General features: G+C 62.9%; 87 protein-coding genes, 1 tRNA gene and 1 pseudogene (2 of these 89 only partly in view). 47 read left to right on the top strand and 42 right to left on the bottom strand.

The window, feature by feature from the left end:
* The 5 genes in view from AQ611_RS22745 to AQ611_RS22725 are tightly spaced (each overlapping or abutting the next) and all read right to left on the bottom strand, a layout consistent with a single transcriptional unit that may run on beyond the window.
* Nucleotides 1-535 carry the 5' end (the start) of a hypothetical protein gene (locus AQ611_RS22745; protein WP_069236149.1) on the bottom strand. The gene continues 800 nt to the left of window position 1, outside the view, so only the first 535 of its 1,335 coding nucleotides appear in the window; its start codon is at nt 533-535; its stop codon lies beyond the left edge, outside the window.
* Nucleotides 525-1,286, bottom strand: a complete 762-nt coding sequence (locus tag AQ611_RS22740) for an outer membrane lipoprotein-sorting protein (protein WP_069236148.1) — start codon at nt 1,284-1,286, stop codon at nt 525-527. The genes AQ611_RS22745 and AQ611_RS22740 overlap by 11 nt, the downstream gene beginning before the upstream one ends.
* Entirely contained in the window at nt 1,283-2,500 is a 1,218-nt protein-coding gene (locus tag AQ611_RS22735) for an ABC transporter permease (protein WP_069236147.1), read from the bottom strand. Before AQ611_RS22735 ends, AQ611_RS22740 begins: the two co-directional genes overlap by 4 nt.
* Nucleotides 2,472-3,209, bottom strand: a complete 738-nt coding sequence (locus AQ611_RS22730) for an ABC transporter ATP-binding protein (protein ID WP_231936049.1) — start codon at nt 3,207-3,209, stop codon at nt 2,472-2,474. Before AQ611_RS22730 ends, AQ611_RS22735 begins: the two co-directional genes overlap by 29 nt.
* Complete coding sequence (locus AQ611_RS22725) at nt 3,206-5,023, bottom strand: AMP-binding protein (RefSeq protein ID WP_197517138.1); 1,818 nt, start codon at nt 5,021-5,023, stop codon at nt 3,206-3,208. Before AQ611_RS22725 ends, AQ611_RS22730 begins: the two co-directional genes overlap by 4 nt.
* A 400-nt stretch (nt 5,024-5,423) precedes the next feature.
* On the opposite strand from AQ611_RS22725, the gene AQ611_RS22720 reads away from it, so the two are divergent.
* The 5 genes from AQ611_RS22720 (at nt 5,424) to AQ611_RS22700 (ending at nt 10,557) form a co-directional block, all read left to right on the top strand.
* On the top strand, nt 5,424-6,404 hold the full coding sequence (locus AQ611_RS22720; RefSeq protein ID WP_069236474.1) for a fatty acid desaturase family protein: 981 nt from the start codon (nt 5,424-5,426) through the stop codon (nt 6,402-6,404).
* A gap of 67 nt (nt 6,405-6,471) precedes the next feature.
* The gene (locus AQ611_RS22715) at nt 6,472-7,314 is read left to right on the top strand and encodes a ferritin family protein (protein WP_069236473.1); all 843 of its coding nucleotides are present in this window, start codon (nt 6,472-6,474) and stop codon (nt 7,312-7,314) included.
* Nucleotides 7,315-7,951: 637 nt separating this feature from the next.
* Complete coding sequence (locus tag AQ611_RS22710; RefSeq protein ID WP_069236146.1) at nt 7,952-8,938, top strand: LysR substrate-binding domain-containing protein; 987 nt, start codon at nt 7,952-7,954, stop codon at nt 8,936-8,938.
* A 64-nt stretch (nt 8,939-9,002) separates the two neighbouring features.
* On the top strand, nt 9,003-9,203 hold the full coding sequence (locus AQ611_RS22705; RefSeq protein ID WP_069236145.1) for a hypothetical protein: 201 nt from the start codon (nt 9,003-9,005) through the stop codon (nt 9,201-9,203).
* Between the two features lie 754 nt (nt 9,204-9,957).
* Nucleotides 9,958-10,557, top strand: a complete 600-nt coding sequence (locus AQ611_RS22700; RefSeq protein WP_059518878.1) for a helix-turn-helix domain-containing protein — start codon at nt 9,958-9,960, stop codon at nt 10,555-10,557.
* On the opposite strand, the gene AQ611_RS22695 is transcribed toward AQ611_RS22700, so the two are convergent.
* The 3 genes from AQ611_RS22695 to AQ611_RS22685 all read right to left on the bottom strand — a co-directional run bounded on the left by AQ611_RS22695 (nt 10,547) and on the right by AQ611_RS22685 (nt 15,218).
* The gene (locus AQ611_RS22695; protein WP_231936046.1) at nt 10,547-11,503 is read right to left on the bottom strand and encodes a queuosine precursor transporter; all 957 of its coding nucleotides are present in this window, start codon (nt 11,501-11,503) and stop codon (nt 10,547-10,549) included. The genes AQ611_RS22700 and AQ611_RS22695 overlap by 11 nt on opposite strands.
* A gap of 20 nt (nt 11,504-11,523) precedes the next feature.
* On the bottom strand, nt 11,524-12,327 hold the full coding sequence (gene queF, locus AQ611_RS22690) for an NADPH-dependent 7-cyano-7-deazaguanine reductase QueF (RefSeq protein WP_069236144.1): 804 nt from the start codon (nt 12,325-12,327) through the stop codon (nt 11,524-11,526).
* Between the two features lie 1,637 nt (nt 12,328-13,964).
* Entirely contained in the window at nt 13,965-15,218 is a 1,254-nt protein-coding gene (locus AQ611_RS22685) for an MFS transporter (protein WP_069236472.1), read from the bottom strand.
* 294 nt (nt 15,219-15,512) lie between these two features.
* Here AQ611_RS22685 and AQ611_RS22680 point away from each other — a divergent pair, with 294 nt between their 5' ends.
* The 4 genes from AQ611_RS22680 to panE all read left to right on the top strand — a co-directional run bounded on the left by AQ611_RS22680 (nt 15,513) and on the right by panE (nt 20,563).
* Nucleotides 15,513-16,427 carry a LysR substrate-binding domain-containing protein gene (locus tag AQ611_RS22680; RefSeq protein ID WP_069236143.1) on the top strand — a complete coding sequence of 305 codons (915 nt, stop codon included), beginning with the start codon at nt 15,513-15,515 and terminating at the stop codon, nt 16,425-16,427.
* Nucleotides 16,428-16,771: 344 nt separating this feature from the next.
* Nucleotides 16,772-18,793, top strand: a complete 2,022-nt coding sequence (locus AQ611_RS22670; RefSeq protein ID WP_069236142.1) for an NADPH-dependent 2,4-dienoyl-CoA reductase — start codon at nt 16,772-16,774, stop codon at nt 18,791-18,793.
* Nucleotides 18,794-18,849: 56 nt separating this feature from the next.
* Nucleotides 18,850-19,290, top strand: coding sequence for a nuclear transport factor 2 family protein (locus AQ611_RS22665; protein WP_059518889.1), 441 nt, complete (start codon nt 18,850-18,852; stop codon nt 19,288-19,290).
* A gap of 319 nt (nt 19,291-19,609) precedes the next feature.
* Complete coding sequence (gene panE / locus AQ611_RS22660) at nt 19,610-20,563, top strand: 2-dehydropantoate 2-reductase (protein ID WP_059518950.1); 954 nt, start codon at nt 19,610-19,612, stop codon at nt 20,561-20,563.
* Between the two features lie 125 nt (nt 20,564-20,688).
* Here panE and AQ611_RS22655 read toward each other — a convergent pair whose 3' ends face one another.
* Together AQ611_RS22655 and AQ611_RS22650 are read right to left on the bottom strand one after the other, a co-directional pair.
* Nucleotides 20,689-21,684, bottom strand: coding sequence for an NADPH:quinone oxidoreductase family protein (locus AQ611_RS22655; RefSeq protein WP_069236141.1), 996 nt, complete (start codon nt 21,682-21,684; stop codon nt 20,689-20,691).
* A 36-nt stretch (nt 21,685-21,720) separates the two neighbouring features.
* Complete coding sequence (locus AQ611_RS22650) at nt 21,721-22,986, bottom strand: acyl-CoA dehydrogenase family protein (RefSeq protein ID WP_069236140.1); 1,266 nt, start codon at nt 22,984-22,986, stop codon at nt 21,721-21,723.
* Nucleotides 22,987-23,444: 458 nt separating this feature from the next.
* Here AQ611_RS22650 and AQ611_RS22645 point away from each other — a divergent pair, with 458 nt between their 5' ends.
* Nucleotides 23,445-25,271, top strand: coding sequence for an acyl-CoA dehydrogenase (locus AQ611_RS22645; protein WP_069236139.1), 1,827 nt, complete (start codon nt 23,445-23,447; stop codon nt 25,269-25,271).
* A 47-nt stretch (nt 25,272-25,318) separates the two neighbouring features.
* Nucleotides 25,319-26,104 (top strand): SDR family oxidoreductase, encoded by a 786-nt coding sequence (locus AQ611_RS22640; RefSeq protein ID WP_069236138.1) that lies wholly within the window; start codon nt 25,319-25,321, stop codon nt 26,102-26,104.
* 26 nt (nt 26,105-26,130) lie between these two features.
* Here the strand turns inward: AQ611_RS22640 and AQ611_RS22635 are convergent, their stop codons facing one another.
* Complete coding sequence (locus AQ611_RS22635) at nt 26,131-26,949, bottom strand: IclR family transcriptional regulator (protein ID WP_069236137.1); 819 nt, start codon at nt 26,947-26,949, stop codon at nt 26,131-26,133.
* Between the two features lie 180 nt (nt 26,950-27,129).
* Between AQ611_RS22635 and AQ611_RS22630 the strand changes: the two genes are divergently transcribed.
* Nucleotides 27,130-28,017 carry an SDR family NAD(P)-dependent oxidoreductase gene (locus AQ611_RS22630; protein WP_069236136.1) on the top strand — a complete coding sequence of 296 codons (888 nt, stop codon included), beginning with the start codon at nt 27,130-27,132 and terminating at the stop codon, nt 28,015-28,017.
* 26 nt (nt 28,018-28,043) lie between these two features.
* Here AQ611_RS22630 and AQ611_RS22625 read toward each other — a convergent pair whose 3' ends face one another.
* A complete protein-coding gene (locus AQ611_RS22625; RefSeq protein WP_059518902.1) occupies nt 28,044-28,349 on the bottom strand; it encodes a VF_A0006 family four-cysteine protein in 306 nt (101 codons plus the stop codon).
* A 399-nt stretch (nt 28,350-28,748) separates the two neighbouring features.
* Between AQ611_RS22625 and AQ611_RS22620 the strand changes: the two genes are divergently transcribed.
* Nucleotides 28,749-30,386 carry an AMP-binding protein gene (locus AQ611_RS22620; RefSeq protein ID WP_069236135.1) on the top strand — a complete coding sequence of 546 codons (1,638 nt, stop codon included), beginning with the start codon at nt 28,749-28,751 and terminating at the stop codon, nt 30,384-30,386.
* Between the two features lie 39 nt (nt 30,387-30,425).
* On the opposite strand, the gene AQ611_RS22615 is transcribed toward AQ611_RS22620, so the two are convergent.
* Both AQ611_RS22615 and AQ611_RS22610 read right to left on the bottom strand, forming a co-directional pair.
* Nucleotides 30,426-31,406, bottom strand: a complete 981-nt coding sequence (locus AQ611_RS22615) for a D-2-hydroxyacid dehydrogenase (protein ID WP_069236134.1) — start codon at nt 31,404-31,406, stop codon at nt 30,426-30,428.
* Nucleotides 31,407-31,648: 242 nt separating this feature from the next.
* Nucleotides 31,649-33,040: a pyridoxal phosphate-dependent decarboxylase family protein gene (locus tag AQ611_RS22610; protein WP_069236133.1), complete on the bottom strand. Its 1,392-nt coding sequence runs from the start codon at nt 33,038-33,040 to the stop codon at nt 31,649-31,651.
* A gap of 363 nt (nt 33,041-33,403) precedes the next feature.
* On the opposite strand from AQ611_RS22610, the gene AQ611_RS22605 reads away from it, so the two are divergent.
* Nucleotides 33,404-34,015, top strand: coding sequence for a DJ-1/PfpI family protein (locus tag AQ611_RS22605; RefSeq protein WP_069236132.1), 612 nt, complete (start codon nt 33,404-33,406; stop codon nt 34,013-34,015).
* A 34-nt stretch (nt 34,016-34,049) separates the two neighbouring features.
* On the opposite strand, the gene AQ611_RS22600 is transcribed toward AQ611_RS22605, so the two are convergent.
* From AQ611_RS22600 to AQ611_RS26515, 12 genes are all read right to left on the bottom strand, one after another.
* Nucleotides 34,050-35,222 carry a serine hydrolase gene (locus AQ611_RS22600; protein WP_069236131.1) on the bottom strand — a complete coding sequence of 391 codons (1,173 nt, stop codon included), beginning with the start codon at nt 35,220-35,222 and terminating at the stop codon, nt 34,050-34,052.
* A 205-nt stretch (nt 35,223-35,427) separates the two neighbouring features.
* Nucleotides 35,428-36,720, bottom strand: a complete 1,293-nt coding sequence (locus AQ611_RS22595) for an NAD(P)/FAD-dependent oxidoreductase (RefSeq protein WP_069236130.1) — start codon at nt 36,718-36,720, stop codon at nt 35,428-35,430.
* 45 nt (nt 36,721-36,765) lie between these two features.
* Entirely contained in the window at nt 36,766-38,073 is a 1,308-nt protein-coding gene (locus tag AQ611_RS22590) for an NAD(P)/FAD-dependent oxidoreductase (RefSeq protein WP_069236129.1), read from the bottom strand.
* A 123-nt stretch (nt 38,074-38,196) separates the two neighbouring features.
* Nucleotides 38,197-39,762, bottom strand: a complete 1,566-nt coding sequence (locus AQ611_RS22585) for a DUF3138 family protein (RefSeq protein ID WP_069236128.1) — start codon at nt 39,760-39,762, stop codon at nt 38,197-38,199.
* A 62-nt stretch (nt 39,763-39,824) separates the two neighbouring features.
* Nucleotides 39,825-40,751, bottom strand: coding sequence for an ABC transporter permease subunit (locus AQ611_RS22580; protein ID WP_059518920.1), 927 nt, complete (start codon nt 40,749-40,751; stop codon nt 39,825-39,827).
* A complete protein-coding gene (locus AQ611_RS22575; protein ID WP_069236127.1) occupies nt 40,748-41,734 on the bottom strand; it encodes an ABC transporter permease subunit in 987 nt (328 codons plus the stop codon). The genes AQ611_RS22580 and AQ611_RS22575 overlap by 4 nt, the downstream gene beginning before the upstream one ends.
* On the bottom strand, nt 41,731-42,885 hold the full coding sequence (locus AQ611_RS22570; protein ID WP_069236126.1) for an ABC transporter ATP-binding protein: 1,155 nt from the start codon (nt 42,883-42,885) through the stop codon (nt 41,731-41,733). The genes AQ611_RS22575 and AQ611_RS22570 overlap by 4 nt, the downstream gene beginning before the upstream one ends.
* Nucleotides 42,886-43,063: 178 nt before the next feature.
* Nucleotides 43,064-44,185, bottom strand: coding sequence for a polyamine ABC transporter substrate-binding protein (locus tag AQ611_RS22565; RefSeq protein ID WP_059518926.1), 1,122 nt, complete (start codon nt 44,183-44,185; stop codon nt 43,064-43,066).
* 66 nt (nt 44,186-44,251) lie between these two features.
* Complete coding sequence (locus tag AQ611_RS22560) at nt 44,252-45,676, bottom strand: aspartate aminotransferase family protein (protein ID WP_069236125.1); 1,425 nt, start codon at nt 45,674-45,676, stop codon at nt 44,252-44,254.
* Nucleotides 45,677-45,710: 34 nt separating this feature from the next.
* Complete coding sequence (locus tag AQ611_RS22555; RefSeq protein WP_069236124.1) at nt 45,711-47,045, bottom strand: glutamine synthetase family protein; 1,335 nt, start codon at nt 47,043-47,045, stop codon at nt 45,711-45,713.
* Between the two features lie 25 nt (nt 47,046-47,070).
* Entirely contained in the window at nt 47,071-47,871 is an 801-nt protein-coding gene (locus AQ611_RS22550) for a gamma-glutamyl-gamma-aminobutyrate hydrolase family protein (RefSeq protein WP_069236123.1), read from the bottom strand.
* Between the two features lie 304 nt (nt 47,872-48,175).
* The gene (locus AQ611_RS26515; protein WP_083237562.1) at nt 48,176-48,400 is read right to left on the bottom strand and encodes a hypothetical protein; all 225 of its coding nucleotides are present in this window, start codon (nt 48,398-48,400) and stop codon (nt 48,176-48,178) included.
* A gap of 460 nt (nt 48,401-48,860) precedes the next feature.
* Here AQ611_RS26515 and AQ611_RS22540 point away from each other — a divergent pair, with 460 nt between their 5' ends.
* The 7 genes and pseudogenes from AQ611_RS22540 to AQ611_RS22515 all read left to right on the top strand — a co-directional run bounded on the left by AQ611_RS22540 (nt 48,861) and on the right by AQ611_RS22515 (nt 57,943).
* The gene (locus AQ611_RS22540) at nt 48,861-49,412 is read left to right on the top strand and encodes a cupin domain-containing protein (protein ID WP_059520107.1); all 552 of its coding nucleotides are present in this window, start codon (nt 48,861-48,863) and stop codon (nt 49,410-49,412) included.
* Nucleotides 49,413-49,489: 77 nt separating this feature from the next.
* Nucleotides 49,490-50,980: an aldehyde dehydrogenase gene (locus tag AQ611_RS22535; RefSeq protein ID WP_069236122.1), complete on the top strand. Its 1,491-nt coding sequence runs from the start codon at nt 49,490-49,492 to the stop codon at nt 50,978-50,980.
* A gap of 132 nt (nt 50,981-51,112) precedes the next feature.
* Complete coding sequence (gene speB, locus AQ611_RS22530; RefSeq protein ID WP_069236121.1) at nt 51,113-52,075, top strand: agmatinase; 963 nt, start codon at nt 51,113-51,115, stop codon at nt 52,073-52,075.
* A 413-nt stretch (nt 52,076-52,488) separates the two neighbouring features.
* Nucleotides 52,489-52,779 (top strand): co-chaperone GroES, encoded by a 291-nt coding sequence (gene groES / locus AQ611_RS22525; RefSeq protein WP_059520110.1) that lies wholly within the window; start codon nt 52,489-52,491, stop codon nt 52,777-52,779.
* 16 nt (nt 52,780-52,795) lie between these two features.
* The gene (groL, locus tag AQ611_RS22520) at nt 52,796-54,436 is read left to right on the top strand and encodes a chaperonin GroEL (RefSeq protein WP_059520111.1); all 1,641 of its coding nucleotides are present in this window, start codon (nt 52,796-52,798) and stop codon (nt 54,434-54,436) included.
* Between the two features lie 263 nt (nt 54,437-54,699).
* Nucleotides 54,700-55,007 (top strand): annotated as a pseudogene (locus tag AQ611_RS26505) (ABC transporter permease); the annotation flags it as partial.
* A gap of 410 nt (nt 55,008-55,417) precedes the next feature.
* The gene (locus AQ611_RS22515; protein ID WP_069236120.1) at nt 55,418-57,943 is read left to right on the top strand and encodes an adenosylcobalamin-dependent ribonucleoside-diphosphate reductase; all 2,526 of its coding nucleotides are present in this window, start codon (nt 55,418-55,420) and stop codon (nt 57,941-57,943) included.
* 83 nt (nt 57,944-58,026) lie between these two features.
* Here the strand turns inward: AQ611_RS22515 and AQ611_RS22510 are convergent, their stop codons facing one another.
* Complete coding sequence (locus AQ611_RS22510; protein ID WP_069236119.1) at nt 58,027-58,920, bottom strand: LysR substrate-binding domain-containing protein; 894 nt, start codon at nt 58,918-58,920, stop codon at nt 58,027-58,029.
* Nucleotides 58,921-59,251: 331 nt separating this feature from the next.
* On the opposite strand from AQ611_RS22510, the gene AQ611_RS22505 reads away from it, so the two are divergent.
* Complete coding sequence (locus AQ611_RS22505; protein WP_069236118.1) at nt 59,252-59,890, top strand: hydrolase; 639 nt, start codon at nt 59,252-59,254, stop codon at nt 59,888-59,890.
* Between the two features lie 278 nt (nt 59,891-60,168).
* On the opposite strand, the gene ahpF is transcribed toward AQ611_RS22505, so the two are convergent.
* The 4 genes from ahpF to AQ611_RS22485 all read right to left on the bottom strand — a co-directional run bounded on the left by ahpF (nt 60,169) and on the right by AQ611_RS22485 (nt 64,377).
* The gene (gene ahpF / locus AQ611_RS22500) at nt 60,169-61,782 is read right to left on the bottom strand and encodes an alkyl hydroperoxide reductase subunit F (protein WP_069236117.1); all 1,614 of its coding nucleotides are present in this window, start codon (nt 61,780-61,782) and stop codon (nt 60,169-60,171) included.
* Between the two features lie 162 nt (nt 61,783-61,944).
* Entirely contained in the window at nt 61,945-62,508 is a 564-nt protein-coding gene (ahpC, locus tag AQ611_RS22495) for an alkyl hydroperoxide reductase subunit C (RefSeq protein ID WP_059570392.1), read from the bottom strand.
* Nucleotides 62,509-62,635: 127 nt separating this feature from the next.
* Entirely contained in the window at nt 62,636-63,715 is a 1,080-nt protein-coding gene (locus tag AQ611_RS22490) for a lytic polysaccharide monooxygenase (protein ID WP_069236116.1), read from the bottom strand.
* A gap of 176 nt (nt 63,716-63,891) precedes the next feature.
* Complete coding sequence (locus tag AQ611_RS22485) at nt 63,892-64,377, bottom strand: hypothetical protein (protein ID WP_059520118.1); 486 nt, start codon at nt 64,375-64,377, stop codon at nt 63,892-63,894.
* A gap of 447 nt (nt 64,378-64,824) precedes the next feature.
* On the opposite strand from AQ611_RS22485, the gene AQ611_RS22480 reads away from it, so the two are divergent.
* From AQ611_RS22480 to AQ611_RS22455, 6 genes are all read left to right on the top strand, one after another.
* On the top strand, nt 64,825-66,240 hold the full coding sequence (locus tag AQ611_RS22480) for a circularly permuted type 2 ATP-grasp protein (RefSeq protein WP_069236471.1): 1,416 nt from the start codon (nt 64,825-64,827) through the stop codon (nt 66,238-66,240).
* 108 nt (nt 66,241-66,348) lie between these two features.
* The gene (locus tag AQ611_RS22475; RefSeq protein ID WP_059520119.1) at nt 66,349-67,290 is read left to right on the top strand and encodes an alpha-E domain-containing protein; all 942 of its coding nucleotides are present in this window, start codon (nt 66,349-66,351) and stop codon (nt 67,288-67,290) included.
* Between the two features lie 8 nt (nt 67,291-67,298).
* Nucleotides 67,299-68,267 (top strand): transglutaminase family protein, encoded by a 969-nt coding sequence (locus AQ611_RS22470; RefSeq protein ID WP_069236115.1) that lies wholly within the window; start codon nt 67,299-67,301, stop codon nt 68,265-68,267.
* Between the two features lie 2 nt (nt 68,268-68,269).
* Nucleotides 68,270-71,686 carry a transglutaminase family protein gene (locus AQ611_RS22465; RefSeq protein ID WP_069236114.1) on the top strand — a complete coding sequence of 1,139 codons (3,417 nt, stop codon included), beginning with the start codon at nt 68,270-68,272 and terminating at the stop codon, nt 71,684-71,686.
* Between the two features lie 202 nt (nt 71,687-71,888).
* On the top strand, nt 71,889-74,495 hold the full coding sequence (locus AQ611_RS22460) for a circularly permuted type 2 ATP-grasp protein (protein WP_180978140.1): 2,607 nt from the start codon (nt 71,889-71,891) through the stop codon (nt 74,493-74,495).
* Nucleotides 74,486-75,481 (top strand): transglutaminase family protein, encoded by a 996-nt coding sequence (locus tag AQ611_RS22455; protein WP_069236112.1) that lies wholly within the window; start codon nt 74,486-74,488, stop codon nt 75,479-75,481. Before AQ611_RS22460 ends, AQ611_RS22455 begins: the two co-directional genes overlap by 10 nt.
* An 866-nt stretch (nt 75,482-76,347) precedes the next feature.
* On the opposite strand, the gene AQ611_RS22450 is transcribed toward AQ611_RS22455, so the two are convergent.
* From AQ611_RS22450 to AQ611_RS22415, 8 genes are all read right to left on the bottom strand, one after another.
* Nucleotides 76,348-77,427, bottom strand: a complete 1,080-nt coding sequence (locus tag AQ611_RS22450) for an FUSC family protein (RefSeq protein WP_069236111.1) — start codon at nt 77,425-77,427, stop codon at nt 76,348-76,350.
* 377 nt (nt 77,428-77,804) lie between these two features.
* Nucleotides 77,805-78,872 (bottom strand): 2-aminoethylphosphonate aminotransferase, encoded by a 1,068-nt coding sequence (locus tag AQ611_RS22445; RefSeq protein ID WP_069236110.1) that lies wholly within the window; start codon nt 78,870-78,872, stop codon nt 77,805-77,807.
* A 13-nt stretch (nt 78,873-78,885) separates the two neighbouring features.
* Nucleotides 78,886-80,190: a phosphonopyruvate decarboxylase gene (aepY, locus tag AQ611_RS22440; protein ID WP_069236109.1), complete on the bottom strand. Its 1,305-nt coding sequence runs from the start codon at nt 80,188-80,190 to the stop codon at nt 78,886-78,888.
* Entirely contained in the window at nt 80,190-81,878 is a 1,689-nt protein-coding gene (gene aepX / locus AQ611_RS22435; RefSeq protein WP_069236108.1) for a phosphoenolpyruvate mutase, read from the bottom strand. The genes aepY and aepX overlap by 1 nt, the downstream gene beginning before the upstream one ends.
* Nucleotides 81,875-82,642, bottom strand: a complete 768-nt coding sequence (locus AQ611_RS22430; RefSeq protein ID WP_069236107.1) for a phosphocholine cytidylyltransferase family protein — start codon at nt 82,640-82,642, stop codon at nt 81,875-81,877. Before AQ611_RS22430 ends, aepX begins: the two co-directional genes overlap by 4 nt.
* 212 nt (nt 82,643-82,854) lie before the next feature.
* Nucleotides 82,855-83,898: a lysylphosphatidylglycerol synthase domain-containing protein gene (locus AQ611_RS22425; protein WP_059520129.1), complete on the bottom strand. Its 1,044-nt coding sequence runs from the start codon at nt 83,896-83,898 to the stop codon at nt 82,855-82,857.
* Nucleotides 83,895-84,671, bottom strand: a complete 777-nt coding sequence (locus AQ611_RS22420; RefSeq protein WP_069236106.1) for a HalD/BesD family halogenase — start codon at nt 84,669-84,671, stop codon at nt 83,895-83,897. The genes AQ611_RS22425 and AQ611_RS22420 overlap by 4 nt, the downstream gene beginning before the upstream one ends.
* Nucleotides 84,668-85,366: a CDP-alcohol phosphatidyltransferase family protein gene (locus AQ611_RS22415; RefSeq protein ID WP_069236105.1), complete on the bottom strand. Its 699-nt coding sequence runs from the start codon at nt 85,364-85,366 to the stop codon at nt 84,668-84,670. Before AQ611_RS22415 ends, AQ611_RS22420 begins: the two co-directional genes overlap by 4 nt.
* 365 nt (nt 85,367-85,731) lie before the next feature.
* Here AQ611_RS22415 and AQ611_RS22410 point away from each other — a divergent pair, with 365 nt between their 5' ends.
* Nucleotides 85,732-87,246: an acetyl-CoA hydrolase/transferase family protein gene (locus AQ611_RS22410; RefSeq protein ID WP_069236104.1), complete on the top strand. Its 1,515-nt coding sequence runs from the start codon at nt 85,732-85,734 to the stop codon at nt 87,244-87,246.
* Between the two features lie 70 nt (nt 87,247-87,316).
* Here the strand turns inward: AQ611_RS22410 and AQ611_RS22405 are convergent, their stop codons facing one another.
* Nucleotides 87,317-90,688 carry a 3-keto-5-aminohexanoate cleavage protein gene (locus AQ611_RS22405; RefSeq protein ID WP_069236103.1) on the bottom strand — a complete coding sequence of 1,124 codons (3,372 nt, stop codon included), beginning with the start codon at nt 90,686-90,688 and terminating at the stop codon, nt 87,317-87,319.
* Nucleotides 90,689-91,740: 1,052 nt separating this feature from the next.
* Here AQ611_RS22405 and AQ611_RS22400 point away from each other — a divergent pair.
* The 14 genes from AQ611_RS22400 (at nt 91,741) to AQ611_RS25915 (ending at nt 109,306) form a co-directional block, all read left to right on the top strand.
* A complete protein-coding gene (locus tag AQ611_RS22400; protein ID WP_069236102.1) occupies nt 91,741-92,295 on the top strand; it encodes a GNAT family N-acetyltransferase in 555 nt (184 codons plus the stop codon).
* Nucleotides 92,296-92,400: 105 nt separating this feature from the next.
* Entirely contained in the window at nt 92,401-93,354 is a 954-nt protein-coding gene (locus AQ611_RS22395) for an ABC transporter substrate-binding protein (protein ID WP_069236101.1), read from the top strand.
* A gap of 35 nt (nt 93,355-93,389) precedes the next feature.
* Nucleotides 93,390-94,397, top strand: a complete 1,008-nt coding sequence (locus AQ611_RS22390; protein WP_069236100.1) for an LLM class flavin-dependent oxidoreductase — start codon at nt 93,390-93,392, stop codon at nt 94,395-94,397.
* Between the two features lie 57 nt (nt 94,398-94,454).
* Nucleotides 94,455-95,777: an LLM class flavin-dependent oxidoreductase gene (locus AQ611_RS22385; protein WP_069236099.1), complete on the top strand. Its 1,323-nt coding sequence runs from the start codon at nt 94,455-94,457 to the stop codon at nt 95,775-95,777.
* Nucleotides 95,778-95,904: 127 nt separating this feature from the next.
* The gene (locus tag AQ611_RS26580) at nt 95,905-97,740 is read left to right on the top strand and encodes an amino acid ABC transporter permease/ATP-binding protein (protein ID WP_083237561.1); all 1,836 of its coding nucleotides are present in this window, start codon (nt 95,905-95,907) and stop codon (nt 97,738-97,740) included.
* Nucleotides 97,741-97,836: 96 nt separating this feature from the next.
* Nucleotides 97,837-98,784 carry an ABC transporter substrate-binding protein gene (locus tag AQ611_RS22370; protein ID WP_069236098.1) on the top strand — a complete coding sequence of 316 codons (948 nt, stop codon included), beginning with the start codon at nt 97,837-97,839 and terminating at the stop codon, nt 98,782-98,784.
* A gap of 34 nt (nt 98,785-98,818) precedes the next feature.
* A complete protein-coding gene (locus AQ611_RS22365; RefSeq protein WP_069236097.1) occupies nt 98,819-99,868 on the top strand; it encodes an LLM class flavin-dependent oxidoreductase in 1,050 nt (349 codons plus the stop codon).
* 287 nt (nt 99,869-100,155) lie between these two features.
* Nucleotides 100,156-103,227: a formate dehydrogenase-N subunit alpha gene (fdnG, locus tag AQ611_RS22355; RefSeq protein WP_083237513.1), complete on the top strand. Its 3,072-nt coding sequence runs from the start codon at nt 100,156-100,158 to the stop codon at nt 103,225-103,227.
* A 10-nt stretch (nt 103,228-103,237) separates the two neighbouring features.
* The gene (gene fdxH, locus AQ611_RS22350; RefSeq protein WP_069236095.1) at nt 103,238-104,152 is read left to right on the top strand and encodes a formate dehydrogenase subunit beta; all 915 of its coding nucleotides are present in this window, start codon (nt 103,238-103,240) and stop codon (nt 104,150-104,152) included.
* On the top strand, nt 104,149-104,775 hold the full coding sequence (locus AQ611_RS22345) for a formate dehydrogenase subunit gamma (protein WP_069236094.1): 627 nt from the start codon (nt 104,149-104,151) through the stop codon (nt 104,773-104,775). Before fdxH ends, AQ611_RS22345 begins: the two co-directional genes overlap by 4 nt.
* Nucleotides 104,776-104,855: 80 nt before the next feature.
* Complete coding sequence (fdhE, locus tag AQ611_RS22340; protein WP_069236093.1) at nt 104,856-105,827, top strand: formate dehydrogenase accessory protein FdhE; 972 nt, start codon at nt 104,856-104,858, stop codon at nt 105,825-105,827.
* A gap of 62 nt (nt 105,828-105,889) precedes the next feature.
* Nucleotides 105,890-107,263 (top strand): L-seryl-tRNA(Sec) selenium transferase, encoded by a 1,374-nt coding sequence (gene selA / locus AQ611_RS22335; RefSeq protein WP_374755076.1) that lies wholly within the window; start codon nt 105,890-105,892, stop codon nt 107,261-107,263.
* A complete protein-coding gene (gene selB / locus AQ611_RS22330) occupies nt 107,260-109,179 on the top strand; it encodes a selenocysteine-specific translation elongation factor (protein WP_069236091.1) in 1,920 nt (639 codons plus the stop codon). Before selA ends, selB begins: the two co-directional genes overlap by 4 nt.
* Nucleotides 109,180-109,210: 31 nt before the next feature.
* A tRNA-Sec gene (locus tag AQ611_RS25915) sits at nt 109,211-109,306 on the top strand.
* Between the two features lie 510 nt (nt 109,307-109,816).
* On the opposite strand, the gene AQ611_RS22325 is transcribed toward AQ611_RS25915, so the two are convergent.
* On the bottom strand, nt 109,817-110,557 hold the full coding sequence (locus AQ611_RS22325; protein ID WP_059520147.1) for a S24 family peptidase: 741 nt from the start codon (nt 110,555-110,557) through the stop codon (nt 109,817-109,819).
* Complete coding sequence (locus tag AQ611_RS25910; protein ID WP_146011780.1) at nt 110,554-110,910, bottom strand: hypothetical protein; 357 nt, start codon at nt 110,908-110,910, stop codon at nt 110,554-110,556. The genes AQ611_RS22325 and AQ611_RS25910 overlap by 4 nt, the downstream gene beginning before the upstream one ends.
* A gap of 290 nt (nt 110,911-111,200) precedes the next feature.
* Here AQ611_RS25910 and AQ611_RS22320 point away from each other — a divergent pair, with 290 nt between their 5' ends.
* The 4 genes from AQ611_RS22320 to AQ611_RS22305 form a co-directional block, all read left to right on the top strand.
* Nucleotides 111,201-111,608 (top strand): hypothetical protein, encoded by a 408-nt coding sequence (locus tag AQ611_RS22320; RefSeq protein ID WP_059520148.1) that lies wholly within the window; start codon nt 111,201-111,203, stop codon nt 111,606-111,608.
* 1,332 nt (nt 111,609-112,940) lie between these two features.
* A complete protein-coding gene (locus AQ611_RS22315; protein ID WP_069236469.1) occupies nt 112,941-113,531 on the top strand; it encodes a phage neck terminator protein in 591 nt (196 codons plus the stop codon).
* A gap of 9 nt (nt 113,532-113,540) precedes the next feature.
* Entirely contained in the window at nt 113,541-115,016 is a 1,476-nt protein-coding gene (locus AQ611_RS22310) for a DUF3383 domain-containing protein (protein ID WP_069236090.1), read from the top strand.
* A gap of 11 nt (nt 115,017-115,027) precedes the next feature.
* Nucleotides 115,028-115,343, top strand: partial view of a phage structural protein gene (locus tag AQ611_RS22305; RefSeq protein WP_069236089.1) — the 5' portion only. The gene runs 128 nt beyond the window's last position; 316 of the gene's 444 nt are visible here — the first part of the coding sequence; the start codon lies at nt 115,028-115,030; its stop codon lies beyond the right edge, outside the window.

Genomic DNA, 115,343 nt, shown 5'->3' with positions numbered 1-115,343 from the left:
CGACGAGCGGCGCGCCTTCCACATCGCCGTAGCGGTCGTAGATATCGGCCGTCGACGGGCGCTTCTGGAAGAAGCCAAGCGGAAAGAACGCCTGCGACGTGTCGAGCGTGTCGATCCGCTTGCCGGCCGTGACGGTGAAGCCGTCGTCGAACGCGTAGCGCACGCCGGCTTCGTTCAAGCGCGACGCCTGGGCGCCGAGCGAGTGGTCGCTCGCGACGGCGCGCGCGTTCACGAACAGGTTATCGCCGTCGATCCGCACGATCGCGCCGATTTCCTGATGCGCGCGCGGCTCGCTGCCGAGCAGGTTCGACAGCAGCGCGCGGCCGCCCGTAAAGTCGACCGAGCGGGCGTAGCCGATGCCGTTGAGGGTCGCGAGCTGATCCATCAGCGTGTCTGCTTGCGCGATGCCGCAGCGGCACGCAAGCGCAACTGGCAGCCAGAGCGCGGCGCAACGTCGCCACGGACGGCGTGTCGCGGCGACCGGCGGAGAGGATGAACGAGCGCGCTTCGCATCGCGGTTTGCCTCAATGGCCATCGGCGAGCGTGTCGGGATTGAACCAGCCCGACGGAATCCGGTGCGGCTCGCCGTCGAGGATATCGACGACGCTCGCGCGCTGCTTCTCGACTTCATTGCGGTACGTGATCTGGCGGATCACCTGGCGGCCGTTGACGACGACCGGCGCGGAAAAATCCGCGCTGCGAAACAGCAGTCCGCTCGCCAGGAAGAATTGCGCGCGCACGGGCGCGTCGGAATCCGCCGCGATCCACAGCTTGATCGTCGGATACACGTTGTCCGGATCGGTCGCGCTCAAGTCGAGTTCGGTGGCGCTCTTGCCGCCGATCGTCGTCGCGCCCGGCGCGGCCGTTGCGCGGTAGCTGTCGGCCCAGTGCGTGCGCGTGATGTCGCTGATCACGACTTCGCCTTGCAGCCGCTGCATGCCGTTGATGCGCACGGCGCTGCGAGTGTTCGGCACGTAGAACCAGTGTCCCAGCGTGGTCGCCAGATATTTCTGGCCGCTGTTTTCGCCGCTCTTCGTCAGTGCGAGCGTATCGCCGTTGCCGCGTGTGTAGACGAGATAGCGCGTCGCGTCGTTGGGCTGGCCGCTCACGAGATTGGTGATCCGGATCTGGGTTTGCGTATCGGACGAGGTGCTCCGGTACGCATCCGCGCGCGCCAGCAGCGCCTGGGCGCTGGGCGGCTCGGACGCGTGAGCGGCCGTGCTGACGGCGAGCGCGAAGGCAATGGCGAAGGCGGCCGGGCGCGGCGTAATACGGGGGTGGATCATGACGCGAGTCCTTCGAGGATGTTTCGCTTGGCGAGCCCGGCGGTGGCGAGGCCGGCGGCCGCGACGCCGAGCGCGATGAACGCGCCCTCGACGATCGCGAGCGCCGCCGGCGACACCGCGAATTCGAGCAGGATCGGCTTGACGCGGCCGGGAGGCGGCGGCAGATGGATGTGCGCGTGGTTCAGCGCGAGCATCGCGAGCAGCGCGGCCGCGATGCCGGTTGCCGCGCCGAGCAAGCCGAGCAGGGCGGTTTCGCGGATCAGCACGCCGCGCACGGTGCCGGTGGGCACGCCGAGTGCGCGCAGCGTCGAAATTTCACGGCGCCGCTCGACGATGCTCATCAAAATCCAGTTGCTCATCGACAGCAGAATCGTCACCGACAGAATCGCGCCGAATACGGAAAACTGATTGCGGTACAGCGAGACCACCTGGTGGTACAGCGATACGAGCTGATCCCAGGTGCGCACGTCGAGCGCGGGCAGCGCGCCGCGCAGCGCGGCCGCCACGGCGGGCGTCGCGCGGGTGCGATCGAGGAACACGGCCACGCGCGAGATCCGGTCGGTGCGCAGCAGCGCCTGCGCGGCCGGCAGCGTCACGTTGACGATCCGTTCGTCGACATCCTTGTTGCCGGTGCTCATCACGCCGACGATCTGCGCATCCGTCGCGTTGATGCCGCCGTGCGCGGTCGACGCCATCAGCTGCACGACCGAGCCGACGTGCACGCCGAGCTTGCGCGCCAACTCCGCGCCGACGACCAGTTCGGTGCCCGCGCCCGCGGGCGCGAGATAGCGGCCGGCTTGCACCGCGTGGTAATCGAAATAGCCCGGCGGCTCGCGCTGCGGCTCGACGCCGACGCCGACGAAGCCGTAGCTCAGATCGCCGTTCGAGATCAGGCCGTCGAAGTCGATTTCGCGGGCCGTGGTCGCCACGCCCGGCAGCGTGGCGAGCGCGCGCCGCGCGGCGGCCTGCTCGTCGGCGGTGAGCCCGTATTGCAGCGGCCGCTCGCCGATCAGATCGAGATAGCCGCGATGCATCACCTGCACGTGCCCGACGCCGCTGTCGATCGAGCCTTCGCGCACCGCGTCGAACGTCGCGATCACATAGCCGAGCGCGATGCTCGCCGCGAACGCGGCCACGCCGATCATCGCCATCGTCAGCACGGTGCGGCGCGAGTTGCGCCAGAGATTACGCCACGCAAACATCGACCAGTTCACGGTTTGCTCCCGGTACGCCGTCGCGCATCTCGATGCGTTGCGGCAGGCGCGCGCACAGACGTTCGTCGTGCGACGCGATCAGAAAGGCCGTGCCGAACGTGCGGTTGATCGTCAGCACGAGTTCGGCCACGGCATGGGCGTTCGCGCTGTCGAGGCTCGCGGTGGGCTCGTCGGCGATCACGATCGCCGGCTCCTTCACGAGCGCGCGCGCAAGCGCGACGCGCTGCTGCTCGCCGCCCGACAATTCGGTTGGCCGGTGCCGCTCGCGCGCCGCCAGGCCGAGTGCGTCGAGCATCGCGCGCGCGCGGTCGCGGCGCGTGCGCGGCGTGCCTTGCGCGAAGCAGCCAAGTTCGACGTTCTCGATGGCCGACAGCACGGGAATCAGGTTGAAATGCTGGAACACGAAACCGATCCGCTCGCGGCGCACGGCTTCGAGCGTGGCCGGCGCATCGTCGATCTGCCGGCCTTCGAGCCAGCGCGTGCCGGACGTCGGCGCGTCGAGAAAGCCTGCGAGATTGAGCAGCGTGCTTTTGCCGCTGCCCGACGGGCCGACCAGCGCGACGACGTCGCCGCGCCCGATCGACAGCGTCGCACTGCGCACGGCGACCACGCGCGCCGCGCCCGCGTATTCGCGCGACACGCCGCGCAGCTCGAGCACGGGAGCCGCGCCCGCCGCCGCTTGGGGCATGCTCAGGCCGGGCTGCGTCATGCGAGCGCTCCGCGCATCGGTTCGCGTTCGGCCGTGGGCGGCGCAAAGCGCGGATCGGCAGTGGCGGCGGAGATGCCCGTCGTCGGCAGCGCGCCCGCGACGTATAAGTCGCGGCACTTCAGCCGTTGCAGCTTGCCGCTCGTCGTGCGCGGCAGCGAGCCGGGCTCGACGAAGCACAGATCCTGAGCGGCAAAGCCGATTCGCGCCGCGAGCAGCTGCTGGCATGCAAGCCGGGTGTCGAGCGTTGCATCGGCCGGCCGCGCCTCGACGACGACGACCACGCGCTCGGTGCCCGTCACGGCGTCCGCCACGCCGAACGCAATGCAGGTGCTTTTGCGCAGTGCCGGATGCACGAGAATCGCGTCCTCGATCTCGTGCGGAAAATAGTTGCTGCCGCGCACGATGATGATTTCCTTCTTGCGGCCGAGGATATGGAGCTGGCCGTCCGACACGTAGCCGACGTCTCCCGTCGCAAACCAGCCGTCCGCGGTGAGCGGCGCGTCGATCGTCCCGTCGTCCGGCTTCAGATAGCCGAGCATCAGCGACGTGCCGCGAATCGCCACTTCGCCGATGCCGCGCTCGGGGCGCGGTGCGCCGTCGGGGCCGACGATGCGTATGGCCATGCCGTCGATCGGCGTGCCCATCGCCAGCACCGTTTCGTGGTCCGCGAGCACGCGTTGAGCCTCGTCGTCACCGGCGTCGATTTCGACGCGCCGCGCGATTTGCCGCTCGAGCATCGCGCGCTTGTCGATCGAATCGGCGATCACGTAGGGCGCGCCGTCGATGCGCGACTCATGCCACGCGCGGTGCATCGAAACCGCGAGCGTCGATTCGGCCATGCCGTAGCAAGGCTGCAGCGTGGACGCGTCGAGGCCGTACTGCGCGAACGTCGCGGCGAAGTCGCGCAGCGTCGAGTGATCGACGCGTTCGCCGCCGATGAAGATATTGCGGCACGCCGACAGATCCACGTCTTGCATCGCGGTCTCGTTGAAGCGCCGCACGCAATAGCGCAGCGCGAAGGTCGGCGCCGACGTGGTGGTCGCGCGCGCCGCGGCGATTCTCTTCAGCCAGCCGAGCGGATTGCGGATGAAGCTGTTGGGCTGCATCATGACGAGCGGCGCGCGGTAATGCATGTTCGACAGCAGCGTCAGCAGCCCCATGTCGTGATAGAGCGGCAGCCACGACACGGTGCCGTCGCCGCGCTCGATGTCGAAACGCACCGAGCCACCGATGCCCAGTACGTTCGAGATCACGTTCTCGTGGCTCAGCACCGCGGCTTTCGGATACGACGTCGAGCCGGACGTGAGCTGGATATGATGCGGATCGCGGCCGGCCTTCGCGCTGATCGGCGCATGCGCGCCCGAGGCAGCGGCGGCCTCCAGTGTCGCGGGGTCGATGACGCGCGTGCGCGTCGCGGCGAACGCGCCTTCGCGCCACGCGGGCGCGGTGGCGTCGGCGGCGATCACGAGGCGGGGGCGGTACAGCTCGCACGCGACGTCGACCACCTGGCGCGACGCCGTCGCGCGCTTCGTTGCCGGCGGCACCGTGCACGGCAGCGCGCCCGTCATCACGCACGCCATCATCGCGACCGCATGCCCGATGGACGCGGGCAGCGCAAGCAGCACGATATCGTTGTCGCGCACGCCCAGCTCGTGCAATGCGCATGCATGGCGGCACACCTGTTGCGCAAATTGCCGGTAGGTAATCGACGCATCGTTGCCCAATTCGTCGACGAACGTCATCTGGTGCTGCGCGCCACGCACGTTCTCGAGCGCTTCGATCAGGCGATGAATGGTGGATGCGCACTTCGTCACGAGGAATCCCCCTTGATGAATACGTCGGCAATACGCTGGCACCGGCGGCGCGGTGTGGCGAATGACGGGCATTCTTGTCAAATCTCGGGCACGCGACAAACGCAATCTTTGCAATCAATGCATGAGTTGAGCGCATCCACGCGGGATGACGGTGCGCTTACGTGAACGGACGGCGTGCGCATCATGCATGGGCGTCATGCAATGCGTTCGGAAAATTCGTTTGTACGGCCGGGCGACTCCCAGAACAATGCACCCCGACACGCGGCCGCATCCGGGCGTCGACACATCGTGCCGTGTCGTGCGCGAGCCGCCGTATCAAATGCGCCAGACCTGTCTGGTCAAGGAGATCGCTTTGTCCGTCACGTCATCGCTTGCCGCTCGACTCAAATCGTCCGTCGACTTGAAGAGTCGGCCGAGCGGCATTGCCTTTGGGCTCAAGCTTGCCGTTTATGCCACGTTGATCGTGCATGGCGCGATGTTCGCGCTGTCGCCGCATGTCGTGCTGAAGGTGCTTGGCGTCGTCCTGCTCGGTGTGATGTTTGCGCATGGCGTTGAGCTTCAGCATCAGGCGTTGCATTATCAAGGCTTCCGAAACAAACGCTTCAATATCGTGTCTGGCGTGCTGCTCGGGCTGCCGATGCTGGTTTCGTTTCACGCGTATCAGGACAGCCATCTGCGCCACCATCGTCTGCTCGGCACCCCCGACAATAAAGAATTCTTCGATTACGGCGATCAGTACGGCGCGAGTCCGGTCGTATCGGCGGGGCGGTGGTTGTGGCGGCTGTCGATGGCCGCGCATTATCTGCAGTTCGTCAAGCAGATCGTCAAGCTGTTCGGGCCGGGCGCGCGCTTCAACGACAATCCACTGGTGTCGCGCGCGATTCGTCGGGATTACCTATTGATGGCAGCCGCGATTGCCATATTGGCCGGCGTGTCGATCGCGTTACACGATGCGTTCGTCGTCTGGGCATGGCTCGTGCCGCTCGTGTTCGTTGCGGCGCCCGTGCATGCGTTGATCGAGATGCCCGAGCACTACCGCTGCGATCTGACCAGCACCGATGCTTTCGTCAACACCCGCACCATCGTCAGCAACGCATTCATGACGTGGTTGACGAACGGCAACAACTATCATGTCGAGCATCACCTGATGCCGAATCTGCCGATCGAGCGTCTGCACGATCTGCATGGCGCGATCGCGCCGCATATTCGTCACTATCACGCGACTTACCGCGAGTTTTACCGTGCGCTGCTGCGCGGCACGCTCGCGCCGCGCGTGATCGACGATATGCCCGACAACGCGCACGGCAGCGCGGACAGTGAGGCACACGACGCCCCGGCCGCGGACGGCGCGGCTGCGCCCGCCGCCGCACAGTCGGCATGACTGAGCGATGCCGGCGCGGCGTGGTGCGCGCGCCGCTTATCCATTCCACTCTACGAAGCGCGCGATGATGCTTTATCCGGAGCTTTACAAGTCGCTCGAAGCGGTCCGCTGGGACATGGAGAAGGACATTCCGTGGGATCAGTTCGACGCGTCGCTATTGACCGACGAGCAGGCGGAGACGATCAAGATGAACGCGATCACGGAGTGGTCGGCACTGCCCGCGACGGAGATGTTCCTGCGCGACAACCACCACGACAGTGATTTTTCGGCGTTCATGAGCGTGTGGTTCTTCGAGGAGCAGAAGCATTCGCTGGTGCTGATGGAGTATCTGCGGCGCTTTCGCCCGGAGCTGATGCCGACGGAGGAGGAGCTGCACGCGGTGCGTTTCGAATTCGATCCGGCGCCGCCGCTGGAGACGCTGATGCTGCATTTTTGCGGCGAGATCCGGCTGAATCACTGGTATCGGCGGGCGGCGGAGTGGCACACGGAGCCGGTGATCAAGCACATCTACGAGACGATTTCGCGCGACGAGGCGCGCCACGGGGGCGCGTATCTTCGTTACATGAAGAAGGCGATGAACAACTGCGGGGACGTGGCGCGCGCGGCGTTCGCGAAGATCGGGGTGCTGATGGCGTCGGCGCGGCGCACGGAAAAGCCGCTGCACCCGACGAACCTGCACGTGAACCAGGCGCTGTTTCCGCGCGACACGGTGCAGTCGCGGCTGCCGGACCCGGAATGGCTGGAGCGTTGGCTCGACGAGCAGATCCGTTTCGACGGCGAGTGGGAGAAGAAGGTGGTCGAACGGATTTTGCACAATCTGTCGGTGCTGTTCGAGCGCACGTTCGCGACCACGCAGGAGCTTAACCGCTATCGTAAGGAAGTGAGCGCGCGCATGTCGGACATGGCGTGACGGCTTTGCGACGCCCCGGCGCGGCGTAAATTACGGGAAAATTAAAAAAAGGCCGAATAATCATTCGGTTTGAATGAGGCTGTCTAATTATATGTTTTAGCACCGAATTTATTGAATGAGCATATGCGAGATGCCAATGCCCAATGTGAAAAATGGCGGAGATATGGTGAAAATGAAGCGAGCGTTTAATATTATCGTATTTGAAATAAATTTGTTTGAATTTTGTATGGTTTATTAGTTTAGTTGGAGTTGTTGGATAGTTTAGTCGGTTAAGTGTGTGTTGATTTTGTCAATTAAGAAATTCTCGCCCATTCCATTCTCACTATTTGGAAACCAAAACATAACGAGGAGGAACCAGTTCCATCGCGCTGCCGCGTACATTCGCTATTGTCGATCGGTTAATCATTTGAGTAAAATTCCTTCAAAATGTAAATGATATGATTTAATGGAATTCGAGGCGTGATATTGCGTTGTTTGTCAATAGATTAAATTGTTAATCTCAATCGCCGCGATTGAAATTGAGAATGATTCGATGAATTGAATAGATGTAGGATCGCACTTGTTAGAAATTGAATGAGGTCATCGCGACAGACAGACTCCGCCATCGAAATAAACGGGGAAATTGCGAGGTAGTCGGATGAGAAGTTCCAAGCGTTTGAAAAACATGCCTTCGCTGGATTTTTTGCGGGGATTTGAGTGTGCCGCCCGGCATCTCAGTTTCACGAGAGCGGGCCAGGAACTGAACATCACGCAGTCGGCGGTGAGCCGGCAAGTAAAAGCGCTCGAGGAACAACTCAGCATCGAACTGTTTCATCGCCATATCCGCGCGCTGACTTTGACGGACAAGGGACGGGCGCTTTACGACGCGATCTCGATCGCGCTGTCGGACATCGAATCGACGATTGGCGAACTGTCCGCGTGTGTCGGGCAGCGCTCGATTTCTCTGTCGACCACCGTATCGTTTGCCGCACTCTGGCTGATTCCTCGGCTTGGGTCGTTTCGCATGCTTCATCCGGATATCGACGTTCGCGTCTCCGCAACCAGCGAAATCGAAGATCTGAAGCGCAAACGTTTGCATCTGGCGGTTCGCTACGCGGGTGCGCAAACTTCGACATCCGATGCGCGTGTGCTGTTTCGCGAGTCGGTGGTGGCGGTCGGCAGTCCGAGCTTGATCGCGGGGTACGGCGAATTGCGCACGCCAGCTGACCTGAGCCGGCACGTGCTGCTGCATATCGACGATGCGCGCGGCGAACGGCCTTGGTATACGTGGAACCATCTGCTGAAGGAGCTTGGCGTGCCGCGCCTGCGCCCGGCCGGGGCGCTGTATTTCAGCCAGTACGATCAACTTGTTCAAGCCGCCGTCGACGGACATGGCATCGCGATCGGCCGACGCCCGCTTATCGACGGATTACTGCGGCAGGGGCGCCTTGTCGAACTGTTTCCGGATTGCACCGTCGATTCCGGCAGCTACGTGCTGATCGAAAACGGCGATACCTGCAATGAATCGGATGTTGCCGTGCTGACCGGCTGGCTGCTGCAGGAGGCGGGCCGTCCTGCACCGCTGCGTGTCGTGGCGCAGGACGACGTCCAGCCGTTCGAGCCGCGTTTGCACAGCGTCGGCTAATTGCGGTTTCGCCGCGTCGGCGATGGCCGAGCCGCCGGCTTCCCGCTCATTGGCATGCAGCGGGATGAACGAATTGCGCCGCCATGCCTCGCCCACGCTTTTCGACGCGCTCCTGCGCGCATCGTTGTACGGCTTTCACTCATGCATTGCGGCGTTTCTGCATGCGGCGCGGTTTGCCTTCTTGCACGAACCCGTGCGTCCAAGCATCGATGCTGCCGTCGAATGCCCGGGCGATGCACCGGATCATGCCGCAGTAACGGCGTAGCTTGAGCGCGGCGTTTGCGTTTGGCGCGAACTGCCACGGCTTGCGATCGTCAGCGGCCGCTGATGGGCTATCCGAATACCCGGTTCACTATCCCTCATGCATCGTGTCGCGCGAGGTCGATCGACGGTGCTCGACTCGCAACCGGAACACGGCGCGTGCAGAACGACCGTGCTTTACGCCAAGATCACGACGAATCCGTCGTCAGCGCAGTATCGCCGGCAGGGTGAGGCTCACTGTCGGCCGTGGGCAACCTTCCAAGTTCCACGGTTTGATTTATCGGCAATCGGCAATCGATGCGTCGAGGTCTGTATTTTTTGCGCTGCCGCACGCAGTGTTGAAGCGCTTGCATTGTTGTTGATAATGTGCTCAACCTGAGCTGCCGCTCAATTTTATCGAGGTCCGGCCAACGCTGGCTTTCGATACATTCGGCTGATGCCCATCCTCGTCCCCGCGGTTGCCGGCCACGCCATCCTGCTGCCGCTGAAATCGGGGTTGCATCGTCAATCGAACCGGCGCGCCGGTTCCGGACAGCCCTGTTCGGCCGTGCAGCAGCAACAAAGGTTTCACGCGCATGGACGATTTGATAGGGTACGATCACACCTTTGGCCGCCATAATGCGGACGGGTGTTCAGCCTATCTCTAAAATATCGGCAGTGCCCGATTGATAGGGGGCGTGAACTGGAATGTCGTTTGATATACGCAGCAGGGGTGGCCCGCATAAGGGCAGGAATCGCCAAGGGGGCGAATACGCAATATGGAAACGAGCCAACGGCTGGTTCTGATGGTCGCGAGAATCCGCGCGCTGATGCATCAACAAGGTCTCACCGATGCCGATTTGGCCCGTAGAACCGGAATTTCGCCCGCGACTTTGAGCCGGGTGCTGTCGATGACGACGGAAGATCCGCGCATCGGCACTATCCTGGCGATTGCCGATGCGCTTGGATCGACCGTGGGATATCTGCTTCATAGCGAGCGCGTTTATCCCATTCCGTTGCTCGAATGGGGCGAGGTGCTTGATTTCTCGCGCAATCATGCCGTCCGCCAAACACGGTCCGTCAACGTGGACACGCCGCGCCGCTCGGGCACGTTTGCGGTGCGCACGAAGCCGTCGATGGCGCCGCGATTTCGCGTCGGCTCGATCGTGATCGTGGAGCCCGAAACGACGTTTCGCGACGCGCAAGTCGTTGTCGCCGCGCTCAACGGCCGTGAGCCGACGCTATATCGCGTGATCACGGATGGCGACGCCGTCTGGCTCAAGGACATCACCGCTTCGCACCCGGAAACGGTCAACGCGTTCGGTCACGGCGTGGCGGTGCTGGGCGTCGTGACGGAATCACGCCTGCTCAATCCTTGAACGAAAACGGATTGAAGCTGGTGTGATAGTCGTAGTAATCGATCTGGTCCATTTGCTTGAGCCGTTTCGACACGGTGATCACGGCGGGCAACAACAATAGTTCGTAAGCCAGTTTGACCGCGACTTGCACGCCGATCATCGTGAATACGACCTGTTCCGGCAGCCGGCCCCAAAACAGAATCGTGCAGAACAACGTGCTGTCGATCACGATCGCAACGCCGGTGCTGGAAACGATGCGCGCCCACAGATAGCGGCCGGCGCTCGCGATCTTGAGCTTGGCGAGAAACGTGGTATTGATGAACTCGCCGCAGAAATACGCGACGGTCGATGCGACGAAGGTTCGCGCGAACTCGAGCGCGAGCGCCGGATAGGCGGCGGCGAGCGTCGGGTTCTGTTCCTCCCAGCTTGGCAGGCCCGGCGGCAGCGACAGCAGCCAGGTGCCGATGACGAACATCAGGTTCACGGCGAGGCCGCCCCAGATCACCATGCGGCTGACGCGATACCCATACACCTCGGTGATGATCGTGCTGAATGCGTAAGTCATCGGAAACGCGATCAACGCGGCCGGAATCCCGAAGCTGATCGGATTGAGCACCGGCTGCAGATCGAGTTTGATCTCGATCACGCGTGCGCCCGTCACGTTGGACAACATCAGGAAGCCTACATAAACGAGCGCGAGCAGCAGGACGGCGGGTGTCAGTTGATGTTTGCGCGTCGGAAAATACGACAGCGGGACCAGCCGGTCGGTATACATGGCCGCATTGAGAAAGCCGATATGCGCGACATCCTCACGTGAGAATTTATCGAGCCACATTTTCTTGTTCAGCTCGCGCGGCGACATCTTGAAGGTGGCGCCGGAATCGCGCACCCGCACCAGCACCTGCAACTCGCCGTTGTCGAATGATGGTTCGATGACGGCTTCGATTTCGTGAGAAGCGGTTTCCATGGTCGGCTTGCGGTGCAGGGTCATTGTCGAACCAGTCGCGTGTTCGGGGCTTCGTTCAGAGGGGCGCTGCTGCGTATCGGATTGATATCGATACCGCCCCGGCGGGTGTAGCGCGCGCTCACGGTCAGCCGCGTGGGTGCGCATCGATCCTGAATGTCCTTGAAGATCCGCTCGACGCATTGCTCGTGAAATTCCTCATGGTTGCGGAACGATACGATGTATTTGAGCAGCGCCGCGCGATCGATGCGCCGGCCTTCGTAGGCAATCGACACGGTGCCCCAGTCGGGTTGCCCGGTGACGAGGCAGTTGGATTTCAAGAGATTGGAGTAAAGCGTCTCGCTGACAGGTTCGTCGTGCACGAACAGAAGCTGCGGGTCGACATGGTACTGATCGATCGCGATGTCCTGCTCGTCGATCGACGTGCCGGGCGGCGCGTCGATTCGCAGCGCCGTTGCATACTCGAGCGGTTCGAGCGTGACGGAAACGGGCGCGCCGGCGCAGCGCGACAGATCGCGGGAGGCGATCTGCTCGACCTCGGCACGGTCCGTGAACGGCGTGTTGTTGAAGGTGTTGAAATACAGCTTCATCGACTTGGATTCGATGACGTTCGGCGACGTGCAAGGCACGATGACCGTCGCGATTGCCACGCGGGGCAGGCCGCGTGGCGTAAGCCAGGACACCTCGTAATGGTTCCAGACGTCGAAGCCGAAAAACGGCAATGGGCCGGTAATGCCGATTTCTTCGCGCTTCACGGCGCGCGCAATGGCGAAGAGCCTCTCGGCGTTATAAGTGGACTCGTATTTGGATGGCTGGCCAAGCTCCATGGCATCTCGGTTCGGTGGGTGGTCTAAGCCGAAGAAGCGCATGCCTTCGGTATTTTGATTCGTAACGCAACGGAAACAATTCTTCGTGCGCGTCACGGTTATGCCTGACTGTTTTTATGGGCGATCAATAATACCGCATGCGGTGCGCTTGCAGAACTGGAATATACCGGCTTGCTAATACGGGGCGTTGCGCCGGCTGCGAAATCGCCAACGCCGCCGCAAGCGTGTGGAACCGGCATGCGCGCATTTGAGGTGTGAATGCATGAATGCCTTGCGCAGCGTCTTATTATATAAAATAGGGAAATAATAGGGGCAGTTGGGCTCGTATTCGATGCTACACGTGCGGCTAGCCGCTCGGCCGGTTTGGCTTTTTTGCTATCCGCGGCAGGCGTCAGACTTGGCGTCACCGCCGCCAGACTGGGGAAGGGCTCTACCCTGTCAGAATTACCAGTTTTGGTGGATTGTTAATTCCGACATATTATCTTCCTTGGGATAGGTATTGCATATTTGCAACGTTCGCCGATACACGGCATGATTGTTCATCGCTGCTTGTCCCATTGATGGGCTGCCGCCGAAATGGGTCGCCAAATTGCCTATCACTGCTCTTGCGTGCGGGTGAGCGACGGTTTTGGCAGCACAAACGACAAGCCAGGAAATGGAATCCCGCGAGTGTTTGACGCAGGCGTTCATGATGGTGCCACTGAAAACGTCTGAGGTTAAACATGACCGAAAGAATGCGTGAAAAGCGTGTCATCGATTGTTTTCCGTGTAGTTCGATTCGAACACCGGCGAAATGCGAATCGGCCGACATTGGCCGCCACTGTGGATTACCAGCCGGAACCGTGTCAGGTTTGGGGCCGCTGAACAGTGCGACGGTAGTGCGGCGTGACGTATCGCTACGAACATTCCAGTGCAATCCGTAGGAGTGGCCGCCTGAATCATGTACCGCTTTCAGGTTCGGACGCCTACTTTGCCCCGGGTGCCTTAGGCGCGGTCGGCATGACCGTGTCCCATCTGCTTCGGGTGGCCTGTAGGACCAGCAGATGGTTTTGGCGATTGTTATCTGACAATCGCCTTTTTTTTACGCATTTTCAGGTAACGGAGCCGAGAATTTCTCCGGTACTCGATGATTCGGTTGTGGGGCCAGCGGCCAGCCTGCTTGATTGCGCCTGGCTGGTTTCAGCGAAATATTCCGATGCTTTTTTGAATCCCGTTTTGTCGGTGCGAACTTATGCCGATCATCTTGCCTGCAGCGCTTGTGCGGGTTTGCGGTGCCATGTGCGTCGCGGATGCCAATGCATTGTGTTCGGGGGAATGAGCAAGTGCCGGCCGGTGAGCGGGAGGCGGGGCGGATATTTCTGTTATCGGAGAATTGGTGTAAATCTGGAGTACTGACAATCGATCGATTCGTGTTTATAAGCCTAGTGCACCTTATTTTAATTGTCGATTTTGATTGAGTGATTGAGCCGGGCATTCAATTTTATTTGTGAAGAAGATAAGCGGATGGGGCGTATGCATTCGATTATTCGATTTCGGAAAATAATGCTATTTTGGGAGATTGGGGGGCTAAAGTCCCGGTAATTGGGACTGAACGCGGATAGGGGCGGCGCGTTGCCGCGCGCCGCCGGCCGCCGGTTTTACCTCAAGTCGAAATCGCGGTCCGCCAGCGTGGGGCATGAAATGCTTCTGACCTTCGCCGCAGGCTGCGGGCGCCGCCGACGCACGATCTGCGCGCCGACGAACACGGCGCCCGCTGCGGCAATCAACGCGCCTGCGATCGGCACCGCGGCGTAACCCAGGCCCATCGAGATCGCCGCGCCGCCTGCTGCCGCGCCGAGCGCGTTGCCGAGATTGAAAGCGCCAACATTGACGGACGACGCGAGACCCGGCGCGTCGGCCGCGGCGCGCATCACGCGCATTTGCAACGGCGGCACAACCGCGAATGTCGCAATGCCCCACACAAGCAGGCTTGCCGCCGCGCCCGCATGCGTCGCGGCGAGCACCGGGAATGCCAGCATCACTGCAATCAACAGCAGCAGAAAACCGATCAGCGTGCCGTCGAGCGAGCGATCGGCAAGCCGGCCGCCGGCCACATTGCCGATCGAAAAGCCGATGCCGATCAGTACCAGCATCATGGTCACGAACGCCGGCTTCGCGCCGGTGAGCTGCGTGAGCGTCGGAGCGATGTAGGTGTAGAGCGTGAACATCGCGCCGGCGCCGAGCACGGTAGTCGCGAGTGCGCCAAGCACCGCGGGGCGGGTCAGTACCGTCAGTTCCGCACGCAGATTCGGCATTTTGCCGGCTTCGCCCTTCGGCAGCGCGACGAGCAGACCGAGCATCGCGATCACGCCGAGCCCGGCGGTCGCCACGAACGACATCCGCCAGCCAATCGCATGACCGAGCCAGGTGGCGGCCGGCACGCCGCCCACGTTCGCGATCGTCAGGCCCATGAACATCGTCGCGACCGCGCTCGCCTGTCGTTCGCGCGGCACCAAGCTTGCGGCGACGACCGAGCCCAGCCCGAAGAATGCGCCGTGATTGAGGCTGGTGATAAGCCGTGCGAGCAGAAGCGTCGCGTAGTTCGGCGCGATCGCCGACAGCAGGTTGCCCAGCGTGAAAATGCTCATCAGCGCGATCAGCGCGGTGCGCCGCGGCCAGCGCGCGAGTGCGAGTGTCATCAGCGGCGCGCCGACCATCACGCCGATCGCGTAAGAGCTGATCAGCATGCCGGCAGTGGGAATCGACACGTGAACGCCGTCCGCGATCACGGGCAACAGGCCCATCGGCGAAAATTCGGTCGTCCCGATGCCGAAAGCGCCGATCGCGAGCGCGAGGAGCGGCAACGTCGCAGCGTTGCGCGATGGGGCGTGAGTGGAAGTGGATGGATTCATGCGACGGATTCCTGTGCTGGCGAACGAAATGTGAAGGCGTTTGAGCGAGTTGTCGGCGAAAACATCGCGGGCTTGGTGCGAGCGATTTCGTGGTGACGCATGACAGTGCAGTGCTGCCATGCGGGCGAACATTCGAGCGATGCGCACCGCAACCGTAGCCGCGCCGGTCGTCCACACGAACGGCACCGCACCGGCAAGCGCTTCGTGATCCGACAAAGACGGGCGAAGTGTGCCTGCTTTACTTTTGCAAAAAAATACGTTTATAAATGAAATTATTTTGATTTGAAATCAAGAATGAAGATCACGCTGGATGAATTGCAGGCGTTCGTGACCGTCGTCGATACCGGTTCGCTCACGGCGGCCGCACAGCAGCTCGACCTGACGATTTCGGCGGCCAGCCGCGCGCTCGGCAGGCTCGAGGAGAAGCTGAGGACGACGCTGCTGCGCCGGACTACACGCCGGCTCGAATTGACCGAGGAGGGACGCGCTTTTTTGCAGGACGCGCGCGCGATCATCGAATCGGTGGATACGGCCGAGGAGCGGATGACCGCCCGGCGGGATCGTCCGTCAGGACGGCTGCGGATCGATGCGGCGACGCCGTTCATGCTTCACGTGATCGTGCCGCTCGTGGCGGGTTACCGCGCACGCTATCCGGAGGTGGAACTGGAGTTGAACAGTAACGAGGGCATCATCGATTTGCTGGAGCGGCGTACCGATGTCGCGATCCGCATCGGCCGGTTGAAGGATTCGACCTTGCACAGCAAGCTGATCGGCTCGAGCCGAGTGCGAATCCTCGCCAGTCCTGATTATCTGAAAGCGCACGGCCATCCGCGACGCATCGACGCCTTGCGCAAGCACGTGCTGCTCGGCTTCAATCAGCCGGAGTCGCTGAATCTCTGGCCGATCGCCGGGCCGGATGGCGAGCCGTATCGCGCCGAGCCGGCAATCCGCTCGTCGAGCGGCGAGACACTCAGGCAGCTCGCGCTGCAGGGGAACGGCATCGTTTGTCTGTCCGATTTCATGACGATGCAAGACCGGCACGAAGGCCGTCTCATCCAACTGTTCGCCGGCAAGACGCTCGATATGCGGCAGCCGATCAACGCGGTCTATTACCGGAATACGGCCATTTCCGCGAGGATCGCATCATTCGTCGACTATCTGGCGCAAGCGGTGCGCGGCACGGAATTCGATCCCGGGCGTCGCAATTGAGTTCGGGCGCGCCGGCGCGTTGGTTTGCATCGACATTTCGAGCGCCGGTTCTTGATTGCGAATGCCAAAGCCGGCGAGCGCCGTTCATCGGTTCGCAGGTGATGCGCGCATCGTGCCGGTTTCGCGCCGCTGTTGTCGAACGGCTCTCATCAGACGATGCTGCGGCGCTGCCCGGCCGGTGAGCACGTTGTACGAAATAGACGTTCGTGGGATCGGCGAGGGGGCGGCAGGCCAAACAAGATTCGGGTAATCCCTAGTGACGCCATAAATTGCAACTGATTGCATAAAGGAGTTTGGCTGGCGTAGTATGCATGCAACTTGTTGCATAAAGAGGCGAGCTTTCGATGAACTCCTATCCCCATTTGCTGGCGCCGCTCGAGCTGGGTTTCACGTCACTCAGGAACCGTGTCGTGATGGGGTCGATGCATGTGGGCCTCGAGGAGGCGCCGAACGGATTCGAACGGATGGCGGCGTTCTATGCGCAGCGCGCGCGCGGCGAGGCCGGCTTGATCGTCACCGGCGGAATCGCGCCAAACGAGCGCGGCCGGCCCGCGCCAGGCGGCGCGATGTTGACCACCGAGGCGCAAGCGGAGTCCCATCGGATGGTCACGCGCGCCGTTCATGAACATGGCGGGGCGATCGCGATGCAGATTCTGCACTTCGGCCGTTATGCCTACCAGCCGGCGCTGGTTGCGCCAAGCGCGTTGAAGGCGCCGATCAACGCGTTCGTGCCGCACGCGCTGACGGCCGAGGAGGTGGAGGAGACGATCGATGATTTCGTTCGCTGTGCGGCGCTCGCGCAATACGCGGGTTACGACGGCGTGGAGATCATGGGTTCGGAAGGATACCTGATCAATGAGTTCATCGCCGCCCGCACCAACCATCGCGACGACGCATGGGGTGGCTCATACGAGAACCGGATCCGGTTTCCCGTGGAGATCGTGCGGCGCGTGCGCGAGCGGGTGGGTGCGCGCTTCATCGTGATTTACCGGCTGTCGATGCTTGACCTGGTCGAGGGCGGCTCGACGCTTGACGAGGTGATTCAACTCGCGCAGGCAGTCGAGGCGGCCGGCGCGACGATCGTCAATACCGGAATCGGTTGGCACGAAGCGCGGATTCCGACCATTGCGACGAAGGTGCCGCGCGCCGCGTATGCGTGGGTCACGCGCCGCTTGATGGGCAAGATCGGCATTCCGTTGGTCGCGACGAACCGCATCAATACGCCGGAGGTCGCGGAACGATTGCTGGCTGACGGATATTGCGACATGGTGTCGATGGCTCGGCCGTTCCTGGCCGATGCGCAGTTCGTGAGCAAGGCGCGGCAAGGCCGCGCGGACGAGATCAATACGTGCATCGGCTGCAACCAAGCGTGCCTCGATCACACGTTCAGCGGCAAGATCACGTCCTGTCTGGTGAATCCGCTCGCGTGCCACGAAACCGAACTGGTGATCGAGCCGGCCGCGCGGCCCAAGCGGATCGGCGTCGTAGGCGCGGGGCCCGCCGGGCTCAGTTTCGCGGTTACCGCGGCCGGACGCGGGCACGACGTCACGCTGTTTGAGGCAGCCTCGGAGATCGGCGGCCAGTTCAATCTGGCGAAGAAAATTCCCGGCAAGGAAGAATTCAACGAAACGCTGCGCTATTTCAAGCGGCAGCTCGAACTGCACCAGGTCACGGTGCACCTCGATACGCGGGTCGATGTCGAGCATCTGGTTGCCGAGGGGTTCGACGAGATCGTGCTTGCCACCGGCGTGACGCCGCGCGTGCCGAATATCGACGGCGTCGATCGCGCGAACGTGCTCGGCTATCTCGACGTATTGCGCGACGAAGCGCCGGTTGGCGCGAGTGTTGCGGTGATCGGCGCGGGCGGCATCGGTTTCGACGTGGCTGAATATCTGACGCAAGAAGGCGAGAGTGCGAGCGTGGCGCCTGCCAGGTTTTACGCGCAATGGGGCATCGATACCGAATACGCGGAACGTGGCGGCCTGCGCACGCCCGACGTGGATGCGTCCGCGCGCAGCGTCCATCTGTTGCAGCGTAAGGCGTCGAAGGTCGGCGACGGGCTCGGCAAGACGACGGGCTGGATTCATCGCGCATCGCTCAAGACACGCGGTGTCGCGATGTCGTCGAGCGTGGCGTATGAGCGCATCGATGCTGCGGGGCTCCATTTGCGGATCGATGGCGAACCTTGCACGCTCGATGTCGATACCGTCGTGATCTGCGCAGGGCAGGAGCCGCAACGTGCGCTTTACGAAGCATTGCGCGCGAGCGGCTGTTCGGTTCACTTGATCGGCGGTGCGGACGTGGCCGCGGAGCTTGATGCGAAACGGGCGATTTATCAAGGCACTTGGCTTGGCTCGACGATTTGATCCGGCACATTGCGCGAGCGGGCGTTCATTCTATTAATCCAGTGTTGGAGATTGTCATGACTCAGATGCCCAGGGGCCTTCAACCGTGCGTCGCGCCCGCGCTCGAGCAGTGGCACGCAATGATCGACAAGCGCGATCTGAGCGAGCTTGCCACGATTGTTCATCCGGATGCCGTGTTCCGCTCACCGATGGCGAACTCGGCTTATATATCGGCACAGGCGCTGGTTTTGGCGTTGAATACGGTGATCAAGGTGTTCGAGGAATTTACCTATCATCGTCAGTGGGCTACCGACGACGGTTTGAACGTCGCGCTCGAATTCAGCGCGCGCGTGGGCGACAAGAATTTGAAGGGGGTCGATTTGATCCGCTTCGACGAGCACGGGAAGATTGTCGAGTTCGAAGTGATGGTGCGGCCGCTGAGTGGATTGCAGGCACTCGGCGCGGAAATGGGCGCGCGTTTGGGGGAGAGTCTGCCTGCCTATAAAAAGAAAAGTTGAGCGGAAAATCGCAGCGCGGGCATCGTACAGCAGGCCGCGAGTGCCGGTTTTGTCGTGTGACTCAGGCAGCGCATCGTCGCGCCCGAGACGGCGTGACCGTAGCAGCACGGCTTGATCGATCCGTGCGCAAGCACCGCGTCGGCATCTTCTGCGGTTTTATTGCGGCGGTTTTGCGGTGATTTGCCGTGCCCGGATCAATCGCCCATCGGAATGACGAGTGACGCGCGTCGGCAATTTGCGCTACCCTCTCGCCCACATGCATCACGAAACGGCTTCGGCGCGTTCGATGCAAATGACGATACAGCGAGGATTTCTAACCATGCGAATTCTGGTGGTGGGGGCGGGCGCGACCGGCGGTTATTTCGGCGGGCGTCTTGCGGCGGCAGGCCGCGATGTGACGTTTCTCGTGCGGGATGCCCGTGCGCAGGCGCTCGAGCGCGATGGCCTGGTGATTCACAGCCCGCGCGGCGATCTGACGCTGACCGATGTCAAAACCATTCGGGCGGGCGATGCTCACGAACCGTTTGATCTTGTTTTCCTGAGTTGCAAGGCGTATAGCCTGGACGATGCGATCGCGTCGTTCGCACCGTTCGTCGGCGAGAACACGCTGATCCTACCGGTGCTCAACGGGATGCGCCATCTCGACATATTGCAGGCGAAGTTCGGGCGGGCGCGGGTGCTGGGCGGCTTGTGCGTCATTGCCGCCGCGCTCGATGGTTCGCAGCACGTCGTGCATCTGAACGACCTTCATGCCGTGTCGTTCGGCGAGTTGGATGGCGGCGTGTCCGCCCGCGTGCAGGCGGTGGCCGATACGCTCGGCGGCGCCGGCTTCGACGTGACGGCGAGCGAAGCGATCATTGCGCGCATGTGGGAGAAATGGGTCTTTCTCGCGACGCTCGCCGCAAGCACGTCACTCTTCCGAGGCTCGGTCGGCGATATTTTGAGTGCTCCGGATGGCAAGCGCCTGCTTGAAACGATGCTGGGCGAATGCAGCGCGCTGGCTCAGCGCAACGGCTACGAGCCGAGCGGCGAATTCGTCGCACGCATGCAAAAGATGCTGTTGACGCCATCCGATTTAACCGCGTCGATGATGCGCGATGTCGAGCAGCACGCGCGCGTCGAAGCAGATCATGTGATTGGCGATCTGCTTGCACGCGGCGGCGATGCCGAGCAGACAGGCGCCGCGATTTCGCTATTGCGCGTGGCATACAACCATCTGAAGATCTACGAAGCGCGTTCGCTGCGCGAAGCTGGCACGGCGCAGTCGCGCTAAGCACCGGCCAGGCCGCGTCACGTGATTCGGCATCCGAAACAAGCCGTGCTGTGCGGCTGGCGGCGCGGCTTGCTAACGGCGCCGCCGCCTTTTGTCGCTCTGCTGGCCACCAGTTGCCGGCCGCGTCACTCCACTTGCTGAGGCAGAATCACGATCTTGCCGGTCACTTGCCGTGCCAGCATCGCCTCCAGCGCACGCGGCGCTTGCGACAGCGGATAGCGTGCGGACACGAACGGGTGGAGCTTGGCCTCGCGCAACCATGCGAATAGCTGCTTGACGTTTTCGATGTTGCGCTGCGGCTCGCGCCGAGTGAACTCGCCCCAGAACACGCCGACGATCGCGCTGCCTTTGAGCAGCGTCAGATTGAGCGGCAGCTTTGGGATTTGGCCGGCCGCGAAGCCGACGACGAGATAACGGCCGTTCCAGCCGACGCTGCGCAGCGCGGGCTCCGCGAGATCGCCGCCGACCGGATCGTAGACAACGTCGACGCCGCCTGTCGGACACAGCGCCTTGAGCCGTGCGCGCAAATCCTCGGCCGCATAGTTGATCGTCTCGTCGGCGCCGTGGCGGCGCGCGACGGCGAGCTTGTCGTCGCTCGACGCCGCGGCGATCACGCGCGCGCCAAGCAGCTTGCCCAGCTCGACGGCCGCGAGCCCCACGCCACCCGCTGCGCCGAGCACGAGCAGCGTCTCGCCCGCCTGCAGTTTCGCGCGGTCCTTCAATGCGTGATACGAGGTGCCGTAAGTCAGCATGAAACTGGCCGCGCTCTCTAGCTCCTGCTCGCTAAGTTCTGGCGGCAGCGGGATCGCGTTGTGCTCGGCGAGCAGAATCTCTTGCGCATAGCCGCCTGTGGGCACGATGGCGGCGACGGCGTCGCCGGGCTTCACGCGCGCCACGCCGGCGCCGACCGCCTTCACGATGCCGGCAAGCTCGCAGCCGGGCACGAACGGCGGTTCGGGCTTGAACTGATATTTCCCTTCGATGATCAACGCATCGGGGAAGTTGACCGATGCAACCTTCGTTGTCACGACGATCTGCTTGGGCCCCGGCTCGGGCGACGGCAGCTCGGCGATGCGCAACGACGACGGCGGGCCGAAAGTTTCGCAGACGATAGCTTTCATGGCGGGCGGATTTCCGGATGAACGGGTGGGAACGGGTCAGCTGCCGCGCGTGATCGGCAGATCGACGAGCGACGGATCGCCGAGCGTCGCGCGGCGGGCAAGTTCGAGTTTGGCGATTGCCGCGCGATGCACTTCGTCCGGGCCATCGGCGAGACGCAACGTGCGTACTGCCGCATATGCGCCGGCGAGCGGAAAGTCTCCCGACACGCCGCCGCCGCCGTGCGCCTGAATCGCCCAATCGATCACGCGCAGCGCCATCGTCGGCGCGACCACCTTGATCATCGCGATTTCCTTGCGTGCATCCTTATTGCCCACGGTGTCCATCATGTAGGCGGCCTTGAGCGTCAGCAGGCGAGCCTGATCGATCGCGCACCGCGCTTCGGCGATACGTTCGTGCCAGACGCTGTGCTCGGCGATCGGCTTGCCGAACGCCACGCGCTCGCGCAGGCGGTCGCACATGAGTTCGAGCGCGCGCTCAGCCACGCCGATCGTGCGCATGCAATGGTGAATGCGCCCCGGACCGAGCCGGCCTTGCGCGATCGCAAAGCCGCGCCCCTCGCCGAGCAGGATGTTCGACGCCGGCACGCGAACGTTGTCGAGCACGATTTCCATGTGACCGTGCGGTGCATCGTCGTAGCCGAATACCGATAGCGGGCGCATGACAGTGATGCCGGGCGTGTCGGCCGGCACCAGCACCATCGATTGTTGCTGGTGGGTAGGCGCGGCGGGATCGGTCTTGCCCATCACGATGTAGATCTTGCAGCGCGGATCGCCCGCGCCCGACGCGAACCACTTGCGCCCGTTGATCACGTAGTCGTCGCCGTCGCGCACGATCGAGCAGCGGATGTTGGTCGCGTCGGACGATGCGACCTCCGGTTCGGTCATCAGGAATGCAGAGCGTATCTCGCCCGCGAGCAACGGTTCGAGCCAACGGTCTTTTTGCGCATCCGTGCCATAGCGTTCGAGCGTTTCCATGTTGCCGGTGTCGGGGGCGGAGCAATTGAACACTTCGGGCGCCCAGTCCACACGCCCCATGATTTCGCACAGCGGCGCATATTCGAGGTTCGACAACCCTTCTGGGGCGCGCGTCGATTGCGGCAGAAACAGGTTCCACAGGCCGTCGGCCCGGGCTTTTTCCTTCAGCGTGTCGATGAGCGGCACCGGTTGCCATGGATTGCCGGCGCGGCGGTTTTCCGCCACCGCGTCATGCACGCGTTGCTCGTTCGGATAGATGTGCTCGTCGAAGAACGCGGCAAGCTTGCGTTGCAGCGCCTGGACGCGCGGCGAATGATCGAAGTTCATGGCGGTTCGGGCTCTCCTCTCTGGGGCAACAGGGGCGGGTTGCGCACGCGGGATGCATGCCGGAGTGGTGGCGATAAGTTCCGTTTGACGAAACTAACGTCGCGCAGTATTCCGTCAATATCGTAGAATCAACTCTCTGCATTGGCAATCGGTAGTCTGCGGAAAATTTGAAAAATCCCGGATCGATGCCGATATGTATTGCGGTCGCCCAATGGCGGTGCTAAATTTTTCAACGGCTGAAATCCGGTCCATAAGTTTCGTTTAGAGAAACTTCGGAGTCGGCACAGATGCGCAACGGCCCTGACGGTTCGATGGAGGCGGCAGATGGAGACGATCAAGCGTGCGGCGCTCGGGCGCATGCGCTACGGCCGGGAGGTATCTGCGTGCGCGTACCGGCGGCGAACCGGGACACGGCGGCATCCGGCCTGTGACGGGCAAAATTGCCCGGAGGCCCGTCGATGAGCCTGCTGATTTCGCGCCGCGATCTCGAATTCCTGCTGTACGAATGGCTCGACGCGACTGCGCTGGCGGCCGCGCCGCGCTACGCCGAACACAGCCGCGAAACGTTCGACGCGGTGCTCGATATGTGCGAGCGGATGGCCACCGAGCTGTTTGCGCCACATGCGGCGCGCAGCGATCGTGAAGAACCGCGTTTGAACGGCGAGCAAGTGGAGTTGATCCCGGAAATCGGCGCGGCGGTCAATGCATTCGCCGGCGCCGGGCTCATTGCCGCCGGCCAGGACGAGGCGCTCGGCGGGATGAGGCTGCCGAAACTCGTCGAAGCTGCATCGTTTCTCTATTTCCAGGCCGCCAACATCGCGACGGCGGCGTATCCGTTCCTGACGATCGCCAATGCGAATCTGTTGGTCGCGCACGGCAGTTCCGCGCAGATCGATGCGTTCGCGCGTCCGCAGTTGGCCGGCCGCTTTTTAGGGACGATGTGCTTGTCGGAGCCGCAGGCGGGCTCGTCGCTGTCTGACATCACCACGCGGGCCGACTACGAGTGCGAATCGCCGTTCGGTGCGCAGTATCGGCTGACCGGCAACAAGATGTGGATTTCCGGCGGCGATCATGCGTTGTCCGACAATATCGTTCACCTGGTGCTCGCGAAAATTCCCGACGAGCACGGCCGCCTGGTTGCCGGCACGCGCGGGATTTCGCTTTTCATCGTGCCCAAATATCTGGTCGGTGCCGACGGGGCATGCGGCGAGCGCAACGACGTCGTGCTCGCGGGGCTGAATCACAAAATGGGCTATCGCGGCACGACCAATTGCCTGCTCAATTTCGGCGAAGGCACGCGGCATCGCCCGCAAGGGCGCGCGGGCGCGATCGGTTACCTGGTCGGCAAGCCTGGGAACGGGCTTGCGGCGATGTTCCATATGATGAACGAAGCGCGCATCGGTGTGGGGGCCGGAGCGGTTGCGCTTGGCTATACCGGTTATCTGCATGCGCTCGACTATGCGCGCAATCGTCCGCAGGGACGTCCGATCGGCCCAGGCGGCAAGGATGCCGCCGCCCCGCAGGTGCCGATCGTCGAGCATCCGGACGTGCGCCGGATGCTGCTCGCGCAGAAGGCTTATGTCGAAGGCGGGCTGGCACTGATTCTTTATTGCGCGCGGCTTGTCGACGACGCGCGCGCCCATCCCGATCCCGCTGCCCGCGCCGGCGCCGCACGCCTGTTGGACATCCTGACGCCGGTTGCGAAGAGCTGGCCGTCGCAGTGGTGTCTGGCGGCCAATGATCTCGCGATCCAGGTTCACGGCGGCTATGGTTACACGCGCGACTACGCGGTGGAGCGGCTCTATCGGGACAATCGGCTGAATGCGATCCACGAAGGTACGCACGGTATCCAGGCGCTCGATTTGCTCGGCCGCAAGGTCGTGCAGGACGGCTCAGCGGCGCTGTACGCGCTCGATGCGCGGATCGGCTCGACGATCGCGCGTTCGCGCGATGCACGCGACGATGCGTGCGCGTTCGGCGACGCGCTCGCGCGGCGTTGGACGCGGCTCGTCGACGTCACGGGCCGGTTGGCGGCGGCGGACGATCCGCGCATCGGGCTGGCGAATGCGAGCGTTTATCTGGAAGCGTTCGGGCATGCGATCGTCGCATGGCTATGGCTCGAACAAATGCTTGCCGCCGGCGGTCGCGCCAGCGATTTTCACGAAGGCAAGCGCGCGGCCTGCCGCTACTTCTTTCGTTGGGAGTTGCCGAAGATCGACGCGCAGCTTGATCTGCTCGACAGCCTCGATACGACCACGCTGCAAATGCGCGACGCGTGGTTCTGAACGCAACCCATTGCATGCCTTCCCATCCGGATTTCGGAGAACTGAAGATGAACGAATCGATCAAGCAACTGTTCGATCTGACCGGCAAGACCGCCCTCGTCACCGGCGGCTCGCGCGGCTTGGGTTTGCAGCTCGCGACGGCGCTCGGCCAGGCGGGCGCGCGCGTGATTGTGTCGGCGCGCAAGGAGCATGAGCTGCGCGATGCGCAGCAGACGTTGCGCGCGCTCGGCGTGGACGCCGACTGGATTGCCGCGAACGGCGCGCAGGACGACGAGATCGAGCGGCTCGCGGACGAAGCGATTGCGCGGCTCGGCCATGTCGATATTCTCGTCAACAATGCGGGCGCGACCTGGGGCGCGCCCGCCGAGGATCACCCCGTCGACGCATGGGACAAGGTGTTCGACCTGAACGTGCGCGGCCTGTTCTTGCTGACCCAGCGCATCGGCAAGCATTCGATGATTCCGCGCGGCTCGGGGCGGATCGTCAATGTCGCGTCGATCGCCGGTTTGCGCGGCAATCCACCGGGCGCGATGACGACGATCGCGTACAACAGCAGCAAGGGCGCGGTCGTCAACTTCACGCGCGCGCTCGCCGGCGAGTGGGGTAAATACGGAATCAACGTCAACGCGATCGCCCCGGGTTTCTTTCCGACCAAGATGGCGAACGGGTTGATCGACGCGATCGGCGCCGACAAGCTGATCGCGGGCGCGCCGCTCCAGCGGCTCGGCGAGGACGGCGATCTCGCGGGCGCACTGCTGCTGTTCGCATCGCAGGCCGGGCGGCACATCACCGGCCAGATTCTGGCGGTAGACGCAGGCGTGAGCGCGGTCTGAATGGTGCGCCGCGGTGCGCGCACGCGCTAGAACTGGCCGCCGACGCGTTCGAACACCTCGTCGCGCAGCGCGACGAGCCGCGGCCCGAAATCGTCGATCAACCGATCGCGCGTGACGGTCGACAGGCGGCCGCTGCAGTTGAAGGCGAGGATGCGCGATCCGTCGGCCGACACCATCGGCACGCCGACCGCGAACAGATCGGGCGACCAGTCGCCGAACGACACGCAAAAGCCCAGGCGCTCGTAGTCGTCGCGCGCGGCAACGATTCCCGCCTTCAGCGCGGGCCACTGCTGCGGCGGGCAGCCGGCCTCGGTCGTCGCCAGGTAGCGCTCGAACAGCTCGGGCGGCAGCGCGGCGAGGTGCGCACGGCCAAGCGCGGTCGTGCCGTGCGCCACGCGCGATCCCGGTTCGAGCCGCAATTGGAACAGCGGGTCGCCTTGGCAAATGTCGAGCAGGATCATCTGCTTGCCGTCGAATTCGCCGAGCATCGCCGCCGCCTGCGTGTGCTTCGCGTAGTCGAGCAGGAACGGATGGGCAGCGTCGATCACGTCGTTGTTTTGCAGGAACGCATGACCGAGATTCAGCACGCCGACGCCGAGCGAGTATTTCTCGAGATCGGCCGAGTAATGCAGATAGCCGAGCTGCGTCAGCGTGAACGTGAGACGCGAGACCGTTGGTTTCGGCAACTGCGTGCGTTGTGCGATGTCCTGATTGCCGAGATATCGCTGGCCGCGCGTGAAGCAGCGCAGCACGGCCATGCCGCGGGCGAGCGCGGTGACGAACTGCGGATGATCTTCGGCGGGAGTCGGCAGCAGGGAGGTGATGTCGCGCTTCGGGTTGCCCATGGACGTGAAATGCCGGACGGTGCGGTGCAACGGAGATTCTACAGGAACGCGCCGGCGCGAGGCTTGCCGGGCTTCGTCGTCCTGAATGCCGTGCCGGCCGGATGGCGGGCGTGCATCTTTGGGTGAACATGGACACCGATTCGTGGCGCGATGGCGCCGCCGAACCGATAAGGAGAAAACATGGAAGAGCTGGCTGGGAAGGTGGCGGTCATCACCGGAGCGGGTTCCGGGCTTGGCCGGGGGTTCGCGAACACGGCGGCGCGACTGGGCATGAAGCTCGTCCTCGCCGACGTGAATCGCGACGCGCTCGCCGCCACGGTCGATGCATTGCGCGCGCAGCGCGCGGAGCTTGTCGATCAGCGGACCGACGTCGGCGATGAACGGCAGGTGGCGGCCCTTGCCGATGCGGCATACGCCACGTATGGCGCGGTGCATCTGTTGTTCAACAATGCCGGCGTCGGTAGCGGCGGATTGATCTGGGAGGCGTCGGCCGACGAATGGCGCCGCGTGCTCGACGCCAATTTGTGGGGCGTGATTCACGGAATACGCGCGTTCGTTCCGCGAATGCTCGACGCGGCGCGTGGCGATGCCGGCTACCGTGCGCATATCGTCAACACCGCGTCGATGGCGGGGCTGGTCAATACACCGCTCAGCGGCGTGTATAACGTGTCGAAGCATGCGGTCGTGTCGTTGTCGGAGACGCTGTATCACGATCTCGCGCTCGTCACGCAGCAAGTGCGCAGCTCGGTGCTATGCCCGTTTTTCGTGCCGACCGGCATTGCCGAATCGATGAGCCGCCAGGCGGCGCAGTTGAGCACGCACTCGCAGCGGGTCGCCTATACGCTGCTGGAACGGGCGGTGAGCGCGGGGCGCGTGACGGCGGCTCAACTCGCCGACGTGACGTTCGATGCGGTGCGGCGCGGCGATTTCTATATTTTTTCGCATCCGCATGCGCTCGACGGGGTGAGAGCGCGGTTGGACGATATCGCCCATGCGCGCACGCCGAGCGATCCGTATGCCGCGCGGCCTGACGTGCGCGCGCAATTGGAGGCGGCGCTGCGGCGTTAGCGCGGGCGCGGACGCGGAAACGGCGATCACATTTCGCCGCGCCGGGAGCAGACCGTCACGATTTGCTGGATCGCGAAGTTGTCTCTGACGCCCGGCAGCGCATCGACGAGACATGCGTAATACGCGCGTTCGCGCGGCAGCAGCAATGCAGCGTTGCGGTACAGCTTGTCACACGCGTTTTGCAGCAGGCTCGCCGCCGCGCTGTTGCGGCTTTCGCGCAGTGTTTGCAGGACGCATTGATCGTATTGCGCCGCACCGCCGTCATTCAGCGCCATTGCGGGCAGCGGTGTGACGAGCGCGATAGCGACCAACGCGCTGGATATCCTTGACATGGGGCCTCCCATTTTCCGACGAGCAGGTTTTGTCTGACTTGTGATCCGGCCGGCGCGATACATGCCGCCGTTACCGGTTCGCGTGACATAGACCATTCTACTGTCCGCGTACCGGCCCGATTGACCGCATTTGTCCAGAAAAATGGCCCGGATGGATATGGCTGCCGTTCGCCATTGTCCTTACGATGCAAGCAAGCAGGCCGTCCGTGGGCGGCGCGCGCGGGAAAATGCTGAGACCGTTTTTTCGCGTATCGTGATCGCATTGCGGGTGTGCCTTCGTGGCGGCGCTGACGGATCGTCGATACGCGTTTCTTTTCCGATTGATTGCGCCCCCGCCGCTTGCGTCGCACGGGCGCCCACCCGTCTTTCTTTCATGATTCGAAGCAACGGAGCTGCAAGTTGAGCACGAAACCTTGGCTGGCCAGTTACGGCAACGTTCCCGAGACCATCGACGCAGACGCCTATCGTTCGATGACCCATTTGCTCGACGACGCGATGCGAAAGTATGCGGCGCGGCCGGCATTCCGCTCGTTCGGACAAACGCTAACCTATGCGGACGTCGACCGTTTGTCGCGCGACCTCGCGGCTTACCTGCAGCAGCGGCTCGGCGTGCGCAAGGGCGACCGCGTTGCCGTGATGCTGCCGAACCTGCTGGCGTTTCCGATCGCATTGCTGGGCATCGCGCGGCTCGGCGCGGTGCAGGTGAACGTGAACCCGTTGTATACGGCTCGCGAACTCTCGCATCAACTCAACGACGCGGGCGCCGAAGTCCTGATCGTGTTTTCGGGAAGCACCCCGGTCATTGCCGACGTGCTGGGCGAGGTGCGGCTCAAGCACATTCTGACCGTGGGCGTCGGCGACGGCTCGCCGGCGGCACTGCCGTCGCCGCCAGTGGATGCGCGTCTGCCGGATACGATCGCGTTTGTGCAAGCGCTTGCCGAAGGTGCGGCACTGGCGTTCGAGCCAGCGAACGTGACAGGGGACGATCTGCTGTTCCTGCAATACACGGGCGGCACGACCGGCCTTTCGAAGGGCACCGCGCTGACGCATCGCAACCTGGTGGCGAACACGCTGCAGTTCCGCGAGATGATGGCAGGGCTCGTGTATGAGGAAGACGAAGTGATTGTCACCGCGCTGCCGCTTTATCATGTGTTTGCGCTGACCGTGAACTTCATCACTTACTTCTCGATCGGCGGCGAGAATTGGTTGGTCGCCAATCCGCGCGACATCCCAGCGTTGATCGACGTGATTGCGCAGTCGCGGATGACCTCGTTCATGGGCGTCAACACGCTCTATGCCGCGCTTGCGATGCAGCCGGCGATCAAGAGCGTCGATTTCTCGCGATTGCGGCTGTCCGGCGGCGGTGGCTCCGCGATCTTGCCGACCACGTCGGCGCGTTGGCAGGAGGTCACCGGCACGTTCATTCGCGAAGGCTACGGGCTGTCCGAGACGAGCCCGGTCGTCTCGTTCAATCCGGCTTCGGCCACGAGCTTCACTGGCACGGTGGGGGTGCCGCTTTCGTCGACCGACGTCAAGTTGATCAAAGAAGACGGCAGCGAAGCCGCGCTCGGCGAATCCGGCGAAATCTGCGTGAAAGGCCCGCAGGTGTTCTCCGGCTATTGGAACCAACCCGAGGCAACCCGGCAGGCGTTCACGACCGACGGCTATTTCCGCACGGGCGATATCGGTACATTCGACGAACGCGGTTTTCTACGAATCGTCGACCGTGTGAAGGACATGGTCATCGTGTCGGGATTCAACGTCTATCCGAACGAGGTCGAGGCGGTGGCGGCGGCGTATCCGGGCGTGGCGGAGTGCGCATGCATCGGTGTGCCAAGCGACAAGACGGGCGAGGCGGTCAAGCTGTTCGTCGTGCCGTGCAAGGACGCGAGCCTGACTGAAGAGGCCGTGATCGAGCATTGCCGCAAGGAGCTTGCCGCCTACAAGGTGCCGAAATACGTTGTGTTCGTCGACGATCTGCCGAAATCGACGGTCGGCAAGATTCTGCGCCGCGAACTGCGTCAGCAGCAGGCGTAGCGCCCGCCGGACGATACGCCGAATCTCGTTCGAGGCCCATCAGCCGGCCGTGACGACATGCGCCGGCTGGCCGTTGTGAAACGCGACGATGTTGTCGATCAACTGATCCGCGAGCGCCTGCATCGCTTCATCGCTGGCCCATGCGACGTGCGGCGTCAGAATGAAGCCGGGATGCGACAGGATCGACTGGAAAGGATGCTCGGCCGGCAGCGGTTCCTGCGTGACGACGTCGAATCCGGCGCCTGAAATTACGCCGGATCGCAGCGCGTCGGCAAGCGCCGCTTCGTCGACGAGTCCGCCGCGCGCCGTATTGATCAACAACGGCCGGCGCGCCATGCGCGCGAATGCGGCCGCGTCGATCAGGTGGCGGGTGGCCGGCGTGAGCGGGCAATGCAGCGAGATGATGTCGCTGTCGCGCAGCAGCGTGTCGAACGGCACGTAACCGGCGTCGGCGTCTCCGCGCGTTTTGTGGGCGGAAAACATGACGCGCAGCCCGAGTGCGCGCCCGATGCCCGCGACCGCGCGGCCGAGCGCGCCATCGCCGACGATACCCAGCGTGGAGCCCGCCAGATCCCGGATCGGAAAATCGAAGAAGCAGAACTGGCCGGACTCCAGCCAACGGCCGGCCCGCACCGCATCGCGGTACGCAACGAGGCTGCGCCGCAACGCGAATATCAGTGCGAACGTGTGTTCCGGCACCGCATGCACGGCGTAGCCGCGGATGTTGCTGACGACGATGCCGCGCGCCGCACAGGCGCTCAGATCGACATTGTCGGTGCCGGTTGCCGCAATCGCGACCATCCGTGCGCGTTGCGCGTGCGCGAGCGCTTGCGCGCTCAGCTTGACCTTGTTCGTGATGATGATGTCCGCATCGCGAATCCGTTCGGCCACTTCTTCAGGCCCGGTGCGCTCGAACGTCTGCAACGTATGCGGGAATGGAATCGGCTTGAGGCGGGTGTGCGGCGACAACGTCGCACGATCGAGAAACACGATCTTCAGCGCAGGGGATTGGGTGGACATAGGCAATGAGGGGAAGGTCGAAGGCGATGCGCGGGCGCAGTGCAACGGGCCGCCCGGCTTGCGTCGTGCATCGTTGCCGATGCGTTGCCGATTGGCGGGAGCAGGCCGAGCGAGCGTGGATTGTCCGCACGCGGTTTCGATCATGATAGCGGCGATGACGCGAATCGGCCATCGCGAAAGGCTGTTGCGCGCCGAGGCGGCCGTTGTTCGGGGGCATCGGCGCGGTGCACGCGCCGTGCCGGTTACCCGAGCGCGCGCACGAGCGATTCGAAAATCCTTTCGACATCCTGCTCATTGGTGCGCCAGTTGCTGAACGCCGCGCGCAGCGCCCAGACGCCCGCATAAAAGGTTGGTGTGACGAACGTGTCCGCGAGGTCGCGCACCGCGCGCACGTAGGCATTGATGCGCGTTTCGTCGGGCTGGCCGGCGAGTGTGAAGCACACGACGTTGACGCGCGTCGGCGCGAGCAGCGTGAAACCCGGATGCCCGGCAATCAGCCGGCCGAGCCGCTGCGCGAGCGCGATATTGCGGTGAACGATTTCCGCATGCCCGTCGCGGCCATACGCGGCCAGTGCGAACCAGCTCGACAGCGCGCGCAGCCGGCGAGAGTTTTCCGGCGTCAGATGGACGAAATCCGGGTTGCCGGCCGGCGTGCCGAGATAGGCGGCGCTATTCTGAAACACGCGTATTTGCAGATCGCGGCGGCGGCTGAATTGCACGGCGGCGTCATAAGGCACGTTCAGCCATTTATGCAGATCGATGCAGATCGAATCGGCTGCGTCGAGCCCTTCCACGAGCGACGCATGTTGCGGCGATAGCGCGGCGAATGCGCCGAACGCCGCGTCGACATGCAGCCAGAACGGGTAGCGCGAACGCAGCGCCGCGATCGCGGGCAGCGCATCGTAGTCGACCGTGTTGACGGTGCCCGCGTTCGCGACGACGATCGCCGGCGCACCGTCGAGGCGCGCGAGCGCCGCTTCCAACGCGCCGACGTCGACGGCTTCGCGGTCTTTCAGTGTCGGAACCTTCTGCACCGCGCGACGGCCGACGCCGAGCACCGACAACGCCTTGTAGATGCTCGAATGCGGCGTGCCCGACAGCACCCGCACGGGCGGCAATGCGCCGACGCCATCTTCCGACACGTTCACCGGATGCGGCGCGCGTTCGCCTAGCCATTCGCGGCCGATGGCGAGGCCGACCAGGTTCGACATGGTCGCGCCGGTGACGAGCACGCCTTGGTGTGCATCGGACAGGCCGAACAATGCGCGCAGCCGCGCGACGGTTTCGCGTTCGAAGTCCGGCGCCGAGCTGTCGATACCGGCGGTCGGGTTTTGATCGTAGACGCTTGTGAGCCAATCTCCCGCAATCGCCGCTGGCGTTGCGCCGCCCGTCACGAAGCCTAGGTAGCGTGCGCCGGCGCTGCCGGAAAAGCCGGGTGCCCAGCGTGTCAGGAAATCGTCGAGCGCGGCGTCGAAGCCGAGGCCATGTTCCGGCAGCGGCGCCGGCGCGACAGGCGATGGGGCGAGCGCCGCAGGCCGTTCGTCGAGGCGCTCGAGCACGTCGAGCGCATGCGCGAGCGTTCGCGACAGGACGTTTTCGATGCCGGCGAGATCGTGAGCGAGTGTGGCGTCCATGCTTGGTGTTCTTGGCGAATGAGGTTGACGGAAGACGCGGGTTCAGCACAGTGCGGCTATCGCGGCTGCCGCATGTTGTGGTGCGATCGCTGCCGGGCAGCGCCGAGCCGGGAGCGTCGGCGCTGCGGGTATGTCGACGCGGCCCGAATCGCACGTTGCCTGCGGCGGACGCGGCTGCGCGCGCTCAGGCGGATGCCATCCAGCCGAACTATCGCCGATAAGATGGTTGTCCGAGCGAATTCCCCCTGTTTGGCGCAGGGTTGCCGCAGGATAACGCTGCGCTAGCACGCGATAATGCGAAACACACCGCACCCGGTTTCCCGCTTGTTATTTCGCTGGCAAAAATACATAAGGCATGTCCCCATGCATATCGCTATCCTGACGTTCGACGGCTTCAACGAACTCGATTCGTTTATCGCGCTCGGTATCCTCAACCGCGTGAAGAAGCCGGGCTGGCGCGTGTCGATCGCGAGCCCTGCTGCAAGAATCACGTCGATGAACGGCGTGACGATCGAAGCGCAGGCATCGCTTGCCGATGCTTGCCACGCCGATGCAGTGATCGTCGGCAGTGGCGTGCGAACGCGGCAAGTGGCCGCCGATGCCGAACTGATCGGGCAATTGCGGCTCGATGCGTCGCGTCAACTCCTGGGGGCGCAGTGTTCCGGCACGCTGATTCTCGCGAAGCTCGGGTTGCTCGACGGCGTGCCGGCGTGTACTGATCTAACGACGAAGCCGTGGGTGCAGGAAGCCGGTGTCGAGGTGCTGGATCAACCTTTCTTTGCGCGCGGCAACGTCGCGACTGCCGGTGGCTGTCTGGCGTCCCATTACCTTGCGGCATGGATGATTGCGCGCGTCGAAGGGCTCGACGAGGCACAACAGGCGATTCACTATGTCGCGCCAGTGGGCGAGAAGGACGATTACGTATCGCGCGCGATCGCGAACATCGCCCCGTTTCTGAATCAGGCTGCGGCCTGAGCGCAGCGCAGACGCCGCTCGAGGGCGGCCGCGTTCAGCCGCCGCCTGCCGATGCGTCGGCTTGCGTCGCAACAGGAAGGGTGCCCGACGTCAGCATCGTGCGCAGTCGCGCGGCATCGAAGAAATCGGCATGCCGGCGGCCGGAATCGAGCAGCACCATCACGACCGGGCGGTTGTCGATCGTCGTCTGCATGACGAGGCAGATGCCCGATTCCTTGATGTAGCCCGTCTTCTGCACGCCGATGTCCCAGTCGCCGTCACGCACCAGCGCATTCGTGCTGCGGTAGTAGAGCACGCCTTGGCCGGTGTCCACTTCGTAGTCGACATCAGTCGAATACTGGCGGATCAACGGATACTGGTAGGCCGCATTGACCATTTTTGCCAGATCCCGCGCGGTCGATACGTTGTATTTCGACAGGCCGGCCGGATTCTCGAAGTGCGTGTCGACCATGCCCAGCTCGCGGGCCTTGCGGTTCATCGCGTCGATGAACGCTTCGCGGCCGCCGGGATAGTAGCGCGACAGCGCCGCGGCCGCCCGATTTTCCGAGGCCATCAGCGCAATGTGCAGCATGTCGTTGCGGGTCAGCGTCGAGCCGATCGACAGGCGCGAACTCGTGAATTTTTCCTGATCGCGATCGTCGTCGGTGACTTCGAGTAACTCGTCGAGCGGCGCTTTCGAATCGAGCACGACCATGGCGGTCATCAGCTTCGTGATCGACGCGATCGGCGTGACCGTCTGTGAATTCTTGTCGAACAGCGCTTCGCCGGTGCTCTGATCGATCATGTAGACGATGTTCGAATGCAGACCGAACGGCAGCGATTCGTCCTCCGAATCGAACGGGCGGGCGGCCAGCGCATGGCGCGGCGTGAATGCGGCCCGGCGGACGGTGCCTGTTGGCTTGTCATGCCGTGCATTCGAATGGCGGGCGGCGGGTGGCGTGGTTGCGAGCGCATGTGCCGGCACCGGATGGCCGGGTTCGCGATGAAAACTGGCTTTCCTGATCGATGCGTTGGCCGATACGTTGGCCGGTGTTTTGCCTCGTGCGGACGCGGCCGGACGATGCTTGGTTCCTGACGGGCCGGCGTGTGCGGCAAGCGGCGAAATAACGAGCGCGGACGCCGCGGCGACCGGCAATGCTGCCCGTTTCGACGTGCGAAGGATGAATCCGCATAGTGCTTTCAATGCGGAAAACGGAGTCGTTTCCATGGGGCCCCATTTGTCGAACCGAGCTTTGAAACGATTATAGTAACCGGTCGTTAGGTTAGCAATTACAAAGACATAGGAAAGATTTCTCATCCGGATTGTTCAATTCCGAAACAGCGGCTTTATTCTTGCTGTCGGGAGCGGGTATGGGGTGCGCGCCGGTTATTACGGCATCCCTATTATCGATTGAGCGGGGCGCCGTTTTGCGTCAAATCCAGTCACGCATCCGATACCATGCCATCGCCAGCACGAGCGCGGGCGTTCTGAACGCCGCGCCGCCAGGGAAGTCGCGATGGCGGATCTTCGCGAACAGATCGAAGCGCGCAGCCTGCCCGTCGATTGCTTCGGCGATCAGCTTGCCGGCGAGTCCAGTCGTATTGACACCATGGCCGGAGAAACCTTGGGCGAAATAGACGGTTGGCGACAGCCGGCCGAAATGCGGCGCGCGATTCATCGTAATGTCCACGAAGCCGCCCCACGCATGTTCGATCTTCACGTCGGCGAGCTGCGGAAACGTTTTCAGCATGTCCTTGCGCATTGCTTGGCCGAGGTTGTGCGGCTCGAGCGTCGAATAGCTGACCTTGCCGCCCCAAAGAAGCCGCGTATCGGAACTCGGACGAAAATAATCGAGCACGAACCGGCTGTCGCAGACCGCCGCCCGCGCCGGCATCAGCGCGCTTGCACGCGCTTCGCCGAGCGGCTCGGTCGCGATGACGTAGGTGCCGACGGGCATGATCTTGCGCGCGAGCGATGGCGCGAGTGCGCCGAGAAATACGTTGCAGCCGAGCACCACGAACTTCGCGCGCACGGCGCCGCGTGCAGTCGATACGACATGGTCGCCGTACTCGTCCGAGATGCGCGTCACGCAGCTGTTCTCGAAGATCCGCGCGCCGCTCTGAACGGCCGCACGCGCGAGCCCGAGCGTGTAGTTCAATGGATGCAGGTGGCCGCTATCCGGATCGAAAAGGCCGCCGAGATAGCGGGACGATTGCACGTAGTGCGGCAGTTCGTCCCGCTCGACGTAGCGCAGGCGGTCGTAGCCGAAGCGCCGCGCGGCATCGTCGCGCCAGCGCCGCAGCGCATCGACGTCGCGTGGTTTATTCGCGGCGCTCAGATAGCCGGGCGTGAGCGCGCAGTCGATCGAATGTTTCGCGACGCGCGTTTTGACGATATCGAGCGTCTCAAGCCCCATATTCCAGATCTGCCGGAGTTCGTCGTTGCTCACGTAGGGCGCGAACGTATCGATGTCGCACGCGTAGCCGCCGATCAACTGTCCGCCATTGCGCCCGCTCGCCGCCCAGCCGACCTTCGACGCCTCGACCACCGCCACCGAATAGCCGCGCTCGGCGAGATCGAGCGCGGCCGACAGGCCGGTCAGGCCGGCGCCGATCACGCAGACGTCGGCTTGGATCGAGCCTTCGAGCGGCGGGTGGCAGGTCGTGTCGTTGAGGGTTGCGCTGTAGTACGAATCGGCGTGAGGCTGGTTGGCGAACTGGAGCATGGCGAAAGAAATGAGACCGGTTGGGATGGCGAAGGCTCGGTTGCATCAGGCAAGCAACTCGCGCACCTGGTGATACAGCATGCCGAGTTCAAGCGCGGGTTGACGCCATGCGGCACCGCCGGGGAAACGGCGGTGCCGCAGCCGCGCGAACAGCTCGAACGCACGCGAATCGCCCGCGATCGCGTTCGCGATCATCCGCCCCGCGATGCCGGTGAGGGCGACGCCGTGCCCGCTGAAGCCCTGCAGATAGTAGTAGTTCGAATCGATCGCGCCGAAGTCGGGGGCGCGATTGCGCGTCACGTCGACGAAGCCGCCCCATGCGAAGTCGACGCGAACGTCGGCAAGCTGCGGGAACACGCTCACCATCCGCTGGCGGATCGCATCGGCGAGCGTGTCGGGCGAAGCGCCCGCCGAGCTTGCGCGGCCGCCGAACAGCATCCGGTGGTCGGCGGACAGCCGGAAGTAGTCGAGGAAAAAATTGTTGTCGCACACTGCTTCGCGATGCGCGATCAGCGCGTCCGCACGCGCGTGGCCGAGCGGCTCGGTCGCGATGATATACGACGCGATCGGCGCGATGCGCGCGGCGATTGCGGCGGGCAGCACGCCGCCGGGGCCGGCGTTGCCGCATACGACGACATGCCGGCAACGCACTTCGCCCGCTGGCGTGCGCACGACCGGCCGTGCGCCGCGCACGATCTCGATCGCGCTCGTATGCGCGAACAGCATCGCGCCTTCGCGCCGGGCGGCGTCGGCCAGGCCGAGACAATATTTGAGCGGATGCAGGTGACCGGACAGCGGATCATAGACGCCGGACAAATAGCGCGGCGACGCGATGCGCGTGCGGATCGCACCGGCGTCGAGCCATTCGAGCGACGGGTGGCCCCAGTGCGATGTCGCCCGTTCCATCCAGTCGCGTAGCTCCGGGACGCGGCGCGGTTTCGTCGCGACAGTCAGATAGCCGCGGGTGAAATCGCAATCGATTCCGTAGCGCGCGATCCGCTCGCCGACGAGCGCGACGCCGTCGATCGACAATGCCCAGGCGGCGCGCGCGCCTTCAGCGCCAAGCTGCCGCTCGATTTCACCGTCCTTGGCAAAGCCGGTAATCATCTGGCCGCCGTTTCTGCCGGATGCGCCCCATCCGGGCCGATAAGCGTCGAGCACGGCGACCGACATGCCATGCGCGCGACAGTCGAGCGCAGTCGACAGACCGGCAAAGCCGGCGCCGATCACGCAGACGTCGACGTCGAGCGCGCCGGCGAGCGCCGGATCATCCCGGGCCGGGCGTTGAACCGTGGCCTCGTAGTACGAGCGGCGAACGAGTGCATCGGAGCGGCTGGCGAAAGTGCTGGTCATCGGAAGGGCGCGGCTTCAAGGAATGATATTGTCGCACCGCGACGGGCGGTGCGCGGTGCGTGCTTTTCGGAAAACATCCCGGGAAACACAGCCAGCGGGGCACGCCCCCGCTGGCAACGGGCGTCAGAACGAATAGATGAACTGGGTCGCCAGCAGATCGTTGGATTTGCCATACGAACCGTCGTTCTTCAGGAAGACGCTCTTGTTTGCCCAGTCGTGCCGGTATTCGACCTTCACGATGATTTGCTGGGTCGGATAGAACAGCAGATCGAGTGCGACGTCCTGACGGTTCGCTCCCTTGCATTCGAATCCGAGCCCGCCGTTCGCCTTGGATGTGGCGAGGCAATTCGCATCGATGCCGAAGCCGTCGGCGGTGTCGATCCCGTTGCCGTTCAGCACGACACCGCCGCCGCCACCGCCGTTCTTGCTGTTCGCGAGGAAGTCGTAGCGCAGTGTCGCGCCCATGCGGCCGACTACCGGCAGATTGAACTTGCGGTGTGCGAGCAGCGACACGCCATACCACTGCGCCTTGCCGCCATTGAACGCCGCGTGCTGCTGCTGGCCGTAATCGATTTCCGCGTTGTACTGAATATCTGCGAGCGTGTAGGTTGCGTCCGCTTCGGCGAAGAAGAACGTGCCGTATGGGCTGCCGGCCTGGCCGCCGGGGCCGTAGACGACGGCGCCCGACGGCGTCGTCGCGCTCGCGAGCGTTTGCCTGCCGATGTTGAATGAGCCGCCGATATCGAGTGCGCTCGACCAGGTATAGTCGACGCGCGACGTGAACGTCGGCACGCGATTGCTCGTCGTGATCGGATCACCGAACGCGTTGGTGCCCGTTTGCGTCACCGCGCCGTATGTATGGTACTGCTCGTTGCCGAGCAGGAATTTCCATGCCCAGTTGCCTTTCGTGTAATTCGCGCCGACGCCGATGTAGCTGCCGGGGTCCGAGAAGTCGTACAGCAAGTTGTGCGTGAGCGTCAGCATCTGGTTCGACTGCTGGACCTCGTAGCCGCCAAAGCTCGGTATCAGGCCCGCCACGAGCGTTGTCGTGGAGGTGAGGGGTACATTGACGAGCGCCGTGTTGAGAATGTTGTTGCCGATGTTGCCGCGCGAGTTTTGCAGCAGTGTGATGCCGTTGCCGCGGTTCGGCATCAGCGTGAGTTCCGCCGACGGCGCCATCGGGCCGACGCCGAAAGTCTTCTTGATGTCGAGATACAGGTCGCCGAACGTGCTGTTGAAGTAGTTATAGTTGCTTTCGTGATTCGCGAACAGGAACGAAGACGTGCTCGCAGCGCGATTGAATATGTAGGTCGGATCGATATAGCCGGTGACCGACAAGCCCGCGATCGGCCCGGTGTTTGCGGCATCGGTCAGTGTATCGACCTTCAGTTGCTGGTTCGCGATCTGTTGTTTCATTTGCGAGACGTCGTCGTTGGTCAGCGCGGCGGGTGCCTTGCCCCAATCCGGCGACGATTCGTCGACGGGCTTCGATACGGCCGCCGTTGCTGCCGTTGCCGTCGTGCCGGTTACGCCTTTTTGCGACGCAAGCTCGGTTTGCAGCTGCTTTACCTGCGCCTGCAGCGCATTCAGCTGCGCTTGCATGGCTTTAAGCTGCGCGCTTGTTGATGCGGCGCCCGCGAGGCCGGGTAGCGACCCGGCCACGAGCAGGCAGATGAGTTTCATTTTCATGCGGGATCTCCAATTGATCGTGTTGCCAAAGATGTCTGCCTGCGTTCGGACGCCGGACAAACTCAAGCAGTGCCGAGTGTTTTTTTCGATGTTGTTTGTGGCGCGATCGCGCCTGCCCCCAGCCTTCCGGCGTCGGCCGTGTCTGGTGCCATGGCCTGGGCGAACGCCTCGCGCATGTCGCGCTCGCGGCGCCGCTCGCGGCTGAGCATCACCTGGTTCACGACGATCACGCCGATCGTGACGGCCGTGATGAAGAGCGTGGCAAGCGCATTCATTTCCGGATTCAGGCCGAGGCGCACACGCGAGAACACCACGAGCGGCAGCGTCGTCGAACCGGGGCCGGACAGGAACGCGGACAGCACGAGATCGTCGATCGACAGCGTGAACGACAACAGCCACCCCGACAGCAGTGCCTGCGAGATCAACGGCAGCGTGACGACGAAAAACACCTTGAGCGGCGTTGCGCCGAGATCCAGCGCCGCTTCTTCGAGTGACTTGTTCAGCTCTTTCACGCGCGATTGGACGATGATCGCGACATACGACACGCACAGCATCACGTGGCCGATCCAGATCGTCACGATGCCGCGCCCTTTCGGCCAGCCGAGCATCTGCTCGAGCGCGACGAACAGCAGCAGCAGCGAGATCCCCTGGATCACCTCGGGGATCACGAGCGGTGCATTGATCATGCCGGTGTATAGCGTGAAGCCTCGAAAGCGGCCGAAGCGCGCGAGCACGAAACCCGCCCAGGTGCCGATGATGACCGATGCGAACGCGGTCATCATCGCGACCTTCAGCGACAGCCATGCGCTCGCGAGCAGCTCGTCATCCTGAAGCAGCGCGCCGTACCACTTGAGCGAAAAGCCGGACCAAACGGTGACGAGCTTCGATTCGTTAAACGAATAGACGACGAGGCTGATGATCGGGATATACAGGAACAGGAAGCCACCCGTCAGCACAGCGGCGGAAAGCGGTTTGCTGGGTTTGATCATTTCGCGTCCTCCAGTTCCTTGACCTGGTAGTACTGGAATACGGCCATCGGCACGAGCAGCAGCAGTACCATTGCGACCGTCACGGCCGACGCCATTGGCCAGTCCATGTTGTTGAAGAACTCGTCCCACATCACGCGGCCGATCATCAGCGTGTCGGCGCCGCCGAGCAGTTCGGGAATCACGTATTCGCCGACAGCCGGAATGAATACGAGCAGGCTGCCCGCGATGATCCCGTTCTTGGACAGCGGCAGCGTGATCTGCGTGAATGCGACCCACGGTTTCGCGCCGAGATCGTAGGCGGCTTCGAGCAGCGTCAGATCCATCTTCACGAGGTGCGCATAGAGCGGCATCACCATGAACGGCAGATAGGAATAGACCATGCCGATGTAGACGCCCGCATCGGTGTGATAGAGCCGCAGCGGCGTGTGAATGATGCCGAGCGCGATCAGCGCGTGATTCAGCAGCCCATCGTCCTTTAGGATGCCGATCCATGCGTACACGCGAATCAGGAACGACGTCCAAAACGGCAGCATCACGCCCATCATCAGCAGGTTGCGTGTCGAAGGCGCGGAGCGCGCGATGTAGTACGCGATCGGATAGCCGATCAACAGGCAGAACAGAGTCGATACCGCGGCCATCTTCAGCGAGCTGACGTAGGTTGCGATATAGAGGCTGTCGCGTAACAGGAACGCATAATGGCTGAGCCGCAACGCGATCTGCACGACGCCGTCCTTGACGTCCGTCAGCGCGGTATAGGGTGGAATGCCCATCACCTGATCGGCGAAGCTGATCTTCAGCACCAGCACGAACGGCAGTGCGAAGAACACGGCGAGCCACAGAAACGGTACGCCGATCACGACGCTTCGGCCGGACGGCGTAAAGCGCGCCAGCAGGCGTTGGGCGAATGTGCGGGCCGCAGACGGCGCGCGGGAGGCGGCGGCGGACGAAGCTGCCGCGAGCGGGGAAGGATTTGAAGTTCTCATTGCGTCAGCACCACGCCGCTTGCCGGCGACCAGGAGACGAACACGTCGTCGTTGTAGGCAGGCGCACCGTCATGCATCAGGTGCGAGCTGGACAGATTGGACACGACGGTCTTGCCGCTCGGCAGACGCACGTGATACAGCGAATAGCTGCCCATGTACGCGACGTCGGTAACCACGCCGCGCGCCCAGTTGTGCGGCGTGCCGGGGCGCTCGTGCGATACGCGCACATGCTCCGGGCGCACCGAAATGCCTACCGGCATTCCAAGCGGTCCCGTCACGCCGTGGCTCACGTACATGCGCGTTTCGAGATCCTCGCTTTCGACGAAAATGTGATCCGGCTCATCCTCGACGACCACGCCTTCGAACAGATTCGTCGAGCCGATGAATTCGGCGGAGAACCGGCTGTTCGGAAATTCATATACCTCGCTCGGCGTGCCGATCTGCACGATGCGGCCCTCGCTCATGACCGCGAGGCGGCTTGCCATCGTCATCGCTTCTTCCTGATCGTGCGTGACCATCACGCAGGTCACGTCGACTTTCTCGATGATGTTGACTAGCTCGAGCTGCGTTTTCTGACGGATTTTCTTGTCGAGCGCGGACATCGGCTCGTCGAGCAGCAGCAGCTTCGGCCGCTTGACGAGCGAGCGCGCAAGCGCGACCCGCTGCTGCTGGCCGCCGGAGAGCTGGTGCGGCTTGCGTTGCGCGTAACGGCCCATTTGCACGAGCGCGAGCGCGTCGGCCACGCGTTCGCGGATCTCGTTCTTCGGCGTGCCTTCCTGTTTCAGCCCGAACGCGACATTCGCTTCGACCGTCATGTGCGGAAACAGCGCGTAAGACTGGAACATCATGTTGACGGGGCGACGGTACGGCGGCAACGTCGCGAGATCCTCGCCATCGACAAAGATCCGTCCGGACGTGGCGGTCTCGAAACCGGCGAGCATGCGCAACAGTGTGGACTTGCCGCAGCCTGAACTGCCGAGCAGGGCGAACAACTCATTTTTCGCGATCGACAGGTTGACGTTGTCGACTGCGGTGCTGTCGCCGAATTTCTTCACGACGTTTTCGATGCGGACGAAATTTTCGTTGCCGGCCGCCTTTGCGACCGTGGGGTGCGCCAGTTGCGCGGTATCGATTGAAGGCGTCGATTTCATGGTGTAGCCATCCTTCGTTGGGGATCGCAGGCATGAGTTTTCCCGCGCGATACGCATGTCGCGAATCGCGTAAGCACTGCGATCGGGATTTCACCGGGCCGCGCGTCTCAGGGCGAACGCGCGGGCACCGTATTGCATGTTTCGGGCGGACGGCGCGTGAGCCGCGGTCCGCCGCCGCTCAATGCCCGGTCTTCAACTGCGCCCACAGGCGGTTTTCGAGGCGCAGGATATCGGCCGGCACTGGCCGCATCAGCGTCATCTTCTTGAGCACCTCTTCCGGCGGGTAGACAGTCGTGTCTTGAGCGACAGCCGGTATGACGAATTGGCGCGCGGCGCGGTTCGCGGTGGGATAGAACACCTCGTTCGTGATCGCTGCGTTGACTTTCGGATCCTCGATGTAATTGATCCACTTCAGTGCTTCCTCGGCGTGCGGCGCATCCTTCGGGATCACCATCACGTCGAACCAAAGAAGACCGCCTTCCTTCGGATTCGAGAATTTGATTTCATACGAACGTTTCGCCTCCAACGTCCGGCGGCGCGCGATGCCGACGTCGCCGGACCAGCCGAGTGCGACGCAGACGTCGTTGTTCGCGAGATCGTTGATATAGCCAGACGAGTTGAACTGCGTGATATAAGGCCTGACTTTTTTCAGGACTTCGAATGCCGCCTGATAATCGGCCGGGTTCGTGCTGTTCGGGTTTTTGCCCATGTATTGCAGCGTCGCGGCGAATACGTCCACGGCCTGATCGAGGAACGACACGCCACAGCTCTTGAGCTTCGAGACGTTTGCCGGGTCGAGCACGAGTGCCCAGCTATCGACGGGCGCGCTGTCGCCGAGTGCCTTCTTCACCGCCTGCACGTTGTAGCCGACGCCGTCGGTGCCGTATGCCCAAGGCACGCCGTACTGGTTGCCCGGATCGGCTTCCGCGATCATCTTCATCAGCGTCGGATCGAGGTTCGACAGATTCGGCAGCTTCGATTTGTCGAGCTTCTGATAGACGCCCGCCTGAATCTGCTTGGCCATGTAGTTCGACGTCGGCACGACGATGTCATAACCCGAACTGCCCGCGAGCAGTTTCGCCTGCAGCGTATCGTCGCTGTCGTAGTTGTCGTACTTGACGTGCACGCCTGTTTGTTTTTCGAAGTTCGGGATCGTGTCCTTCGCGATGTAGTCGGACCAGTTGTAGACGTTCAGTTCGGCGCCGGCCGCTTGCGCGGCCGGAATCGACAGCGACGCGACGCCCGCCAGTGCGACGAGCGCAGCACGCGCGATTGCGTGACGAAGATGGCTCACACTCATGTTGTTCCCCTGACTGAAGGTGGAAGAACGGCGCGCCGAGCGCCGTCCGTCCGATTGACAATGACGTTAGGCAAAACCCAGTTGCTGGGCCGTCGCATCGATCGCTCGCTTCGCCTTCTCGACGAGTTCGTCGATTTCGGGCTTGGAGATGACGAGCGGCGGCGACAGCAGCATCCGGTCGCCGGTTGCGCGCATGATCAGATTGCCGTTGAAGCAGTAATCGCGGCAGATCGTGCCCACCTCGCCGCCGTTCTCGAAGCGTTTGCGCGCGAGCGGATCGCGTGCGAGCTGAAGCCCCGCCACCAATCCCGTGCCGGCGATCTCGCCGACGATCGGATGATTCGCGAACGTCTCGCGCAGCAGCTTCTGGAAGTACGGCCCTGTCTCATGCTTGACGCGCTCGACGATCCTTGCGTCGCGCAGCAGCGTCAGATTCGCGATCGCGACGGCCGCCGCGACCGGATGCCCCGAATACGTCATCCCGTGGTTGAACTCGCCGTGCTCGATCAACGCGCCGGCCACGCGCTGCGACAGCGCGACCGCGCCCATCGGCACGTAGCCGCTCGTCAGCCCCTTGGCGAGCGTCATCAGATCGGGCGTGAAGCCGAAGTGCTGATGCGCGAACCATTCGCCGGTGCGCCCGAAGCCGCCGATCACCTCGTCGGCCACGAGCAGCACGTCGTATTGCTTGCAGATGCGCTCGATCTCCGGCCAGTACGTCGACGGCGGGAAGATCACGCCGCCCGCGCCCTGGAACGGCTCGCCGATGAACGCGGCGACGTTTTCGGCGCCGAGTTCGAGAATTTTCGCTTCGAGCTGCCGCGCGCGCTCGAGGCCGAACGCCTCGGGCGTCTGGCCGTCGGCGGCCTCGCCGAAGAAGTACGGCTGGTCGATATGGACGATGTGCTCGACTTTCGACGGCATCTGCTCGTGCATGTAGCCCATGCCGCCGAGCGTGCCGCCGGCGATCGTCGAGCCGTGGTAGCCGTTGGTGCGCGAGATCACGTATTTCTTCTGCGGCCGGTTCTGCGTGCGCCAGTATTGATGAACGACGCGCAGCACGGTGTCGTTGCCTTCGGAGCCGCTGTTGCAATAGAAGAAGTGGTTGAACGACGGCGGCGCGATGTCGGCGAGCAGGGCGGACAGCTCGATGACGGGCGGATGGGTGGTCTTGAAGAACGTGTTGTAGAACGGCAGTTGCTGGAGTTGGCGGTAGGCGGCGTCGGCCAGTTCCTTACGGCCGTAGCCGACGTTGACGCACCAGAGGCCGGCCATGCCGTCGATGATGCGGTTGCCGTCCGAATCCCACAGATAGACGCCCTCGGCTTTCACGATCACGCGGCTGCCCGCGCGGTTGAGCGCGCCCATGTCCGAGAACGGGTGCAGGTGGTGTGCCGCGTCCAGCGCGCGGTATTCGGCGCTCGTGCGTTGTTCGGCTCGTGCGTTCGCTGCGGGCCGAACCCACACCGATTCGTTCGATTGATAACTCATCTTGACTCCTGTATCGATATGGCAGTGCGTCGGATCAGACATGCAGCAACAAATGCTTGCGCTCCCATGAACTGATCACGCGGAAAAATGCTTCGTATTCCGTTTCCTTCAACGCGAGGTACGCATTCACGAACTTCTCGCCGAGCATTTCCGCGAGCGGCCCGCACGATGTCATCAGCGTCAGACCTTCTTCCAGATTGCGCGGGAGCTGATACGGCAGGCTGTAACCGTCGCTGACGAGCGGCTCGGTCGGCTTCAGATGCTGAGTCATGCCGAGATAACCGGCTGCGAGCGTGCCGGCGATCGCCAGATACGGATTGCAGTCGACGCCCGGGATCCGGTTCTCGATACGGCGCGACACCGGCGACGAGTGCGGAATCCGGAAACCGACGGTGCGGTTGTCGTAACCCCACTGTACGTTGATCGGCGCGGCCATGAAGCGCGACAGCCGCCGGTATGAATTGATGTACGGCGCGAAGATCGGCATCAGCGCTGGGGTGTATTTTTGCAAGCCCGCGATGTATGCATGGAACATCTCGGTCGGGCTGCCATCGGCCGCGGTGAAGATGTTCTGGCCGGTTTCCTCGTCGACGATGCTTTGATGCACGTGCATTGCCGAGCCGGGCTCGTTTTCCATCGGCTTGGCCATGAACGTCGCATACATATGATGACGCAGCGCGGCCTCGCGTACCGTGCGCTTGAAGAGGAACACGCGGTCGGCAAGGTTCAGCGGATCGCCGTGCAGGAAATTGATTTCCATCTGCGCGGCGCCGACCTCGTGAATCAGGGTGTCCACTTCGAGGTCCTGTACTTCGCAATACTCGTAGATGTCCTCGAAGAGCGGGTCGAACTCGTTGACCGCCTCGATCGAATAGGATTGCCGTCCCGTCTCCGGCCGGCCGGTGCGGCCGACCGGCGGCGCAAGCGGCAGATCCGGATCTTTATTCATGTCAACCAGATAGAACTCGAGTTCCGGCGCGATCACCGGCTTCCAGCCCTTCGCCTTGTACAGCTCCAGCACGCGGCGCAGCACGCGGCGCGGCGAGATTTCGACGGGCGTGCCATCGAAATGCACGCAATCGTGGATCACTTGCGCGGTTGGATCGACCGCCCACGGAATCAGGCGGATGGTCGATGCGTCGGGCAAGCACACCATGTCGGGGTCGGTCACGCCGGTGAGCGTGCCGTCCTCCGGGTAGTCGCCGGTGACAGTCTGGATCATCACGGCTTGAGGCAGCCGCATCGATTCGCCGGTTTCGAACTTGCTGCGCGGAATGATCTTGCCGCGCGCGATGCCCGCCATGTCGGGGATGATGGCTTCTACTTCAGTAATCCGATGCTTTTTCAGGAATTCGTCGATTTCGTTCATGATTGTTCTCGTTGGGTCTGCCGGCTCATGCGCAAATCGGGCGCACGGGCGGCTGGTCGGCATCGTTGCGCATTCGGGCGAGCATCCGTTCTTGGCATGCAGCGCCGAATGCGCGGAAGATCGCGCTCGACAGCGGATCGCTCGCGTATTTCCATTCCGGGTGCCATTGCAGGCCGAGCGCGAAAGCCGGTGCGCCGGGTACGCTGATTGCCTCGATCAACCCGTCCGGCGCCGTCGCCTCGACCGCGAGCGCGGCACCCGGCTGGGCGATGCCTTGGCTGTGCAGTGAATTCACCTGCGCCTGGGCCATGCCGCCGGCAATGCGCTGCAACAAGCCGCCTGCCGTGAGCCGGATGGCGTGCGCGGGCCCGTACTGAACGTCGAGCGTGGCGTGCTTGTTCTCGCGGTGATCGGCAAAGCCGTCGACCGCATGAACCTGCTGGTGCAGCGTGCCGCCGAACACGACGTTCATTTCCTGGAGGCCGCGGCAGATCGCGAGCACGGGCACGCCGGCATCGACCGCCGCGCGCAGCAACGGCAGCGTCGTCGCATCGCGGGCGGGATCGTGCAGCGTGTCCGGCGCGCTCGGGGGAGCGCCGTAGCGATGCGGTTCGACGTTCGAGTAGCTGCCGGTGAAGAGCAGGCCGTCGACGGCGCCAACGATGTCGTCCGCTGCTTGCCGTGTGCCGAGCGCCGGGACCAGCATCGCGATGGCATCGGCGCCATCGACGATAGCCGTGATGTATTTCTCGCCGACGACATGCGATGGATGCACGCCGATCATTGTCTTGTCGGCAGTGATTCCGATCAGTGGTTTTCTCTGCATGACTTTTACGTTCCATTCATGCCCGGATGGCGATCAACCTGACGGCGGGCGCCGGATCGCGGGCGTGACAGAGCCCAACGGCCTTGCATGGCAGGCAAAGCCGTAAATAAAGGGGTGCGCGGCGGGCATGCGCAGGCGATCGGCCGGCAGCCGCATAACGCACGACGAAGTGATTCAGGGACTGCTGCCGGACGCGCGACACACCGACGTTCGTCGAACGCACGCGCACCGGCGATGTGCATCCACACGCCGATCGGGCGCACGACGCACGTTCGCAGCGAACCTTGTCAGAAAGTGGGAGGCGCTATGGCAATAGCGAAGCGACTTCGTCGGTATGCACGGCGATATAGGCGCGTGCGGAGACGGCGTTATGACGTCGTACCGAGCGACGGGACAGGATAGTGAAGATGGATGGAAGCAGGCGAGGAGCTGACGCGCCGCTGCTTCCGTCGGGCAGAGCGAGGTCTTGGCGCAAACGGCACGCCACTTGACTTCGATCCCACCTTACCAGAGGGCCACGGACTCTCACGATTACACTCGACTGGTGACGTTGAAAGTATTCGACGCCTCGTTTCATTGAACACCTTGGGTGTTTAATAAATCGGGGCGACGGGGCGGCGGCATGATCGTCATCCGGCAAATGCTTCGGATACCGTCATAATGCGATCACGATGTATGACGATGGCATGACGCTGACCTGGGACCCAGCATATACGAGCCAAAATTGGCGTCAACGTTTTTCTAAAATCTTTATGGCCGGATCTTCCCTGATATTGCTGGTTTGTCTGACGCAAAAAGCACGCATTTTTCGGGGTAACTCACGTCGTGTCGGTGTCCATTATTTCGAACGGCTTGCAGGGTTTCTACCGACGGAAAATAATCGAAAGTGATTAGAATATTCGACACGCGTGCTGCCCATCTCGGTTCGCCCGTCGGTTCCCGTTCATCACTGTCACCGATCTCTATCCATCGTGCCGGAATCTCTATCGATGTCCACTGAAGTCGCCACTCGCCTGCGCCACGTCCGCAAGAAGCACGGCCTGTCACAACGCGAGCTTGCCAAGCGCGCCGGCGTGACGAACGGCACCATCTCGCTGATCGAGCAGAATCGCGTCAGCCCTTCGGTAGGATCGCTGAAGAAATTGCTCGAATGCATTCCGATGAGCCTGGCGGAATTTTTCACGTTCGAGGTCGATGAGGATCGTTCGGTCGTTTCGCGCCGCAACGAGATGCCGAACCTCGGCAATGGGGCGATCGAGTTCTATCTGGCTGGCTCGGGCGTGAAGGACCGCAATATGTGCATCATGCGCGAGGTCTATCAGCCGCTGGCCGACACCGGCCCGGAAATGCTCACGCATGCGGGGCATGAAGGCGGCGTGGTGGTGTCCGGGCAGATCGAGTTGACCGTGGACGGCACGACCTGGCTGCTCGACCCCGGCGACAGCTACTACTTCGAAAGCCGTTTGCCGCACCGTTTTCGCAACCCCAGTGCGGATGACGTTTGTGAGGTTGTGTCGGCGAATTCGCCCCCTACATTCTGACGGCACGCAGACGCCGTTTACCGTCGTCGCGCCGAAGCGGAATCGTCGCGGCGAGTCAAACCTGATGAGGCATTCCGATGGAAAAGAAGACTTTGGCGTATTGGCAGGACAAGGCTGCGTCGCTCGCGATCGAAGGCCGGGCATTTATCGATGGTGCCTACCGCGACGCGCAGTCCGGCAAGACGTTCGATTGCGTGAGCCCGATCGATGGCCGAGTGCTGGCGAAGATCGCCGATTGCGGCGCAGCGGACGTGGATGCGGCGGTTGCCGCGGCGCGCCGCGCGTTCGAAGCGCAGGTATGGGCGGGCCTGAATCCGCGTGAGCGCAAGGCGAAGCTGCTTCGCTGGGCCGCGCTGATTCGCGAGCATTTGGATGAATTGGCACTGCTCGAAACACTCGATGCGGGCAAACCGATCGGCGATACCACGACGGTTGACGTGCCGGGTGCCGCCTACTGCGTCGAATGGTTCGCTGAGGCGATCGACAAGGTCGGGGGCGAGGTGGTGCCGGCTGATCATCATCTCGTCGGACTGGTCACGCGCGAGCCGCTTGGCGTGATTGCCGCGGTGGTGCCGTGGAATTTTCCGATCCTGATGGCGTCGTGGAAATTCGGCCCTGCGCTTGCCGCCGGCAACAGCGTCGTGCTGAAGCCTTCGGAGAAATCGCCGCTCACTGCGATCCGGATCGCGCAGCTTGCCCACGACGCTGGCATTCCCGCCGGCGTGTTCAACGTGCTGCCGGGCGGCGGCGAGCCCGGCAAGCTGTTGGCGTTGCATGGCGACGTCGATTGTCTCGCGTTCACTGGCTCGACCGCGGTCGGCAAACTGATCATGCAGTACGCAGGCCAATCGAACCTGAAGCGCGTGTGGCTCGAACTCGGCGGCAAGTCGCCGAACATCGTGCTGCCCGATTGCCCGGATCTCGACCGGGCCGCGAAAGCGGCGGCCGGCGCGATCTTCTACAACATGGGTGAGATGTGCACGGCGGGCTCGCGGCTGCTCGTGCATCGCGATATCAAGGATGCGTTCGTCGAGAAGCTCGCCGCGGCGGCGCGTGCGTATGCGCCGGGCAACCCGCTCGACCCGGCCGTCTCGATGGGCGCGATCGTCGATCGGGTTCAGCTCGATCGCGTGCTCAGCTATATCGACGCGGGCCGCAGCGAAGCGAAGCTGGTGTTCGGCGGGGCGCGTGTGAACGAGACGAGCGGCGGTTTTTATATCGAGCCGACCGTGTTCGATACGACGCCCGATACGAAGATCGCGCGCGAGGAGATTTTCGGACCGGTGCTGTCGATGATCACGTTCGATTCGCTCGACGATGCGGTGCGTATCGCGAACGACAGCGAATACGGGCTGGGCGCGGCGGTATGGACAGCGAATCTGACGATTGCGCACGAGGTGGCGAGACGCTTGCGCGCCGGCACGGTATGGGTCAATTGCTACGACGAAGGGGGCGACATGAATTTCCCGTTCGGCGGTTACAAGCAATCGGGCAACGGCCGCGACAAGTCGTTGCACGCGCTGGAGAAGTACACCGAGCTGAAGTCGACGCTCGTGCGGCTGCGCTAAAGGATTCGCAAGCCACCGCAACGGCGCGCGTCGATGCGCGCCGTTGCGTTCCCAATGAATCCGACTGCCGGCTCGCCCTTTGCGCGGTTTGCGCCGCGTCACCGCCGGGCCGGTTTCTCATCAGGTCATCCCATGGCTGACACACTCTATGGCGACGGCGCGATCCGTCGTTCGTCCGTCTACGGCTCGTCAATCGAAAATACTTATTCAGGCGTGCTGTCGTTCATGCGGCGCAGCTATACGCGAGAACTGGAGGGTGCCGACGTTGTCGTATCCGGCGTGCCGCTCGATCTCGCGACGACGTTCCGTCCGGGTGCGCGGCTCGGGCCGGCCGCGGTGCGCGCGGCGAGCGTGCAACTCGCGGAATTGCACCCGTATCCGTGGGGTTTCGATCCATTCGACGATCTCGCCGTGATCGATTACGGCGATTGCTGGTTCGATGCCCATAACCCGCTGTCGATCAAGCCGGCGATCGTCGAGCACGCGCAGACCATCTTGCAATCCGGGGCGACGATGCTCACGTTCGGCGGCGATCACTACATCACCTATCCACTGCTGATTGCGCATGCGCGCAAACATGGCAAGCCTCTATCGCTGATTCATTTCGATGCGCATTGCGATACCTGGGCCGACGATCAGCCCGACAGCCTCAATCACGGCACGATGTTCTACAAGGCGGTCCGGGAAGGGTTGATCGATCCGAAGACGTCGGTACAAATCGGCATTCGCACATGGAACGACGATTTTCTCGGCATCAACGTGCTCGATGCTGCATGGGTGCACGAGCATGGGCCACGTGCGACGGTCGAGCGGATCGAGTCGATCGTCGGCAGCCGGCCTGCGTATCTGACTTTCGATATCGATTGTCTCGATCCTGCGTTTGCGCCCGGCACGGGTACGCCTGTGGCGGGCGGGTTGTCGTCCGCGCAGGCGCTCGCGATCGTGCGCGGGCTTGGAGGTATCGATCTGATCGGCGCGGACGTGGTCGAAGTCGCGCCCGCGTATGACCAGAGCGAGATTACCGCGCTCGCGGCCGCGCATATCGGCTGCGATTTGCTGTGTCTGTGGCGGCAGCGCAAGGTCGGCGCGCGCTAGCGCGATGGGGACGGTGCGGCGAGACGCCGATGCGGCGGCCGATGAGCGATGTGACCGGCGCCGTCGTCGCACCGGCACGCAGATAGGCGTGCGGTTAGCCGATTCGCGGCCTGCGACGGCGTTTCTTGCCGCGCTGCCGGCTGCGCCGAGCGGCGGGATGTGATCTATCAGGTATCCGAACACATCGTTGCGCATGCCGTTCGAAGCAGTCCGACGGCCGCCCGGATGCTTCGGAGCCGGATTGAGCCGGACGTCGACTCGTCATCGTCAAGCAGCGCCGGCGCCTAATGCCATTCATCGATAAGTTTTTGAAAATCCGTTATTGGAGCGATTGGCGGCACGTTTCTATACTCGACACCTGATTGGCACTCACCTAACCCGAGTGCCAACAATTTCGATAAGGAAACGTGAGAATGAGCCTACGTCCGCTACACGATCGCGTCATCGTCAAGCGACTCGATCAGGAAACCAAGACCGCCTCGGGCATCGTCATCCCGGATAGCGCGGCGGAAAAACCCGATCAGGGCGAGATCATCGCCGTCGGTCCCGGCCGGCGCGACGCCGACGGCAAGCGCGTCGAGCCCGACGTGAAGGTCGGCGAGCGCGTGTTGTTCGGCAAGTATGCTGGCCAGTCCGTGAAGGTCGACGGAAACGAACTTTTGGTACTGCGCGAAGAGGATATCGTCGCAGTCGTCCATTCCTGATTGGGAGCACCGGATCATGGCAGCGAAAGAAATCATTTTTCATGACGGCGCACGTTCGAAACTCGTCGAAGGCGTCAATCTGCTGGCTAACGCGGTGAAGGTCACGCTCGGCCCGAAAGGCCGCAACGTCGTGCTCGAGCGCAGTTTCGGCTCGCCCGTTGTCACGAAGGACGGCGTATCGGTCGCAAAGGAGATCGAGCTGGCCGACAAGGTACAGAACATCGGTGCGCAACTCGTGAAGGAAGTCGCGTCGAAGACGAGCGACGCGGCCGGTGACGGTACGACCACCGCCACCGTGCTCGCGCAGGCGATCGTTCGTGAAGGGCAGAAGTACGTCGCAGCGGGGCTCAATCCGCTCGATCTGAAGCGCGGCATCGACAAAGCGGTGGCGGCCGCCGTCGAGGAGTTGAAGAAGATCAGCAAGCCGACGACGACAAGCAAGGAAATCGCGCAGGTCGCCACGATTTCGGCGAACGGCGAGGAGTCGATCGGTCAACGCATCGCTGAGGCGATCGACCGTGTCGGCAAGGAAGGCGTGATCACCGTCGAGGATGGCAAGTCGCTCGCCGACGAACTGGACGTCGTCGAAGGGCTGCAGTTCGATCGCGGCTATTTGTCGCCGTATTTCATCAATAATCAGGACCGCCAACTGGCGGTGCTCGACGAGCCGTACATTCTGCTGCATGACAAGAAGGTATCGAACATCCGCGATTTGCTGCCGGTGCTCGAACAAGTGGCGAAGGCAGGCCGCCCGTTGCTGATCATCGCCGAGGACGTCGAGGGCGAAGCGCTCGCGACGCTGGTCGTGAACAATATCCGCGGCATTTTGAAGACCGTCGCGGTCAAGGCGCCGGGCTTCGGCGATCGTCGCAAGGCGCTGCTGGAAGACATCGCGATCCTGACGGGCGGCCAAGTGATCGCAGAGGAAACCGGCCTCACGTTGGAGAAAGCGACGCTTGCTGAGTTGGGCCGTGCAAAGCGTGTCGAAGTGGGCAAGGAAAACACGACCGTCATCGACGGCGCGGGCGAGAAGGTCAACATCGAGGCGCGAGTGAAGCAGATTCGTGTGCAGATCGACGAGGCGACGTCGGACTACGACCGTGAAAAGCTGCAAGAGCGCGTGGCGAAGCTGGCTGGCGGCGTGGCGGTGATCAAGGTGGGCGGTGCCACCGAGGTCGAAGTGAAGGAAAAGAAGGATCGCGTCGACGATGCGTTGCACGCGACTCGCGCGGCCGTCGAAGAAGGCATCGTCCCAGGCGGTGGCGTTGCGCTGATCCGCGTGAAGCAGGCGATCTCGAGTTTGACTGGCGTGAACGCGGATCAGAAAGCGGGCATCAATATCGTGTTGCGCGCGCTCGAAGAGCCGCTGCGTCAGATTGTCACGAACGCGGGCGAGGAGGCGAGCGTCGTCGTCGCGAAAGTCGCTGACGGCCAAGGCAATTTCGGCTACAACGCGGCGACGGGCGAGTACGGCGATCTTGTCGAATCGGGCGTGCTCGATCCGACCAAGGTCACGCGCACTGCGCTGCAGAACGCCGCGTCGATCGCCGGGCTGTTGCTGACGACCGATGCGACTGTTCACGAGGCGCCCAAGGACGCGCCGCCCGCGCCGCCAGCGGGCGGCCCCGGCGCGGGCGGGCCGGGCTTCGACTTCTGACTTCGGCGCATCGATCGCGCGAGCGTGCCGCTGGAGCGGCGGCGCGTGCGATCGGCAAACCGGGGGGCGGCGTTTCGACGCCGCCCCCCGGTTTTTATTTTTCCGGTCCGTAAGCGTCCAACAAAACCATTGATTGGCTGTTGTCGAGCCTGGGCCCCGTCAGTTCGATTTTCCCCGTTGGCCAGTATTGCTGGCGGCGGATGGCGTGCATCGACGGCTGACCACGCGAGAGAGGGTTTTCATGTGGTTCTTGACGGCCGCTGCTGGTTGCATTTTGCCGATGGCCGTCCATCCCGATGAGCACTGCTTCGGTGCCGGCCATATCGACAGGCGTTGGTTCCGGCTTGGCCAGAGCCTTGCTGCGGCGCGCGATCGGCGTGCTGTGGATCGTGCTGGTGCCGGTGGAGATGCTCGGCATGAGCGCCGATCTCAGTCCTACCGTGCTAAATACGCGTGATCGGCTTGCCATTCGGAACTGGCCGCGGTGATCGTTGTAACCGGCGCGATCGGGTTTGTGCTCGACGCGCTCGAGCGAGCCGCCTTGCTCCGCCGGACGAGCGCGCGGGCCTGACGCGTGCGCAATATGGCGCGAACCGCGCGGCGCGTGGGACCAGCCTGCGCCGTCTGTTGCAAGCGCTTTGCAGCGGATGCGCCAATACCCACGCCGCCTGCCCGGTTGTTGCGCGACGACAAGCGGCCGGCTGCGCGTTGATCCACAATATCAAAATGCCTGGGCGGTTTCCTCGCAGTTTCCTCGCAGTTTCCTGACACGTAGCGCCTCTGCCGCCGGTCGGCGCGCTATCGCGGTGAACCGCTTGACTGTCGTGATTCATGCGACAGCTTCGCACGCGAGCCGATTGCGGCCGGTGCTCGCGTGCGTTATGGTCGTCGAATGGGCAGCGTGCCGCTTCGTTCGCAGTGCCCCGATGATCGTCATGGTGGGCGTCATCCATTCGCAGGCGCTGCAAAAAAGGGGGATTCATGGCGACTATCGATGCCGGCTTCCATCTCGCCCCACAGCCGTTCTCCATTGACGTGCTGCTGGAAAAATACGCGAAAGGCGACGAGCGGAGCGCAGACGACGTGTTTCGCCGCGTCGCGCGAGGCGTCGCACAGGCCGAGCCGCAGGCGCGGCGCCGGGAGATCGAGGCGCGCTTCGTCGAGCATCTGCAGCAGGGTGCGCTCGGCGCGGGACGGATCATGAGCGCGGCGGGCAGTCCGATTGCGGCGACGCTGATCAACTGCTTCGTACAACCCGTCGGTGATTGCATTCAGGGCGTCGACGAGCGCGGGCTGCCCGGTATCTATGTCGCGCTGTTGCAGGCGGCCGAGACGATGCGGCGCGGCGGCGGGGTCGGCTACAATTTTTCGGCGATCCGTCCGCGCGGTGCTTACGTGCATTCGACGGGTTCGAGTGCATCGGGGCCGTGCAGCTATATCGACGTGTTCGATGCGTCTTGCCGCACTGTCGAAAGTGCCGGCTCGCGGCGCGGCGCGCAAATGGCGGTGCTCGACTGCGACCATCCGGATTTGCACGAATTCATCGAAGCGAAGCATTCGAAAGGCCGCTGGAACAATTTCAATATTTCCGTCGCGGTGACCGACGCATTCATGAACGCAGTCGAGCAGGACTTGCCGTGGCAGCTCGTGCATCGCGCGAAGCCGTCGCCCGCGCTGCGCGCGGCGGGCGATCTTCGGCAGCGCGACGACGGCATGTGGGTCTATGCGGAAAAGCGCGCCCGTGCGATCTGGGACAAGATCATGCGCTCGACCTACGATATCGCCGAGCCAGGTGTCGTGTTCATCTCGAAAATGAACGTCGACAACAATCTGCGCGCGATCGAGACGATTCGTGCGACGAATCCGTGCGGCGAGCAGCCGTTGCCCGCCTATGGCTGCTGCAATCTCGGGCCGCTGAATCTGACGCGCTTCGTTATCGAACCGTTCGCGTCGCTGCGCGGTGCGACGAGTGCGTTCGATTGGAATGCGTTTGCCGAACGCACGGCCGTGCAAGTGCGTTTTCTCGACGACGTCCTCGACGTGACGCTATGGCCGTTGCCCGAGCAGCGGCGCGAAGCCCAGGCGAAGCGCCGCATCGGCGTGGGCTTCACGGGGCTCGGCGATGCGTTGGTGATGCTGGGTTTGCGTTACGATTCGCCGCAAGGGCGCGATTTCGCGGCACGCATCGCGCGCACGATGCGCGATGCCGCCTATCGTGCATCGGTCGAGCTTGCGCGCGAGCGCGGTGCGTTTGAGCTGTTCGATGCCGACCAGTATTTGCAGGAGGGCACGTTCGCATCGCGTCTGCCCGAAGACATTCAGCAAGCGATCCGCCGCGACGGTATTCGCAACAGCCACCTGCTGTCGATCGCGCCGACCGGCACCGTGAGCCTCGCATTCGCGGACAATGCGTCGAACGGCATCGAACCGGCGTTTTCGTGGAGTTATCAGCGCACGAAGATCATGGCGGACGGCGGTCACCAAACATTTCCGGTCGAGGATTACGCATACCGGCTGTACCGCGAGTTGGGCGGCGACGTCGATGCGCTGCCGGACTGCTTCGTCAGCGCGCTGCAGATGTCCGCGCATGACCATCTCGAGATGATGGCCGCGGTGCAGCCGTACATCGACACGTCCATCTCGAAGACAGTAAACGTTCCGGCCGATTACCCGTTCGACGATTTCGAGAGCCTTTATTTCGATGCATGGAAGCGCGGCTTGAAGGGGCTCGCAACGTACCGGCCGAACGAGACACTGGGGGCGGTGCTGCATACGGACGGGCCTGCGGACGCGCTCGCCGAGACGGATCTCGATCCGCTCAAGATTGCAATCGATCATCGGCCGAGGGGGGAATTGCCCGCAGTGATCGAGAAGGTCGAGTACATGACGCAGTTGGGCAAGAAATCGATTTACGTGGCGGTGTCGTTTCTCGAAGTGACCGGATCGATCGGTGGCGAGGAAGTGATGATCGAACGGCCGATCGAGTTTTTCATTCCGGTGGGCCAGCGCGATGAGTCCCAGCAGTGGATCACGGCGACGATGCGCTCGCTGTCGCTTGCGGCGCGCGGCGGATTTGTCGCGCGGAATCTGCAGGACATGCGCAAGGTGTCGTGGGATCGCGGGCAGGTACGGCTCGGCGAAACACAACGGCTCGACGGCCGGCGCATTCCGCTATGGCACGACTCGGAAGTCGCGGCGCTTGCATATGCGATCCAGCAGATTCTGCATCGTCGCGGCTTTCTCGATGCGCAAGGCAATCAGGTACCGTCGCGCTTGCTTGCTCAGTTGCCGCGCGGCGCGGCGGCTGCCGCGCCGAAGCCGGAGGCCGCCACGCCGTCGCCTCGAGCCGGAGCGGGCGGCAATGACGCGGCAGGGCGTTTGCGCGAATCGATCGAACCGCGCACGATGTTCGGCCGAAAATGCAATTCGTGCGGTGCGAATGCGGTGATCCGTAAGGACGGCTGCGATTTTTGCACGGCATGCGGCGAAATCGGTGCTTGCGGTTGAACCGTGAGAGCGGCGGGCGAATGGTTTCGCTTGTGTCGCGTTGACACCGACGAAGCTGACGCACGGCTTCTGGACTACTCACGTCAGTCCCGCTGAATATGTTCTGCCAGGAAGTCGATCAGCAAGCGCACGCGGGGGAGAAGACCGCGCCGGGACGGAAATACCGCGTGGATCACGCCTCCCTTGGGCGCCCAGCCCGGCAGCGCGTCGACCAGGGTGCCGTTGCGCAAGTCATCTTCAACCACCATACACGGCAGTTGGGCGATTCCGACGCCATTGATCGCGGCATCGCGTAGCGCATGCATATCATCGGTGATGAAACGAGGGTGGTGGCGCAATTGTGCTTCCATGCCATGCGGCCCAGCCAATTGCCACATGTGGTTTCGCGGTGGCCCCCAATCGACGCTCGGCAGGCCGGTCAATTCGTTGGGGTCCGTCAGCAAGTCGCGCCCTCTCAGTAAGCCCGGAGCGGCAACCAGCCGCTGTGGACTGTCCCCGAGGATTCGCATCACAAGGTTGCTGTCCTCCAACGGAGGAAAGCGCACGCGCAATGCGAGATCGAGGCCCTCGCTCAATAGGTCGACGCGGCGATTGGTGGCATCGAGGAGTACCTGCACCTTCGGGTACGTGGCCATGAAGCGCGCCAGCAGGTTACTGACGCGGTACTCGAGCAGTGCTGTTGGGCAACTGACGCGCACGATGCCTTGCGGTTCGGCATGCTGACGCTCCACGATCTCGCGCGCAGCGTCCGCTTCCACCAGTACGGCGACGCATCGTTCGTAAAACTCGCGCCCGGTTTCGGTGACAGCGAAATGACGTGTCGTTCGCTGCAGCAGCCGCACATTGTAGTGTGCCTCGAGTTCCGAGATGCGCCGGCTCAGTGTCGACTTTGGTACGCCCAGCACCCGCCCGGCCTGAGTGAATCCCCCATGCTCGACCACTTTCGCGAAGTAATAGAGGTCGTTCAGATCGTCCATGATCGTTCCATTTATAGAACACTGAAGGCATTTGACGATACTGGGAATCAAATTGTTCCGGGAATAGGATATTGAGCAATGCGAATCAGCTCTGTTCCGGGAGTACCGAATCGGCTGGGACAGATCGCTGGTGATCGAGCGCAACGAGGCCGTGTGCGCGGCGCGTTGCCGGGTTACTCGAGCCTGGTGCTTTCGCTTCGCGCGCTGCCGAAATTGGATATTTGCGGCAGTCAGGGAAAAAAGCCGCACGGTTCCCTCGCTGTTGCATACGAGCCATGCATTGATAATTTGGACTATTTATCAATTTTTTACACTGTTTCTGGAGGCTACCATGGCAAGCGAACCGATTCGCGATCCGGCGGGCGACCATCTGCTCACGCCGAAAAATGCGGCATTTATCATCATTGATTATCAGCCGGTCCAAGTGAATTCCATCGCGTCGATGGATCGTCAGCTCCTGGTCAACAACATTGTGGGGGCAGCAAAGGCCGCCGTCGCCTATAAATTGCCGATCGTTCATTCGACGGTCAATGTGAAGACCGGCCTTAACAAGCCGGCTATCCCGCAACTACGCGCCGTACTGGGCGATTACCCGATCTACGATCGCACGAGCATTAACTCGTGGGAGGATGTCGAATTTCGCGAGGCCGTCGAGGCAACGGGGCGCAAAAAATTGATCGTGACTGCGCTGTGGACAGAAGCCTGTCTAACGTTTCCGGCACTCGATGCGCTGAAGGCTGGCTATGAGGTATTCGTCGTCGCCGACGCGGTCGGCGGCACATCTGTTGCCGCGCACGAAGCCGCATTGCGTCGTATCGAACAGGCGGGCGGCAAGCTTATCAGCGTTGCCCAACTGTTCTGTGAATTGCAACGCGACTGGGCGCGCAATGAAACCGTACCGGCGTTCATGAATCTGTTCATCGACACCGGCGGAACGGCCGGCATTCAGTTCGCATACGATAAGAGCTGATATATCCGACGCGCGGTGCAGTTGCGTCAACTGCGCTTATGCATTCGCGATTTCCTGCGAATATCCAGCATCAGTATGGGCCGATATTGTCGCCGCGTGACCGGGGAAACCGCGCGGCGCGAACACATGACTGCTTGGGGAGCGGCAATACCGTCAAATATTTTTTCCAAATGGACATGAGCGTATTTACTAGGTCTTCCGAAATCGCAAGAAAAAAAATGCCCTCGCCACGATATCCGTCATCGTAGCGAGGGCCAACGGTAGACCAGTGAAATACCTTAGGCGGCGAGCGCCTCGCTGCTGCGCACGATAGTTCCGGCCGACGCGGATACCGTGTCAGGCGCGGCATCGCTGCGAATCAGATAATCGAACGCACCGAGCGCGGCCTTCGCGCCTTCGCCGAGCGCGATCACAATCTGCTTGTAGGGCACGGTAGTCGCATCGCCGGCGGCGAACACTCCTGGTGCCGATGTCGCACCGCGTGCATCGACGACGATTTCGCCGTGCTTCGATAACTCGATTGCGTCTTTCAGCCACTCGGTGTTTGGCACGAGCCCGATCTGGACGAACACGCCTTCGAGTTCGATACGCGTTGTTTGGCCGCTGAGCAGATCGTCATAGACAAGCCCGTTTAACTTCGTGCCGTCGCCGGTCAGCTCGGTTGTGCGCGCCTGCGTGATCACCGTCACATTCGGCAGGCTGCGCAGCTTGCGTTGCAACACTTCGTCGGCACGCAGTTGCGCTCCGTATTCGATCAGTGTGACTTCACGGACGATGCCGGCCAGATCGATCGCCGCCTCGACGCCGGAATTTCCGCCGCCGATGACCGCCACGCGCTTGCCTTTGAAAAGCGGGCCGTCGCAATGCGGGCAGTAAGCGACTCCGCGATTGCGGTAGTCGCGTTCGCCCGGCACACCGATTTCACGCCAGCGAGCGCCAGTGGCGAGCACGACTGTTTTCGCCTTCAGCACGGCGCCGCTCGCGAGATGAATCTCGTGGATGCGACCAGGGACGAGTCTGTCCGCACGCTGCATATCGATTACGTCGACTTCATACTGCTTGACGTGCTGCTCGAGCGCTGTCGCCAATTTCGGCCCCTCTGTCTCCTGGACCGATACGAAGTTTTCGATCGCCATCGTATCGAGCACCTGGCCGCCAAAGCGTTCAGCTACGACGCCGGTTGCGATACCCTTGCGCGCGGCGTAAATGGCAGCCGCAGCACCGGCGGGGCCGCCGCCGACGATCAGCATGTCGAACACAGGCTTGACCGCCAGCGCCTGTGCCGCTCGCTCGCCGGCACCGTTGTCGAGTTTGGCGAGAATTTCCTTCACGCTGCTGCGGCCCTGGCCAAACGTTTCTCCATTGAGGAAAAGCGTGGGCACGGCCATGATCTGACGGGCTTCGACTTCGTCCTGGAACAGTGCGCCGTCGATCATCACGTGGTGGATGCGAGGATTGATCAGCGCCATCATGTTGAGTGCCTGTACGACTTCGGGGCAGTTCTGGCACGTGAGCGAGATGTAGGTCTCGAATCGATAATCGCCGTCGAGTGACCGGATCTGCTCGATTACTGCGTCGTCGAGTTTCAGCGGGTGACCGCCTGCTTGCAGCAGCGCGAGCACAAGCGACGTGAACTCATGCCCCATCGGGATGCCGGCGAAGCGGATGCGGGCGTCGCGTCCCGGCTCGCCAACCGTAAACGACGGTTTGCGTTCGGCATCATCGCGGCGCTCGACCACGCTCACCTGCGGCGACAGCGAAGCGATCTCGTCGAGCAGCGCGCGCAGCTCGCGCGATTTGTCGCTGCCGTCGAGCGATGCGACCAGCTCGACCGGCCGGCTGATTCTTTCGAGATACGATTTCAGCTGATTCTTGAGGTTGGCGTCCAGCATGACGATTCGGATTCCATAATGATAGGGGAAGGTCTTGCCGCTGGTTTGTAACGCGCCGTGACCGGCGCGAATGCGTGTGATGCCGAGCGGAGAGCGTTGAAGCGATGCGACGGATTGCGTCGCGCGGCCCGGAACGCACCGCGCACGAGCCGCCGCGTGAGCTTAGATCTTGCCGATCAGATCGAGCGAAGGTGTGAGCGTATCGGCGCCGGGCGTCCATTTCGCAGGGCAGACTTCACCTGGATGAGCGGCGATGTACTGCGCGGCCTGCACCTTGCGCAGCAGTTCGCCGGCATCGCGGCCGATGCCGTTGTCATGGATTTCGCAAAGCTTGATTTCGCCTTCGGGATTGATCACGAACGTGCCGCGCAGCGCCATGCCTTCTTCTTCGATCAGTACGTCGAAGTTACGTGAGATCGTGAGCGTGGGATCGCCGATCATCGGATATTTGATCTTCGAGATCGTGTCCGACGTGTCGTGCCAAGCTTTATGTGTGAAGTGCGTATCGGTCGAAACCGCATAGATTTCAACGCCCAGTTTTTGGAATTCGGCATAACGATCGGCCAGGTCGCCAAGCTCGGTCGGGCAAACGAACGTGAAATCGGCCGGATAGAATACGACGACGGACCACTTACCCTTCAACGTCTCGTCACTGACCGGTACGAAATCGCCGTTGTGGTATGCAGTGGCTTTGAACGGCTTGATCTGGGTGTTGATGATCGGCATTGCGTGCTTCCTTTTGAATCGAAGTGTGATCAGGAAGCGTCAGTATGGCGATTCGACCAATTATTGTGAAATTGCATGTTTTAATGATGGGAATCGCCAATTTCTATCCGGAGCGCGGCAATGCGATTCAGCGTGCGCCGACGATTCCGATCGCGCTGGCATAGTTCGGCGACAACCAGACCTTGTTTGCGCCGATGTTGGTCGAGTCGAAGGCGATCGTATTGCCCGAGCGCACGCCGATTCGCGCGAATTGGCCATAGCGGCTGTTCACCTGATCGGCGAGTTGCTTGGCCCATACACTACGGTTGGCATTGGCCGATGAGATCGGAACGCGAATGTCGACGACCTCCGTGCCGCGAGCATCATTGCTCATCACACGAAAACGAACCTGTTCGCCCTCGCGCGGAGTGAGGCTCGGCTCAACGAAGTTGCGTGCAGCGATCCATTGGAAGCCGGATGCGTGCGAGTCCGCAGCGATCGTTACGTCGCTGCAATTGAAAAACCCTTCATTGCCGGGGTCGGTGCGCTGCCAGTAGCTGTACAGCACGGCATCGCCGGTGCGGCCGGGCGGGAGCGTCACATCCAGCTTGTAGAGCGAGCTGATCGTGCCGGGCAGGTGGCCCGTGCCGTTTGCGGGGATGGGGGCGGGCGCCGGGGCGTCGTAGATTTGCGTCAGGTCGCTCCAGCGTAGCGGCTGCGCAGGATCATACGATGGATTCGAGATGAACACGCGCATGCGCGCCGGATTATGCGAGGTGGTGTTTTCCCATACGAGTTCCACGTGCCCGCTGTTCGGCGTCAGTGGCGTTTTGCGCCAGAGCGTAGTCGGCGCCTTGTCGAGGCCCGCTTTCGCGGGGTCGCCGCCCGCGCACAGCGTGCCGTCCGGCACGGCCGCTTTTAGCTTCGTGAGATCGTTGCCCTGGCCGACCGGATTTGCGGAGACTTCATTCCATTGCGTAAACGGGTAGGCCGAGTTATTGCCGGCGCGAAACGCGGTTCGGCAGTCCTCATAGGGAATTCCGGAGCCGTCGGGCGGGTCCCAGTAGCCGCCGTCGAGGTGGCATTGGTATTGCCGGGCGATTGGAAAGCCGACGGCGCCATGCGCATTGGCTTTGTTCATGGGCGCGATCTGGACGGCCAGGGATACGGCGAGCAAGACGAGGCGGCTCGCTCGGCGGCGCGACGATGCATCGATAAAAGTCGTCATTGAATGTTCCTCCTGATGGTAAACAGTGCGACACACACGGCGTATCGCTCGAAACCGCGCTGCTCATTTCGGATGTCGAACGATGGACCGGCGAAGCCGTTTTAGCCTATGCAAGCTCAGTAGGAACCGTTACCACGAAACTTCGGGGCTTTACGACGAAGCTTTTATCGGGTGCATCAATGGATATAAGGCTTCGGTTGTGTTGTGGAGCGGATCGCAAGCCCGGCGTCGAGCAGCGCGATCGAAAACCACCGGGCGATCTTCAGTACGCCGCTGTCTGGACAGCGCGGCAGCCAATGCGCGAGTGCGCGCAATGCGGCTTCGCTGCGGGCCGACTGCAAATCCGCAAGCGCTTGCAGCAGCATCGCTTCGTCTATCGCAAGCCGGTCTCGGCAGTGGCATCGCTCATCGCGCGGACAATTGGCGTCGCACTGCAGAAAGCGCATCAGCATGTCGAAATGAACGAGGCCGTCGGTGTGCAGACCCGCGTCGGCCAGCACGTTGCGCCATGATGGCGGTTCGCGATGCGCGGCACTGAGGTTCGCGCATCGCAGCCATGAGCGCATGGCTGTCAGTACGATGCGTTCAGCATCGTCGATGCTCAGGCCGTCGCCGGTATCGTCTGCTGGGGCGGCGCTTCGCAGGGTATCGCGGATATTCATGAATGAGCCTCCTGAAATCGGCGCGGCCCGTGATGTGTGGGGCCACGCAACGGGCGAGTAACAAGCGCTATCATCGCGCCATTTTTTTATAAATGCAAATGATTCTCATTTATAAATTGGGGATTTGACGGCAGCACGGCTATGCATGCTGCGTTGCGCAAGTCCTGTGGGAAAAAATCGGCAAGCACACATTCATCGGAGAACGAAGCAACTTCCCGCATAGACAGATGCGATGGAAATCTGCGACGCTATTCTCGCGGGCGAAGCCGCTTGCGCCGAGTCAGCGCATGCGGACCACGGGCGGCCGCACCGACATGGTGCGGCGTGCTGCGCAAAAGTGCCGAATCAAACCGGGAGACGGATTCATACAAGGCACGCTCTTTGCTCGCGATACATAACGCCGGTACGGCATCGACAGGTGCCGAGCAAACGATGGAGAACTCTTCGATGAAGCCATTCGATGAAATGTTGAAACCCGGCGATAGTGTTCGAGCGCCCTATGAGCGCTTGAAACAATGGCTCGATACGCAGGATCCCGCGAGCCTCGCGCAGAAGGCGCACGACGCGGAAGGCGTGTTCCGCAAGACGGGCATTACGTTCGCCGTCTATGGCGATGTCGAAGCCGCAGAACGGCTGATTCCGTTCGACATCGTGCCGAGGATTATTTCCGGACAGGAGTGGAATAGGCTGTCGCAAGGCATCGAGCAGCGCGTGATGGCGCTCAATGCGTTTCTCGACGACATTTATCACCGCCAGGAGATCGTGCGCGCGGGGATCGTGCCGAAGCACTTGATTTCGCATAACGAGGCGTTTTTGCCGGAAATGATCGATTTCCGTCCGCCAGGAAACGTTTACACGCACATCATCGGCGTCGATATCGTCCGGACTGCGGAAAATCAGTTCTACGTACTCGAGGACAACGCGCGCACGCCATCGGGCGTGTCGTACATGCTCGAAAACCGCGAAACGATGATGCAGCTCTTTCCCGAGCTGTTCCAGCAGGTAAAGGTGCGTCCCGTCGAAACCTATCCGCAGCTCCTGCGCCAGTCACTCGCGGCCGTATGTCCGCCGGGCGGCAATGCCGACAACCCGACCGTCGCGGTACTCACCCCGGGTATTCACAATTCCGCTTATTACGAGCACGCGTTCCTTGCCGATCAGATGGGGGTGCATCTCGTCGAAGGCAGCGATCTGCAGGTGATCGACGATCGCGTCGCGATGCGCACGACCGAAGGTTTCAGGGCGATCGATGTGCTGTACCGCCGCCTCGACGATGCGTTCCTCGATCCGCTCACCTTCAGGCCCGACTCGGTGCTCGGCGTGGCGGGCATCATGGATGTCTACCGTGCCGGCAATATCACGATCGCGAACGCGCCAGGCACCGGCATCGCGGATGACAAGGCGATTTATTCGTATATGCCGGAGATCGTGGAGTTCTACACCGGCCGCAAGGCGTTGCTGGAGAACGTGCCGACTTGGCGCTGCGCCGAGGACGACAGCCTGGATTACGTGCTCGCGCACCTCGACGAACTCGTCGTGAAGGAAGTGCACGGCTCGGGGGGATACGGAATGCTGGTTGGCCCAGCCGCATCGAAAGCCGAGCGTGACGCGTTCGCGGCCAAGCTGCGCGCGAAGCCATCGAACTATATCGCGCAGCCGACGCTTGCATTATCGACAACGCCGATCCTGACCGAGAAGGGGCTCGCGCCGCGTCACGTCGATCTAAGACCGTTCGTGCTGGTTTCGGATCGTATCCGCATCACGCCAGGCGGCTTGACGCGGGTTGCGCTGAAGGAGGGGTCGCTCGTCGTCAATTCGAGTCAGGGCGGCGGCACCAAGGATACCTGGGTGCTCGCTGACTGACGCGCATGCCCGGCGCGTGCCGGACATGCGCGATGACACGAGCGATGCGCACGCTGGCCGGCGTGCGCAGACGCGCCGGACCGAATAACGATCAGTGGATGAAACACCATGCTTCTCGGACGGACAGCAAGCGGACTTTACTGGATGTACCGCTATATCGAGCGAGCGGAAAATACCGCGCGCATCGTCGATGCGGGGTTGCGGATGGCGCTCACGCGCACCGCGGATGCGCCGGCGGAATGGTCGTCGGTACTCGTCAGTTCGGGTGCCGACGACGGTTATCGGCAGAAGTACGAAACTTATGCGGCTGATACGGTCACCGATTATCTGCTGCGCGATCGAGACAATCCATCGAGCGTGCTCTCATGTATCGAAAGCGCTCGCTCGAACGCACGGATGGTCCGCACGGCACTCACGCGCGAGGCCTGGGAAAGTGTGAACGGTGCGTGGCTGGCGATCAGGCGCGGCCTTGCGCAGCCGATTCTGGCGAGCGGATTGCCGGCCATTCTCGACGAGATCAAGCGCGAGACCGCATTGATTCTCGGCAGTTTCTACAGCACGATGCTGCGCAACGAGATTTTCGATTTCGCGCAGATCGGCGCGTTCATCGAACGCGCGGACAACACCGCGCGAATTCTCGACGTCAAGTATCACCTGCTGCTTCCCTCGGTGTCGCACGTCGGCACGATGCTCGACAACTACCAGTGGGAATCGATTCTGCGCTGCGTCGCCGCGCACCGGTCTTACCGCTGGGTCTATGACGTCCAGTACAAGCCGCTCAACATTGCCGACTACCTGATTCTCAACGGCCGGATGCCGCGCTCGCTGCGTTTCTGTTACGGCCATGTGACGTCGAGTCTCGGCCATCTCGCGAATGATTATGGCGTCACGCACGCTTGTCACGAGACCGCGGCCAAAATCAAGCAGTCGCTCGAGGACAATACGGTTCAACGCATTTTCAAGAGCGGGCTGCACGAGTTTCTGACGGATTTTATCGCCAAGAACAACAGTCTCGGCGTCGAAATCGCCCAAGCCTACAACTTCGACTGAGAACAGCCATGCGTCTTGCCATTCGCCATCTTTCGCGTTTCCAGTTCGACGAACATGCCACCCATGCGCTGCAGCGCTTGCGGCTGCGCCCGCAAAGCGGCCCATCCCAGACCGTGCGGGCCTGGCAGGTGACGGTCGACGGCGTCGAACCATCACTCAGTTATGCAGACGGATTCGGTAACCGGGTCGATCTTATGCGGCACGAGCGCGACAAAGCCGAGGTCGTCATCGTGGCGGCAGGCGTCGTCGAGACGCAGGACCGCGCAGGCATTCTTGGCCAGAATGACGGCTATGCACCGCCATGGCTGTTCGAGCGCACCACCGAGCTGACGTGCGCGGGCGAGGCTATTCGCGCGCTCGCGGCGGCGCTGCCAATCGAGCATCGCAGCCTGGATGCGCTGCACTGGCTGATGACCGAAGTGCATGGACGAATCGCATATGACCCGAATGTATCGCCGACGCCGCGCGATGCGCAGACCGTGCTGCAAAGCGGTGTTGGCACGAGCCGCGATCATGCTCACGTGTTCGTCGCGGCGGCGCGCGCGCTGAAAATCCCGGCGCGCTACGTGGCGGGCTATTTGCTGACCGACGTCCCGATGCAACGTGCTGTCGAGACGATGCACCAAGCAAGCGGCGCCGCCCAGCAGACGATGCAGATGCGGCAGCAAGACGCGCAGACGCTCGATGCGGACGCAACGCGCATGGCGCAGGGCGATGCAGCCCGGCAGCCGAGCGCGGCTCGGCATCACGCTTTGTCGGGCGTGATGCCGTCGCAAGCCGGCCATGCATGGGCTGAAGCGTATGTCGAAGGGCTCGGCTGGGTCGGTTTCGATCCGTTCATGAACCGCTGCCCGGACGAGCGCTACGTGCGGACCGCGGCGGGCCTCGATTATCGCGATACGATGCCGGTCCACGGTTTCGGAGCAAAGCTCGCGGACGTCGTGATAAGCGTGATCCAATCGCCGGAGCTTGTCTGACCATGTCGATCCACGTCGCGCTTCACCACGTCACCCGTTACCGTTACGACCGTGCCGTTCATCTCGGGCCGCAAGTCGTGCGTCTGCGGCCTGCACCGCATTGTCGGACCCCGATTCTCGCGTACTCGATGAAGGTCGAGCCGGCGACGCATTTCGTCAATTGGCAACAAGATCCATTCGCAAACTATCTCGCGCGGCTCGTATTTCCCGAAAAAGCGGGCACGTTTGAGATCGTCGTCGATCTCGTTGCGGAAATGTCGGTCTACAACCCGTTCGACTTTTTCCTCGACGAGCGTGCACAAAGCTTTCCGTTTTGCTACGACGATGCGTTGCGCGATGAACTCGCGCCGTATCTCGCGTGCGACCCGCCAACCAGCGAGTCGACCGTATTTCGTTCGTATATCGAATCGATCGATCGCACGCCGGCGCGCACGATTGATTTCCTGGTGGCGTTGAACCAGCGGCTTCAGCGCGATATCCGGTATCTGGTGAGGCTGGAGCCAGGGGTGCAGACGCCCGAGCAGACGTTGAAACTCGCATCGGGTTCTTGCCGCGACAGCGGTTGGCTGCTGGTGCAAATCTGCCGTCGTCTCGGCTTGGCCGCACGTTTCGTGTCCGGCTATCTGATTCAACTCACGCCCGACGTGAAATCGCTGGACGGCCCAAGTGGCACCGAGTCCGATTTCACCGATCTGCATGCATGGTGCGAGGTGTATTTGCCCGGTGCGGGCTGGATCGGGCTCGATCCGACCTCGGGGCTGCTCGCGGGAGAAGGGCACATTCCTCTTGCCGCCACGCCTCAGCCGACGAGCGCCGCGCCGGTGGAGGGGCTCGTCGACGAGTGCGACGTCGAGTTCGAACATGAGATGCGGGTAACCCGGATTTACGAATCGCCGCGTGTGACGAAGCCCTATACCGACGAGCAATGGCAGCGCGTGCTGAGCCTCGGCGGCCGGGTCGACGCCGCGCTCGATGCGGGCGACGTGCGGCTTACGCAAGGCGGCGAGCCGACCTTCGTATCGATGGACGATCGCGACGGCGCCGAGTGGAACACCGACGCGCTTGGGCCTACCAAGCGTGGTTATGCGTCATCGCTTATCCAGAAGCTGCGCGACGAATATGGAACCGGTGGTTTCCTGCATTTCGGGCAAGGCAAGTGGTATCCGGGCGAGCAGTTGCCGCGTTGGGCGCTGTCGGTATTCTGGCGCGCGGACGGTGAGCCCGTCTGGCACGATCCGACGCGGTTCGCCGACGAGCGCGAGCCGTCTTCATATACGACGGCGGATGCCGAACGCTTCATTCGCGCACTCGCGATGCGTATCGGCGTGACGAGCGATTATGTGACGCCCGGCTATGAAGACGCGTGGTATTACCTGTGGCGCGAACGGCGGCTGCCGGTAAACGTCGATCCGTTCGATGCTCGGCTCGATGACGAACTTGAGCGCACGCGGCTGCGCAGAGTGTTTTCGCAACAACTCGACAGCGTGATCGGCTATGTATTGCCGCTCGAACCGCTCGAAGGCAATGCCGCGCTCGCGGGGCCGTGCTGGCAGACTGGGCCATGGTTTTTCCGCGACGAGCGGATGTATCTGGTTCCCGGCGATTCGCCGATGGGTTACCGGCTGCCGCTCGATTCGCTGCCGTGGGTAAGCAGTGGCGATTATCCCTACCTTGTCGAGCGCGATCCGTTCGCGCCGCAGTCCGCGTTGCCCGGTGCAGCGGCGTTGCGTGCGCGCTATCTGGACCGGCATGAATCGCGCGGCTACGACGCGGCACGTGGCCACGCGGCCGCAGCGCGTACTGTGATGCAGGCTCGCATGGGCGAGGGCGCCGAGATCGCCGGCCGGAACGAATCGTGCGATTCCGCACGCTATCCGTCGCGCTTCGAATCGGCCAAGTGGATCACCCGTACCGCGCTTTGCGTCGAAGTGCGCAATGGCGTGCTGTATGTGTTCATGCCGCCGATGGCCGCGATCGAGCATTATCTCGATTTGTTGGCGGCGGTGGAATTGACCGCCGAGTCGCTCGATATGAAGCTCGTGCTGGAAGGTTATCCGCCACCGCGCGACGCGCGGCTCAAGATGCTGCAAGTGACGCCCGATCCTGGCGTCATCGAAGTCAACATCCATCCGGCGCACAACTTTGACGAACTTGTCCAGCATACCGAATTTTTATACGACGCCGCGTTCCGCTCACGGCTGTCGAGCGAAAAATTCATGGTCGACGGCCGGCACGTGGGCACGGGCGGCGGCAACCATTTCGTGCTCGGCGGTGCGACGCCCGCCGATAGCCCCTTCCTTCGGCGTCCCGATCTGCTCGCGAGTCTGATTGCCTATTGGCACAATCATCCGTCGCTGTCGTATCTGTTCTCGGGGCTCTTCATCGGACCGACGAGCCAGGCGCCGCGCGTCGACGAAGCGCGAAACGATCAGGTCTACGAACTCGATATCGCGTTTGCCGAGATTCGACGCAACAAGATGCTCCACGGCGAGCACATGCCGCCGTGGCTCGTCGATCGCGTGCTGCGTAATCTCCTGATTGATGTGACGGGCAACACGCATCGCAGCGAGTTCTGCATCGACAAGCTCTATTCGCCGGATTCGGCAACCGGGCGTCTCGGTCTGCTGGAATTGCGGGCCTTCGAGATGCCGCCGCACGCGCGGATGAGCATCGTTCAACAGTTACTGCTGCGTGCGCTGGTGGCCCGTTTCTGGCGCACGCCTTACACGACGCCGCTGACCCGCTGGGGCACCGCGCTGCACGATCGCTTTCTGTTGCCGACGTTCGTAAAGCTCGATTTCGACGATGTGTTGACCGAAATGCACGATGCGGGCTTCGAGTTCGATCCTGCGTGGTTCGCGCCGCACTTCGAGTTCCGCTTTCCGCTGTTCGGGCAGATTGCCGTGCGCGGGATCGAACTGACGTTGCGCGGTGCGCTGGAGCCATGGCACGTGATGGGCGAGGAAGGTGCGGTAGGCGGCACGGTGCGCTATGTCGATTCATCGCTCGAGCGGCTCGAAGTTCATCTGAGCGGCCTGAACGACAGCCGCTACGTGGTGAGCGTCAACGGCCGCGCGCTGCCGTTGCAGCCGACCGGCTTTGCCGGCGCATACGTTGCGGGCGTGCGCTACAAGGCTTGGTCGCCGCCATCGGCGCTGCATCCGACGCTCGGCGTGCATGCCCCGCTCGTGTTCGACATCGTCGATACGTGGATGCAGCGCTCGCTCGGCGGTTGCCAATATCACGTCGTGCATCCGGGCGGCCGCAGTTACGACACGTTTCCGGTAAATGCATACGAAGCCGAAAGCAGGCGGCTCGCGCGCTTCGTGTCGATCGGGCACACGCCTGGCGCGATGGCAGTCGAGCCGGCGGAGGCGAGCCGCGAATTCCCGTGTACGCTGGATTTGCGGCGTGGCTGAGCGCGGCGGGCGCGGGCGCGGCGTCCGAGCGCGCGATATGCGCGAGTGCCGGCATCCGGCGGCAATGTTAGGATTCGACATCAACGAGCGGCGCGGCCCGCGTGTGGGCCGTCTGCGCCGCGCGGCGATGGCCGGGGCCGCATAGTTCCAAACGAATCGAACCGTGTTTTCCCTTTCCTCCGACGATCTGGCTGCCGACGCGATGCAAACGCTATTCGATACGGGTTCGCAGCAAGACGCGGCCGAATTGGGCGCAGCGCTCGCCGCACCCGCGATCACCGGCCGCTACGACGAATTGCGTGGCGGCGCAGCCGCATTCTCGAGCGCGGCGCTTGCGCCGGCCTGGCGTGCATTCTTCATGCAGCTCGGCAGTGCAGGCATCGCCGATCTTGACCGGCGTGCCGATGCGTTGCAGCGCCGGATGCGCGAAAACGGTCTCGTCTATCATCCGCACGAGCGCGCGGCCGGCGGCGGCGCGGTGCGTCCGTGGTCGCTCGATCCGTTGCCGCTGATCATTACGTCAGATGACTGGGCGGCGATCGAGCGCGGTGTGTTGCAGCGCGTGCGTCTGCTCGATGCGATACTTGCCGATATCTACGGAGAACAAACGATTCTGCACCGCGGGCTGCTGCCGCCGTCGCTCGTAACCGGGCATCCCGGCTATCTGCGCGCGATGCGCGGTGCGCGGGCGCCGGGCGGCAAATGGCTGCACGTGGCCGCATTCGATCTCGCGCGCGGGCCGGACGGCGTGTGGCGAATGATGGCGCAGCATACTCAAGGGCCGTCCGGGCTCGGCTATTTGCTCGAGAACAGGCTGATTGTGTCGAGCCTGTTTCCGCGTGCGTTCCGCGGCTTGCGCGTGCAGCGCCTCGCCGCGAGCTATCGCGCACTGTTGCAAAGCATGCAGGCACTCAGCCCGGCGCGCAGGAACTCGCGGATCGTGTTGCTGACGCCCGGCCCGCATGCGGCGACCTATTTCGAACATGCCTATCTCGCGCGCTATCTGGGACTCACGCTTGTCGAGGGCGGTGATTTGACCGCGCGCGACCAGCATGTGTATCTGAAGACGCTGCGCGGACTCGAGCCGGTACACGGGATTTTACGGCGCGTCGACGACGAATGGCTCGACCCGCTCGAATTGCGTCCCGACTCGCTGCTCGGCGTGCCTGGGCTGATGCAGGCGGTGCGTGCGGGCAACGTGTTGCTCGCGAACATGCCGGGCTCGGGTTTTCTCGAATCGCCGGGACTCCTAGGTTTTCTGCCGCGCCTGGCTGAAAGTCTGCTCGGCGAGATTTTATCCTTGCCCGCGGTGCCGTCGTGGTGGTGCGGCGAACAGGCCGCGTGCGAAGAGGCGCTACCGCAACTCGCACGCAGCATCGTCAGGCCGACGTTTCCAGCGAGCGTACAGGCTGGCGGACATTTCGAGCCGGTGATCGGCTCGCGGCTTTCTTCCGCGCAACTTGCCGAGTGGCGCGTGCGGATTGCCGCGCAACCCGCACATTACACCGTCCAGTCCGATCTGCCGCTGTCGCAGGCGCCGACCTGGGCCGCGCGTGTGAGCGTCGACGATGGCGGCGCGCGAATCGTGCCGAAGCCGCTGATGCTGCGCGTGTTCGCACTCGCCGACGGCGCGGGTTCGTGGCGCGTGCTGCCGGGCGGGCTGTCGCGCGTCGGTACACGCGACGAGTTGTTCAATGCGCCGATGCCGCGCGGCGGCAGCAGTGTCGATACCTGGGTCATGACAGAGGATGCGATCGATCGGACCACTTTGTTGCAAACGCATCTCGGCCCGGATGATCTGCAGGAAGCGCCGCAAACGATCGCGAGCCGTGCGGCCGAGAATCTGTTCTGGCTCGGCCGCTACACCGAGCGCGCGGCGAACCTGACACGGCTGGCGCGCAGCGCGCTCGAGCGGTTGCGCGGCGAGGACGATGTCGAGACGCCCGTGCACCTGCATCTGCTCGACACGCTGTGCCGCGACAACGGTTTGCTCGCTGGTGATGTCCCGCCAGCCGTCGACGATCCGCGAGCGTTCCAGCATGCATTGGCATTGGCATTGACGCCGCGCGCGGATCGCTCATCCGGTATCGCCTCGTGCGTGTTCGGCATGCGCGGCGCCGCGGCGGCGATTCGCGAGCGGTTGTCGCGCGAGCAATGGCGGTTGATCGACGACGCAACGCAACTGTTCGACGAAGGCGGCGGGGACGCCGAGTCCGAGGACCAGATCGGCAACGACGCATTGCAGCGTCTCGAACGTTTGAGCTTGCTGCTGTCGGCGATCACCGGCGCACAGACCGATCACATGACGCGCGACGACGGCTGGCGTTTGCTGTCGATCGGCCGACAGATCGACCGTCTCGAATTTCTATGCGGCGTGCTGACCCGCGCGTTCGAAGATGGCGCGATCCACAAGCATGAAGGTTTCGAGCTTACGCTTGAACTCTTCGACAGCGTCATTACGTTCCGCTCGCGTTTCCAGCGCTGCTTCGACATTGCGCCGCTGTTGTCGCTCGTCGTGCTCGACACCGATAATCCACGCTCGCTCGCATGGGTCGCACAGCAACTGCGCGGCCGGCTGTCGAAGGTTGAACGCGGCGAAGGCTACGCACTCGCGGTGCTCTCCGAAGGCGTGCCGGATTTATCTCAGTGGTCGCTGCGCGCATTGTGCGAAACGGACGGCGACGGCCGTCACGCGACGCTCGTCGAATGTTTGCAGATATGCGGCAAGGCCACGTGGGAATTGTCGAACCGGATCGGCGAGCGTTATTTCAGTCACGTGCGGGAAGCGGGCAGGTCGCTATGGGGATGAGCACGCCATCGAATGTGAAGGCGGACGCGCGCGCGCGCAAGTCGCCTGCCGGCAGGCTGCTGCGCGTGACGCACGATACGCAGTACTGCTATGCGGCGCGTGTCGAATCCGCGCAGCATCAGGCGCGCTTGCGGCCGCTCGATACGCCGCGACAGCGTGTGCTCGAGTTTTCGCTCGAAATTGACCCGCGCCCGGAAGGACTGCTCATCGATGTCGACGCGTTTGGCAACGAACGTGCATCGTTCGCGCTGAACCAGCCGCACCAGACGCTGCTGGTGCGCAGTCGCAGCGTCGTGCGGATCACGCCGCCGGTTTGGTCGGCGGGCAAGCGCGGCGAGCCGCCGCCTGCTATCGCCGCGCCGCGGGACGGCCACGCCAGCGCATGGGAGGCGGTGCGCGAGCGGCTGACATATCGCGCCGGACGGTCATACGATCCGGCGACCGAATTCGTGTTTTCGTCGCCGCATGTCACTTGCGATCCGGCGCTGGCCGCCTATGCGTCGGCGAGTTTCACCGCTGGCCGCCCGCTCGTGCAAGCGGCATGGGAGCTGATGCGACGCATTCACGCGGATTTTGCGTATACGCCGAACAGTACGGATGTGAACACGACCGCGCTCGATGCGCTCGCGTTACGCAAGGGCGTATGCCAGGACTTCGCGCACGTGATGATCGGCGCGTTACGCTCGCTGGGGCTAGCGGCGCGCTATGTGAGCGGTTATCTGTTGACGCAGCCGCCGCCCGGGCAGCCTCGGCTGATTGGCGCGGATGCGTCGCATGCCTGGGTGGAGGTCTACGATCCGGCGTGGCCCGAGGACGGCGGCTGGTTGCAGCTCGATCCGACCAACGATCGCGCGCCGGGTGACGATTACGTGATGCTGTCGACCGGGCGGGATTACGCGGATGTGACGCCGCTGCGCGGGGTGATTCGCGGCGGCGGAGCGGATCAGGTGTTGACGGTGGGGGTGACGGTGGAGCCGGTCGCTTAGGAAGATAATAGGCGCTCGCGATTCGATGCGTATATCGACTCGTCAAATGCAACTTGCCGGAGGCGAAGATTTTGAGGACACGAAATCCGTTAATTACGCGACTCGTATTTTGGCATGACAAATTGGTTTGCGCGTCGCAGTGAGAATGCGTGCATCAATTAAAGCGACGTAAAAGCTGAAGCGAGACGGGAAAATCTTATGACCCGACGCTTTTTATAATATGATAAAAACATCTCAATTCTTAATTTGTTCTTGGCTATTTTTGCTGTATCGAATCAGGTTTTTGAGCTATCAAAATGCCACTGAGTGATTGCCTGTGTACACATGTAGTTATCTTGGAGATCCACGGAAAAATCACCTGAAGGATTTTTAGATTATTGATTTTATAGGCAGTCGGCAAGAGGAGATGATTGTCTTGGGTTGCGATACAGATCGTTACATCCTTTCCTCTGACAGCCTGGAAATTAAAAGGCAAGTCGTTAGCTGGATTCATGGCTAACCATATGGAGGGGTTGTGGCCAGGGTATAGATTCAAGGAAATAGGTTGACGTTGATTTTGTGGATTGTATGCTGGATTGAACTTGGTGCCCCCATCGTATGAGAAATTTCCATCATTGAGAGCAGTATAGTATTACCCCACAGGTCCGATTGAAATAAAAAACCAATCTGAGTTCGGGCCGACGAGATGAACGGATGAGATCTTAGTGCTTTGACCGCCCAGGCTCGAAATCCAATTTCTTAATCGTGATTGGATTGATCAGGGTTTTCGTGCGGCAAATTTTTGCATCACGCAATAATCTCCATCAAACGGCTCAGGATTGCGTGCCGTGTCCGGGGCCTGCCTGCTACCCAGTCCAGTCACCATTTCAAATATTCCACCCCCGCGCCGTTTCAGCGAGTTGCTGCCGCAGCAGCGAGATTTCCTGCGCAAGTGTGGCCGAGATCGATTGGTAGCCGGACAATTGTGATGGCACATCGGTCGTGGCCGTCGCGGTGGTCGCAGGATTGCCGTGCGGCGACGCGAGCCGGCTCGGGGTACCGAACTTCAACGCACGGGCCGCCCCGATCAGCATGCCTCGAATTCGCCGGTTTTCCGCTTTCAACCCGATCTGGACGAACTGCCGGCCGGCATCGTCGCGGGTGGCAGGCTGCGCGCGCGACAGCATTTCAAGTGCGCCGATGCAAAGACGCAGCGTGCGCTGAATCGCTTCGAGCTGTGATATCGGTATTGCGGTTTCCTTCGATACCCACGGCATCAGCGAGCGCAATTGCACCAGGAAAGCGCTTAACTGCGCCATATCCTTCAGGTGTTCGTTATCGTCGACGTAGCGCTCGCCCACGATGCGCGCATGAACCGCCGCACAGCCGCGCAGCGCCTCGGCGAGTTTGTAGCGCCACGAATAGGTTGCATACAGCGGCAGCGCGAACGAGAACGCGAGCGCGATGACGATGCCGACCAGCACGTTCGCCGCGCGCCAAAGACCGTCTGCGATTTCGTTATCGCCGTGCCCGGCGACGATCACCAGCGTGATCGCGGAAAGCAGCGCGATATAGCCGGCCTTGCCGATCGCATGATACGCACATACACCGCATGCGACGCTCATGATGACGAACGTCAACGGCGGCAGATGGAATGTCGTCTGCAACAGGATCAGCAGCAGTCCGCCGATTGCGCCGATCGACGTGCCGAGCGCGCGTTCGGCTGCCCGTTTGCGGATATTGCCGTGATGCTGGAGGCCGCCAATCACGATCAACACGGTGATCGTCGCCCACTCGCCGTGCGGCATGCGCAGGCCGGTGGTCAGCACGATCGAAACCAGCACGCTCAGCGCGACGCGCGCCGCGTGGATCAGTTTCGCGTGGCGGTAGCGGCGATACGGGTCGAGCAGCGGCCGTAACGCATGGCGGGCGAAGGCACGCAGGCGGAATCGTAAGGTCGGCGTCATGATGCGGCGGTTCGGAGGAAGAGAGCGGATGCGCCGCGGGCAATGCGATCGCAACAAAGCCGATCGTTACGCTAACCTAAGTAAGTTGAGCTGTCCACATTGCGCGATTGGCTTCGGCGGCGCACTGCTTATAGGGTTGCCGCCTTCGGACAGGCGTTGCACTTGCGTGCGTACCGGGCGGTCGTTTGCACGCGGCAGGATGGGATTGCATGCGCTGCAGCGGCGCTGCTCGCGGGCAACACGTCCGCGTTTTCCAAGCCGCACGCGCAAACGCTGGTTGGTCGGGTGTCCGAAACGCGACGGCCGCCTTGCGGCGGCCGTCCACCATGCGCGCCGACGGCGCAGCGCCGGCGCGTCCGCATGTCGGCTGGCGGACGCTATTGCGTAAGCGCCGTGAAGCCGTCGAGCAGCCGGTCGATGTCCGCCGGCTCGATCGCGCCCATCGTCGAGATCCGGAACAGCGCGTTCGACAACCCCCCCTGGCCCGCATAAATCACGAAGCCGCGTGCCTTGAGCCCGTCATGCAGCGCGTCATACGTGACACCTGCGGGCAAGTGGTATGCGCGCAGCACGACCGACGATGCGCCCGGCGGCAGCACGAGCGGCATGGCGCGCGCGGCGAGCCCGGCGCCGACTTGCTCCGCGAGCGCGGCATAGCGTGCATGACGCGCTCGCCAGCCGCCCGCTTCGTCGAACTCGCGCAACGCCTCGACGAGCGCGTAGTACGCATGCACGGATGGCGTGAATGGCGTGTTGCGTGCTTCCTGCAGCCGTGCGAGCCGGCCGAGATCCAGGTAGTACGTGCGGCTCGCGGCGCGCGTGAGCGCTTGTTTGCTGACCATCACGAATGCCGCACCAGGGACGCCGTGCAGGCATTTGTTCGCGGTTGCGGCGACCGCGTCGATGTCGCCGCCCGCGAAGTTGATCGCTTCCGCGCCGAAGCTGCTGACGCCATCGACGAGCAGCCGCACGCCGCGAGGCCGGCACACGGCGGCGAGCGCGTCGAGATCGTTGAGCCGCCCTGTAGTGGTTTCGTGATGAACCACCGCGACATGCGTGATCGTGCGGTCCGCGTCGAGTGCCGCGCTCACGCGCTCGAGATCGGGCGCCTGCATCCAGTCATGCTCGACGGTGTCATGCGCGATCCGGTATTGCGCGGCGATCTGCTTGATCCGGCCTCCGTACACGCCGTTTTCGATCACGAGCAGCTTGCCGTTTTCCGGAACGAGCGCGGCGACCATGCTTTCCACGGCGGCAGTGCCGGAGCCGGTCATCAGCACGGCCGACCACTCGGCCGCATCGAGCCCATATGCGGCGACGAGCCGCGTGCGCGCCTCGTCCTGCAGATCGAAAAATTCGCTTTCACGATGGCATAGATCCGGCTGCAACAGGCTATTGCGCACACGCTCGCTGAGCGTCACGGGGCCGGGGTTCAGCAGCAGCATTGGGTTCTCCTGATCAGGCATGCGTTGCGCCAATGTGGCGCATCAGTCGCGTTTTGACTTCGACAGGGGTGACGCTTGGGCGAGGCAAATCGTCGGGCACGCCGGCGCGGATCTTCACGCAGGCGAAGTGCGCGCCGCCGTCTTGCACATCGGCGCGCGCGCCCGTGCGGGCGGCATCCAGTGCTGCGCCGAGCACGTCGAGCGCGCCGTCGCCGTCGAGTGCCGACGCGTATCCGCACGCTGCCGCGATGCCGGCGAACGACAGATACGGCGATACCGTCGCCTGGCCGCCCGTCGATTCGTGCGCGCCGTTGTCGAGCAGCAGATGGACGAGGTTCGACGGACCATACGCGCCGAGCGTTGCGAACGCGCCCATGCGCATCAGTGCGGCGCCGTCGCCGTCGATCGCCACGACCTTCAGATCCGGCCGCGCGAGCGCGAGGCCGAGCGCAAACGGCGTCACGCAGCCCATCGAGCCGACCATGTAGAGCTGGTTCGGGCGGTCGTCGAGCGCATATAGCTCGCGGCCGCAGTAGCCGGTCGACGCGAGCACGACCGTCGATTCGGCCGGAGTGTGCGCCACGATGCGTGCAAGCGCGTCGTGGCGGGTGGGCAGTGCGTCGTTCGCGCTGATGCCGGGCGCGTCTCCGGCAGCACAACGGGCCGCGTCGCCCGGCACGCGGGCGGTGTCGCCAGTCGCCGTATCGAGCGCCGCCGCCGTGACGCTCGCCCCGCCCGCCGCCTGGGCAGCGTGCCGCGCCGTCTGCGGCGCGACATGCGCGCGCCGCGCGGGCATCGCCGCGCGCTCGAGCTTGTATGGCGCGACGCTGCCTTTCTGCATCACCAGCGCGTAAGGGCGGCCCGTCGCATCCATATGCGCGATCGCGCGGTCGAGTGCCGGGCCGATGGCATCGGCTTCGGTCGGGAAGGTCTCCCACGGAATTTCCATCGTGTCGAGCATCGCGGGCGTGATCGGCCCCATCAGCGCGTGCTGCGGCTCATCGGGCACACCGGGCTGGCCGCGCCACGTGACGATCAGCAGTTGCGGCAGCCGGAACGTCCATGTCAATGACGTGAGGGGGCTCACCGCGTTGCCGAGCCCCGAGTTCTGCATCATCGCGATACCGCGCCGGCCGCCAAGCGTCGCGCCGGCGACGAGCGCCACGGCGTCGCCTTCATTGGCCGCCGACACGTAATGCAGCGCCGGGTCTTGCAGCACATAATTGATGAACGGCGTGAGATACGAGCAGGGCACGCCCGCGTACCAGTCGAAGCCGCGCGTGCGCGCCGCTTCGACGAATTGCGCGGCTTCGATCATCACGCGCCTCCGCTGCCCGCATCCTGCTCCGCGTATGGCGTCTGGCCGTGCGCGAAGTCGCCGGCGCGGCGGAAATCGTCGAGGTCGTTGACGCCGCGCCAATGGCCGTGCACGTACTGCACTTCGATTTGTTCGCCGGCGTCGATCAGCGCATTCAGCAGCGCGGGCAGATCGAGAGAATCGAAATCGGCGCGCGCCTTCAGCGTGTCGAGCATCGCGTTCAGCCGTGCGACGCCCGCGCCGCGCACGTTCATGAGGCCGACCCAGCGGCCGTGCGGCTCGCCTTCGTCATGAACGTCGCTCGATACGCGCCGCAGATAAACCTTCTGCCCGAACAGCCCGCGGTCGTCGGCGCTCGAACAGAATGCGAAATCGTGCACGCTCTGGTTCGACGGTTGGGTCTGCGACGAATCGATGACGACGCTGAACTGTGCATCGCTTTGCGCAAGGTCGCGCAGGATGTAGCTGCGGAACAGCAGATCGCCATACGAGATCACGGTGTCGCCGGTGAGGCGCTCGGCCGCGCACGCGAGCGATGCGAGTTCGCCCGTCTGCGCGTGCCGCTCGTTGACGACGAGCTTGATGCCCGACGTGTCGATCGCGTCGGCGCGATAGCCGCCGACCACCGTGATATCGTTGACGCCTTGCTTCTTGAAGCCATCGACGAGCCAGCGCAACAGCGGCTTGCCGGCCACCGGCAGCATCACCTTGGGCTTGTCCTCGGTGACGGCCTCGAGCCCTTTGCCGCGGCTCGCGGCGAGCACGATCGCCGCGTTCGACGCGCGCGAACTCGACGACAGGTAGATCCGCTCGGCGGCCGAGTATTCGGCGGCGTCCTGCAGCCGGAAAATTTCGTTGACGCTCGCGACGCGCTCCTCGACGTTGACCAGCGTCTGGCTTTCGTGGATCTCGCGCGCGACGGCCTGCATCGCCGACGCGGCCGCGCGGATCAGATGATTCGCCCAGATCACGGTGCTGATACCCGCTTGGCGGAATACGTCGGTCGGCGTGCTGTAGTACTTGGTCGGCACGATCACGAGCGGCGCGCGGCCGCTCCATTCACGCGCGAACTGCAGGATTTCGTCGGGGCGCGACAGCTTGCTGTGAATCAGGATCGCATCGGCGCCCGCTTCGGCATAGGCGTTCGCGCGGCGCAGCGCCTCGTCCATCCCCCAGCCGGCGATCAGCGCCTCGACGCGCGCGACGATCGAGAAATCCGGATCGCTCTGCGAATCCTTGCCGGCCTTGATCTTGCCGCAGAACTCGTCGATCTCGGCGAGCGGCTGGCGCTCGCCGTCGATGAAGCTGTTGGTCTTCGGAAACTGCTTGTCCTCGATGCACACGCCGGCGATGCCGCGCTGCTCGAGCTTCTTCACGAGCCGGCGCACGTTGTTGAAGTTGCCGTAGCCGGTGTCGCCGTCGAGCAGGATCGGCAGATCGCTCGCGTCGGCCATGAATTCGAGCACGTCGACGACCTGCGTCCAGCTTGCTTCGTTGTTGTCGCGCACGCCGAACTGCGCGGAGATCGCGAGGCCCGACGCCCAGATTCCCTTGAAGCCGGCCTCGCGGACGATCCGCGCGGACAGCCCGTTATGCGCTTCCATCAGGAATTCGAGTTCGCTGCTCACGAGCATGCGGCGCAGCCGTGCGCTGCGCGATTCGGTGAAATTCGGTTCTCGTGCGTTCATCGTGTGGCCCCGATCGTGCGTTGTTGAATGTGCGGCAGAACTTCGTCGCGCGCGCGCGCGACATCGCCGGGAAAATCGATTTCGATCCACGGCGCGCCCGTCACGTCCGCGATGTCGAACGTGCGGCCGCCTTCGAGCAGCAGATCCCGCACCGCTTCCTCGTGCGGCAGGTTCGCGCGGCCGGTATCGACATAGCCGGCGACGATCTCGGCGAGCCGCCGCGCGGTGTCCTCGCGAAAGCGGAAGAAGCCGACCGACTCGCCGATCGTGTCATAGTCGAGCCCCGCCGCGACCTGCTTGCGCAATTCGACCGGCACGCCGTTTTTCACGCACAGCTTGACGGGCTCGTCGCCCGTTTCGAAGTCGCGGTCGATCAGCAGGCGATCGATCGCGTGCGACGGCTCGGCGACAAGCGCGTGCAGGATGCTGTCGTCGTACAGCACGTCGGCGTCCATCAGCAGCACGTCGCCGCCGCGCGTGAGCGCGTCGGCGGCCGTGTGGACGGTGAGCACGCTGCCGAGGTCGTAGCGCGGGTTCAGCACGATTTCGGCTTTGCGGTTCAGGCGCGCAAGCTCGGCTTCGACCTTCTCCGACTGGAAGCCGAGCGCGAGCACGATTTCGTCGACGCCCGCCGCGTCGAGCACGCGCAGGTGCCGCTCCAGCAGCGACATGTCGTGAAAGCGCAGCAAACACTTCGGAAATTGCGCCTCGGGAGGCTGCTGCAGGCGCAGGCCGAGGCCCGCCGCAAGAATGATCGCTCGCATGAGTTCTCCACGCAAAAGAGCCGACTGTCGCGTCGCCGGATCAGTCGGCAATGAGTGGCGGCGTATCGCTGCCACCGGGTTTCCACTGAAATTCAATCATGTCCGCTTGCCGCTCGCTTGCCGCTTTTTCCCCGAGGGGGCGTTCGGCGCGCGAGAAGGCTGGGCGGCGAGTTCGAGGCGACTCTCGGCGCTTGCCGAAATTCCCGCCGCGCTCACTCCGTTCGCTGCCCTCCGAGAGAGGGGGGCACCAGGCCCGGCGTGGCCCGCCGGCGCTCGCTGAAGTGCAAGTACAGAATGCCCGGCAGGCCGAGCGCAAGCTCGCGCGCGCGCTTGGCGAGCGACAGCGCGAGCGCCGCGTCGGGCGGCAGCCCGACGAGCGGCGCTAGCAGCAGATAGCCGCCTTCCTGAGCGCCGAGCGAGCCGGGAATCGCGAACGCCGCGCCGCGGATCGCCTGGCCGACGCTCTCGAGCAGCAGCGCGTCGAGCCAGCTCACCGGATGCCCGAGAAAATGCAGCGCGAGCCACACTTCGGCCGTGCCGACGATCCAGCCGACGAGGCTCAGCGCGAACGTCGCGGCCACCTTGCCGCGCTCGCGGTAAAGCCGGCCGACCGCCTCGTCGATCGCGTCCGCCCGCGTCTCGAGCGACGACCAGTCGCGCGGGCCGAGTTTCGAGACGAAACGCAGCCCGCGCCCGAACAGGCCGCGCTGCTGCACGAAATAGAAAAGCCCCGCGAGCACGCCGAGCACGGCCGTCGCGATCAGCGCGGGCGTGCGCAACTGAGCGGCTGCTGCGTGCGTCGCGCCGACGCTGAATGCCGCAATGCCGGCGAGCGCGAACACGATCTGCGCGAGCGCCTGCATCGTCGTGCTGACGGTGATCGCGGCGGCCGCGTCCGCGAGCCGCATGCCGCGCTTGGCGAGGTGGCGGACCATCAGCACCGGGCCGCCGATCTGCCCGGCGGGCAACAGGCTGTTGACCGATTCGCCCACCCAGCGTGCGCGCAGCGCGTCGCCGAACGTGCGGCCCGCCGCGCCGCGCGCTGGCCTGCCATGCGCGGCCGGGTCCGGGCCGAACATCACCGCGATCGCGGCCGCGTCGACGACGAGCGGCACGAGATGAAACGCGGCGACGAGCGCGAGGCCCCAGCCGGCCGCTGCAAGCGTCGCCGCAACCGCGCCGAGGCCTTGCCACGCGAGCAGGGCGACGAAGAGCGCCGTGCCGAGCGTCAGTAAAATCGTGCCGGTGCGCGTCATGACCCCGACGGGCGGCGCGCGGCCGATTGCTTGAATACCTGGCGAAAGCCGAAATACGCGATGGCGTCCTTCATGTTCGACACGAAGCGCTTCCACGGCCGCATGCCCGGATCGGTCACGTACTCGAACGTCAGCGACACGCGGAATTCGTTGGCGGCGACGGGCGTGACGCGATGGCGCAGCTTGTCGCCGTCGAAGAACACGATGCCGCCTTGCGCGATCTGCACCGAGCCGGGCTCGTCGGGCACGTCCGGGTTGCGCGTGTGCAGCTCGTAATCGAGCCGCGCCGACGAATCGTCGATCACGCCGAACAGCAGCGTATAGCGGCGGCCATCGTAGTAAGACGTGTCGTAGTGCCAGCCGATGTGATCGCCTGCGCGCGTGTAGTAATAGAGCGCATAGGCATGCGGATCGTCGCCGGGCGACGGCAGCAGCTTGTCGCCCGTCAGCGATTCGAGGAAACCGACGAGTGCCTTCGAGCGGTACAGCTCGGCGATCAGCGGCGCCTGCGCATCGATCGTATGGCGGCTTACGCTGCCGCCTTGCTTGTGCCCCGGCAGATAATTGCGATTGATCGCGGGCACGAGCGCGCGCGCGGCATCGGCGATTTGCCCGGCGAGATCCTTCGGCAGGAAGTCGTCGAGATACAGGAACGCGCCCTGGCGAGCGAATTCGCGTGCCAGGTGCGCGCCGTCGAGCGCGCGCACGCGCGCGGCGACAGCATCATCGACGTTGCCGGCGCGTACCGGCGCTGCTTCGATGTCGGTGGTCATTTGGTGGGCTGGATTTCGGTTGGATTGGGCGCGTGCGCGGCTGCGGCCGTGCCGTCGCGCTTCACAATCCGCCAGTAATCGATCGCGACCCATGCGGCGAACAGCGGTGCGCCGATCGATGCGGCCAGGATGAACGATTCGACGCCGTCGAGCAGGGTGACGATCGGCAGCAGATACAACACGTCCTCGGTTTCGAAACCGCCGACGAACGCCTGCTTCGTGCCCGCCTTGCCGGCAAACGATTCGATTCGCATCCGCAGGAAGAATATCAGCGCGACGGCCGCGCCGGCGAGCGCGCCGAGCAGCACGGGCGACGCCGCCATCTGGCCGCCCGCCGCGACGATGCCGACGCCCATCGACACGAACAGCGCGATCGTGACGAGCGCGTCGCTCGCGAGATCGTAGAAATGGCCGAGCTTGCTCGACTGGCCGCTGATGCGCGCGAGTTCGCCGTCGGTGTGATCGACGAAATTCGACAGCACGATCAGAAACGCGCCCGCATTGCTCCAGCCGTAGCCGGGCTGTGCGAGGCACCATGCGCCGGCCGCGCCGATCAGCAAACGCAGCGTGGTCAGATGATTGGGCGTGATCGCGGTGCCGACGAGCGGCGTGACGAGCCGGCGTGCGAGCCGGGCGTCCCAAGTGCGGGGCGGCGGACTCTCAACGGGCGGAGTGGCGGATTTTCTCGGGTCCATCGGCGAAATATATACGGATTTGTAATTTATTGCTTTTTGATGACGCAGCGGCACGATTACAAATCGTTTTGAAGGTAAATCGTAATATTTTACGCGAATCCGAACCGTAGCCGATTCGATTCGAACATCGTGATGCGCGCGTACCGCCCGCGATGAAAATTTGATGTCAGACAAATACCTGCCGAATCCTGCAAGTCAGTTTTTCAAGCGGCCGACACTATAGCCGGCCGGCGCTCTGCGATACTGCGTCGCACCGTGTCCCGGCCGCCTGTTCGACGCATGCCGGCCAAGGGCGCGCATCGCTTCGGAGACGCCTGTGCGGTGCTTGCGCCGCCAGATTCAATACAACCTTTCGACACTCTGCCATGCCCACTTCTCGCATCCTCGCCCCCAGCCTGCGCGCCGTCGTTCGTTCCGCGGACGAAGCCGCGGCGATGATCGGCCCGAACATGGCCGTTGCGATGAGCGGCTTCACCGGCTCCGGATATCCGAAGGCGGTGCCGGCCGCGCTCGCCGCACGCATTGCCGCCGCGCACGCGCGCGGCGAGGACTTTCGGATCAACGTGCTGACGGGTGCGTCGACCGCGCCGGAACTCGATGGCGCGCTCGCGAAGGCGAACGGCATTTCGATGCGCCTGCCGTATCAGTCCGATCCGACGCTGCGCGAAAAGATCAACGCGGGCGAACTCGACTATCTGGACATTCATCTGAGCCATGTCGCGCAATACGCGTGGTTCGGCCTGTTCGGCGAACTGGACGTCGCGATCGTCGAAGTCGCGGGCGTTCGCGAGGACGGCCGGCTGATTCCGTCGGCATCGGTCGGCAACAACAAGACGTGGCTCGATCGCGCAAAGCGCGTGATCCTCGAAGTGAACGCGCGCCAACCGATCGGCCTCGACGGGATGCACGATATTTATTACGGCACCGCGCTGCCGCCGCATCGCAAGCCGATTCCGCTGGTGGCGGCCGACGACCGGATCGGCGAGCCGTATCTGCGTTGCGCGCCCGAGAAGATCGTCGCGATCGTCGAGACCGACGCGCCCGATCGCAGCAATGCGTTCACGCCGCCCGACGCGACATCGAAGCAGATCGCCGGGCTTTTGATCGACTTCCTGCGCCACGAGGTCAAGCGCGGCCGGCTGCCGGCGGATCTGCTGCCGCTGCAATCGGGCGTCGGCAACATCACGAACGCGGTGCTGGCCGGGCTGGGCGACGGCGGTTTCTCGAACCTGACCGCGTTCACCGAGGTGATCCAGGACGGCATGCTCGATCTGCTCGCGAGCGGCACGCTGCGCTTTGCATCGGCCACGGCGCTGTCGCTGAGCCCCGACGCGACGCAGCGCTTTGCCGACGAGATCGACGCATTGCGCTCGAAGATCGTGCTGCGGCCGCAGGAGATCAGCAACCATCCCGAGCTGGTGCGGCGCCTGGGCTGCATTGCGATGAACGGAATGATCGAGGCCGACATCTACGGCAACGTCAACTCGACACACGTGATGGGCACGAAGATCCAGAACGGAATCGGCGGCTCGGGCGATTTCGCGCGCAACGGCTATCTATCGTGCTTCATGTCGGCGAGTACTGCGAAGGGCGGGGCGATTTCCCGGATCGTGCCGATCGCGAGCCACGTCGATCATACCGAGCACGATGTCGCGGTGGTCGTCACGGAGCAAGGGCTGGCGGATCTGCGCGGGCTGTCGCCGAAGCAGCGCGCGCGCACGATCATCGCGAACTGCGCGCATCCGGACTATCGGCCGATACTTGATGACTATTTCGAGCGGGCAAGCCGCGAAAGCTTCGGCAAGCACACGCCGCATCTGTTGTCTGAGGCGCTGTCGTGGCACGAGCGATATGTGCGCACGGGGTCGATGAAGCCGTGATGCGACGCTGACAAGCGAACGAAAGCCAGCGCGCCGGCGCTTGTTGCTTGCGCCGGCGCGCCGGATCGCGTTACGCCAGCGCTCGCCGTGCCGTTTGATTCGCACTGCGGGCCTGGTACGCGGCCATCGGCGGCCGTAACGCGCCCAGGATTTCGCGCGCGCCGGCGTCGGCAGGCGCGTCATGGAAGCGCGCGATCCACTGACGCAACCAAAGCGGGCTTGCCTCCAGATAACGGCGGATCGAATGGCCGTCGTTGAGCCGTGCCTGGTCGTCGAGCAGGAACACGCCCGTCAGCCGCGCGACGCTCTTGCCTTGAGCGCCTTCTTCCCAGACCGGTGTTGCGTGCTCGTAGCGGTAGTCGGCCGGTTGCGCGCACGCAAGGCAATGCTGCAGCACGTCCGCGTGCTCGCCGGGTTCGATCACGTAATGACGGCTCGTGGTGCCGGCGAGGCTGCGCACGTCGTTGAAGGCGGTCACGTCGACGACCGACGTGCCGAGCCAGTCCAGGCGGATGTCCGCGGCCGAGCCGAACGAGACGAGCAGCGCGCGGTCGAAGAACGCCCGCAGTTCGTCGGCCGTGAGACCGAGCCGCTCGCCGTCACGGCATGCTTGGATGTCGAGCTGCTGCGCGGTGGCGATCCCGGAGCTGTGCGCAAAGCATTTGAGGAGCGGCAGCCGCGCGATCTGCTCGGTCCCGATGCGCTGCGCGCGCGTGCCGTCCTCATACAGCGGGAAACCGGCGGCGTCGCGGCGCACGAATTGCCGGTCGGTATAAGCGAGCTTGGCGGGCTGATCGACGAGGCGCGGCAGGATCAAGCGTTCGTAGATGAGCTGCGACTCCTGACTGAAGTAGTTGCCGGTCGAATCGGCGTTCAGCGCGAAGCGATTGTGCAGCATGCTGGCCTCGATCACCGTTTCGCCGTCGTCGCGGCGTCCCGAATGCGTGATCGCGAGCACGCGCAGCGGCGCGCGCGTGGACGAGCACAACATCGGATCGGCGGCGATCTGTGCAACGAAGCCATGAAACAGTTGCGCCATTCCGTTCGATAGTTTGAGACCGAGCGGATAGTTCGTGGTCGGCGTGCTGGGCAGTACGATCCAGTCGACTCGATCGAGCGTGGCGAGTACGTCGTCCGGCGCGATGTCGCGGCGCTCGGGCGGCTCGCCCGCTGCACCTGACGCCTCCAGCACAGTCCAGACCGGGCCGTTCGCCTTGAGCGGAGCATTCGAGCGGTTGCGCAGCTCGAGCGTGAGTTCGCGCAGCGCGTGATAGAGCAGCGCCATCGTCGCGCTGTAGCGCGGGCTCTGGCGCAGGTTGAGATTGACCACGTCACTGTAGTCGCTGTTGTATCGGCAAGGAATCCCGACTAGATATTCGAGGCAACGCAGCGGCAGCGGCTTGAATTGATCGACGCGCACGCTGTAGCTCGCATTGTCGTGCGTGACGGTTTCGCCCACGCGGGCGTAGTCGGCGAGCGCGCGGTCGTATGCGTCGATCGAGTGGCCGCGCGGCGTGAGCAGCTCGCGTGCGAAATTCAGCGCCTGCGGAATCTGGATGTAGCGGGCGCTTAGATACTCGTGGTCCTCGTAGCGGTCGAGTTCTTCGACGAACGAACGAACCGTGACGCCGAAGCTGCGCGCGGCCGCAAGCACGTACTCGGCGAGCGCGGCGGGATCGGCCGGTTGCGATTCGGCGTGTGCTACGAGGTGTTGCGCGAGCCGGTCTTCGATTTGGCGGTATGCCTCCACGACAGGCTGCAGCGCGCCGAGAATCGAATTGGCCGACACGAGATGTTCGTCGGACGGATGATTCGCGAGCGCCGCCTCGGCCTGCCGGAACAGCGCGACGTCGGGGCGCACCATGCCGAGTTTGTCACGCAGCGTTTCGGCATCGTCGATGCCGATGCCCCGGCGTTCAAGTTCGAGCCGCAGCCAGCGGACTTGGTCTCCGGTTCCGTAAGCCTTGCGCACCCCGCCGGGCACGCGTGCGTCGAACACATTCAGTGCATCTTCGAGGCCGACGCGGATGCCGTCGAGATCGAGTGCGATTGCCACGTCGACGAGGATGGCCTGGAAAGGCCCCGGCAGCAGCAGCGAAATCTTGCACGACGGGAAGCTATTGCGAAGCTTGTCGACGGTGGGCTGCAACTGGGTGGCGGCGAGTTCGACGGCCTTTTGATGCGCATCGTCGCCGCCTGCCTGCAACAACTTGGCGATTGCCTTGCGCGTGGGCACGTCGATCAGCGAATCGTCGCTGGTGTCTCCGCTTACCGGGTCGCGATGATATTGATCGACGGCGGCCACGAGCATGAACAGCACAGGCACGCCTGCGCCGATGAGCGGCGAGCGGTAGAGCGTGATCGAATTCTCGACGATCGTATGGTTGAACACCTCGATCTCGGGCCGCACGCCGACATCCGCGAAGTGCGCGAGTTGATCCGCGAGGAACGCATTCGGGTTGTCGTACCCGCCACCCGCCTGGAAGACCACCGGGCCGGGGCTGAACGACGCCACGTCCGGCGCGAGCTGCGCGTGGCCGTAGCGTTTCAGGTGCGCGCGCCGCAGCGGGCTTTGCGATGCGCGGCGGTCGCCGCGTGCGCTCGTGGACAGATTCAGGATGGCGGACGGTTCCTGGTCGAGCAGCGCGGGCACGATCCGATCGTAGTCGTCGAGCACGATGTGATTGCGCTGCGCGCCGATGCCGATCGGCGCGTTCAGGCCGGGAATCGTCAGTGTTGCCTGATCGTCTGTCGCACGCGTGTGCAGATGAACCACGGCGGCGCCTTCGCGGAGCGCTTCGCGCGACGCGTTGACGATGCCTTCGGCCGTGATCGGCAGATAAGGCGAGCGTGCCTTGCCCGGTTGCCAATAACCGGCGCCGCACCGTTGCCAGCCGCTTTCGAGCAACGAATCGAGCACGGCCGCATTGTCGGCGCGAATCCGCTCGACGAGATCCGGCGGCAGGTAAGCGTGAACGCGATCGTGAGCCCAGGTCAGGTTCCCGTCTTCGGTGACGATCCAGCCGAACGTCGTGAGTTGAAGGACGATTTGCCGGACCAGTTCGACCGACGGCAAGCGTTCGAGTGTGGTGCGTGTGACCAACGGCGGTTGCTCGAAAGCATGTGCCGCCGGCGTGCGCCGCCATGTCGTGCCGCTGGGCGCCCAGCCGTTTTGCCGCAAAGCTTCGAGCGCGCCGGGCCGTTCTTCGGCGGCGTCGTACTGGGCGACATCGATCGGCGCATCGTAGCCATGCTCGAGCACGATGCCTCCGGCAGGCGCGAGTTCCCAACCATTGGCCTCGAGCGCCTTGATCGTCGCCTCGCGCGCGTCCGCAGGCAGCAGTTCGAGCATCGCATGGGGGATGAACTTCGGCTCCAGCGGGTCGAGATACTTCGGGACAGCGCCGACAGGTGCCGCAGTGATATAGAAAGTCTTGGCCATGATCGTCCTGAATCGAGTTATAAAGTTGTGCTAAACAACTGCAATCGGATACGCCATTTCGGGATATGCAGCGTCGCCGGGCCGAGCGGTGCTGTATTGCGCCGGGGACCGGAACGAAAATGACTCATCCGCTAAATGCGGGAGAAATCCCATTTGGGTGGCTACGGGATGTCCCGACCGAATCTTACGATAAATTTACAAACATTATAGGAATATTTCAATGTTTAATTAAAAGAAATAAAAATACATTTAATTTTAATGAATATTTATGTATAGAATAATCGTCATGTAATCAAACTCCGTGGCGCGGGAGGGATATCGGGGTATATGGCAAGGTGCAATGGCTGATTTCCGGGAATTATTTTTCACGAGACAATTAATTTCATGGATTATTTTGATTGTCGAAATATTCTGAAAATTTAAGAAATTGTCGCGATTGAGGTGGCTGAATCGCACTGGGTGACTGTCGGGCAGAGGTTTGATGATCGAATGGCGGAAGCCGATGGTGGTGTGGTGATGCTGAACTGATTTTGTCGATTCTATGGCGATTAAACAGGCGGCCGAATGATGGCGGTGGCGATATTCAATGGCGGTCGATAGTCGCAGATTGCTTTTTTGGTGACCGCAATATGCTGATGTGCCGAAAAATCGAAGGGCGGCGCACTTCATTCATATCGATGGGCGCGACTTGTCGATGAGCGTTGCTGCCTGCGTCATGCTTTGACGATAGCTGCGTCATTCAAATGGGTTCTGCCGGCATTTCGTGAGACTTACGAGCAAGCTACTCGTGCGAATGCCGGCGCGTCTGGCGCGTGCCGGTTCTCCATGCGCCCTGTGCCGCCCGCACGGCGTCGATTGTCGAAAATCCTTGCTACGCCGCGGTCGATATCGTTATCGAAATTGCTTGGTTAGCCTTTTCGCGCTCAGCCGCTAATGTGGTGTGGTTGACGGCGCGCCATCACGCCGTCTCGCGCTCGATAGACCCACCGGCGTGCCGTGCCAGCGCGTCCGCGCACCGGCGGTGCGCTCCGGTTGCCTTCGATGATATCGCCATGACCGACATCATTATCGATACCGTGCCGCACGATGCGCGCGCGAAACCGCTGATCGATGCATTGATCGACGAATACACGACACGCTACCGCACCTACCGTGTCGATAGTCGCGCGTCGGCGCAAGAGGAGCTTGCGCGCTATCCGGCGGAGCTGTTCGCGCCGCCCGATGGTGCGTTCGTTCTGTTGCTGCGCGGCGGCGAGACGATCGGCGGCGGGGCGTTCAAGCGTTACGACGCGCATACGGCCGAGCTCAAGCGGATCTGGACGCGCGGCGATCTTCGCCGGCAAGGGCTTGCACGGCGCGTCGTTCAGGCGCTCGAGACGCGCGCCGTGCAGCAAGGGTACCGGCGCGCCTACTTGACGACGGGCTTTCGGCAGCCCGAGGCATGGGCGCTATATCTCGATTCGGGTTACGAAGCGTTATTCGACCGTGCGGTCGATCCGGAAATCTATGTGCATTTGCCGTTCGGCAAGGATCTGATCGAGCCGGGGCGCGTGAGCACGCTCGATGATCTGCGCGCGCGCGTGCCGGCCGAGCCGCCGGTGTCGTGACGCGACGGCGAGCGGATGTGCCGGTTTAGTTCTGAGAATGTCGTTGCCCGTCCAACTTGTTTGCGCCGAGAACGGCGAAAGACTTGAATCAGCCTGGGATCGCCCATGAAATTGCAAAACGCCTGCTCGACCATGAAGTTCAAAGGACGCATCGTGCGCGCAGTCGCGGCAGGGCTGCTCGGCCTCAGCATGGCTGCGTCGGCCGTCACATTTGATCTGAGCCCCGAGCAGCCCGGCCGCATTCGAGGCGGGCGCGACGAAGCCGTGATCCGCGCGGTACCGCCGAGCTTCAAGTTCGTTACACCGGGCACGCTGAGCGTCGGCATTGCGCCGGCCCAGCCGCCCATCAGCGCATATGCGACCGATGCGCGAACGGTCGTCGGCTTCGATGCGGACTTTGCGCAACTGCTGGCCGATGCGCTCGGCCGCAAGCTGAAGATTGTGCCGCTGGCTTGGCCGGACTGGCCGCTTGCGTTGCAATCGGGGCGCGTCGATGCGGTGCTGTCGAACGTGACCGTGACCGAGGAGCGCAAGACGAAGTTCGATTTTTCGACGTATCGGCAAGATCTGGTCGGCTTTTACGTGAAGTCGGATAGCAAGATCACGTCGATCAAGGAGCCGAAGGACATAGCCGGCCTGCGCGTGATCACCGATGCCGCGACCAACCAGGAAAAAATCCTGCTCGAATGGGATCGCGAAAACGTTGCGCATGGCCTGAAACCCGTCGCCGTCCAATATTACGACGATGATGCGGTGAAGACCGTCGCGCTGCAATCGGGCCGTGCCGACGCGATCTTCAGCGTGAACTCGGTGCTGTCGTATCAGGCCGCGCAGCAACACGACAAGCGGCTGGCGGGCACTGTGAGCGGCGGCTGGCCGCGCACGGCCGACATTGCGGTCACGACGCGCAGGGGCAGCGGTCTTGCCGAGCCGATCACGCTTGCCATCAACGATCTGATCAAGAACGGTACGTACCGGCGCGTGCTCGATCGCTGGAATCTCGGCTCGGAGGCGATCGAGGTGTCGCGGACCAATCCGCCGGGTCTGCCGAAACTGTAGGCACTGCCAACCGTCAATCGCGATCCGCATCCGCCATGACCTATTCCTTATCGTTGCTGGACAAGAGCCCGATTGCCGAGGGCGCAACGGCGGCCGACGCGCTGCGCTTCACGGTCGCGCTTGCGCAACGCGCCGAAGCGCTCGGCTACCGCCGTTTCTGGGTAGCGGAGCATCATGGCGCGCCGGGCCTCGCGAGCACGGCGCCGGAGATCGTCGTGTCGCACATACTTGCGAGTACGTCGACGATCCGTGTGGGGGCGGGGGGTGTGATGCTGCAGCATTACAGTCCTTTTAAAGTGGCCGAGACGTTCAGGCTGCTCGCGTCGCTCGCGCCGGGACGTGTCGATCTTGGTGTGGGTAAAGCGCCGGGCGGGCTGCCGTTGACGACGCGCGCGCTGCAGGCGCTGCACGGCAAGCCTCGCAAGGCCGTGTTCGACGAGCAACTCGCCGAACTCGACGCGTTTCTCGATTGGGGCGTCAGCGAGGATCATCCGCTGGCCGGCGCGGTCGCGCTGCCCGTGCCGCCTGAGCAGCCCGAACGGATTCTGCTCGGCGGTTCGGCACAAAGCGCGGCGCTTGCCGCGCGGCTCGGCTGGCAGTTTTGCTATGCCGGGCATTTCAATGGCGACGAGTCGAACGTCGAGCGTTCGCTCGACGCATATCGCAGCGCGACGGGCCGCGCGCCGCTGCTCGCACTCTATGCAGTTGCCGCGTCGACCAAGCGCGACGCCGAAGCGCTGATCGGCGCGCTCCGGATTTTCAAGTTGAAGCTCGCGGGCGGCCAAAGCTTCAATCTCGGCAGCGCCCAGGCCGCTGCCGAATTCGCGCGGCAGAGCGGCGCGACCGATTACCGGATCGATGAGCTTTGCCCGCACGTAATCGCCGGCACGCCCGATGACGTGCATCGCGAGTTCGACGCGTTGAGCCGCCGCTATGGCGTCGATGAGTTCGTCGTCGATTCGCCCGTCACGCACTATCCGGCGCGACTCGCATCGGTCGAACTGCTGGCGCGCGAACGGCACCCGGTACAGACCTGGCCATGATCGCACGCGCCTCACGAGGCATGCGTGTTCCCCTCGATTTCGACAGCGAGCCCAGACATGACCCAACCCCCCATTCTGTTCGGCATCATGCTGCATGGCGCAGGCGGCCATATGCACGCGTGGCGGCATCCGAGCAATCCGCCGGATGCGAGCGTCAATCTCGATTTCATCGTGCGGATCACGCGCAAGGCGGAGGAAAACGGCTTTGTGTTCGCGTTCGTCGCCGACGGCCTCTACATCAACGACAAATCGATACCGCACTTCCTGAATCGCTTCGAGCCGATTTCGCTGCTGTCGGCGCTTGCGCTCGCGACGTCGAGGATCGGGCTGGCGGGCACGGTGTCGACGTCGTACAGCGAGCCGTTTACGGTTGCGCGGCAATTTGCGTCGCTCGATTTGCTCAGCGGTGGCCGCGCGGGCTGGAATGTCGTCACGACACCGCTCGAGGGCACCGCGAAGAATTTCGGTAAAACGCATCCCGAGCACGATCTACGCTACGAGATCGCGGACGAGTATCTGGAAGTCGTTCAGGGGCTATGGGATAGTTGGGATGACGATGCATTCGTGCGCGATCGCCAGAGCGGGCGTTTCTTCGATCGTGACAAACTGCATACGCTCGATCATCGCGGCAGGTTTTTCCAGGTGGCCGGACCGCTCAACATCCAGCGCTCACCGCAGGGGCAGCCGGTGATCTTTCAGGCGGGCGCGTCGGATGCGGGGATCGATTTCGCCAGCAAATACGCGGATGCCGTGTTCACGCATACGGCTTCGGTGGACGAGGCGCTGGCGTTCGCGCGGCGCGTGAGGCGCAGTGCGATCGAGCATGGGCGCAGCATCGGCGACTTGAAGATCTTTCCTGGAATCGGGCCGATCGTTGGGCGTACCGCCGAGGAAGCGGAAGAAAAATACCGCGCGATCCGCGATTTGCTGACTGTCGACGACGCGCTCGCCTATCTCGGCCGCTACTTCGATCATCACGATTTCACCCAGTATCCGCTCGACGGGCCGTTTCCCGAGCTGGGGGAGATCGGCCGCAACAGCTTTCGCTCGACCACCGACCGGATCAAGGCCGACGCGCGCGACAAGGGGCTCACGCTGCGCGAGACCGCGTTTGCTGTCGCGACGCCGCGGCCGCACTTTATCGGCTCCGGCGACGAAGTTGCCGATGAGTTGATCCGCTGGGTCGACGCGGGCGCGTGCGATGGTTTTATCCTCGGCTTCCCGGTGCAGGCGCAAGGGCTCGACGATTTCGTCGAACTCGTGCTTCCCGCGCTTGAGGCGCGTGGACGCTACCGGCGCTCGCTTGCCGGGCGCACGCTGCGTGACCATCTCGGTTTGCCGCGCAAGGAAAGCCGCTATGCGGCGCCCGTCGACGCATGACGGCGGCCAAGCGATCAGGCGTGGCGCGTGGCCGTACCCGCCGCGCGAACTCGGCGGTGCGGTGCGCCTTCAATTGCCTCACTCATGCCGCATGCGGCATCGATCGTTCTCCGAAGGAAAGACGACCATGAGCGACATCACGCACGCAGTCGGCGGCGCGCCGCCGGCATCGAGCCCACCTCAGGCACGAGACGACGCATCGTATTTCAGGATCGTGCCGGCGCGCTACCGGGCGCGTGCGGCCGGCACCGTGCTCGCACTCGTTTTGATCGCGTTGGCGCTGAACTCGGTGCTCAGCAATCCGCAGTGGGGCTGGCCTGTATTTGCCGAATGGTTCGTGTCCGAGCCGGTACTTTCCGGACTCGCGCGCACGCTGTTGTTGACGGCGCTCGGTGCGGTGTTGGGGCTCGCGCTCGGTGTGCCGCTCGCGCTGGCGCGCGTGTCCGGCTCGCGGTTGTTATCCGCATGCGCATGGACGTATATCTGGGTGTTCCGCTCGATTCCGCTCGTCGTGCTGCTGCTGATCCTCAACAATCTCGGCTATCTGTACGATCACGTGCGGCTGGGCGTGCCGTTCACGAGCATCGTGCTTGCCGAGGTCGCGACAACCGATCTGATCAGCCCGTTTTGCGCGGCGGTGCTGGGTCTTACGCTCAGCCACGCAGCGTTTACAGCGGAGGGCGTGCGTGGCGCGATTCTTTCGGTCGACCCCGGGCAGCTCGAGGCGGCCGCCGCGCTCGGTTTGCCGCGCGCAAGGCAGGCCACGCATATCGTACTGCCGCAGGCGATGCGCGCGTTTCTGCCCGTGGCGTTCAACGATCTGATCCTGCTCGCCAAGGGTACGTCGATGGTTTATGTGCTTGCAATGCCGGAGCTGTTCTATACCGTGCAAGTGATCTACCGGCGCAATCTCGAGGTGATTCCGCTGCTGATGGTCGCAACGGTTTGGTATCTGATTATCCTGACCGTACTTTCCGTGATTCAGGCGAGAGTCGAGCGCCGCTATGCGCGCGGCGCGGTACGCAATCCGGCACGCTCGCCGCTCGATGCATGGATCGCGGGCGTGATCCGTGCGTGGCCGGGCCGGCGCGCGGCCGCGAATGATCCGGCGCGCGCCCTGCCTGATGGCGGCGGTTCGAGCGGGAAGCCTGTCGCATCCATGCCGGCTGTGCATGCCGCGCGCGCTTGGGTCAGCGAGCGGCGGGGCGGCGAAGTGTCGCTGCATCGCGTATCGAAAAGCTTCGGACAGCATAAGGTGTTGGACGACGTGTCGTTTGTCGCGCCGGCCGGCAGCGTGACGGTGATTCTCGGGCAGTCCGGCTCAGGCAAATCGACGCTGCTGCGCACGATCAACCATCTCGAGCGCGTCGACGGCGGGTTCATCGACATCGATGGCGAACTCGTCGGTTACCGCCGCGACGGCAACACGCTGTATGAGCTGAAGGAACGGGACGTGCTGCGCCGTCGGATCGACGTCGGCATGGTGTTCCAGAACTTCAACCTGTTTGCCCATCTGAGCGTGCTGGAGAATCTCGTCGAAGCACCGGTTGCGCTGGGCCGCGCGACGCGTGCCGACGCGCTGCGACTCGCGCACGAGTTGCTCGCGCGCGTCGGTTTGGCGGCGAAGGCGCATGCGTATCCGCGCCAGCTTTCGGGCGGCCAGCAACAGCGCGTTGCGATTGCCCGCGCGCTCGCGTTGAAACCGAAGGTACTGCTGTTCGACGAGCCGACGTCTGCGCTCGATCCCGAACTGGTCAATGAAGTCCTTGACGTCATCAAGGAACTCGCGCGCTCAGGCACGACGCTCATCATCGTCACGCACGAGATCGGCTTTGCACGTGAGGTGGCCGATACGGTGTTGTTCATGGAGCAAGGCAGGATCATCGAGGCCGGCCCTCCCGCGCAGGTGCTCGATGCGCCCGCGCATGCGCGCACGCGCGCGTTTCTGTCGAAGGTGCTCTGACGATGACGGTGCGATGCGAGCCGCGTGAAAGTCGATGTGACGTTGCGTGGCGGGCCGTCTGCGCTGCGTTTTTCCGATACCGGTGACATTACTGCAATGAACGATAGAAGAGCTTTTGTTCGCGCCGCGCTCATGACGGCCGCCGGCGCGGCGCTGTTTGGCGTGCCGCCGTTGGCCGCACGGGCTGCCGCTATCGCGGTCGATCTCGATCCTCGGCAGGCCGGGCGTGTGCGCGCCGCGCCCGATCCGGCCGCGATCCATGCGGCGACCGGCTATCGCTGGGTCGGCGATGGCGTTCTGACTGTCGCGATCGCCCCGCACGTGCCGCCCGTGGCGACCTATGCGACCGACGCGCGAACGGTGGTCGGCGCGGACCCGGACTACGCGCAACTCGTCGCCGACGCATTGGACCGGCGTCTCGCGCTCGTGCCCATTGCATGGGCCGACTGGCCGCTAGGTCTGACCTCCGGCAAGTACGACGCGGTGATCTCGAATGTCGGCGTGACGGAGCAGCGCAAGAAAAAATTCGATTTCACGACGTACCGGCTCGGTTTGCACGGCTTCTATGTCCGGCGCGGGAGTCCGGTTACACGCATCGCCGGGCCGAGCGATGTCGCGGGCTTGCGCATTATCACCACCGCGGGCACCAGCCAGGAGCGGATTCTGCTCGAATGGAACCGCCGCAACGTAGCGCAGGGACTCAAACCGTTGGAGCTGCTGTATTTCGACGACGACGGCGCGTCGCGCGTCGCGTTGCTGTCGGGGCGCGCGGATGCCGAACTCAATCCGAATGCGGCGCTCGCATACGAGGCGGCGCGAGAGGGCAGGATTCGCAATGTCGGCAGCGTGAATGCAGGCTGGCCGCTCAACGCGGACGTCGCGATCGCGACGCGCAGGGGCAGCGGGCTGGCCGATGCGCTGACGCTTGCGACCAACGATCTGATCCGCAACGGTAAGTACAGACAGGCGCTCGCGCGCTGGGGGCTGCTGTCCGAGGCGATCGAGCGGTCCGAAACGAACCCGCCGGGGCTGCCGTCGTTCTGACACGGCGCACCGTTTGTTATTTCCGATCCTGGTCATGACGATTTCACACCTGGGCTTCCTGACGGCCGGCAACTATCCGGCCCACGATCCGCTTGCCGGTCTTGAGCAGTCGCTGCGGCTTTTCAGTCGCGGCGATGCGCTCGGTTACGACAGCGCATGGGTTCGCCAGCGGCATTTGGAGCGTTCGGTGTCGTCAGCCGCGACGTTTCTTGCCGCTGCGACGCAGCGCACGGTACGCATCGCACTCGGCGCGGCCGTGATCCAGATGGGTTACGAGAATCCGTTCCGGCTCGCGGAGGATCTCGGGACCGTCGATGCGCTGTCGCGGGGCCGCCTGCACGTCGGGCTGAGCGCGGGCGCGCCCGGGTACGCGTCGCTGCTCGGCGATCGCCTGCTCGATGCAGACGCCGCGCGCATCGACTTTTCGCACGCGCGGCTGCTGCGCCTGCGCGAGAACCTCGCCGGCGCCTATTTCGGCGACGCGGACACGGTGATCGAATCGCCGGCCGGGCGCGAGCGGCCGCGCGTGAATCCGCATGTGCCGGGGCTGGCGGGGCGTCTGTGGTACGGCGGCGGCTCGCTGCGCTCCGCCGAATGGGCGGCGCGCAACGGTTTTCATTTGCTGATCGGCAACGTCTGCCGAGGCGAAGCCAGCGACGATTTCCATGCAGCGCAGGCCGCTCAACTTGACCTGTTCCTGTCGACCTGGGCCGAAGCATCGCCGCCGCGCGTCGCGCTCGGGCGCGTCATCGTGCCACTCGATAGCGCCGAAGTCGTTTCGCGGCAACGTTACCGTGATTTCGCCGCGGCGCGCGTCGTGCGCACGCTGGCGCCACAGGGAGATAGCCGCACGCTGTTCGCGCCGGATCTGGTCGGTATGTGCGACGAGATCGTCGAACGGCTGCTCGCCGATCCCGTGCTCGCGCGCGTGACCGAACTGAGGCTCGAACTCCCGTATGACCTCGCGCTCGACGAATACGAGCAGATCCTGACCGACGTTGCATCCCGCATCGCGCCGGCGCTCGGCTGGACGCCGGCCGGGCTCGTGGCGGCGGCCAACGGCGCGGGCGCCGCCGTCCACTGAACGTGCGGGCGCCCATGCGGGCGATTGCTTATTGCATTTCGGCAATCGCACTGCAGCATCATATTCACCTGACTTCTGTTACGCTTACGACCGCGTAAGAAGCGATTTGCCCGGCATCGAGGCATATCCGCTTTCCGAGCGGCTGGCGTTGTCATATAAACGAAGGGACGGGCGCGACGCAACCGGTGCAGGCGCGTTGCCTCGTCCGGGCAGCGCGCCGTTGCAACGCGCTCGCCGCGCACCGCAGCAAGCAAGTTCGTCCCCCGATACCACCACCCGAGACCACCATGCTTCAATTGTCCCGGCGTCAGTTCCTGAAGCTGTCCGCGACGACGCTAGCCGGTTCGAGTCTGGCCCTGATGGGCTTCTCGCCGGCCGACGCGCTTGCCGAGGTCCGCCAATACAAGCTGGCGCGCACTGTCGAAACCCGCAACACCTGCCCTTACTGCTCGGTCGGCTGCGGGATTCTGATGTACAGCCTCGGTGACGGCGCGAAAAACGCGCAGCCGAGCATCATCCACATCGAAGGCGATCCCGATCACCCGGTCAACCGCGGCACGCTATGTCCGAAGGGCGCGAGCCTGATCGACTTCATTCACAGCCCGAACCGCCTCACGCAGCCCGAATATCGCGCGCCCGGCTCCGACAAGTGGGAGCCGATCGCCTGGAGCGACGCGCTCGATAGGATTGCGAAGCTGATGAAAGCCGACCGCGACGCGAACTTCATCGAGACGACCGACGACGGCAAGAAGGTCAACCGCTGGCTGACTACCGGCATGCTCGCTGCCTCGGCGGGCAGCAACGAAGTCGGCTATCTGACGCACAAGACCGTGCGCAGCATGGGAATGCTCGCGTTCGACAACCAGGCTCGTGTCTGACATGGCCCGACGGTGGCAGGTCTTGCCCCGACGTTTGGCCGTGGCGCGATGACGAACCATTGGGTCGACATCAAGAACGCCGATGTGATTCTCGTGATGGGCGGCAATGCTGCCGAAGCGCATCCTTGCGGTTTCAAGTGGGTGACCGAGGCGAAGGCGCATCGCCGCGCGCGCCTCATCGTCGTCGACCCGCGCTTTACGCGCACCGCCTCGGTGGCGGATTTCTACGCGCCGATCCGTACCGGCACGGACATCGCGTTTCTTGGCGGGGTGATCAATTACCTGCTGACGAACGACAAGGTTCAGCACGAGTACGTGAAGCGCTATACGGATTTTCCGTTCATCGTCCGCGAGGATTTCGCGTTCGACGACGGCATCTATTCCGGCTATGACGTGGACAAGCATGCGTATCCGGACAAATCGACGTGGGACTACGAACGCGGCGACGACGGCTTCGTGAAGACCGACGACACGCTTGCGCATCCGCGCTGCGTATACAACCTGTTGAAGCAGCATTACGCGCGCTACACGCCGGAGATGGTCGAGAAGATTTGCGGCACACCGAAGGACAAGTTCCTGAAAGTGTGCGAAATGCTGGCGACTACCGCCGTGCCGGGCCGTGCCGGTACGATCCTGTATGCGCTTGGCTGGACGCATCACTCCGTCGGCGCACAGATGATCCGCACGGGCGCGATGGTGCAACTGCTGCTCGGCAACATCGGGATCGCGGGCGGCGGGATGAATGCGCTGCGCGGCCACTCGAACATCCAGGGGCTGACCGATCTCGGCCTGATGTCGAACCTGCTGCCGGGCTACATGACGCTGCCGTCGCAGGCCGAGCAGGACTACGAAGCGTATATCAAGAAGCGCGCGCCGCAGCCGCTTCGGCCGAATCAGCTGAGCTACTGGAAGAACTATCGCGCGTTCTTCGTGAGCTTCATGAAGGCGTGGTGGGGCGACGCGGCGAACGCCGGCAACAACTGGGGCTACGACTATCTGCCGAAGCTCGACAAGCCGTATGACCTGCTGCAAACGCTCGAGCTGATGCACCAGGGCAAGATGAACGGCTACATCGCGCAAGGCTTCAATCCGCTCGCGGCGGCGCCGTCGAAGGCGAAAACCGCGGCTGCGCTCGCGAAGCTGAAATGGCTCGTGATCATGGACCCGCTTGCGACCGAGACGTCCGAGTTCTGGAAAAACCACGGCGACTACAACGACGTTGACGCATCGAAGATCCAGACAGAGGTGTTCCGGCTGCCGACGACGTGTTTCGCCGAGGAGCGCGGCTCGCTCGTGAACTCCGGCCGTGTGCTGCAATGGCACTGGAAGGGCGCCGAGCCGCCGGGCCAAGCGCGCAGCGATCTCGAGATCATGGCGGGCCTGTTTACACGGGTGCGCGAACTGTACCGTAAGGAAGGGGGCAAATTCCCCGATCCGATCGTCAATCTGTCGTGGCAGTATGCGGACCCGGAAAGCCCGACGCCGGAGGAACTCGCAATGGAGTTCAACGGCCGGGCGCTTGCGGATCTGCCCGATCCGAAGGACCCGGCGAAGACGCTCGTGAAGAAGGGCGAACAGCTTTCGGGCTTCGCGCAGTTGAAGGACGATGGCAGCACGTCGAGCGGCTGCTGGATTTTCTGCGGTTCGTGGACGCAAGCGGGCAATCAGATGGCACGCCGCGACAATTCGGATCCGACCGGCATCGGCCAGACGCTCGGCTGGGCATGGGCTTGGCCTGCGAACCGGCGCATTCTGTACAACCGTGCGTCGTGCGACGCAAACGGCAAGCCATTCGATCCGACCCGCAAGCTGATCGGCTGGAACGGCAACGCGTGGACGGGCGCGGACGTGCCCGACTACAAGGCCGACGAGCCGCCGGAAAACGGGATGGGGCCGTTCATCATGAACCCGGAAGGCGTTGCACGCTTCTTCGCGCGCGATGGCATGAACGAAGGGCCGTTTCCTGAGCATTACGAACCGTTCGAGACGCCGCTTGCCGCGAATCCGCTACATCCGGGCAACCCGCGTGCGCTGAACAATCCGGCTGCCCGCGTGTTTCCGGGCGATCGCGCGGCGTTCGGCAAGCCCGACAAGTTCCCGCACGTCGCGACCACCTACCGGCTTACCGAGCACTTCCACTATTGGACGAAGCATGCGCGGCTGAACTCGATTATCCAGCCCGAGCAATTCGTCGAGATCGGCGAGGAGTTGGCGAAGGAGGTCGGCGTCGTGCATGGCGATCGTGTGAAGGTATCCTCGAACCGAGGCTACATTGTTGCGGTCGCGCTCGTCACGAAGCGGATCAGGACGCTCACGGTCGACGGCAAGCGGGTACAAACGGTCGGCATTCCTCTGCATTGGGGTTTCAAGGGGCTGACGAAGCCCGGCTATCTCGCGAACACGCTGACGCCGTCGGTGGGGGACGGCAATTCGCAGACACCGGAATTCAAGTCGTTCCTGGTGAAAGTGGAAAAGGCGTAAGGGGGAAGAGATGGCATTGCAATCGCTCGACATCAAGCGCGTTTCCGCGACCACGACACCGCCGGCCACCGTGCGCGAGCCGGTGACGGGCAGTGTCGCGAAGCTGATCGACGTATCCAAGTGCATCGGCTGCAAGGCTTGTCAGACGGCTTGCATGGAATGGAACGATCTGCGCGACGAAGTCGGCACGAACGTCGGCGTCTATGACAATCCGGCCGATCTCAGCGAACACTCGTGGACGGTGATGCGCTTTGCTGAATACGAGAATCCCGCGGGCGACCTCGAATGGCTGATTCGCAAGGACGGCTGCATGCATTGCGAGGATCCGGGCTGCCTGAAGGCATGCCCGTCGCCGGGCGCGATCGTCGAGTACAACAACGGCATCGTCGATTTCCACGAGGAGAACTGCATCGGCTGCGGCTATTGCGTGACCGGCTGCCCGTTCAACATTCCGCGGATTTCGAAGAAGGACCATCGCGCATACAAATGCACGCTCTGTTCGGACCGCGTCGCGGTTGGCCAGGAGCCGGCGTGCGTGAAGACCTGCCCGACCGGTGCGATCGTATTCGGCACGAAAGAAGATATGAAACAGCATGCGGCCGAGCGCGTAGCCGACCTGAAAGAGCGTGGCTTCGAGCATGCGGGGCTCTACGATCCGCAAGGCGTCGGCGGCACGCACGTCATGTATGTGCTGCACCATGCCGACCGGCCGTCGCTATATCACGGGCTGCCGGATAATCCGTCGATCAGCCCGATGGTGAAGCTGTGGAAAGGGCTCGCGAAGCCGCTTGCGGTGGCGGGTATCGCGCTTACCGCGCTCGCCGGTTTCTTCCATTACACGCGCGTCGGCCCGAACGAAGTGACGCCGGACGAAGAGGCCGCGGCTCGCGACGAGGCGCGACGCATCAAGGAGGACGCGAAATGAAGCATGACGACCCGAACCTGATCGTCCGGTATACGGCCAACGAGCGCACGAATCACTGGCTCACCGCGATTTCGTTCGTACTGCTCGCGTTATCGGGGCTCGCGCTCTTTCATCCGTCGATGTTCTGGCTGACCGCGCTGTTCGGCGGCGGCCAATGGACGCGGATTCTGCATCCGTTTGTCGGCGTCGTGATGTTCGCGTCGTTCGCGGTGATGGCCGCACGCTACTGGCACCATAATCTGCTCGACGCGGACGACCGGCGCTGGCTCAAGCAAATGCGCGACGTGCTCGCGAACCGCGATGACGAACTGCCGCCCGTCGGCCGTTATAACGCAGGGCAGAAGCTGCTATTCTTCACGTTGGTGATATGTCTGCTGCTGTTGCTCGTATCCGGGATCGTGATCTGGCGGCGATATTTTTCGCTCTACTTTCCGATCGACGTGATTCGGGCAGCGGCCGTCATTCATGCGGCGGCGGCGTTCGTGCTGATTATCGGAATCGTCGTGCATGTTTATGCGGCATTGTGGGTGAAGGGCTCGATCGGGGCGATGGTGCGCGGCACGGTCACGGTCGGTTGGGCGAAAAAGCATCATCCGAAGTGGTTCCGCGAGAGTATCAAATAACACCGCGGCATACCGCTACTCGTGGACAGAACAAGGGCGCCGGCGATTCGGCGCTTGTTTTTTCAAGGCACTCTTTTGTTGTGACTGACGCAACTCAACGTATTCTCGAGCCGAACGAAATTGCCGCGCTCGATCATTCGGCCATTCCGCGCGTGCGAATTCCCGAGCGCGAAACCGTATTCGCCGCGCGCGCCGCACGCTTGCGCAAGCTGGCCGGCCCGAGTCCGATCGGCGGGTATCTGCGGCTGATGGCGGCCGTTGCCGATGCGCAGCATGATCTGTTGCAAGGTTTCGAAGCAAACCCGCCCGAGCGGGCGGCAATCGAGCAGGCGCAGCATCATGCCATGCCACTCGCGCCCGCGCCGGGCAGCGCATTGGCCGGCGGACGCGATCCGGGCTGGCGCGACATGCTGCAGCGCTTGCTCGATCGCGTAGAAGGCGCGGGCCTCGTGAATCCGTCGCTCGCGAAGCTGATCGACGAGTTACGGCTGCGCCCGGCCGCCGAACTCGACAAGCAGGCCGACGCGCTGCTCGCGCAACGCTTCGCCGAGATCGAACCGGCATCGGCGCCGTTTCTGATGGCCACGCTGCAAGTCGTATGGACTTCGCTCGCGAGCCGCCTGTCGCCGGCCGACGTTCCATATGTCGAGCAGCACGGCCTGTGCCCGGTCTGCGGGATGCCGCCGGTCGCGGGTCTGGTACGCGTCGGCGGCCAGTATCAGGGCTATCGTTTTCTTCAGTGCAGCCTATGCGCGACCGAATGGCACATGGTTCGCACCAAATGTTCGCATTGCGAGTCGACCAAGGGGATCGCGTATTACGGCATCGAAGGCAGCAGCGGCGAGTTGAAAGCCGAAGCGTGCGACGAATGCCGCACGTATCGGAAAATCGGCTATCAAGACAAGGATCATGATATCGAGCCGCTCGCAGACGATCTCGCGAGCCTCGCGCTCGATTTGCTGATGGGCGAAGCGGGCTATCGCCGCGCATCGCCGAATCCGTTGTTATGGCCGGAGTTGTCCGCTGATGCGGGAGGAGATGGCCGGCCGTGAGCGGGTCGAGCGTGACCGACACGAGCGGGTTGTTCGCACGGGTGCCGTCGGTCGAGCGGGTGATGTCGTCGGAGCCGCTCAAGGCGCTGGTCGGCGAATATGGGCGCACGCGCGTGCTGGAGACGGTGCGCGCATCGCTCGACGCGTGGCGCGACGCTGCGCGGCGCGACCCGGCCGCCGCCATGCCGCTCGACGGCACGCGTATCGCCGCCGACGTGCGTGCGCGGCTTGAGGCGGATGCGGCAAGCAGGCTGCGCCCGGTATTCAATCTGACCGGCACCGTACTGCATACGAATCTGGGGCGCGCGCTGTTGCCAGACGCTGCGGTGCAGGCCGTCATACGCGCGCTCACGCAGCCGATGAACCTCGAATTCGATCTGGCGACAGGCCGCCGCGGCGATCGCGACGATCTGATCGACGATCTCGTTTGCGAGCTGACGGGCGCCCAAGCGGCCACGGTCGTCAACAACAATGCGGCCGCGGTGTTGTTGACGCTGTGCGCGCTTGCACCGGCGAAGGAAGTGATCGTGTCGCGCGGCGAGCTTGTCGAGATCGGCGGTTCGTTCCGAATTCCCGACATCATGAGCCGCGCCGGGGCCAAGTTGCGTGAAGTCGGCACGACGAACCGCACGCATCTGCAGGATTACGAAGCGGCGATCGGCGCGCGCACCGCGCTGCTGATGAAGGTGCAATGCAGCAATTATGCGATCAGCGGCTTCACGAAGGAAGTGGCGCTTTCCGAACTCGTGCCGCTTGCACGCGAGCACGGGTTGCCCGTTGTCGTCGATCTGGGCAGCGGCACGCTCGTCGATTTGTCGCGTTGGGGCTTGCCGAAGGAGGTGACGGTGCGCGAGACCATCGACGCAGGCGCCGATCTCGTCACGTTCAGCGGCGACAAGCTGCTGGGCGGCCCGCAAGCCGGGTTGATCGTCGGCCGGCGCGACTTGATCGCGAAAATCAAAAAACATCCGTTGAAGCGTGCGCTGCGCGTCGGCAAGCTGACGCTCGCCGCACTCGAGCCCGTATTGCATCTATATCGGACACCTGAATTCCTGCACGAGCGGCTGACCACGCTGCGTCTCTTGATGCGTCCGCAAGCAGATATCGAGGCCGCTGCCGAGCGTATGCGTCCAGCGTTGCAACGCGCGCTGGGTGAAGCGTTCGATGTCGGCGTCGAGCCGATGTTCAGCCAGATCGGCAGCGGAGCGCTGCCCGTCGATCGATTGCCGAGTTGCGGGCTGGTGGTTCGCGTGAGCGGCGGTAAGCGAGGTGGCCGGGCTCTGATGCAGCTCGAGCGGCAGTTGCGCGACTGGCCGCGCCCCGTGCTCGGCCGCATTGCCGACAACGCATTGCGGCTCGATTTGCGTTGCCTCGAAACGGGCGACGAGGCCGCTTTCGTCGCGCAGTGCGAACTGGCGCAAGGTGCGCGCGGATGATTGTCGGCACCGCAGGACACATCGATCACGGCAAAACGACGCTTGTGCGCGCGCTGACCGGCGTCGACACCGATCGATTGAAGGAGGAAAAGGCGCGCGGCATTTCGATCGAACTCGGCTACGCGTATACGCCGTTGGCGAACGGTGATGTGCTCGGCTTTATCGATGTGCCTGGCCACGAGAAGCTTGTGCATACGATGGCGGCGGGGGCATGCGGAATCGATTTCGCGCTGCTCGTGATCGCTGCTGACGACGGCGTGATGCCGCAGACGCGCGAGCACCTGGCAATCCTGCAATTGCTCGGCGTCACGCAGGGCGCGATCGCGTTGACGAAAGGCGATCGCGTCGATGTGGCGCGCATTGCACAAGTACGCGATGAGATTCGTGCATGGCTTGCGCCCACGCCATTCGCGGCCGCGCCGATCTTCGAGACTCGCGCGACTGATCCGGGCGCAGCCGGTGTTGCCGCGCTGAATGCGCATTTGCGCGCGACCGCGCTTGGATGGCACGCGCGGCGTGACGACGGCCTGTTCCGTCTGGCGGTCGACCGCGTGTTTACGCTGGTGGGTCAGGGCACGGTCGTGGCGGGCACCGCGTTTGCCGGACGCGTGAGCACCGGGGATACGGTGGTTGTTGCGCGTACCGGCGAATCCGCTCGCGTGCGCAGCATCCATGCACAGAATCGCGCGACCGATGTCGGTCGTGCAGGCGAGCGGTGCGCGCTGAATCTTGCCGGCATCGACAAGGCGGCGCTCGCGCGCGGCGACATGATCGTCGATGCGCGGCTCGCGACACTGTCGCCGCGTATCGACGTCGAGCTGACGCTTACACCCGACGCAGGTTTATCGGTCGCACACTGGACACCGCTGCACGTGCACCTCGGCACATTGCATCGGGTTGCGCACGTCGCGCTGCTCGAAGGCGAGACGCTTGGGCCCGGTCAATGTGCGCGTGCGCAATTGAATTTTGCAGAGCCGATATTCGCGATGCCGGGCGATCGCTTCATCGTGCGCAACGCGCAAGCGACGCAGACCGTCGGCGGCGGCCGCGTGCTCGATCCGTTCGGGCCCGCGCGCAAGCGGCGCACAAACGCGCGGCGGGCGTGGCTCGATGCGCTCGTTGCATGGCTCGACGAAGGCCGACTCGATGCGCTGCTCGACGAAGCGAAGCTTGGCATCATGTGCGGGACGCTCACTCATCTGACCGGCCTGCCGGCGCATGCGCTGACGCTGCCGGCCGACGCCGTGCATATTGCTGCAACGGGCAGACAGGCGGATGACGCGCGCGTCATTGCGCGTCGCCACTGGGACGGGCTGCGCGCGCGCGTGCTCGACGCGCTCGATGCATTTCATCGACACTCGCCCGACGAGCAGGGGCCGGATGTGGCGCGGCTGCGCCGGATTGCTGCGCCGTTGACGGACGACGCGCTCTGGCGCGCATTGACCGATGCGTTGATCGACGACGGCATGATTGTCCGCAGCGGGCCGTGGCTGCATCTACCGTCGCATGCGGTGAGCTTCGATGCGGGCGAGCACGCGCTGGCGGCGCGTCTGCTGCCGCTGGTTGCCGACGGACGCTATGATCCGCCGTGGGTTCGCGATCTCGCGTCGGCGACGGGCGTTGCCGAGGATACGGTGCGTATGTTGATGCGCAAGCTTGCACGCCGTGGCGATGTGCATCAGGTGGTACGCGATCTGTTCTACCATCGCGACGTGATCGTCATGCTCGCGCGACTGATCGAGCAACTGTCACACAAGCAGCGCGGCGCACTCGATGCGGCGACGTTCCGGGACGCGACGGGGCTCGGCCGCAAGCGCGCGATTCAAATTCTCGAATTCTTCGACCGCGTTGGGTATACTCGCTTTCACCGCGATCGTCACTGGCTTCGCGGCGACAGTCGCTTGCTCGGCTCGTAATAGGACGGTATTTGCTGTTTCCCGTTTCTCAGGAAGGCATTCGTATCCGGTGGTGCGGCTGAGCTTCAAACTCAGTTGGTGCGGTCAGCCCGCGCCAGGTAGGTTCGACTCCTGCTGCCTTCCGCCACTCAAGGCTCTCGGCGGTTCCCATTTGCTCTCGCTAACCTCCATGTTCGCCTTATCTGGTATGCGTTTTGGGGGTGTCGTTGGTCTTGCTCCATCTCAGACACTATTCCACAATCTAACCATCATTTGTGGGTAGGATTGGGGGTAGAGATGGCATCGCGCCAGGTGAATCGGTTGACCGCACTCGGCACGGAAAGCCCGTCGCTCTAGAGTTTTGCACCAACGCAGCAGGTCTATTGCCCCTTTCGTCCGGTTCGCTCTCCATTGGAGGCAGAGATGTCGGCCGCTCGCCTTTCCCAGCCGGCGTCTACTGTCGAGCGTCCATGGCGCGTGCCACGCGGGAATGTCTCTCCACGCGCTTGGCGATTCAAATGTCGATTCCTTTGGATGCGGCTGAAGCTTCGCGGTCCGATTGTTTCGAATTGCCGCAGGCTCGGGTATTACTACGGCCTATAGCAGTGGCGCTATTCTTTTCATTTTTTTCCGCCATTTGATTTTGATGAATTGTTTATTAATTGCCGCCAGCAGGCCCTGACCCGGAGCGGTACATGACTTCGCCAGCAATTTGCAGGCGAGTCAACTGTTCGCCGGTCACGAAGCGGTCAGGAAATTCCGGGTTATAGGAGTGCAACCTCAAGGCGCCCTCCGGTTCCTTGAATATCTGCTTGACGAGCGGCTCGTCCTCAAAATACACCGCATAGATGTGCCCGTCCCGCAAGTGTGTGCGAGTCGTGCAGATCATCATCAGGTCGCGATGAAAGAGAAAGGGTTCCATGCTTCTGCCATGGACCTGAACGAGTTTGCAGTCGTGCGGTTTAACGCCCAAGGCCCGAAAGAACCCTCTATCGAACGGCAACTCCTTCTTCTGCCTTATTTCCCATTGAATCAAACCGGTCCCCGCGCTGAATCTGTAGTCGTATCTGTTCAGCCAGACACGATTGTCGTCCGGCGGCAGGTCGTCCGGATGCTCCCACACCAAGACGTTCCCTTTGTCTTCGGGAAGTTTGTGTACACCGGGCTGCGGCGCGGCGGCAATCCGATTGCTAAACCAGCCAGCCATCTCTGGAAGGCTCTCGATTGCTCGGATGGTCTTCTCCGAGACCGCGCGCTTTTCGCTGAGCATCTGGCGGACAAACGCGCCGTCCTTGTAACCGAGACGACGCCCGAAAGCGGTCACATTACCGCTCTCGAGCTTGTCGATCGCGGCACGAAGAAGTTCGACGCGACGCTGGCTGAGTTCAATTTCATTCATGCTAGAAGCATATCAGAAGCGTAGCACACGCCGAGCAAAGCAAATGCTCCTTGATTGTGGTAGCTAATGCTACTAATATTGACGCGTGAATGTTGATCAATGCCTCTCTCATCCGGCTGCGATGCCGGTATCTGACATTCATGCCAATGGAGCCGCTCGGCCACTCCGATGGTTTGCCGGCGATGGGCAGGCCGGTGTGAAACGCCGTTGTGCACGAAGAAGGCGGACCGTGCGGACATGTTGACGATACCAGCGCATTGAATTCCGCCGCCGGTGTTCTCGCGACACAGTGCTTCACCTTTGATTCCGTATTCCAGATAAATTTTATCGGTGGCAGTGGTTGACCCGGCCATGCTTTGCTTTGCGTCGGCATCCAGGCGTGTTTGAACGGCGTAAAACGCTGGTTGCCGAAGCCGTGCGGCGGCAGGAGCAGACTCGCCGCGCAGCGAATCAGCCGTTGCAGGACGCTCGCGCTCGTATCGATGAGTTGAAGGCGCAAGCCGTGCAGCGTCTACGTGAGTATCCGTTGACGGGGGCGACGCGTGAATCAGCTTGAAGACATGAACGAGGCATGTATGCGTAGCACGGTTAGTTGGGTAGATGAGGTGGACTGGTTGACACTAACAATCGGGGAGCTGAACGAATGACCAACCTTGATGATCGTCTTGAAAACTGGGCGAAGGCGCAGCGCTTCGGGGCGAGCGGTGGCTCGCGTGTGGGATCGGCCGAAGGGCGGTATCGCCCCGAAGGTATGCGATCGCGTTCGGCCGACTCAGTGGTGATCGACGAAAAGGACGCGGACGAGGTCGAGCGTGCATGGCGGAAACTGTTGCCGTTCGATCGCGAGGTACTGCGGATGCACTACATCTTACGCATGGACCCGCGCGTCATTTGCCGGAAGTTGCGCATTCCACACCGTCCGGCGAGTACATTCGACATGGCGCTCGCGCATGGGAAGACGGAGATTGGAAAAGCATTGCAGAAGATGTCGGAGGCGCGAAGGGCCTGCGCCGACCGGGTGAAGTCTTATGAGGCAGCTATGCGCGCATAGCGCGAGGAATCGGATAGGCGAAAGAGTGAATGAGCCCGCCGAGAAAATATCATCGGTATGATCGATGAATTCCGCCAAGGAGCCGAAAGCGGATGTTTGGTGGGCATTCTTGACGCGGTTCCAGTTCGAAGGAAAGGAGGAGTTCGAAAGAAAACTTTTCCTGACGATTTTCCGGTCCGGTTGGAAATCGACCAGTTTCGCTATCCAACGTGATGTGAGTCTAGCGAAAAAATGGCGGGATTGTTGCCGCGATCTGGAACATTTCTGGCTCGGTCGTTTAGGTGTGGTACCGTCGGAGAAATTCACTCTATAGGCGATGTGCATCAACGGCGTGGATTGTGTATTTACGGGTCATCGATTTAGTCATTATTAGAACTCCGGATGAAAATAAATTCAGTCGCGAAGATAATTCAAACGTCGTGAAAGCAACAAAAATTTTTGTCGATCGAATGCTTGCGAACCGAGGAAAGGTGCTGTACAGTGATTCCCAGATGACCGACACCGCTTACATGCGCGACTCTCCCCGGTGGGGGAGAAATGCGTCAGTAAAAAAGAAGCCCGCCCTGAGCGGGCTTTTGTTTTTCTATGTCAGAACATGTCTAGCTATACGGGTGCGTTCTGAATCATGTCGATGGGTATGATGCACCGATGAATGAGCCAGCGTGCAGAAACGGATTGACGGGTTGTCACACATCTTGTGTGCATGAGATAAATGAAGCCCGCTGAGCGAAAGCCAGCGGGCTTTTTTGCTTTGAGTTGCCGATATGTGTTTTCACTTTCGCGAATCCTGTGTGTATTGATATCTGATGCTGTTGCTATCTACTGCTACGCAAAGTGAACGAACGACGCAGTAAGAGATAGCGCTAAATAAATCTGAAATACGAATGGTTGCCGTCAATCAGCGGGCAGAGCGGATGGCATCTTTATACGGTGTGAACGAACACGTTTGTCCCGAACCGAGAATGCATCAAAGCCGATTATCGGGGTGGTGACTTGCCGTATCTAAAATCACCGTGGCTCGGAATATTTCGCGACTCGTGATCCACCATCAAATAAAGGCCGAGCGTTCGATTTCTGCAAAAGTGCACTTAAACCAATGCTGAGGTACTGGTTTCCAGGAGTGAGGTTTCCATCGAAGTTTTTACGGAGATCACCATTTCTGATCGAGTAATCGTCGAGACGAGTGTGCAGATCATCACTCCGGATCGGCGGGTACGTTGCTGCGGCACGGTCAACTCACGTCGTGTCGCAATTGTCTTGCCAACTACTCGCATGTCGACGGTGGCTTCGTTCGCATGACATGCGATCTGAAACTTCTCTTTGGATGACATCATGAACAACAGTTCGACTGGCGGATATCTTGCGCTAGCAGTCGATGCGCCGCCGGCCGAGGATGGCGTGCTCGACGATTTGCTACGCGATCTGATCGCGGGAGTAACGGCGCTGCCTACTGACCTCGTGCGGCCGCACTGGCAGTCGGTGATTGTGTCGCAACCTGAGCCGTCCATCGATTGGTGTGCGTTCGGCGTGTATGAGCAACAGTCGGATGCCAGTCCGGCGATTCAGCACGACGGCATTGGAGATGGCTACGACATCTATATCCGGCATCAGACGATCGACGTCATGTGCACGTTTTACGGGCCGCGCGCGAAGGGATACGCGCAGCGGTTCGCCGACGGCCTCGCGATTCCGCAAAACAGCGAGCCGCTCCAACGGCAGGACATGGCGTTTGTCGGCGTCGGCGCGGTTCGGGCGGTGTCGGGTCTAGTCAACCAGCAATGGGTGCAGCGCTATGACATGACCGTAACGCTGCGCCGTAAGATCACCCGGACCTATGCGGTCCTCAACCTCAAATCGGCCACCGTGGCGACGACGACAGATGCGTCGACGCCGGTGGCCGACATTTCGAACATCCACTCGTAGGGGACCAGCATGTCCAACGGATTGCCCGTATCGCGTTTGATCGACGTGACGATCAATATGTCGCCGCTCGCAGCACAAGGCGCGGATTTAAACACGGCGCTCATTCTGGGCGCATCAGCTGTGATCGATACCAACGAACGTGCACGAATGTACGGCAGTATCGATGAAGTGACCTCCGACTTCGGGACGAATACGCCTGAATACTATGCAGCGGCACTGTATTTCAACCAAATCCCGCAGCCACGATCGCTGATGGTTGGCCGCTGGGCGAAAGCCGCCACGTCCGGCTCACTGCGCGGCGGTGTGCTGTCTGCGGCTCAGCAGGCGATGACGGCCTGGGAAACGATCACTGCCGGTGCGTTCGTCATCACGATTGACGGAGCGGCGAAGTCCGTCACGGGTCTCGATTTCTCGGTGCAGACGAACCTGAATGGTGTCGCGACGGTGATCAATGCAAAGTTGACCGGTGCGGCGATCGTCTGGAACGGCGCTCAATTTGTTGTTACGTCGAATTCGACAGGGACCGCATCGACGGTCGGCTACGCGGCGGCGCCTTCGAGCGGTACGGATATTTCCGCGATGCTCGGCTTGACGAGCGGCGTTGCGGGCATTCCAGCCGGCGGCATGGCATCTGAGCAACCCGTTGATGCGGCGGCGGTATTCGTCGATCGCTTCGCCAATCAGTTCCTCGGCCTTGCGTTCGCCGATGCTTCGATCGCGGACGATCAGCACGTGGCAGTCGCGAAGCTGATCGAAGCGGATCAGCGGCACCTTTATGGCGTCACGATTCAAAATCCGCAAGCGCTCGATTCGACGGCTTCGACCGATCTCGCGAGCCGCTTGAAGACGCTGAAGCTGAAGTACACGATCGCACAGTACTCGAGTTCGACGCCATACGCGGTTTCGTCGCTACTCGGCCGTTTATTGACGGTCAACTTCAACGGCAACAACACGACGATCACGCTCATGTTCAAGCAACAGCCGAGCGTGGCTGCCGAATCGCTCACGAGCGCGCAAGCCAATGCACTACAAGCGAAGAACTGCAACGCGTTCGTCAACTACAGCAACGACACGTCGATCATTCAGTACGGCGTGACGCCAAGCGGCATCTATGTCGATTCCGTCTACAACGCGATCTGGTTGCGCAACCGCGTCCAGACGGGCGTCTACAACCTGCTGTACCAGAGCCCGACGAAGATCCCGCAGACCGACGGCGGCAATGCGCTGATCGCAGCGACGATCGAGTCGGTGTGCGAAGCGGCAGTCAACAACGGCTACCTTGCTCCGGGCGTTTGGAATTCGGGCGGTTTTGGCGCGCTGAAGCAAGGCGGCACGCTGGCGAAGGGCTATTACGTCTATACCCCGCCGATCGCGACGCAATCGCAGGCTGAGCGCGAAGCGCGCAAGTCCGTGACGTTCCAGGTTGCGGCGAAGGAAGCTGGCGCGATTCATAGCGTCGACATTTTGATCAACGTCAATCGCTGAAAGGAGATCTCATGTCTGGTACTTATAGTTTTCAAGACGTCGCCGCGTCGATCGTCGGCCCCGGTGGCGCATTCTCGCTCGGCTACGGTTCCGCGAACGCGGAAGAAGGCATCACGATCGCGCAGGCCGGTGACAAGAATACGATGACCGTTGGTGCGGACGGTGAGGTGATGCATAGCCTGCATGCTGACAAGTCCGGTCAGGTCACGATCCGCCTGCTCAAGACGTCGCCGGTCAACCAGAAGCTGATGGCGCTCTACGACGCGCAGTCGCTCGATAGTCGGCTTTGGGGGAAGAATCTGATCACTGTTACACAATCGGTGAGCG

This window comes from Burkholderia singularis, assembly GCF_001718875.1.
GTDB lineage: Bacteria > Pseudomonadota > Gammaproteobacteria > Burkholderiales > Burkholderiaceae > Burkholderia > Burkholderia singularis.
The sequence above is the reverse complement of the archived record's forward strand: the minus strand, read 5'-3'. Positions and strand labels throughout refer to the sequence as shown.

Bases quoted from the DNA above. Each gene is read 5' to 3' on its own strand.
- AQ611_RS22740 (WP_069236148.1), bottom strand. From the start codon at position 1,286: ATGATCCACCCCCGTATTACGCCGCGCCCGGCCGCCTTCGCCATTGCC.
- AQ611_RS22730 (WP_231936049.1), bottom strand. From the start codon at position 3,209: ATGACGCAGCCCGGCCTGAGCATGCCCCAAGCGGCGGCGGGCGCGGCT.
- AQ611_RS22715 (WP_069236473.1), top strand. From the start codon at position 6,472: ATGCTTTATCCGGAGCTTTACAAGTCGCTCGAAGCGGTCCGCTGGGAC.
- AQ611_RS22710 (WP_069236146.1), top strand. From the start codon at position 7,952: ATGAGAAGTTCCAAGCGTTTGAAAAACATGCCTTCGCTGGATTTTTTG.
- AQ611_RS22705 (WP_069236145.1), top strand. From the start codon at position 9,003: ATGAACGAATTGCGCCGCCATGCCTCGCCCACGCTTTTCGACGCGCTC.
- AQ611_RS22700 (WP_059518878.1), top strand. From the start codon at position 9,958: ATGGAAACGAGCCAACGGCTGGTTCTGATGGTCGCGAGAATCCGCGCG.
- AQ611_RS22695 (WP_231936046.1), bottom strand. From the start codon at position 11,503: ATGGAAACCGCTTCTCACGAAATCGAAGCCGTCATCGAACCATCATTC.
- queF (WP_069236144.1), bottom strand. From the start codon at position 12,327: ATGGAGCTTGGCCAGCCATCCAAATACGAGTCCACTTATAACGCCGAG.
- AQ611_RS22685 (WP_069236472.1), bottom strand. From the start codon at position 15,218: ATGAATCCATCCACTTCCACTCACGCCCCATCGCGCAACGCTGCGACG.
- AQ611_RS22680 (WP_069236143.1), top strand. From the start codon at position 15,513: ATGAAGATCACGCTGGATGAATTGCAGGCGTTCGTGACCGTCGTCGAT.
- AQ611_RS22670 (WP_069236142.1), top strand. From the start codon at position 16,772: ATGAACTCCTATCCCCATTTGCTGGCGCCGCTCGAGCTGGGTTTCACG.
- AQ611_RS22665 (WP_059518889.1), top strand. From the start codon at position 18,850: ATGACTCAGATGCCCAGGGGCCTTCAACCGTGCGTCGCGCCCGCGCTC.
- panE (WP_059518950.1), top strand. From the start codon at position 19,610: ATGCGAATTCTGGTGGTGGGGGCGGGCGCGACCGGCGGTTATTTCGGC.
- AQ611_RS22655 (WP_069236141.1), bottom strand. From the start codon at position 21,684: ATGAAAGCTATCGTCTGCGAAACTTTCGGCCCGCCGTCGTCGTTGCGC.
- AQ611_RS22650 (WP_069236140.1), bottom strand. From the start codon at position 22,986: ATGAACTTCGATCATTCGCCGCGCGTCCAGGCGCTGCAACGCAAGCTT.
- AQ611_RS22645 (WP_069236139.1), top strand. From the start codon at position 23,445: ATGAGCCTGCTGATTTCGCGCCGCGATCTCGAATTCCTGCTGTACGAA.
- AQ611_RS22640 (WP_069236138.1), top strand. From the start codon at position 25,319: ATGAACGAATCGATCAAGCAACTGTTCGATCTGACCGGCAAGACCGCC.
- AQ611_RS22635 (WP_069236137.1), bottom strand. From the start codon at position 26,949: ATGGGCAACCCGAAGCGCGACATCACCTCCCTGCTGCCGACTCCCGCC.
- AQ611_RS22630 (WP_069236136.1), top strand. From the start codon at position 27,130: ATGGAAGAGCTGGCTGGGAAGGTGGCGGTCATCACCGGAGCGGGTTCC.
- AQ611_RS22625 (WP_059518902.1), bottom strand. From the start codon at position 28,349: ATGTCAAGGATATCCAGCGCGTTGGTCGCTATCGCGCTCGTCACACCG.
- AQ611_RS22615 (WP_069236134.1), bottom strand. From the start codon at position 31,406: ATGTCCACCCAATCCCCTGCGCTGAAGATCGTGTTTCTCGATCGTGCG.
- AQ611_RS22610 (WP_069236133.1), bottom strand. From the start codon at position 33,040: ATGGACGCCACACTCGCTCACGATCTCGCCGGCATCGAAAACGTCCTG.
- AQ611_RS22605 (WP_069236132.1), top strand. From the start codon at position 33,404: ATGCATATCGCTATCCTGACGTTCGACGGCTTCAACGAACTCGATTCG.
- AQ611_RS22600 (WP_069236131.1), bottom strand. From the start codon at position 35,222: ATGGAAACGACTCCGTTTTCCGCATTGAAAGCACTATGCGGATTCATC.
- AQ611_RS22595 (WP_069236130.1), bottom strand. From the start codon at position 36,720: ATGCTCCAGTTCGCCAACCAGCCTCACGCCGATTCGTACTACAGCGCA.
- AQ611_RS22590 (WP_069236129.1), bottom strand. From the start codon at position 38,073: ATGACCAGCACTTTCGCCAGCCGCTCCGATGCACTCGTTCGCCGCTCG.
- AQ611_RS22585 (WP_069236128.1), bottom strand. From the start codon at position 39,762: ATGAAAATGAAACTCATCTGCCTGCTCGTGGCCGGGTCGCTACCCGGC.
- AQ611_RS22580 (WP_059518920.1), bottom strand. From the start codon at position 40,751: ATGATCAAACCCAGCAAACCGCTTTCCGCCGCTGTGCTGACGGGTGGC.
- AQ611_RS22575 (WP_069236127.1), bottom strand. From the start codon at position 41,734: ATGAGAACTTCAAATCCTTCCCCGCTCGCGGCAGCTTCGTCCGCCGCC.
- AQ611_RS22570 (WP_069236126.1), bottom strand. From the start codon at position 42,885: ATGAAATCGACGCCTTCAATCGATACCGCGCAACTGGCGCACCCCACG.
- AQ611_RS22565 (WP_059518926.1), bottom strand. From the start codon at position 44,185: ATGAGTGTGAGCCATCTTCGTCACGCAATCGCGCGTGCTGCGCTCGTC.
- AQ611_RS22560 (WP_069236125.1), bottom strand. From the start codon at position 45,676: ATGAGTTATCAATCGAACGAATCGGTGTGGGTTCGGCCCGCAGCGAAC.
- AQ611_RS22555 (WP_069236124.1), bottom strand. From the start codon at position 47,045: ATGAACGAAATCGACGAATTCCTGAAAAAGCATCGGATTACTGAAGTA.
- AQ611_RS22550 (WP_069236123.1), bottom strand. From the start codon at position 47,871: ATGCAGAGAAAACCACTGATCGGAATCACTGCCGACAAGACAATGATC.
- AQ611_RS22540 (WP_059520107.1), top strand. From the start codon at position 48,861: ATGTCCACTGAAGTCGCCACTCGCCTGCGCCACGTCCGCAAGAAGCAC.
- AQ611_RS22535 (WP_069236122.1), top strand. From the start codon at position 49,490: ATGGAAAAGAAGACTTTGGCGTATTGGCAGGACAAGGCTGCGTCGCTC.
- speB (WP_069236121.1), top strand. From the start codon at position 51,113: ATGGCTGACACACTCTATGGCGACGGCGCGATCCGTCGTTCGTCCGTC.
- groES (WP_059520110.1), top strand. From the start codon at position 52,489: ATGAGCCTACGTCCGCTACACGATCGCGTCATCGTCAAGCGACTCGAT.
- groL (WP_059520111.1), top strand. From the start codon at position 52,796: ATGGCAGCGAAAGAAATCATTTTTCATGACGGCGCACGTTCGAAACTC.
- AQ611_RS22515 (WP_069236120.1), top strand. From the start codon at position 55,418: ATGGCGACTATCGATGCCGGCTTCCATCTCGCCCCACAGCCGTTCTCC.
- AQ611_RS22510 (WP_069236119.1), bottom strand. From the start codon at position 58,920: ATGGACGATCTGAACGACCTCTATTACTTCGCGAAAGTGGTCGAGCAT.
- AQ611_RS22505 (WP_069236118.1), top strand. From the start codon at position 59,252: ATGGCAAGCGAACCGATTCGCGATCCGGCGGGCGACCATCTGCTCACG.
- ahpF (WP_069236117.1), bottom strand. From the start codon at position 61,782: ATGCTGGACGCCAACCTCAAGAATCAGCTGAAATCGTATCTCGAAAGA.
- ahpC (WP_059570392.1), bottom strand. From the start codon at position 62,508: ATGCCGATCATCAACACCCAGATCAAGCCGTTCAAAGCCACTGCATAC.
- AQ611_RS22490 (WP_069236116.1), bottom strand. From the start codon at position 63,715: ATGACGACTTTTATCGATGCATCGTCGCGCCGCCGAGCGAGCCGCCTC.
- AQ611_RS22485 (WP_059520118.1), bottom strand. From the start codon at position 64,377: ATGAATATCCGCGATACCCTGCGAAGCGCCGCCCCAGCAGACGATACC.
- AQ611_RS22480 (WP_069236471.1), top strand. From the start codon at position 64,825: ATGAAGCCATTCGATGAAATGTTGAAACCCGGCGATAGTGTTCGAGCG.
- AQ611_RS22475 (WP_059520119.1), top strand. From the start codon at position 66,349: ATGCTTCTCGGACGGACAGCAAGCGGACTTTACTGGATGTACCGCTAT.
- AQ611_RS22470 (WP_069236115.1), top strand. From the start codon at position 67,299: ATGCGTCTTGCCATTCGCCATCTTTCGCGTTTCCAGTTCGACGAACAT.
- AQ611_RS22465 (WP_069236114.1), top strand. From the start codon at position 68,270: ATGTCGATCCACGTCGCGCTTCACCACGTCACCCGTTACCGTTACGAC.
- AQ611_RS22460 (WP_180978140.1), top strand. From the start codon at position 71,889: ATGCAAACGCTATTCGATACGGGTTCGCAGCAAGACGCGGCCGAATTG.
- AQ611_RS22455 (WP_069236112.1), top strand. From the start codon at position 74,486: ATGGGGATGAGCACGCCATCGAATGTGAAGGCGGACGCGCGCGCGCGC.
- AQ611_RS22450 (WP_069236111.1), bottom strand. From the start codon at position 77,427: ATGACGCCGACCTTACGATTCCGCCTGCGTGCCTTCGCCCGCCATGCG.
- AQ611_RS22445 (WP_069236110.1), bottom strand. From the start codon at position 78,872: ATGCTGCTGCTGAACCCCGGCCCCGTGACGCTCAGCGAGCGTGTGCGC.
- aepY (WP_069236109.1), bottom strand. From the start codon at position 80,190: ATGATCGAAGCCGCGCAATTCGTCGAAGCGGCGCGCACGCGCGGCTTC.
- aepX (WP_069236108.1), bottom strand. From the start codon at position 81,878: ATGAACGCACGAGAACCGAATTTCACCGAATCGCGCAGCGCACGGCTG.
- AQ611_RS22430 (WP_069236107.1), bottom strand. From the start codon at position 82,642: ATGCGAGCGATCATTCTTGCGGCGGGCCTCGGCCTGCGCCTGCAGCAG.
- AQ611_RS22425 (WP_059520129.1), bottom strand. From the start codon at position 83,898: ATGACGCGCACCGGCACGATTTTACTGACGCTCGGCACGGCGCTCTTC.
- AQ611_RS22420 (WP_069236106.1), bottom strand. From the start codon at position 84,671: ATGACCACCGACATCGAAGCAGCGCCGGTACGCGCCGGCAACGTCGAT.
- AQ611_RS22415 (WP_069236105.1), bottom strand. From the start codon at position 85,366: ATGGACCCGAGAAAATCCGCCACTCCGCCCGTTGAGAGTCCGCCGCCC.
- AQ611_RS22410 (WP_069236104.1), top strand. From the start codon at position 85,732: ATGCCCACTTCTCGCATCCTCGCCCCCAGCCTGCGCGCCGTCGTTCGT.
- AQ611_RS22405 (WP_069236103.1), bottom strand. From the start codon at position 90,688: ATGGCCAAGACTTTCTATATCACTGCGGCACCTGTCGGCGCTGTCCCG.
- AQ611_RS22400 (WP_069236102.1), top strand. From the start codon at position 91,741: ATGACCGACATCATTATCGATACCGTGCCGCACGATGCGCGCGCGAAA.
- AQ611_RS22395 (WP_069236101.1), top strand. From the start codon at position 92,401: ATGAAATTGCAAAACGCCTGCTCGACCATGAAGTTCAAAGGACGCATC.
- AQ611_RS22390 (WP_069236100.1), top strand. From the start codon at position 93,390: ATGACCTATTCCTTATCGTTGCTGGACAAGAGCCCGATTGCCGAGGGC.
- AQ611_RS22385 (WP_069236099.1), top strand. From the start codon at position 94,455: ATGACCCAACCCCCCATTCTGTTCGGCATCATGCTGCATGGCGCAGGC.
- AQ611_RS26580 (WP_083237561.1), top strand. From the start codon at position 95,905: ATGAGCGACATCACGCACGCAGTCGGCGGCGCGCCGCCGGCATCGAGC.
- AQ611_RS22370 (WP_069236098.1), top strand. From the start codon at position 97,837: ATGAACGATAGAAGAGCTTTTGTTCGCGCCGCGCTCATGACGGCCGCC.
- AQ611_RS22365 (WP_069236097.1), top strand. From the start codon at position 98,819: ATGACGATTTCACACCTGGGCTTCCTGACGGCCGGCAACTATCCGGCC.
- fdxH (WP_069236095.1), top strand. From the start codon at position 103,238: ATGGCATTGCAATCGCTCGACATCAAGCGCGTTTCCGCGACCACGACA.
- AQ611_RS22345 (WP_069236094.1), top strand. From the start codon at position 104,149: ATGAAGCATGACGACCCGAACCTGATCGTCCGGTATACGGCCAACGAG.
- selA (WP_374755076.1), top strand. From the start codon at position 105,890: ATGTCGTCGGAGCCGCTCAAGGCGCTGGTCGGCGAATATGGGCGCACG.
- selB (WP_069236091.1), top strand. From the start codon at position 107,260: ATGATTGTCGGCACCGCAGGACACATCGATCACGGCAAAACGACGCTT.
- AQ611_RS22325 (WP_059520147.1), bottom strand. From the start codon at position 110,557: ATGAATGAAATTGAACTCAGCCAGCGTCGCGTCGAACTTCTTCGTGCC.
- AQ611_RS25910 (WP_146011780.1), bottom strand. From the start codon at position 110,910: ATGGCCGGGTCAACCACTGCCACCGATAAAATTTATCTGGAATACGGA.
- AQ611_RS22320 (WP_059520148.1), top strand. From the start codon at position 111,201: ATGACCAACCTTGATGATCGTCTTGAAAACTGGGCGAAGGCGCAGCGC.
- AQ611_RS22315 (WP_069236469.1), top strand. From the start codon at position 112,941: ATGAACAACAGTTCGACTGGCGGATATCTTGCGCTAGCAGTCGATGCG.
- AQ611_RS22310 (WP_069236090.1), top strand. From the start codon at position 113,541: ATGTCCAACGGATTGCCCGTATCGCGTTTGATCGACGTGACGATCAAT.